107 protein-coding genes, 1 tRNA gene and 1 pseudogene (2 of these 109 cut by a window edge) are annotated in these 110794 nt (G+C 67.3%); 66 read left to right on the top strand and 43 right to left on the bottom strand.

What is annotated here, in order from left to right; all coding sequences use genetic code 11:
• Window positions 1–1519, top strand: partial view of a hopanoid transporter HpnN gene (hpnN, locus tag ACIGJB_RS18020; RefSeq protein ID WP_483733671.1) — the 3' portion only. The gene continues 1115 nt to the left of window position 1, outside the view; 1519 of the gene's 2634 nt are visible here — the last part of the coding sequence; the start codon falls outside the window, past its left edge; its stop codon occupies window positions 1517–1519.
• Between the two features lie 40 nt (window positions 1520–1559).
• On the top strand, window positions 1560–2399 hold the full coding sequence (locus ACIGJB_RS18015) for an MlaA family lipoprotein (protein ID WP_483733670.1): 840 nt from the start codon (window positions 1560–1562) through the stop codon (window positions 2397–2399).
• Window positions 2400–2418: 19 nt separating this feature from the next.
• Here ACIGJB_RS18015 and ACIGJB_RS18010 read toward each other — a convergent pair whose 3' ends face one another.
• The gene (locus tag ACIGJB_RS18010) at window positions 2419–2850 is read right to left on the bottom strand and encodes an FKBP-type peptidyl-prolyl cis-trans isomerase (RefSeq protein ID WP_483733669.1); all 432 of its coding nucleotides are present in this window, start codon (window positions 2848–2850) and stop codon (window positions 2419–2421) included.
• 829 nt (window positions 2851–3679) lie between these two features.
• Window positions 3680–4078, bottom strand: a complete 399-nt coding sequence (locus tag ACIGJB_RS18005) for a hypothetical protein (protein ID WP_483733668.1) — start codon at window positions 4076–4078, stop codon at window positions 3680–3682.
• Between ACIGJB_RS18005 and ACIGJB_RS18000 the strand changes: the two genes are divergently transcribed.
• Together ACIGJB_RS18000 and ACIGJB_RS17995 are read left to right on the top strand one after the other, a co-directional pair.
• Window positions 4077–4457, top strand: coding sequence for a hypothetical protein (locus tag ACIGJB_RS18000; RefSeq protein WP_483733667.1), 381 nt, complete (start codon window positions 4077–4079; stop codon window positions 4455–4457). The two genes, ACIGJB_RS18005 and ACIGJB_RS18000, sit on opposite strands and share 2 nt — an antisense overlap.
• A 70-nt stretch (window positions 4458–4527) precedes the next feature.
• Window positions 4528–4614: transfer RNA gene (locus ACIGJB_RS17995), tRNA-Leu, on the top strand.
• A 53-nt stretch (window positions 4615–4667) separates the two neighbouring features.
• Here the strand turns inward: ACIGJB_RS17995 and ACIGJB_RS17990 are convergent.
• From ACIGJB_RS17990 to ACIGJB_RS17975, 4 genes are all read right to left on the bottom strand, one after another.
• Window positions 4668–5018, bottom strand: coding sequence for a VOC family protein (locus ACIGJB_RS17990; protein ID WP_483713345.1), 351 nt, complete (start codon window positions 5016–5018; stop codon window positions 4668–4670).
• Between the two features lie 120 nt (window positions 5019–5138).
• Window positions 5139–5519 carry a hypothetical protein gene (locus ACIGJB_RS17985; protein ID WP_483733666.1) on the bottom strand — a complete coding sequence of 127 codons (381 nt, stop codon included), beginning with the start codon at window positions 5517–5519 and terminating at the stop codon, window positions 5139–5141.
• Between the two features lie 5 nt (window positions 5520–5524).
• A complete protein-coding gene (locus tag ACIGJB_RS17980) occupies window positions 5525–5773 on the bottom strand; it encodes a DUF2795 domain-containing protein (protein ID WP_483733665.1) in 249 nt (82 codons plus the stop codon).
• Window positions 5774–5984: 211 nt separating this feature from the next.
• On the bottom strand, window positions 5985–6560 hold the full coding sequence (locus tag ACIGJB_RS17975; RefSeq protein ID WP_483733664.1) for a recombinase family protein: 576 nt from the start codon (window positions 6558–6560) through the stop codon (window positions 5985–5987).
• 78 nt (window positions 6561–6638) lie between these two features.
• On the opposite strand from ACIGJB_RS17975, the gene ACIGJB_RS17970 reads away from it, so the two are divergent.
• Window positions 6639–7271 (top strand): hypothetical protein, encoded by a 633-nt coding sequence (locus ACIGJB_RS17970; protein WP_483733663.1) that lies wholly within the window; start codon window positions 6639–6641, stop codon window positions 7269–7271.
• A gap of 113 nt (window positions 7272–7384) precedes the next feature.
• Here the strand turns inward: ACIGJB_RS17970 and ACIGJB_RS17965 are convergent, their stop codons facing one another.
• The gene (locus tag ACIGJB_RS17965) at window positions 7385–11446 is read right to left on the bottom strand and encodes a CheR family methyltransferase (RefSeq protein ID WP_483733662.1); all 4062 of its coding nucleotides are present in this window, start codon (window positions 11444–11446) and stop codon (window positions 7385–7387) included.
• A gap of 376 nt (window positions 11447–11822) precedes the next feature.
• Here ACIGJB_RS17965 and ACIGJB_RS17960 point away from each other — a divergent pair, with 376 nt between their 5' ends.
• The 3 genes from ACIGJB_RS17960 (at window position 11823) to ACIGJB_RS17950 (ending at window position 14428) form a co-directional block, all read left to right on the top strand.
• Window positions 11823–13226: an erythromycin esterase family protein gene (locus ACIGJB_RS17960; RefSeq protein WP_483733661.1), complete on the top strand. Its 1404-nt coding sequence runs from the start codon at window positions 11823–11825 to the stop codon at window positions 13224–13226.
• Between the two features lie 158 nt (window positions 13227–13384).
• Window positions 13385–13816 carry a PRC-barrel domain-containing protein gene (locus ACIGJB_RS17955; protein ID WP_483733660.1) on the top strand — a complete coding sequence of 144 codons (432 nt, stop codon included), beginning with the start codon at window positions 13385–13387 and terminating at the stop codon, window positions 13814–13816.
• Window positions 13817–13915: 99 nt separating this feature from the next.
• A complete protein-coding gene (locus ACIGJB_RS17950) occupies window positions 13916–14428 on the top strand; it encodes a DUF4142 domain-containing protein (protein ID WP_483733659.1) in 513 nt (170 codons plus the stop codon).
• A 98-nt stretch (window positions 14429–14526) separates the two neighbouring features.
• Here ACIGJB_RS17950 and ACIGJB_RS17945 read toward each other — a convergent pair whose 3' ends face one another.
• The 4 genes from ACIGJB_RS17945 to ACIGJB_RS17930 form a co-directional block, all read right to left on the bottom strand.
• Entirely contained in the window at window positions 14527–14736 is a 210-nt protein-coding gene (locus tag ACIGJB_RS17945) for a hypothetical protein (protein WP_483733658.1), read from the bottom strand.
• A gap of 277 nt (window positions 14737–15013) precedes the next feature.
• Window positions 15014–15271 (bottom strand): hypothetical protein, encoded by a 258-nt coding sequence (locus tag ACIGJB_RS17940; RefSeq protein WP_483733657.1) that lies wholly within the window; start codon window positions 15269–15271, stop codon window positions 15014–15016.
• Between the two features lie 105 nt (window positions 15272–15376).
• Complete coding sequence (locus ACIGJB_RS17935; protein ID WP_483733656.1) at window positions 15377–15541, bottom strand: hypothetical protein; 165 nt, start codon at window positions 15539–15541, stop codon at window positions 15377–15379.
• A gap of 749 nt (window positions 15542–16290) precedes the next feature.
• On the bottom strand, window positions 16291–16857 hold the full coding sequence (locus ACIGJB_RS17930; RefSeq protein ID WP_483733655.1) for a phasin family protein: 567 nt from the start codon (window positions 16855–16857) through the stop codon (window positions 16291–16293).
• Between the two features lie 330 nt (window positions 16858–17187).
• Between ACIGJB_RS17930 and ACIGJB_RS17925 the strand changes: the two genes are divergently transcribed.
• From ACIGJB_RS17925 to mdcH, 8 genes are all read left to right on the top strand, one after another.
• Window positions 17188–18105 carry a LysR family transcriptional regulator gene (locus ACIGJB_RS17925; protein WP_483733654.1) on the top strand — a complete coding sequence of 306 codons (918 nt, stop codon included), beginning with the start codon at window positions 17188–17190 and terminating at the stop codon, window positions 18103–18105.
• A 108-nt stretch (window positions 18106–18213) separates the two neighbouring features.
• Window positions 18214–19872, top strand: coding sequence for a malonate decarboxylase subunit alpha (gene mdcA, locus ACIGJB_RS17920; RefSeq protein ID WP_483733653.1), 1659 nt, complete (start codon window positions 18214–18216; stop codon window positions 19870–19872).
• Window positions 19872–20780, top strand: a complete 909-nt coding sequence (locus ACIGJB_RS17915) for a triphosphoribosyl-dephospho-CoA synthase (protein WP_483733652.1) — start codon at window positions 19872–19874, stop codon at window positions 20778–20780. Before mdcA ends, ACIGJB_RS17915 begins: the two co-directional genes overlap by 1 nt.
• 9 nt (window positions 20781–20789) lie before the next feature.
• On the top strand, window positions 20790–21116 hold the full coding sequence (locus tag ACIGJB_RS17910; RefSeq protein WP_483733651.1) for a malonate decarboxylase subunit delta: 327 nt from the start codon (window positions 20790–20792) through the stop codon (window positions 21114–21116).
• Entirely contained in the window at window positions 21113–21985 is an 873-nt protein-coding gene (locus ACIGJB_RS17905) for a biotin-independent malonate decarboxylase subunit beta (protein ID WP_483733650.1), read from the top strand. The genes ACIGJB_RS17910 and ACIGJB_RS17905 overlap by 4 nt, the downstream gene beginning before the upstream one ends.
• Entirely contained in the window at window positions 21982–22818 is an 837-nt protein-coding gene (gene mdcE / locus ACIGJB_RS17900) for a biotin-independent malonate decarboxylase subunit gamma (RefSeq protein WP_483733649.1), read from the top strand. The genes ACIGJB_RS17905 and mdcE overlap by 4 nt, the downstream gene beginning before the upstream one ends.
• The gene (locus ACIGJB_RS17895; protein ID WP_483733648.1) at window positions 22806–23450 is read left to right on the top strand and encodes a malonate decarboxylase holo-ACP synthase; all 645 of its coding nucleotides are present in this window, start codon (window positions 22806–22808) and stop codon (window positions 23448–23450) included. The genes mdcE and ACIGJB_RS17895 overlap by 13 nt, the downstream gene beginning before the upstream one ends.
• Window positions 23447–24379: a malonate decarboxylase subunit epsilon gene (gene mdcH / locus ACIGJB_RS17890; RefSeq protein WP_483733647.1), complete on the top strand. Its 933-nt coding sequence runs from the start codon at window positions 23447–23449 to the stop codon at window positions 24377–24379. The genes ACIGJB_RS17895 and mdcH overlap by 4 nt, the downstream gene beginning before the upstream one ends.
• A 12-nt stretch (window positions 24380–24391) precedes the next feature.
• Here the strand turns inward: mdcH and ACIGJB_RS17885 are convergent, their stop codons facing one another.
• Window positions 24392–25117, bottom strand: a complete 726-nt coding sequence (locus tag ACIGJB_RS17885; protein ID WP_483733646.1) for a Coq4 family protein — start codon at window positions 25115–25117, stop codon at window positions 24392–24394.
• A gap of 132 nt (window positions 25118–25249) precedes the next feature.
• Between ACIGJB_RS17885 and ACIGJB_RS17880 the strand changes: the two genes are divergently transcribed.
• Entirely contained in the window at window positions 25250–25636 is a 387-nt protein-coding gene (locus tag ACIGJB_RS17880) for a hypothetical protein (RefSeq protein WP_483733645.1), read from the top strand.
• A 35-nt stretch (window positions 25637–25671) separates the two neighbouring features.
• Here ACIGJB_RS17880 and ACIGJB_RS17875 read toward each other — a convergent pair whose 3' ends face one another.
• Both ACIGJB_RS17875 and ACIGJB_RS17870 read right to left on the bottom strand, forming a co-directional pair.
• The gene (locus ACIGJB_RS17875) at window positions 25672–26634 is read right to left on the bottom strand and encodes an alpha/beta fold hydrolase (RefSeq protein WP_483733644.1); all 963 of its coding nucleotides are present in this window, start codon (window positions 26632–26634) and stop codon (window positions 25672–25674) included.
• On the bottom strand, window positions 26631–28160 hold the full coding sequence (locus ACIGJB_RS17870) for a flavin-containing monooxygenase (RefSeq protein ID WP_483733643.1): 1530 nt from the start codon (window positions 28158–28160) through the stop codon (window positions 26631–26633). Before ACIGJB_RS17870 ends, ACIGJB_RS17875 begins: the two co-directional genes overlap by 4 nt.
• Window positions 28161–28242: 82 nt before the next feature.
• Here ACIGJB_RS17870 and ACIGJB_RS17865 point away from each other — a divergent pair, with 82 nt between their 5' ends.
• The 3 genes from ACIGJB_RS17865 (at window position 28243) to ACIGJB_RS17855 (ending at window position 30638) form a co-directional block, all read left to right on the top strand.
• On the top strand, window positions 28243–28893 hold the full coding sequence (locus tag ACIGJB_RS17865) for a TetR/AcrR family transcriptional regulator (protein WP_483733642.1): 651 nt from the start codon (window positions 28243–28245) through the stop codon (window positions 28891–28893).
• Window positions 28894–29043: 150 nt separating this feature from the next.
• Window positions 29044–30048, top strand: a complete 1005-nt coding sequence (locus ACIGJB_RS17860; RefSeq protein WP_483733641.1) for an acyl-CoA dehydrogenase family protein — start codon at window positions 29044–29046, stop codon at window positions 30046–30048.
• Window positions 30045–30638, top strand: coding sequence for a class I SAM-dependent methyltransferase (locus ACIGJB_RS17855; RefSeq protein WP_483733640.1), 594 nt, complete (start codon window positions 30045–30047; stop codon window positions 30636–30638). Before ACIGJB_RS17860 ends, ACIGJB_RS17855 begins: the two co-directional genes overlap by 4 nt.
• 38 nt (window positions 30639–30676) lie before the next feature.
• On the opposite strand, the gene ACIGJB_RS17850 is transcribed toward ACIGJB_RS17855, so the two are convergent.
• The 5 genes from ACIGJB_RS17850 to ACIGJB_RS17830 all read right to left on the bottom strand — a co-directional run bounded on the left by ACIGJB_RS17850 (window position 30677) and on the right by ACIGJB_RS17830 (window position 37642).
• A complete protein-coding gene (locus ACIGJB_RS17850; protein ID WP_483733639.1) occupies window positions 30677–31687 on the bottom strand; it encodes a Bug family tripartite tricarboxylate transporter substrate binding protein in 1011 nt (336 codons plus the stop codon).
• Between the two features lie 209 nt (window positions 31688–31896).
• Window positions 31897–32385 carry a PaaI family thioesterase gene (locus ACIGJB_RS17845; protein ID WP_483733638.1) on the bottom strand — a complete coding sequence of 163 codons (489 nt, stop codon included), beginning with the start codon at window positions 32383–32385 and terminating at the stop codon, window positions 31897–31899.
• A 533-nt stretch (window positions 32386–32918) separates the two neighbouring features.
• Entirely contained in the window at window positions 32919–35297 is a 2379-nt protein-coding gene (locus ACIGJB_RS17840) for a CHASE2 domain-containing protein (RefSeq protein ID WP_483733637.1), read from the bottom strand.
• The gene (locus ACIGJB_RS17835) at window positions 35272–36939 is read right to left on the bottom strand and encodes a FecR domain-containing protein (protein WP_483733636.1); all 1668 of its coding nucleotides are present in this window, start codon (window positions 36937–36939) and stop codon (window positions 35272–35274) included. The genes ACIGJB_RS17840 and ACIGJB_RS17835 overlap by 26 nt, the downstream gene beginning before the upstream one ends.
• Window positions 36932–37642, bottom strand: coding sequence for a response regulator transcription factor (locus ACIGJB_RS17830; protein ID WP_483733635.1), 711 nt, complete (start codon window positions 37640–37642; stop codon window positions 36932–36934). Before ACIGJB_RS17830 ends, ACIGJB_RS17835 begins: the two co-directional genes overlap by 8 nt.
• A gap of 1070 nt (window positions 37643–38712) precedes the next feature.
• On the opposite strand from ACIGJB_RS17830, the gene ACIGJB_RS17825 reads away from it, so the two are divergent.
• The 5 genes from ACIGJB_RS17825 (at window position 38713) to ACIGJB_RS17805 (ending at window position 43355) form a co-directional block, all read left to right on the top strand.
• Window positions 38713–38916: a cold-shock protein gene (locus ACIGJB_RS17825; protein ID WP_483713300.1), complete on the top strand. Its 204-nt coding sequence runs from the start codon at window positions 38713–38715 to the stop codon at window positions 38914–38916.
• A 30-nt stretch (window positions 38917–38946) separates the two neighbouring features.
• A complete protein-coding gene (locus tag ACIGJB_RS17820) occupies window positions 38947–39510 on the top strand; it encodes a BON domain-containing protein (protein WP_483733634.1) in 564 nt (187 codons plus the stop codon).
• A 132-nt stretch (window positions 39511–39642) separates the two neighbouring features.
• Window positions 39643–40509, top strand: coding sequence for a presqualene diphosphate synthase HpnD (gene hpnD / locus ACIGJB_RS17815; protein ID WP_483733633.1), 867 nt, complete (start codon window positions 39643–39645; stop codon window positions 40507–40509).
• Between the two features lie 99 nt (window positions 40510–40608).
• Window positions 40609–42612 carry a squalene--hopene cyclase gene (gene shc / locus ACIGJB_RS17810; protein WP_483733632.1) on the top strand — a complete coding sequence of 668 codons (2004 nt, stop codon included), beginning with the start codon at window positions 40609–40611 and terminating at the stop codon, window positions 42610–42612.
• A 23-nt stretch (window positions 42613–42635) separates the two neighbouring features.
• Window positions 42636–43355, top strand: coding sequence for a phosphorylase (locus tag ACIGJB_RS17805; RefSeq protein ID WP_483733631.1), 720 nt, complete (start codon window positions 42636–42638; stop codon window positions 43353–43355).
• On the opposite strand, the gene ACIGJB_RS17800 is transcribed toward ACIGJB_RS17805, so the two are convergent.
• Both ACIGJB_RS17800 and ACIGJB_RS17795 read right to left on the bottom strand, forming a co-directional pair.
• Window positions 43352–43543 (bottom strand): hypothetical protein, encoded by a 192-nt coding sequence (locus tag ACIGJB_RS17800; protein WP_483733630.1) that lies wholly within the window; start codon window positions 43541–43543, stop codon window positions 43352–43354. The two genes, ACIGJB_RS17805 and ACIGJB_RS17800, sit on opposite strands and share 4 nt — an antisense overlap.
• 56 nt (window positions 43544–43599) lie before the next feature.
• On the bottom strand, window positions 43600–44856 hold the full coding sequence (locus ACIGJB_RS17795; protein ID WP_483733629.1) for an Hsp70 family protein: 1257 nt from the start codon (window positions 44854–44856) through the stop codon (window positions 43600–43602).
• A gap of 196 nt (window positions 44857–45052) precedes the next feature.
• Between ACIGJB_RS17795 and ACIGJB_RS17790 the strand changes: the two genes are divergently transcribed.
• From ACIGJB_RS17790 to ACIGJB_RS17780, 3 genes are read left to right on the top strand one after another with little or no spacing between them, the layout of a single operon-like run.
• Window positions 45053–46048, top strand: coding sequence for a Bug family tripartite tricarboxylate transporter substrate binding protein (locus tag ACIGJB_RS17790; protein ID WP_483733628.1), 996 nt, complete (start codon window positions 45053–45055; stop codon window positions 46046–46048).
• A gap of 38 nt (window positions 46049–46086) precedes the next feature.
• Window positions 46087–47286 carry a CaiB/BaiF CoA transferase family protein gene (locus ACIGJB_RS17785; protein ID WP_483733627.1) on the top strand — a complete coding sequence of 400 codons (1200 nt, stop codon included), beginning with the start codon at window positions 46087–46089 and terminating at the stop codon, window positions 47284–47286.
• Window positions 47283–48134, top strand: coding sequence for a citryl-CoA lyase (locus tag ACIGJB_RS17780; RefSeq protein WP_483733626.1), 852 nt, complete (start codon window positions 47283–47285; stop codon window positions 48132–48134). The genes ACIGJB_RS17785 and ACIGJB_RS17780 overlap by 4 nt, the downstream gene beginning before the upstream one ends.
• A 6-nt stretch (window positions 48135–48140) precedes the next feature.
• Here ACIGJB_RS17780 and ACIGJB_RS17775 read toward each other — a convergent pair whose 3' ends face one another.
• The 3 genes from ACIGJB_RS17775 to ACIGJB_RS17765 all read right to left on the bottom strand — a co-directional run bounded on the left by ACIGJB_RS17775 (window position 48141) and on the right by ACIGJB_RS17765 (window position 50862).
• Entirely contained in the window at window positions 48141–49379 is a 1239-nt protein-coding gene (locus ACIGJB_RS17775; protein ID WP_483734711.1) for a GGDEF domain-containing protein, read from the bottom strand.
• A 153-nt stretch (window positions 49380–49532) separates the two neighbouring features.
• On the bottom strand, window positions 49533–50279 hold the full coding sequence (locus ACIGJB_RS17770) for an IclR family transcriptional regulator (RefSeq protein ID WP_483713288.1): 747 nt from the start codon (window positions 50277–50279) through the stop codon (window positions 49533–49535).
• 109 nt (window positions 50280–50388) lie between these two features.
• Window positions 50389–50862, bottom strand: coding sequence for a hypothetical protein (locus ACIGJB_RS17765; protein ID WP_483733625.1), 474 nt, complete (start codon window positions 50860–50862; stop codon window positions 50389–50391).
• 474 nt (window positions 50863–51336) lie between these two features.
• Between ACIGJB_RS17765 and ACIGJB_RS17760 the strand changes: the two genes are divergently transcribed.
• Window positions 51337–51570 carry an IclR family transcriptional regulator gene (locus ACIGJB_RS17760; RefSeq protein ID WP_483733624.1) on the top strand — a complete coding sequence of 78 codons (234 nt, stop codon included), beginning with the start codon at window positions 51337–51339 and terminating at the stop codon, window positions 51568–51570.
• 245 nt (window positions 51571–51815) lie between these two features.
• On the top strand, window positions 51816–52169 hold the full coding sequence (locus ACIGJB_RS17755; protein ID WP_483733623.1) for a LysR family transcriptional regulator: 354 nt from the start codon (window positions 51816–51818) through the stop codon (window positions 52167–52169).
• Between the two features lie 13 nt (window positions 52170–52182).
• On the opposite strand, the gene ACIGJB_RS17750 is transcribed toward ACIGJB_RS17755, so the two are convergent.
• The 3 genes and pseudogenes from ACIGJB_RS17750 to ACIGJB_RS17740 all read right to left on the bottom strand — a co-directional run bounded on the left by ACIGJB_RS17750 (window position 52183) and on the right by ACIGJB_RS17740 (window position 54099).
• Window positions 52183–52950, bottom strand: coding sequence for a class I SAM-dependent methyltransferase (locus tag ACIGJB_RS17750; RefSeq protein WP_483733622.1), 768 nt, complete (start codon window positions 52948–52950; stop codon window positions 52183–52185).
• A gap of 80 nt (window positions 52951–53030) precedes the next feature.
• Window positions 53031–53183, bottom strand: a pseudogene (locus tag ACIGJB_RS17745) (ABC transporter permease); the annotation flags it as partial.
• A gap of 16 nt (window positions 53184–53199) precedes the next feature.
• A complete protein-coding gene (locus tag ACIGJB_RS17740; protein WP_483733621.1) occupies window positions 53200–54099 on the bottom strand; it encodes a ketopantoate reductase family protein in 900 nt (299 codons plus the stop codon).
• 271 nt (window positions 54100–54370) lie between these two features.
• Here ACIGJB_RS17740 and ACIGJB_RS17735 point away from each other — a divergent pair, with 271 nt between their 5' ends.
• From ACIGJB_RS17735 to ACIGJB_RS17715, 5 genes are all read left to right on the top strand, one after another.
• Window positions 54371–55645 carry an O-acetylhomoserine aminocarboxypropyltransferase/cysteine synthase family protein gene (locus ACIGJB_RS17735; protein ID WP_483733620.1) on the top strand — a complete coding sequence of 425 codons (1275 nt, stop codon included), beginning with the start codon at window positions 54371–54373 and terminating at the stop codon, window positions 55643–55645.
• 194 nt (window positions 55646–55839) lie between these two features.
• Window positions 55840–56652: a MetQ/NlpA family ABC transporter substrate-binding protein gene (locus tag ACIGJB_RS17730; RefSeq protein WP_483733619.1), complete on the top strand. Its 813-nt coding sequence runs from the start codon at window positions 55840–55842 to the stop codon at window positions 56650–56652.
• A gap of 250 nt (window positions 56653–56902) precedes the next feature.
• The gene (pdhA, locus tag ACIGJB_RS17725) at window positions 56903–58000 is read left to right on the top strand and encodes a pyruvate dehydrogenase (acetyl-transferring) E1 component subunit alpha (protein WP_483733618.1); all 1098 of its coding nucleotides are present in this window, start codon (window positions 56903–56905) and stop codon (window positions 57998–58000) included.
• Between the two features lie 12 nt (window positions 58001–58012).
• Complete coding sequence (locus ACIGJB_RS17720) at window positions 58013–58990, top strand: alpha-ketoacid dehydrogenase subunit beta (protein WP_483733617.1); 978 nt, start codon at window positions 58013–58015, stop codon at window positions 58988–58990.
• A 31-nt stretch (window positions 58991–59021) separates the two neighbouring features.
• Complete coding sequence (locus tag ACIGJB_RS17715; RefSeq protein ID WP_483733616.1) at window positions 59022–60131, top strand: dihydrolipoamide acetyltransferase family protein; 1110 nt, start codon at window positions 59022–59024, stop codon at window positions 60129–60131.
• A gap of 9 nt (window positions 60132–60140) precedes the next feature.
• On the opposite strand, the gene ACIGJB_RS17710 is transcribed toward ACIGJB_RS17715, so the two are convergent.
• Complete coding sequence (locus tag ACIGJB_RS17710; protein ID WP_483733615.1) at window positions 60141–60347, bottom strand: DUF6494 family protein; 207 nt, start codon at window positions 60345–60347, stop codon at window positions 60141–60143.
• A gap of 115 nt (window positions 60348–60462) precedes the next feature.
• Here ACIGJB_RS17710 and ACIGJB_RS17705 point away from each other — a divergent pair, with 115 nt between their 5' ends.
• On the top strand, window positions 60463–62073 hold the full coding sequence (locus ACIGJB_RS17705; RefSeq protein WP_483733614.1) for a phospholipase D family protein: 1611 nt from the start codon (window positions 60463–60465) through the stop codon (window positions 62071–62073).
• An 83-nt stretch (window positions 62074–62156) separates the two neighbouring features.
• Window positions 62157–62360 carry a CopG family transcriptional regulator gene (locus ACIGJB_RS17700; protein ID WP_483733613.1) on the top strand — a complete coding sequence of 68 codons (204 nt, stop codon included), beginning with the start codon at window positions 62157–62159 and terminating at the stop codon, window positions 62358–62360.
• A gap of 10 nt (window positions 62361–62370) precedes the next feature.
• On the opposite strand, the gene ACIGJB_RS17695 is transcribed toward ACIGJB_RS17700, so the two are convergent.
• Window positions 62371–64029: a SulP family inorganic anion transporter gene (locus tag ACIGJB_RS17695; protein WP_483733612.1), complete on the bottom strand. Its 1659-nt coding sequence runs from the start codon at window positions 64027–64029 to the stop codon at window positions 62371–62373.
• Window positions 64030–64248: 219 nt separating this feature from the next.
• Between ACIGJB_RS17695 and ACIGJB_RS17690 the strand changes: the two genes are divergently transcribed.
• The gene (locus ACIGJB_RS17690; protein WP_483734710.1) at window positions 64249–64686 is read left to right on the top strand and encodes a universal stress protein; all 438 of its coding nucleotides are present in this window, start codon (window positions 64249–64251) and stop codon (window positions 64684–64686) included.
• A gap of 73 nt (window positions 64687–64759) precedes the next feature.
• Window positions 64760–65413 carry a peroxiredoxin gene (locus ACIGJB_RS17685; RefSeq protein ID WP_483733611.1) on the top strand — a complete coding sequence of 218 codons (654 nt, stop codon included), beginning with the start codon at window positions 64760–64762 and terminating at the stop codon, window positions 65411–65413.
• A gap of 253 nt (window positions 65414–65666) precedes the next feature.
• Here ACIGJB_RS17685 and ACIGJB_RS17680 read toward each other — a convergent pair whose 3' ends face one another.
• The 3 genes from ACIGJB_RS17680 to ACIGJB_RS17670 form a co-directional block, all read right to left on the bottom strand.
• Window positions 65667–66623: a chemotaxis protein gene (locus ACIGJB_RS17680; RefSeq protein WP_483733610.1), complete on the bottom strand. Its 957-nt coding sequence runs from the start codon at window positions 66621–66623 to the stop codon at window positions 65667–65669.
• Between the two features lie 185 nt (window positions 66624–66808).
• Window positions 66809–67069 carry a MoaD/ThiS family protein gene (locus ACIGJB_RS17675; protein ID WP_483733609.1) on the bottom strand — a complete coding sequence of 87 codons (261 nt, stop codon included), beginning with the start codon at window positions 67067–67069 and terminating at the stop codon, window positions 66809–66811.
• 14 nt (window positions 67070–67083) lie between these two features.
• Entirely contained in the window at window positions 67084–68265 is a 1182-nt protein-coding gene (locus ACIGJB_RS17670) for a WD40/YVTN/BNR-like repeat-containing protein (protein ID WP_483733608.1), read from the bottom strand.
• A 587-nt stretch (window positions 68266–68852) separates the two neighbouring features.
• On the opposite strand from ACIGJB_RS17670, the gene ACIGJB_RS17665 reads away from it, so the two are divergent.
• The gene (locus tag ACIGJB_RS17665) at window positions 68853–69476 is read left to right on the top strand and encodes an N-acetyltransferase (RefSeq protein ID WP_483733607.1); all 624 of its coding nucleotides are present in this window, start codon (window positions 68853–68855) and stop codon (window positions 69474–69476) included.
• Between the two features lie 28 nt (window positions 69477–69504).
• On the opposite strand, the gene ACIGJB_RS17660 is transcribed toward ACIGJB_RS17665, so the two are convergent.
• Window positions 69505–69711 (bottom strand): hypothetical protein, encoded by a 207-nt coding sequence (locus ACIGJB_RS17660; RefSeq protein ID WP_483713260.1) that lies wholly within the window; start codon window positions 69709–69711, stop codon window positions 69505–69507.
• A gap of 473 nt (window positions 69712–70184) precedes the next feature.
• Between ACIGJB_RS17660 and ACIGJB_RS17655 the strand changes: the two genes are divergently transcribed.
• Complete coding sequence (locus ACIGJB_RS17655) at window positions 70185–71567, top strand: NCS2 family permease (protein ID WP_483733606.1); 1383 nt, start codon at window positions 70185–70187, stop codon at window positions 71565–71567.
• A gap of 987 nt (window positions 71568–72554) precedes the next feature.
• On the top strand, window positions 72555–72869 hold the full coding sequence (locus tag ACIGJB_RS17650) for an H-NS histone family protein (protein ID WP_483733605.1): 315 nt from the start codon (window positions 72555–72557) through the stop codon (window positions 72867–72869).
• 45 nt (window positions 72870–72914) lie between these two features.
• On the opposite strand, the gene ACIGJB_RS17645 is transcribed toward ACIGJB_RS17650, so the two are convergent.
• Together ACIGJB_RS17645 and ACIGJB_RS17640 are read right to left on the bottom strand one after the other, a co-directional pair.
• Window positions 72915–73487, bottom strand: coding sequence for a hypothetical protein (locus ACIGJB_RS17645; protein WP_483733604.1), 573 nt, complete (start codon window positions 73485–73487; stop codon window positions 72915–72917).
• A 234-nt stretch (window positions 73488–73721) separates the two neighbouring features.
• A complete protein-coding gene (locus ACIGJB_RS17640) occupies window positions 73722–74636 on the bottom strand; it encodes a LysR family transcriptional regulator (protein ID WP_483733603.1) in 915 nt (304 codons plus the stop codon).
• A 150-nt stretch (window positions 74637–74786) separates the two neighbouring features.
• Here ACIGJB_RS17640 and ACIGJB_RS17635 point away from each other — a divergent pair, with 150 nt between their 5' ends.
• Window positions 74787–75968: an MFS transporter gene (locus tag ACIGJB_RS17635; protein WP_483734709.1), complete on the top strand. Its 1182-nt coding sequence runs from the start codon at window positions 74787–74789 to the stop codon at window positions 75966–75968.
• 115 nt (window positions 75969–76083) lie between these two features.
• On the opposite strand, the gene ACIGJB_RS17630 is transcribed toward ACIGJB_RS17635, so the two are convergent.
• Entirely contained in the window at window positions 76084–77304 is a 1221-nt protein-coding gene (locus ACIGJB_RS17630; protein ID WP_483733602.1) for an NnrS family protein, read from the bottom strand.
• Between the two features lie 224 nt (window positions 77305–77528).
• Here ACIGJB_RS17630 and ACIGJB_RS17625 point away from each other — a divergent pair, with 224 nt between their 5' ends.
• From ACIGJB_RS17625 to cobA, 20 genes are all read left to right on the top strand, one after another.
• Window positions 77529–78818 carry an MFS transporter gene (locus ACIGJB_RS17625; protein ID WP_483733601.1) on the top strand — a complete coding sequence of 430 codons (1290 nt, stop codon included), beginning with the start codon at window positions 77529–77531 and terminating at the stop codon, window positions 78816–78818.
• 39 nt (window positions 78819–78857) lie between these two features.
• Window positions 78858–80243 (top strand): NarK family nitrate/nitrite MFS transporter, encoded by a 1386-nt coding sequence (locus ACIGJB_RS17620; protein ID WP_483733600.1) that lies wholly within the window; start codon window positions 78858–78860, stop codon window positions 80241–80243.
• 174 nt (window positions 80244–80417) lie between these two features.
• Window positions 80418–84164 carry a nitrate reductase subunit alpha gene (locus tag ACIGJB_RS17615; RefSeq protein ID WP_483733599.1) on the top strand — a complete coding sequence of 1249 codons (3747 nt, stop codon included), beginning with the start codon at window positions 80418–80420 and terminating at the stop codon, window positions 84162–84164.
• A 2-nt stretch (window positions 84165–84166) separates the two neighbouring features.
• Window positions 84167–85714, top strand: a complete 1548-nt coding sequence (gene narH, locus ACIGJB_RS17610; RefSeq protein ID WP_483733598.1) for a nitrate reductase subunit beta — start codon at window positions 84167–84169, stop codon at window positions 85712–85714.
• A gap of 27 nt (window positions 85715–85741) precedes the next feature.
• Window positions 85742–86416 (top strand): nitrate reductase molybdenum cofactor assembly chaperone, encoded by a 675-nt coding sequence (gene narJ / locus ACIGJB_RS17605; RefSeq protein WP_483733597.1) that lies wholly within the window; start codon window positions 85742–85744, stop codon window positions 86414–86416.
• 19 nt (window positions 86417–86435) lie between these two features.
• Window positions 86436–87119: a respiratory nitrate reductase subunit gamma gene (gene narI / locus ACIGJB_RS17600; RefSeq protein ID WP_483733596.1), complete on the top strand. Its 684-nt coding sequence runs from the start codon at window positions 86436–86438 to the stop codon at window positions 87117–87119.
• A 28-nt stretch (window positions 87120–87147) separates the two neighbouring features.
• Window positions 87148–87900, top strand: a complete 753-nt coding sequence (locus ACIGJB_RS17595; RefSeq protein ID WP_483733595.1) for a peptidylprolyl isomerase — start codon at window positions 87148–87150, stop codon at window positions 87898–87900.
• Between the two features lie 37 nt (window positions 87901–87937).
• A complete protein-coding gene (locus ACIGJB_RS17590; protein WP_483733594.1) occupies window positions 87938–88630 on the top strand; it encodes a carbonic anhydrase in 693 nt (230 codons plus the stop codon).
• A gap of 5 nt (window positions 88631–88635) precedes the next feature.
• Window positions 88636–89187: a molybdopterin-guanine dinucleotide biosynthesis protein B gene (mobB, locus tag ACIGJB_RS17585; protein WP_483733593.1), complete on the top strand. Its 552-nt coding sequence runs from the start codon at window positions 88636–88638 to the stop codon at window positions 89185–89187.
• A gap of 25 nt (window positions 89188–89212) precedes the next feature.
• Window positions 89213–89596 carry a putative zinc-binding protein gene (locus ACIGJB_RS17580; RefSeq protein WP_483733592.1) on the top strand — a complete coding sequence of 128 codons (384 nt, stop codon included), beginning with the start codon at window positions 89213–89215 and terminating at the stop codon, window positions 89594–89596.
• Between the two features lie 212 nt (window positions 89597–89808).
• Window positions 89809–91476 carry a cytochrome D1 domain-containing protein gene (locus ACIGJB_RS17575; protein ID WP_483733591.1) on the top strand — a complete coding sequence of 556 codons (1668 nt, stop codon included), beginning with the start codon at window positions 89809–89811 and terminating at the stop codon, window positions 91474–91476.
• 54 nt (window positions 91477–91530) lie between these two features.
• Window positions 91531–91836, top strand: a complete 306-nt coding sequence (locus ACIGJB_RS17570) for a c-type cytochrome (RefSeq protein WP_483733590.1) — start codon at window positions 91531–91533, stop codon at window positions 91834–91836.
• A 35-nt stretch (window positions 91837–91871) separates the two neighbouring features.
• The gene (locus tag ACIGJB_RS17565; protein ID WP_483734708.1) at window positions 91872–92171 is read left to right on the top strand and encodes a c-type cytochrome; all 300 of its coding nucleotides are present in this window, start codon (window positions 91872–91874) and stop codon (window positions 92169–92171) included.
• Window positions 92117–93358 carry a cytochrome D1 domain-containing protein gene (locus ACIGJB_RS17560; protein WP_483733589.1) on the top strand — a complete coding sequence of 414 codons (1242 nt, stop codon included), beginning with the start codon at window positions 92117–92119 and terminating at the stop codon, window positions 93356–93358. The genes ACIGJB_RS17565 and ACIGJB_RS17560 overlap by 55 nt, the downstream gene beginning before the upstream one ends.
• Window positions 93359–93374: 16 nt before the next feature.
• Window positions 93375–94358 (top strand): siroheme decarboxylase subunit beta, encoded by a 984-nt coding sequence (gene ahbB, locus ACIGJB_RS17555; protein ID WP_483733588.1) that lies wholly within the window; start codon window positions 93375–93377, stop codon window positions 94356–94358.
• Window positions 94355–94810 (top strand): Lrp/AsnC family transcriptional regulator, encoded by a 456-nt coding sequence (locus ACIGJB_RS17550; protein WP_483733587.1) that lies wholly within the window; start codon window positions 94355–94357, stop codon window positions 94808–94810. Before ahbB (ACIGJB_RS17555) ends, ACIGJB_RS17550 begins: the two co-directional genes overlap by 4 nt.
• 6 nt (window positions 94811–94816) lie before the next feature.
• Window positions 94817–95320 (top strand): siroheme decarboxylase subunit beta, encoded by a 504-nt coding sequence (ahbB, locus tag ACIGJB_RS17545; RefSeq protein WP_483733586.1) that lies wholly within the window; start codon window positions 94817–94819, stop codon window positions 95318–95320.
• Window positions 95321–95329: 9 nt separating this feature from the next.
• On the top strand, window positions 95330–96493 hold the full coding sequence (gene nirJ / locus ACIGJB_RS17540; protein ID WP_483733585.1) for a heme d1 biosynthesis radical SAM protein NirJ: 1164 nt from the start codon (window positions 95330–95332) through the stop codon (window positions 96491–96493).
• Window positions 96490–97998, top strand: a complete 1509-nt coding sequence (locus ACIGJB_RS17535; protein ID WP_483733584.1) for a cytochrome D1 domain-containing protein — start codon at window positions 96490–96492, stop codon at window positions 97996–97998. Before nirJ ends, ACIGJB_RS17535 begins: the two co-directional genes overlap by 4 nt.
• Before the next feature lie 31 nt (window positions 97999–98029).
• Window positions 98030–98809, top strand: coding sequence for a uroporphyrinogen-III C-methyltransferase (cobA, locus tag ACIGJB_RS17530; protein ID WP_483733583.1), 780 nt, complete (start codon window positions 98030–98032; stop codon window positions 98807–98809).
• Here cobA and pobA read toward each other — a convergent pair.
• On the bottom strand, window positions 98788–99957 hold the full coding sequence (pobA, locus tag ACIGJB_RS17525; protein WP_483733582.1) for a 4-hydroxybenzoate 3-monooxygenase: 1170 nt from the start codon (window positions 99955–99957) through the stop codon (window positions 98788–98790). The two genes, cobA and pobA, sit on opposite strands and share 22 nt — an antisense overlap.
• Before the next feature lie 122 nt (window positions 99958–100079).
• Between pobA and ACIGJB_RS17520 the strand changes: the two genes are divergently transcribed.
• On the top strand, window positions 100080–100967 hold the full coding sequence (locus ACIGJB_RS17520) for a helix-turn-helix domain-containing protein (RefSeq protein ID WP_483733581.1): 888 nt from the start codon (window positions 100080–100082) through the stop codon (window positions 100965–100967).
• 2 nt (window positions 100968–100969) lie between these two features.
• Here ACIGJB_RS17520 and pcaDC read toward each other — a convergent pair whose 3' ends face one another.
• The 4 genes from pcaDC to pcaH are packed head-to-tail and all read right to left on the bottom strand — an operon-like array spanning window position 100970 to window position 104919.
• Window positions 100970–102160 (bottom strand): bifunctional 3-oxoadipate enol-lactonase/4-carboxymuconolactone decarboxylase PcaDC, encoded by a 1191-nt coding sequence (gene pcaDC, locus ACIGJB_RS17515; protein WP_483733580.1) that lies wholly within the window; start codon window positions 102158–102160, stop codon window positions 100970–100972.
• A 36-nt stretch (window positions 102161–102196) separates the two neighbouring features.
• Window positions 102197–103585: a 3-carboxy-cis,cis-muconate cycloisomerase gene (locus ACIGJB_RS17510; RefSeq protein ID WP_483733579.1), complete on the bottom strand. Its 1389-nt coding sequence runs from the start codon at window positions 103583–103585 to the stop codon at window positions 102197–102199.
• Between the two features lie 58 nt (window positions 103586–103643).
• Window positions 103644–104213 (bottom strand): protocatechuate 3,4-dioxygenase subunit alpha, encoded by a 570-nt coding sequence (pcaG, locus tag ACIGJB_RS17505; RefSeq protein WP_483733578.1) that lies wholly within the window; start codon window positions 104211–104213, stop codon window positions 103644–103646.
• A gap of 4 nt (window positions 104214–104217) precedes the next feature.
• Window positions 104218–104919, bottom strand: a complete 702-nt coding sequence (gene pcaH, locus ACIGJB_RS17500; protein WP_483733577.1) for a protocatechuate 3,4-dioxygenase subunit beta — start codon at window positions 104917–104919, stop codon at window positions 104218–104220.
• 93 nt (window positions 104920–105012) lie between these two features.
• Here pcaH and ACIGJB_RS17495 point away from each other — a divergent pair, with 93 nt between their 5' ends.
• The gene (locus ACIGJB_RS17495; RefSeq protein WP_483733576.1) at window positions 105013–105984 is read left to right on the top strand and encodes a LysR substrate-binding domain-containing protein; all 972 of its coding nucleotides are present in this window, start codon (window positions 105013–105015) and stop codon (window positions 105982–105984) included.
• On the opposite strand, the gene ACIGJB_RS17490 is transcribed toward ACIGJB_RS17495, so the two are convergent.
• On the bottom strand, window positions 105978–107351 hold the full coding sequence (locus tag ACIGJB_RS17490) for an MFS transporter (RefSeq protein ID WP_483733575.1): 1374 nt from the start codon (window positions 107349–107351) through the stop codon (window positions 105978–105980). The genes ACIGJB_RS17495 and ACIGJB_RS17490 overlap by 7 nt on opposite strands.
• A 1224-nt stretch (window positions 107352–108575) precedes the next feature.
• Window positions 108576–110138: an AMP-binding protein gene (locus ACIGJB_RS17485; RefSeq protein ID WP_483733574.1), complete on the bottom strand. Its 1563-nt coding sequence runs from the start codon at window positions 110136–110138 to the stop codon at window positions 108576–108578.
• Window positions 110139–110336: 198 nt separating this feature from the next.
• Between ACIGJB_RS17485 and ACIGJB_RS17480 the strand changes: the two genes are divergently transcribed.
• Window positions 110337–110794, top strand: the 5' end (the start) of a protein-coding gene (locus tag ACIGJB_RS17480) for a selenium-binding family protein (protein ID WP_483733573.1). Its footprint extends 937 nt past the window's final position; the window shows 458 of its 1395 coding nt (coding positions 1–458); it begins with the start codon at window positions 110337–110339; its stop codon lies off the right edge, out of view.

The raw sequence follows: 110794 nt of genomic DNA, 5'->3' as shown, positions 1-110794 counted from the left end.
ACAGGCAACCGCGCTGCCGCTCACGCTGGCCGCCGCGGCCACGGCGGCGGCGTTCTTCTGTTTCCTGCCCACCGACTTCCGCGGCGTCGCGGAACTGGGGCAGATCGCAGGCGTCGGCATGATGGTCGCGTTCCTGACGACGTTCACGATGCTGCCTGCCCTCATCCAGGTCCTGAAGCCGCGCGGCGAAGCCGAGGCGCCGGGCTTTGGCTGGCTGGCCCCGGCCGACGCGTTCTTCGAGCGCTACCGCAAGCCGGTGCTGCTGTTCACGTGCGCCGCCATCCTGCTGGGATCGCCGCTGCTGCTGCGCCTGCGCTTCGACTTCGACCCGCTGCACCTGAAGGACCCGCACTCGGAATCGATGGCGACGCTGCTGGCGCTCAAGGATGCGCCGGAAGCAGGCACCGACGATGTCACCGTACTGGCCCCCTCGCTCGATGCCGCGCGCGAGATCGCGGCCAGGGTCTCGCCGCTGCCCGAAGTGGCGCGCGTCGTCACGCTGCAGACCTTCGTTCCCGACGACCAGCCGGCCAAGCTCGCGGCCATCGGCACGGCGCGCACCGCGCTGATGCCCGTGCTCACGCAGCAGACCGCCACGCCAGCCAGCGACATGGCACGCGTGAATGCGCTGCGCAATGCGTCGCGCCAGCTTGCCATCGCGGCGGACGAACATCCGGAAGCCGGCGCCGCGCAGGCAACCCGCCTGTCGAAGGCGCTGAAGCGGCTCGCAGACGCCGATGCCGCCACGCGCGACCGCGCCGAGCAGGCCATTGCCCTGCCGCTGCGCCTGGCCCTGGGCCGCCTGCGCCTGATGCTCGATCCGCTGCCCGTCTCGCAGCAAACCCTGCCGAAGGAGATCGCGCGCGACTGGCTGACCGCGGATGGGCGCGCGCTGGTCAGCATCACGCCAAGGCTGCCGCAGCAGGACGGCATCGAACGCGAAGCCGCGCTCAACCGCTTCATGGATGCGGTGCTGCGCGTCGAGCCGAACGCAACCGGCGGCCCGATCGCCATCCGCGGCTCCGCCGATACGATCATGGGTGCCTTCGCGCAGGCCGGCGGCTGGGCCGTGCTGTCCATCACGATCCTGCTGTGGATTGCGCTGCGCCGGTTTGGCGATGTGCTGCGCACGCTCATCCCGCTGTTGGTGTCAGCCATCGTCACGCTGGAACTGTGCGCGGCGTTCGGCATTGCGCTGAACTTCGCCAACGTGATCGCGCTGCCCTTGCTGCTCGGCATTGGCGTCGCCTTCAAGATCTACTACGTGATTGCATGGCGCCATGGCAAGACCAAGCTGCTGCAGTCCAGCCTCACGCACGCCGTGCTCTACAGCGCCGCCACCACCGCCACGGCGTTCGGCAGCTTGTGGCTGTCGCAGCATCCCGGCACCGCGAGCATGGGCAAGCTGCTGGCGCTGGCGCTGATGTGCACGCTGGCCGGCGCGGTGTTCTTCCAGCCGATCCTGATGGGCCGCCCGCGCGAACACGTGCACCGGCCCCACGCAACACCCGTTGAATAACGATAACTAGACGATCACTACCGCGACTCATCGCAGCTCCATGCCGCTCCCCTCAATGACGCGCCAGCCCGTACGGCTGGCATGCCTCGCTCTTGTTCCGCTGCTTGCGGCCGGCTGCGCCACCGGCCCGCAGGCCAACCCCGATGACCCGCTCGAACCGATGAACCGCGTGGTCTTCAAGGTCAACGACAAGCTCGACCAATACGTCGCCACGCCGGTGGCCAAGGGCTACCGCGCGGTCACGCCGCAACCGGTGCGCACCGCGGTGACCAACTTCTATTCGAATATCGCGGACGTGGGCAACTTCGCCAACAACCTGCTGCAGGGCAAGGGCGTGGATGCGGCCGAGAGCCTGATGCGGGTGGCCATCAATTCCGTGCTGGGGATCGGCGGGCTGATCGACATTGCCACGCCGGCCGGCCTGCAGAAGCATTCGCAGGACTTCGGGCTGACGCTGGGCACGTGGGGCGTGCCGTCCGGCCCCTACCTGGTGCTGCCGGTGTTCGGCCCGAGTTCGTTCCGTGATGGCGTGGGCTTGTATGTGAATTTCTGGTTCGACCCGACCACCTATGCGGAACCGGCCGTGCGCAACTCGCTGTACGGCCTCAATGTGGTGGACGTGCGCACCAACCTGCTTGGCGCGACCGACCTGCTCTCACTGGCGGCGCTGGACAAGTACGCCTTTGTGCGCGATGCCTACGTGCAGCGCCGGCGTTACCTGCTGGACGGCGGCAATAGCAAGCTGCCGGACTACGGCGAAGACGAGGAAGCGGAAGGCGCGGCCATGCCATCGCCCGCCTCATCTCCCCCACCGGCATCCGCGCCGGGCGCTGAGCCGGCAGTGCCCGCGGCGCCCGCTTCCGTGACACCGCGGCAATAGCGTTCAGGCGCCGGGAAACTCAGCCGCCGATGCCCAGCAGCACCACCTCGAACGTGAGCGTGGCATTCGGCGGAATCGTGCCCGGTACGCCGCGCGCACCGTAGGCGGTCGCCGCCGGGCAGGTCAGCTTGGCCTTGCCGCCGACCTGCATGGTCTGCACGCCTTCGGTCCAGCACGGAATCACGCGGTTCAGCGGGAACGAGATCGGCTGGCCGCGCTTGTACGAGCTGTCGAACTCCGTGCCGTCGGCCAGCGTGCCGCGGTAATGCACCTGGACCGTGTCGGTGGCCTTCGGCGACGGGCCGGTGCCCTTGACCAGGTGCTGGATGGTCATGCCCGAGGGCAGCGTCTGCGGCGCCGCGGCGGCCGCCGGTGCCGAGGCGCCCGGTGCGGCCGCGATGGCGGCGCAAGCGAAGGTCATGGCGCTGAGAAGCAGAGCAATTCGTTTCATGAGAGGTCCGGTGCAGCGGCGTAGTGGAATGAGCGGGCAGTGTAACTGACGCCGATGGCGGCTGGAGTCGGGATGGGGTTGCTGGGAATGACTGGGTTATCGTTCTTGGCGGGCGCGGCTGTTTCGCCGGCGGAGCCGGCGACTTACTCTTTTGTCCGAGCGACAAAAGAGTAAGCAGAAAAACGCGTTTACTTGCCCTAACGGGCGAATATTGATCGTAGTGCGCTGAGGGTGTTGTACGGGTATTCGCTTCAGAGTCTGCCCCGCTGCCTGCCGCGTGGAGCGCGTCCGCATGCAGGCTCTCCAACAATGATTGAACCAGCCCCGAACCTGTCCGTGGCCCGACACTGCGAGCGCTGTCGCATCATCGCCTACGGCTGCGCTGCGCGCGGCTCAGTAAAGAACAAGACGTCAGAGGAGAAGAGGAAAGAGGGAAGCAATGGCGCCGGCGCCGATGATGTCTCTGAGCAACCGACTAGTGAGCCGCGCAGCAGCCGAAGGCGATGATGCGATGACGCTGGAAGCAGGGGCCACGGACAGGTTCGGGGCTGGTTCAATCAGCGCCTGAAAGCCTGCATGCGGATGCGCTCCATGCGGCAGGCAGCGGGGCACGCTCTGAAGCGAATACCCGTACAACACCCTCGGCACACTACGATCAATATTCGCCCGTTAGGGCAAGTAAACGCGTTCTTTGGTTACTTTCTGTCGCTCGGACAGAAAGTGACTCGCCGGCTCCGCCGGCGAAACAGCGGCGCCTGCCAAGAACGACACCGCGAACACGACCTCCCACAATGGGCCCGCGCAGGCTAGCGCGGGCCAGTCGAAGACTTCAGGTAAGTACGTTGAAGACCAAGCCCAGCGCAATAGCCGCGCCAATTGTTTCCACCGCCGCCAGCGCGAGCAGATTCTTCACAATGAACGCATCTTCCTGCTTGGTCACCATGGTGTAGTCTCCGTAGGAATTCATGTCCGACTGGAAAGCGATGGGGCCAACCGTTGCAGCGTGCAGCCCGATCTTCCATCCAGCCACGTCTTGTGCGCGTTTCCAGTAGACTCCAACGCCAGCGCCGGCGAAAGCTGGCACAAACCCGAATATTGCGGCGGCGTGAACCGGCACAAAGTATGGTGTTGCCGCATGACGCCAGGCTTCAGAAAATGCCGGAACGGCCGAAGCTATATGAGGCAGGCGCAGGCCTGTGTTGATCCCTTTCCGATTGTTGACCGGCATGGAACCCCAGGAACCCCTCTCGTTCGAATTCGTTTCCGTAGAGGAAGCGAAAAAGATTCTGGACGGCGCACCGCCCGAGCACGCAGCGCCGGACTGGCCCAGCCTGCGACGGCCCGTGCCGCCCGACACGCTGGCCCTGACGCCGGTGGCAGTACGCTGGCTGGCCTCGCTGCCACCCGAAGCCCGGCCCCTGGAGCTGTGCCGCCGTTTTCCGCGCATCGGCAACCAGCTCGCCGCGTTGTGGAGCCATCCCGATGGCACCCTGGCCTATCTTGAAGACCTGCTGATCGACAATCGCGGCGGGCGCCAGGGTTTTCCCGGCGGCATTGCGCTGGAGCTCTCGCGGCTGCAGGAACACCTGCGGCCACCGCAGGCGTAGCGCTAATACTGGCCTTCGCAGCGTACCGCTTGCATTCCCCGAATCCTCTGGTAGAATGCGCAGCTCACTTGCCCAGGTGGCGGAATTGGTAGACGCACTAGGTTCAGGTCCTAGCGGTGGCAACACTGTGGAGGTTCGAGTCCTCTCCTGGGCACCAAGATTTGGAAAAGGCTTGCTTCGGCAAGCCTTTTTTCATTGGTGCGCGCGATCTCAGCAGTGGACCAGCACATTGACGAGCTTGCCAAGCGGATCGCGCACGTAGAAGCGCCGCACACCCCACGGTTCCAGCGCGGGGCCGTACTCCACCGCAATGCCGGCTGCCCGCACGCGCTCGAGCGCCGCGTCAAGGTCATCGACCTCGATCGACAGGTCCGGCACCGGCGTTCCCGAGCCACCTTCCGAAGCCACGCTGATTTGCACCGACATGGACTCGTGCGAGCCATAGGTGGCAAGCCATCCGTGATCCATCAGCAGTTCCAGGCCCAGAACGTCCCGATAGAATGCACGAGCCGTATCGAGATCCGGCGCAAAGAGATTCGCGACAATGCGTTTGACTTTCATGGCACTCCGGCGGCAAGTTGAATGGCAGCCCGCATCGCCGGCTGCCCGCATCACGAAAGTGCCGATGATGACACGGAACGGCAAGCCCGGATGACGGGCCGCTTCCGCAATCGGGCCGCTTCAGCGCGCCTTTTCGTCAGGCGGGCGCACCTGGTCGATCTTTGCCCCGCCCGTCCCCTTGCGCGGGCTGCCATGAAGGCCGGAGGTCGAGGTCTTGCCGGCGGACTCGGAGTCCGGCCGCGAGGCAGGCTTTCCCGGCAAGCCCGCGCCTGTTGCAGGCGGCTGCGGCGTGTCGTTCAGGCCCTTGCCCAGCCCGCCGGGATTGTCAGCCCCTTTGCGCGTGGCCGCGGGCGCGCTGCCCGGCGCCATGGGCCCGATGATCCTGCTGTCCTTCGGGCCGTAGTCGGCACGGTTCGACGTGTCCTGGGCCAAGCCCGGCACGCTGCAGCACAGGGCCATCGCGGCGATCGCGGCGGATGCCGCACAACGCATGTCACGCATGGTCGCTACCTGCGATGATGGGCCACGGCTTCGGAAACCTGCGCGGGATCCTCGTAGCGTTTTTCGGGAATGCCTTCCAGCGCATCGACGATCGCGTCGTCGGCGCCGCTGTCACGCGCGGCCGAAACCAGCGCGCCGCGCGTGGCCGGATAATCGACGCCCTTCAGCGCCTTCTGCAGCGCGATCGGGTTCGGCTGGTTGCGGGCAGAGTCACCCTTGCCTCCGTTGTCGCCCTTGTCTTTGTCGCGTTCCATACCATTGCCTCCATCGGTTCTCCTGCACGGCAAAACGTTCCGCGCAGGCTGCATGCCTGGCCTTGAGGGACGCAAAGCCCATGCCGGAATCGAAGCACGTCTGCCGCGATGGACGACAAAAGCCATCACGCGACGCAGCCCATCCGGGACCGCGCCGCGTGGAAAGAAATTGCATCGGGGAGGTGCGCGGATTGCAAAACCCGCGCAGCGCTCACGACCAGCCGTCGCGAATGCGCATGATGGTCTGGCGCGACACGCGCAGTGTCCGCGCCAGCTCGCTGATCGACGTGCCGACACGGATGGCGGCGCGGATTTCTTCGTGCATGTCGGGTTCCAGCAAGGGCTTGCGCCCCAGTTTCGCGCCGCGATCGGCGGCCTCCTGTGCGCTCAGCTTCATGCGCGCACTGCGCCCCTGGCGCTCAAGCCGCTCAATGGCGTGCAGGGTGCGCATGGCCACGGAGCCGGGTGCGGTCAGGTCGTCATCGCCGACTTCGACACAACACACACGCACGCCCAGCGCGCGGCAGCGCTGCGCCGTGGCAATGACGTCACGCATGTTGCAGCCAAGGCTGGGGAGCGTAGCGGTAAGGATCGTGTCCCCCGCGCGCAGGCGCCGCAGCATTTGCTGGAACGCCGGACGCTGCAGGGCCGGCCCCGTTCCCGACGTGCGCTCCCACCACGCGTTGCCGATATTCACGACGTAACCCGCAGCGTCCAGCGCCATGCATTCGCTTTCAAACTCGCTGAGGCTTCCTGCCTGATTCGTATAGAGATACATGGACGGCATTCGATCTCCTTGCCGTTTGCCGGCGGCCTGACACCCTTACGGTGTCCGGAATCGTAGCATTCATAACGGCTCGCCGATATGTCAGCACAGCTCAACCTTTCTTACCATCTCGTTAAGACACTGAAACAACAAGGATCGGTTGCACTGCGAATGCAAACCGGCCGCGACTGGAGACAGAAAGTGCCGATGACGACGCAGCAATATTACGATCATACGGTCGAAGGTTCCGCAACGCTGCTCTCCGACGATACCTGGCAGGCTGCCGGCTGCGTCGTGCATGCCGGCGCCGTGCTGGTTGAGTCGGGCACGCTGGGCCTTTTCCGGACCCGTGAACGTGCGCAGGCCCAGGGGCTGGCCTGGGCCAAGAGCTGGATCGACATGCATCCGGACTCCGAAATCAGCGCACCCGAACCCACCGCCGACGACGATGCCGGCACGCTCCAGCCCGAGGCCGCCGTGCGTGTGCGCACGGCGCCCGACTGTACATCCAAGCGATTGTTCGATATCGAAAGGCATATCGCCGAAGTCCGCAGCAACATCCGTCGCCAGATTCGCTTCACGCGACAACTCCGCGAAGATGGGCTGCCGACCGCGTTTACCGAGATGCTGTTGCACACCTTGTGCCAGACCGTGATGTCGTTGCGCGCGCAGCGCAACCGGCTGCGGCAGCAGACCAACGCCGCCTCGAGCTCGCGCTCGCGCAGCCGCTAGGCGGGACAGCGGAAGGACTGAAAGCCCGAAAGCCAGAAAGAAGAAAAAGCGAAAAGTCATCGGCGCCTGGAACCGCCCCGGAGAACGGGACGGCTTCCAGGCGCCGTGTCGCTTCAGCGCGTGCGCAGGCGCAGCAGCGTCGTCAGCAGGGTGTCCAGCACGATCGGCTTGGACACGTGGGCGTCAAAGCCGGCCTGGAGCGCGGCGTCGATGTCCCGCTGTTGCCCGTAGCCGCTGAGCGCGACGGCGGTCAGGTTTTCCAGGCCCGAGAGCTGGCGTGCGGCACGCAGGAGTTCGAAGCCATCCATGCCGGGCATGCCAAGATCGGACAGCAGCAGGTCCGGCGCGCTGGACGCCATCTCCCTGAGCGCGGTCTCGGCGTCCGTGGCGACCTGCACCACCGCGCCTTCCGATTCGAGCAGCATTCGGAACGTTTCCACCGTCGGCCCATCGTCGTCCACGAGCATGACGCGCATGCCGCGCAGCAACGAGGGCGTCCCCGGCGCCTCGCCGTCGTCGTGCCGCTCGCCCGACCCGGCCGGCAATTCGACCGTGAAGCTGGCGCCGCGGCCGAAGCCGGCCGAGTCCGCGCTGACCGTGCCGCCATGCAGCGTCACCAGTTCCTTGACGAGCGACAGCCCGATGCCAAGACCGGGTTGCCGCCCGCGCGGACCGCCGCCCTGGTGGAACATGTCGAAGATATGGGGCAATGCCTGCTGGTCGATGCCATGGCCGCTGTCCCGGACAACCAGCTTTGCGTGATCGCCCTGGTTCTCCAGCTTGACGTCGATCCGGTCGCCGTCCCGCGTGAACTTGAGCGCATTGCTGATCAGGTTCCAGACCACCTGCTCGATGCGCGTGACATCGGCATTGATCCACACCGGCGTCTCGGCCAGTTCGCAGTGCAGCGTCAGGTTCTTGCGCGAAGCGTCCTCGGACACGGCATCGCAGACACGCTGCACGACCTCGCGCCAGTCCAGCGGCTCGCGCGTGAGCGAGAGCTTGCCGGTACGCACGCGCGACATATCGAGCAGGTCGTCGATGATCTGCGCCTGGTTCTGCACCGTACGGCGGATGGTCGCCGTCGCGCGCGCGATCATCGGATTGCGGCGTGCCTCGCTCGAGCGCGAGATCAGCTCGCTGCTCGCGCTGATCAGGTTCAGCGGGTGCTTGAGTTCGTGCGACACCACCGCCAGGAATTCGTCGCGCCGCACCTGGTCTTCGTCGTGCCGCCATGACGACTCATTGCGCGGGGCGCCCTGCGGCAAGGCCTCGTCGAGGTCGCGCGCGATCTTGGCGTAGCCGCTGATCCCGCCGCTTTCGAGCCGCGACAGCACGCCGCTGGAACGGAAGCGCGTGCCGTCCTTGCGCATGTGCCAGCGGTCTTCCTCGACCCGCCCGTATTTGCGGGCCTGGGTCATCTCCTCGGCCGGCACGCGTTCTTCGCGGTCTTCGGGCGTGTACAAGACGTCGGACGACCGGCCCAGCATCTCGGCCTCGTCGTAGCCGAAGATGCGCTGCGCGCCGACGTTCCAGCTGGTGACGCGGCCTTCGTCGTCGAACGTGATGATGGCGTAGTCGCGCGTGCCTTCGGCAACGATGCGCATGCGCCGCTCGCCCTCGCGCAGGCGCTCTTCCGCTGCCCGGCGCGACGTGATGTCGATGAACGACAGCACGGCGCCGTCAATGCGGTCCTCGGTGGTCCGGTAGGGCAGCAGCCGCGCCAGGTACCAGCGGCCGTCGCTGCTGCGCACCTCGCGCTCGATCAGCCGCAGCGAGTCGAAGGCTTCAGCGGCATCGTCCGACAGCTTGTCATACTCGAGCCGGTGCGTGATGTCGAGCAATGACCGGCCGATATCGGACGGGATGATGCTGAACACGTCCGTCGCCCGCGGCGTATACCGCTTGATGCGGATATTCCGGTCCACGAAGATCGTGCCGATGTCGTTGGCCGTGATCAGGTTCTGCAGGTCGTCGTTGATCTTGCTGGTTTCTTCGACCTTCGACTTGAGCTCGGCGTTGACGGTGGTCAGTTCTTCATTGATCGATTGCAGCTCTTCCTTGCTGGTCTCGAGCTCTTCGGTGGCCGAGCGCAGTTCCTCGTTGATGGCCTGCAATTCCTCGTTCGATGCCTTGAGTTCCTCGGTCGAGGTCTCCGACTGCTCGATGGTGGCCTGCAGCTGCTCCTTGGTGCGCTGCAGCTCGCTTTCGAGCTGGCTGACCACCGGGTCGCGCAGCGGCTTCGACGCCGCGGCATCCGCCTCGGCCATGCTGTCCTCGACTTCGTCGAACAGGATCAGCACGAAGTCCGCGTTGGCTTCGACGTCGTGGACGGGCCGCGCAATCATGTTCACGAAAAAGCGCCGGCCATCGCGCTCGAGCTGAACGCGGCGCGCTTCCACGCTGTGGTTGGCTTGCAGGGCCTGGAAGATCGCGGTGCGCAGTTCGAGCCGCAATTCCGGCCGCACCGCCGCGATGATGTTGTGCGACGGCTCGCCGCCGGCATATTGCAGGAAGCGTCCGGCGCGGTCCGACAGGTGGACGATGTCCGACTCGCGGCTGACCAGTACGCTCGGCGGTGCATGTTGCTCGATCACGCGCTGGTGCAGGTCGCCGAACGAGAACTTGCGGCGCCCCGTATGGGGCGTGATCATCATCGGCAAGGTCGAGGCCATGGTCGTGGGCGCCTGCGGCATGGGCGCATCGGCGCGCACCGCCACGTTGGCGCGGTAGATCCTGGCCTTCTTGTCGACCACGCTGAACAGGTTCGCAACGCTGTCCGCCGCCTCCGAGCCTCCCAGGAACAGGTAGCCGCCCGGGCGCAGCGCAAAGTGGAAGGTGCGCAGCACCTCCAGCTGGGCCTCGCGATCGAGGTAGATCAGCATGTTGCGGCAACACACCATGTCGAGCCGCGAGAATGGGGGATCGCGCAGCACGTTGTGCAGCGCGAACAGTACATGCTCGCGCAGCTCTTTCTTGACACGGTAATGCCCGGCATCGCGCGTCAGGAACTGGCGCATGCGGCCGGCGTCCACATCGGCCGCGATCGACTCCGGATACAGCCCCATGCGCGCCTGTGCGATGGCCCGTTCATCGATGTCGGTGGCGAAGACCTGGTACGGCACGGCTTCGGCCGTGTCGCCGGTTGCCTCCTGCAGGATCATGGCGAGCGTGTAGGCCTCCTCGCCGGTGGCACAACCCGCGCTCCAGACACGGATCGGATCGCCCTCGGCCCGGCGGGTCTCGATGATCTGCGGCAGCACTTCCGTGCGCAGCGCGTCGAAGGACTCGCGGTCGCGGAAGAAATTGGTCACGCTGATCAGCATGTCCTGCAACAGCAGCGGCGTTTCGTCCGGGTGGGCGTGCAGGAAGTCGCGGTACTCGGACAGCTCCCCGAGCCCGTTCACCTGCATGCGCCGCTCGATGCGGCGCAGGACGGTGGCGCGCTTGTACTGGCGGAAGTCATGCGAGGTGCGCGTGCGCAGGATCACCATGATCTCGCGCAGGATGTGCTCGGTATCGGCTGCGACCGCGACACTGTCCGCGTCGGTATCCGCGGGCAGGCGGATGCGGGTGGCGTTGGTCCACAGTTCCATGAGCTTCTGCGGCATCTCCGGCACCGGCAGGATGATGTCGACCTGCCCGGTGTTGACCGCGGCGCGCGGCATGCTGGAAAACGCCGCTTCCTCAGGCTGCTGCGCGATCACGATACCGCCCAGCTCCTTCACACGGGTGATGCCGACCGAGCCGTCCGCGCCCGCGCCGGACAGCACGATGGCCGCGGCCCGTTCGCGATGCGCCTCCGCCAGCGAACGGAAGAACAGATCGATGGCCGCGCGGCGGCGGTCGAGCGAGCCCCCCGATTCGACGCTCAAGTAGCCGTCCACCATCGACAGCGTCATCGACGGCGCAATCACATAGATCTGGTTGGCCTCGATATTCGTGGTGCCCGTGACCTGCGTCACCGGCATGGCGGCGACCGCGCCGATCACGGCAGAGAGGTTGCTCGCGTGGTCGGGGGCAAGATGCACCACCACCACATAAGCCGCGCCGGTACGCCCGGGCAAGGCTTCAAAGAATGTCTTGAGCGCCTCGATGCCGCCGGCCGACGCACCGATGCCGACCACAGGAAAAGAGAGTTGGCTGGGGAGCGATTTCACTCGGGATGGAGCCATCGTGGTGCGCAAATTTGCTGATCTGAGGGGAAGAAGGAAATATTACTACGCAACGCCCTTGCCAGCGCGCCCAAATGGGGTAATAGCCGCCCGCCAGTGCCGGCAGCGCGACGTGGCGCGCAGGCGACTCGCACCACGCCCGCTACGGGTCAGGCATGGCCCATCGTGTTGCGCATCCGATATCCGCTCCGTCATGGCTCATCGCATGACGGACCTCCGTGAACCACCGCGCCGGCAACATCGCGTGTCACGGATCTTGCGTGGGACTCACCACATCCACCCGCTCCCGCGATCCCGCATAGCGCCCGGCGCACGCCGGACCGGCCGCGCAACGCGCAGGGCCTCTCCCGGCCATGACCGGCCGGCAAGGACAGGTATGGCCCACCATTCCGTCACCAATTCCGACCACCATCCGCTCCCTCTTTCCGGACACCGCGACAGCAAGGGCGAACCACCGGTGCCGCTGGCCCGCCTGTTCGCGCAGGCCGCCACGCCACTTCCCGAGCTTGACGATGCCGGCTTTGCCGGCTGGATCGACCACTATGCCAATGCACGCGTGGTGCTGCTGGGCGAAGCGTCGCACGGCACGGCCGAGTTCTACCGTGCGCGTACCCGGCTGACCCAACGGCTCATTAGCGAACATGGATTCACTGTCGTTGCCGTCGAGGCCGACTGGCCCGACGCCGCGGCCATCGACCGCTACGTGCGCCACCGCAGTGCGCCCCCCGCGTCCGCCGGTCCCAACTTCTCGCGCTTTCCCACCTGGATGTGGCGGAACACCGAAGTCGCCGCCCTGGTCGACTGGATGCGCGACTTCAATGTTCAGCGCAATCCCGCGGAGCGCGCCGGCTTCTTCGGGCTCGACATCTATAGCCTGTCCGCGTCGATGGCGGCGGTGCTGGCCTACCTCGAGCGCGTGGACCCCGCGGAAGCCGCACTCGCGCGCCGCCGCTATGCGTGCCTGGTGCCGTGGCAAAGCCAGCCCGCGCGCTACGGCCACGCCGTACTGTCGGCGACGGCCTCGGACTGCGAGGACGAGGTCATTGCCCAGTTGCGCGCGCTGCTCGAAAAGCGCATCGAGTACGCGCTCGAGGACCACGACGCGTTCTTCGAAGCCGCCCAGAACGCCCGCCTGGTCGCGTCCGCGGAACAGTACTACCGCGCCATGTACCAGGCGTCGGAGGCCAGCTGGAACCTGCGCGACACCCACATGCATGACACGCTGACGCGTTTGCTGGAGGCCTGGGGGCCCGGCTGCCGCGCGGTGGTTTGGGCGCACAACTCCCACATCGGCGATGCCTCGGCCACGACGATGGGGACCGAACACAACCAGCTGAACCTGGGCCAGCTGTGCCGTCGCTCCATGGGCAGCCGGGCCGCGCTGATCGGCCTCGATACCTACACCGGCACGGTGGCGGCGGCCTCGACGTGGGATGGGCCGATGCAGGTCAAGAAGGTGCTGCCCGCGCGGGCCGACAGCTACGAGTACGTGGCCCATGCGGCCGGCCTGCCGCGCGCCTTCGTAGACTTGCGCGACGGCGTGGCGGGCGCCGCCGCCGCGCTGCGCGACGCGCTGCTCGAGCCACTGCGCGAACGCTTCATCGGCGTGATCTACCAGCCCGAGACCGAACTGCACAGCCACTACATGCACGCGGTACTGCCGTACCAGTTCGACGGATGGCTCTGGCTGGACACGACCACGGCCGTGCGCCCGCTGGCGGCGCCACCGGCCGCGCAGACGGCCGGCGATATGCCGGACACCTACCCGTTCGGTCTGTGAAACCGCGTTGGCGGCGTCATTACCGACCGTTGTAGATTCTGCCGCGCGCCGGTCGATGCGCAATGCCGGCACCCGCATCGCGGCGCGCTCCGGCGATGCGTAGCAGGCGGGCACGCAGGTTGCTCCAGGATGGCACCTGCAACCGTTCGGAGACTGCAATGGATCCCAATCTCACCTCGAACCAAGGCGCTGCCATCGTGGGCGGCGGCGTCGGCGAAGGCCCCGGCCCGGAGATCATGGCGGCATCGACGCTGGACGACACCAAGGTCTATTCCTCGGACGACCAGCACGTCGGCGAAATCAAGGAGATCATGATCGACGTGCCGCGCGGTCGCGTGGCGTACGCGGTGCTCACCACCGGCGGGTTCCTCGGCATGGGCGATACGCTGCATGCGATTCCGTGGAGCGCGCTGGTCATGGACACGGACGCCAAATGCTTCCGCCTGGGCATGACCGCCGACCGCATCAAGAACGCACCCGGGTTCAACAAGGACAGCTGGCCGCGCATGGCCGACCAGCAGTGGGCCACCGACGTGCATCGCTACTATGAGCGCGAGCCGTACTGGATGGGCAATACCCCGCTCCTGTAAGACCTGAAGCCGGAACGCCGGGCGCTTCGCCCGGCATCCGGGCGGCACGAAGCTTGCACAAGGATCGCATCCCGCCTGAGTGCACTACAGGAGCCTGCCGTGACCGCTACCCGCTTTCCAGGACATCTCGCCGCCGTCCTGGCGTTTGCCGTTGTCATTCCCGCCCACGCCGCACCGTCTGCTTCCGACACCGAATTCATGAAGAAGGCCGCGCAGGCCGGCACCATGGAGATCGAGGCCAGCAAGATGGCGCAGCAGCAGGCCAGTGACAGCGCCGTCAAGGACTTCGCCGCGCGGATGGTGAAGGATCACCAGGCCGCGGCCGATGAACTCAAGCAGCTCGCCAGCCGCAAGAAGGTGGCGCTGCCCGCGACACCGGACGCCGCTGACCGCGCCACGCTGGATGCGCTCAAGGGGCTCAACGGCGCCGCCTTCGACCGCCGCTATGCGGACTCGGTCGGGGTGCAAGCGCATATGCAGGCCGTGGACCTCTTCCGCCAGGCCTCGCAGTCCGCCAGCGATAGCGACGTCAAGTCCTTCGCGAGCAAGACGCTGCCGACGCTGGAGCACCACCTCGACATGGCGCGCAACCTCGCGGCCAAGAACAAATGAATCAATGAACGAATGAGATCGTAGTGCGCGCGCCCCGTTGCCCGGGCGCGCGCCAGTTGCCGCATCAAGGCGCGGGACACTTCCCGGCGTGCGCGCGGCTAGTGCACGGATTCCGTCCCCGTGCATGCATCGCTGAGCCCCTCGATCAGCAGTACAGATTCGTTCTGCAGCGCAAGCCGGACGCCTGCCGCGATCGCCGCGCTCCGGCAGGCGAAGGTCTCGGTCTTCGTCTTGCCCTCGGCCGTCATGGCCACCGCCCAGATCATGCCCGTGAGCGGGATCACCTTTACGACACCGTCCGTCATCATTCGCCTCCTGAGATCAAAGCGTCCCCAGCCTGGCCGGCGGGACGTGATGCGGCGCGTCCATGAACGGATGCTGCGGCCACTGCACCGGCTTCTGAAGCAACCTCCATTGAGCAGGGTCCATGCCACCGCTGGCCGGATATGGCACGCGGTGCATGGCGGCCGAACACCCTCTCGTTGCGGCTGCGCGCAGGATTGGTGGGAAGGCCCTGAAAAAATTACTGCGGCAAGGGGCGCCGTGCCGCAGGCAGGAGGCCGCGCGCGGGAAGACCGTATCGGCTCAGACTTGCGGGTTCTGCCGGTTTTCGACTTGGGTTTCGCTCTGCGCGTAGGCACGCCAGGCGCCGATCGTCCAGCGGGTCCAGTGTTCGGGCGAGAACGCCATTTCGTCATACCCGGGCAAGCGGTTGCAGAGGACATCGCGCATGTCCGGGTCCGCCATGAAAGTGGTGCGGACGCGGTGGATCGCAAAGACACGCCCGAGCAGCACCAGTCCCGTAACGGCCAGCGCGATGCACCAATACTCCAGCGAACTCATGCTGTCTCCCTCACAAGTTCTCAGCCGCCAATGTCCCGCTCCAGTTGTCGGCAGCGCGACGATAGGGACGTGGCGATCCGGACAGTCAGCCTGTGCTGCTGTGGCTTACCATGACCGGCCGGGCCGCGTGGTGCTCATGCGGACCTCCATCGCGGCCAGGGCCCGTTCCAGGCTGGCCAGCGCCTGGGTAGCCTTGAGGGACTCGGCCGCATCGGTCAATCGGGCCGCACGCTGCTGTTGCAAGCTGATCTCGGCCTTCAGCTCGTTCATATAACGATCCAGAATGACAAGTTCTCGAAATCTTCCTGGCGTCATGGTGGTATCCGGTATTTGCAACGGTTGATTGCATGCTATGAAAATCCAAGGCGCTCGTCAGTGGTTGCTTCCTGTTCGAAACGGGGAAGTTCCGGACAGGAGGGGGGATGCTATTTCGACATAAGCTTGAGACATGCCCGGTGCTGGTCGCCGGGCGTCGATTCCCGATGGTTGCCCGCTCGAAGGAGTGGGCTTTTTTTTGGGAGAATTGCGGGGATGGCGTGCGTGGCAGGCGCGGCGCCGGCGTAGCCGCGCTGCGTGCACGCAGTGAAGACCGGGGGAAGGGAAGAGAAGACTCGGGAAGCACCAGCGTCTGCGTCGTTGATGACGTCCCGCCTGCCGACTAGGGAGCCGCGTAGCAGCCGAAGGCGATGATGCGATAACGCGCGCGGTGTCGGGCCACGGACAGGTTCGGGGCTGGTTCAATCATTGTTGGAGAGCCTGCAGGCGGACGCGCACCATGCGGCAGGCAGCCGGGCACGCTCTGAAGCGAATACCCGTACAACACCCTCAGCACACTACGATCAATATTCGCCCGTTAGGGCAAGCGACGCGTTTTTTGGTTACTTTTTGTCGCTCGGACAAAAAGTGACTCGCCGGCTACGCCGGCGAAACAGCGGCGCCTGCCAAGAACGATGATCCGCAATTCACTGGACTGATGTCGGCTTTGGCGCCTGCCAATGCCGACATGGAATCCCCTACCCCTACCCCTTAACAATCACCCGCCCACTCTGCGAATTCCCCTTCTGCGCCGCCGCCGCAGCCGCGGCGGCACTGGCCACCTGCCGCTCCACAGCACCCACAGCCTGCTTGGTCGACTCCTGCATCGACTCATACAGCGAAACGCCCGAAGCCATGGCGGCTTGCCAGGCATTCAGCGGGCCTTGCGAGCCATTCGGCGAACCCTGCGCGAGCTTGTCGAAGATTTCCTGCCAGGTGCGCTTATTGGCCTCGAATTGCGCAGTCGCCACCTTCTGGAATTCCTCACGCGTGTTGGCCGCGATTTCCTGGACCTGCTGGAAATACGCCCGTGCCTTCTCGGCCGCAGGCTCTACCGCGGTGGCCTGCACGGCGAACAATTCCTGCGGATTCCTGGCGCTGAACGCCTGGCGCACGGCTTCCTGGCTGTCGACGATCGACCCCTTCATGGTCTGCATGCTCAGCTCGGTGAGCTTCTGGCACGCTTCCAGGGTCTTTGTCGTCATGCCAAATACGATATCCATGGCTGCCGCCTGGGCTGCGTACACGGGCTGCAGATTCACTTCTGGCATGGTGCTCTCCTTGGGGTAAGTCCCCGCATCCACGCAGGGACTGATTGACGAAAGGCCGGTGCCGCTCGGCGCTTACGCCGTGGGAAGAACGAGCCTAGTGAAATTACGCTCGAAGAGAAAGCGGGCAGCACGGTCCGGAAGCCATGTGTTATGGACAGCACCAGATCGGCCCACGCGGTTGACTTTTAACCTGGCCCGGAACCCCGCCGGGCATTCCCGGCACATCCATCCGCTATATTTCGACGGACAGCACCACCGCGCCCCCGTGGGTTAGTGCCGTGATCGCCGCACCCCGCTAAGATGGCGGCTCGTCCCTATACGCCCATCCCAATGAGAATCCGCATCGGCGAAGAGATCACCTTCCGCAAGCTTGAAGCGCTGCTGGCGTTCATGGAATCGGGCAACCTGGCCAAGGCGGCCGAGATCCTGGAAACCAGCACAGTCAGCGTGCATCGCGCCCTGCATTCGCTTGAGGAAGGCACAAGCTGCGCGCTGTTCCGGCATGAAGGCCGCAACCTGATCCCGACCGATGCGGCCCATGTGCTGGCCGATACCGCACGTGAAGTGATCAAGACCATGGCCGACGGCATCCGCGCCACGCGCGAGGCCGCCGGGTACCTGGCGGACCATCTCAAGATCGGCTCGCTGTACTCCCTGACGGCACAGACCGTGCCGCGAATCGTCATCGATCTCAAGGCGCGCCGCCCGGAACTGCAGACCGAACTCGTACTGGGCTCGAACACCGATCTGCTGCAGAGGCTCAAGCAAGGCTCGATCGACGCCACCCTGATGGCCACGCCCGAGCCGGACCCCGAGATCGAATCCATCCCGCTGTTCGAGGACGACATCTTCTTCGCGGCGCCGGCCGACTCGCCCTACGCCGCGATGCCGGCCGTGGACCTGCGCACCTGCCGCGACGAACCTTTCGTCTCGCTGAGCGAAGGCTTCGCCACCTCTCGCGGCTTTGTCGAAGCCTTCCGGATCGCCAGTTTCCAGCCGAGCCTGGTCATGAAGGTCGGCGATATCTTCTCGCTGATGAACCTGGTCGGCGGCGGTGTCGGCTACACGCTGCTGCCAGGCCGCGTGAAGGGCGTGGCCCCGCGCAATGTGGCCTTCGTGCCGCTTGCCGCCGACTACGACAATATCCGCCAGACCATCAGCCTGAGCTTCCTGCGCCGGCGCGAGCGCGATCCCAACCTGCTGGCGCTGGCCGCGGTCTGCCGCATGGCCATGCGGCAAGGACAGTAAGGCGCGTTCGCTTTCGCCAAGCGTAACGATCCTGCCGCCCGCGTGATTGTTCCGGGGTCTGCCCCTGTTTATGGTTGACACCATCAGACAGACCACGCCGGAGACACGATGACCAGCACCCCACCCGGGCGTCAGTGGAACACCCGCAGAGAAGCCAAGGCGCGGCGCAAGCAGCAAGGCGCCGCCATCGCGCAGGGCAAGCGCATTCCGACCGGCGATATCGTGCCCTTCCTGGAGGCAGTGCTGCTTCCGGGCGATCGCGTGGTGGTCGAAGGCAATAACCAGAAGCAGGCGGATTTCCTGTCCCGCTCGCTGGCGCAGGTCAGCGCTGAGCGCGTGAACGGCCTGCACATGATCATCCCCAGCGTCAGCCGCGTGGAGCACCTGGACCTGTTCGAGCGCGGCATCGCGCGCAAGCTCGACTTCTCGTATGCGGGGGCGCAGAGCATCCGGATCTCGCAGTTCCTGGAAGATGGCCTGCTCGAGGTCGGCGCCATCCACACCTATATCGAGCTGTACGCACGCCTGTATGTGGACCTGGTGCCCAATGTCGTGCTGATCGCCGGCTACAAGGCCGACCGCGACGGCAACCTGTACACCGGGCCGAGCACGGAAGATACGCCCGCGCTGGTGGAAGCGGCTGCGTTCCGCGACGGCCTGGTGATCGCGCAGGTCAACGAGATCGTCGACGATCCGGCCGACCTGCCGCGCGTGGATGTGCCGGGTTCCTGGGTCGACTACGTGGTGCAGGCCGACCAGCCGTTCTTCTGCGAGCCGCTGTTCACGCGCGACCCCCGCCTGATCAAGCCCGTGCACGTGCTGATGGCGATGATGGCGATCCGCGGCATCTACGAGCGCCACCAGGTGCAGTCGCTGAACCACGGCATCGGCTTCAACACGGCAGCGATCGAGCTGATCCTGCCGACCTACGGCGAATCGCTGGGGCTGAAGGGCAAGATCTGCAAGTACTGGACGCTGAACCCGCACCCGACGCTGATCCCCGCGATCGAAACCGGCTGGGTCGAGGGCGTGCACAGCTTCGGCAGCGAACTCGGCATGGAGCCGTACGTGGCGGCGCGGCCCGACATCTTCTTCACCGGCGCGGACGGCTCGATGCGCTCGAACCGCGCGCTCTGCCAGCTCGCGGGCCAGTACGCGGTGGACCTGTTCATCGGCTCGACGCTGCAGATCGACGGCGACGGGCATTCGTCCACGGTGACGCGCGGCCGGCTGTCCGGCTTTGGCGGCGCGCCCAATATGGGCCACAACCCCGGCGGCCGCCGCCACCCGACGCCCGCGTGGCTTGACCTGATCGAGACCGACGACCCGCTCGCACGCGGCCGCAAGCTGGTGGTGCAGATGGTCGAGACCTTCCAGGCCGGCGGCAAGCCGACCTTCGTCGAATCGATGGACGCCGTGGACGTCGCGCGCGAAAGCGGCATGCCGCTGGCCCCCGTCATGATCTACGGCGACGACGTCACGCACGTGCTGACCGAGGAAGGCATCGCCTACCTCTACAAGGCGCAATCGCTGGAAGAGCGGCGCCGGATGATCGCCGCCGTGGCCGGTGTGACGCCGATCGGCATGAAGCACGATCCCGCCCAGACGCGCCGCATGCGCAGCGATGGCCTGATCGCGCTGCCCGAGGATCTTGGCGTGCAGCGCAGCCAGGCCACGCGCAGCCTGCTGGCTGCGAAGAGCATGGCCGACCTGGTCGAATGGTCCGGCGGCCTGTACACGCCGCCGGCACGCTTCCGGAGCTGGTGATGGGCGGCGCAGCGGCAAGAATCCTGTGGGTTGCAGACGCAGCCCCCGCCATCGCTGGCCCATCCGCACAGGCGCAGCGGCTGGCCGATCTGGCGGTTGACGCCATCATCGAAGAAGCCCGCCTGTCGCCCAAGCCCGGACTCGTCGACAGCCGCGGCAGCGGCGCGCATGCCGACCTGACGCTGGCGCTGATGCTGCGCTCGGCGCAGGCGCTGGGCCCGTCGTTCGCCGCCATGGCAACAGCTGGCCAGCGTGCGGCGCGCGTCGGCTACGGACTGCGCGAACGGCTCGGCGCACTCGGGCGCGAAGCCGAAGCGGCCATGCTGGCGGCCACCGGCGGCGTCAACACACATCGCGGCGCGATCTGGTGCATCGGCCTGCTGGTCGGTGCGGCAGCACAAGTTGCAACCGCCGGCGAGCGATCCAGTGCCCGCGCCGTGAGCCATGCGGCTGGCGCCATCGCGCGTCTGGCTGACCGGCATCGCCCAGCTGTTACCGGCAACAAGGGCGAGCTGACGTGCCTTGCGTATGGCGTGGGCGGCGCCCGGGCGCAGGCGCGCGCGGGCTTTCCGCATGTCATGCGGCGTGCGTTGCCGGCCCTGCAGCACAGCCGTGCACGTGGCGACAGCGAATCGGCTGCCCGGCTCAATGCCTTGCTCGCGCTGATGAGCGGGCTGGACGATACCTGCGTGCTGGCCCGCACGGGCCGCTCGGGGCTCGCCTATATGCAGGCCGGCGCGCAAGCGGTGCTGGCGGCGGGCGGCACCGGCACGGTCGCGGGACGGCGCCTGCTGCGCGAACTCGACGCCGGCATGCTGGCCCGGCGCGCATCGCCGGGCGGCGCGGCGGACCTGCTCGCCGCGACGATCTTCCTCGACCGGCTCGACTGCGGCATCGCGCAAATTTAGGAGACCTCCATGGAACAACTGCGATTTGAATTTCCGGCGGGAGCGCCTGCCGCAACCCGCGCGCTCGTCGGCGTGGTGGGCTCGGGCGATCTCGAAGTGCTGGTCGAACCCGGCACCGGTGGCGTCACCACCGTTGAGATCACCACCTCCGTCAACGGCTACGCCCGCGTCTGGGACGCGCAGCTCGCACGCGTGTTCGCGGCGCAGCCGCGCGCGTCCATGCAGATCCGCATCCATGACTTTGGCGCTACGCCGGGCGTGGTCGGCATGCGTCTGGCCGAGGCCTTTGAAGCGCTCGATGCGCACGGACCGCAAGGACAACAGGAGCGCCCATGAGCACGCCGACCCGCACCGCATCGCTGCTGAACCGGGACAGCTTCATCGAACTGGGCGCGCGCGAACGGGCCCGCACGCTGCTGGACGCCGGCACCTTCCGCGAGTTAGCCGGGCCATTCGACGGCCTGCAGTCGCCGTGGCTGGCGCGCCAGGGCATCGTGCCGCAAAGCGATGACGGCGTGATCGTGGCGAAAGGACAGATCGACGGACAGCCCGTGGTGGTGCTGGCCATCGAGGGCGCGTTCCAGGGCGGCAGCCTTGGCGAAGTCGGCGGCGCCAAGCTTGCCGGCGCGCTGGAACTTGCCGCCGAGGACAACCGCCGTGGCGTGCCGACGCGCGCCGTGCTGCTGCTCGAAACGGGCGGCGTGCGGCTGCAGGAAGCCAATTTGGGACTGGCTGCCATTGCCGACATCCACGCGGCCATAGTCGACCTGCGCCGCTACCAGCCGGTGGTCGGCGTGATTGCCGGACAAGTCGGATGCTTCGGCGGCATGTCAATTGCTGCCGGGCTGTGCACGTCGCTGGTGATGACGCAGGACGGCCGCCTGGGCCTGAACGGCCCGGCCGTGATCGAACAGGAAGCCGGCATCGCCGAATACGACTCGCGCGACCGGCCGTTCATCTGGAGTTTCACAGGCGGCGCCCAACGCGTGGCCACAGGCTTCGCCGACGTGTATGTCGCGGATGACTGCGCCGCCCTGCGCGAAGCCGTCGCCAGCGAACTGCGCTTGCCGGCCTCGGCCACGCCGCGCAGCGAGCGCTACCGCGAAGCGCTGGCCGTGCTGCAGGACTATGACGCCGGTGTCCAGCCAACACCGGCCGAAGTGCAGCGCCTTTTTGGCCGTTTCCATCGGGAGTCCGAGGCATGAACGCCACCGTCCAAACCCTGCCAGAGCATGACGTCAGCCGCGGCGCGCACTGGTTGCGCGCGCTGGCGCCGGCTGCGTCGTACCGCGAAGGCTTTCCACACTCCGTGACGGTCGCCGATGGCGAACTGGCCGGCACGCTGGTCCGCTGGATTGCCGTGGTGCCCGATGCGCAAAGCCGCTTTCCGCGCGCGCGCAACGGCGAAGTCGGGCTGGTCGAGGGCTGGTCGCTGGCCCAGGCCGTACTTGAAGTGGTGGAAGCGGACCGCGATGCCGCGGTCAAGCGCGCCATCGTCGCGGTCGTGGACACGCCGAGCCAGGCTTATGGCAGGCGCGAGGAAGCACTGGGCATCCACCAGTCGCTGGCCGCCGCCGCTGCTGCGTATGCGCAGGCGCGCCTCGCTGGCCATCCCGTGTTGGCGCTGATTGTCGGCAAGGCTATGTCCGGTGCGTTCCTGGCCCACGGCTATCAGGCCAACCGCATCATTGCGCTGCGCGATAGTGGCGTGCTGGTGCATGCGATGGGCAAGGACGCCGCGGCACGCATCACCATGCGTACGGTCGAGGACCTGGAAGCGCTGGCCGCCACCGTGCCGCCCATGGCCTATGACATCGGCAACTTCGCCACGCTGGGCATCCTGTGGCGGCTGATCGACGTGGCATCGGCCGATGCACCGGAACCGGCCGACATCCACCTTGCGCGCGACACAATCCTGGCGGCGCTCGCGGATATCCGGCGCGACAGCACGCCCGACCTCTCCGGCCGGCGCAATGGCGAAAACCGCCAGGCTTCACAGCAGGTGCGGGATTGCCTGCGCCGGCAATGGCAAGCGTGACCACGACCCGCCCGGCGCCGCACGACCTGCTATGGCTGGCCGACCCGCGGCGCAGCCTGGCGGGCGTTGCCTTGCCGGATTGGGCCTCGCTGGCCACGCTGGCCGCCGCGCCGGTGGTGGTGCGGCGCGACACGTGCCGCCCCGATGCCATTCCGGTCGGCCTGCGCGGCGCAACGCGTGCCGAGCGTTTCGGCACGTGGATTGCCCGCGCCGATGTAGCGCGCGTAGTCACGCCTGCAGACATCGCAGCTTCGCGCGCATGGCGGCGCCCTGAACTCAGGGCACTCGCGGCCATCCGCACGCTCGATGCGGCCGCCGATGCGCTCGATGCGCGGAACATTCGCTGGGGCGTAGGCGGTAGCGCGGGCTTCACGCTCGCCAGCGGCATCAACGTCCTGCATGCGGATAGCGACCTCGACTTGCTGGTCTATGCGGACCATCCACTGCCGCAGGCCGATACTGGCCTGCTGGCCGCGCTGCAGGATGCGGGTCCGGCACGGATCGACATCCAGGTCGACACCCCGCAAGGCGGCTTCTCGCTCCTCGAATGGCGGCGCAATCGCGGCAGGGTCCTGCTGAAAACCGCGCGGGGACCGAGGCTGTGCGCCGACCCGTGGCAGCCCGTGCCATGAGCGTGCTACTGACCTTTCCGGGCCAGGGCTCACAGCGGGCCGGGATGCTCGCGGACCTTCCGGACCATCCGGCTATCAGCCATGTGCTCGCGGAAGCGGCCGATGTCCTGCAAGTCCCCACGGCCGAGATGGACACGCCGGCACGCCTGCGCTCGACGATCTGGGTGCAGCTCTGCCTGCTCACGTCTGGCGTAGCCATGGCGCGATGCCTGGCGGAAGAAGGCGGACACCCCGACGCTGTCGCCGGGCTCTCGATCGGTGCCTATGCAGCCGCCGTCACCGCCGGCGTGCTGTCGTTTGCCGATGCCTTGCGGCTGGTCCGGCTGCGCGGCGAACGCATGGAGCAGGCCTATCCGCATGGATACGGCATGACGGCAATCCTGGGGATGGACCGCGCACGGCTCGGACCGCTGGTGGCACAGGTCCACGGGCCGCAAAGCCCGGTTTATCTCGCGAATTTCAACGCGCCTGCGCAGATCGTGATCGCCGGCAGCATCGCGGCCATGGAGGCGGTATCGGCACTGGCGCTTGCAGCTGGCGCGCAGGCGGCCAAGCCAGTTGCCATCCACGTCCCCTCGCATTGCGCGTTGCTCGATGATGCAGCGGCGGGGCTGGCGAAGGCCATGGCGTCCGTTGCCGTGTCGCCGCCGCGCCTGCGCTACTTCAGCGCAAGCCTCGCGCGCGAACTGCGCGATCCGCGCCGCATCGCCGACGACCTGGCGCGCAACATGGCCATTCCCGTGCGCTGGCACGAGACCATGCTGCTGGCCTATGCCAACGGCATGCGCGTGGTGGTCGAAGCGCCGCCGGGAGATGTGCTGACGCGGCTGGGTCAGCCTGTGTTTGCGGATGGCATCGTCATGGCCGCAGACCGGGCGCGCGTGGATACGCTGGCCGCGATCATGCGGCGCGCGCGGCAGATGGACTGAAACCGCCCCCGTTCAGGCGTGCCAGTCCTGCAGCGGGTGGCAGGTCGTGTAACGCGGCGCGGCACCGATACCGAGCCGGGCACGCGCGGCATCAAGCGGTTCATGCAGAAGCGCCTCGTAATCCTCGCCCAGCAGCCATTTCGCCGCGCGGCCCAGGCGATAGCCTTCCAGCACTGCGCGCGCAAAGGCCAGGCTGCGGGTGACACGCAGGCTCTTCAACGACGCCGCCACCGCGATAAAAGCCCAGCCCAGGCCGCCGGTCTGCGCATAGCTGAATGCCACCAGCGCGGCCTCGCCAAGACTTTCGTCGGCACGGTAGCCGGTCAGCACGTGCCAGATGTCGTGGATGTCGCGCGTACGGCGGGCGAACCACATATAGGCATCTTCAACCAGTGGCTCGCGGCCCATGTTGGAAACTTCGGCCAGCCCGTCGGCGCTGTAGCCCGTGTGCTGGAGGAAGTCCCGGTACGCCGCGCCGACCGTGCCGGGCGCAAAGGCCGATACATAGGCCGGATCGCACAGCCGTTCGGCCAGTTCGGTGCGCTGGTAGACCAGCCGGCGGCCGTCGGGCGTGCCCAGCAGGCGCGCGAAATTCTTCGGCATGGAAGGCCCGTTCAGCGCGCGCATGATCAGGAACACCTGCGTGGTGTCGTGGCCGTCCGCCAGCAGCTTGCGGATGGCGCTGAACGCGGTGGAAAAATCGCGCTTGTAGGGATCGGGGGCAATCGCGGCAGCCATCGGCGTCTTCCTTTCGATAAGGGTTCAGTGGCGCGGGCAGGTGCTGTGCGCAGGCCCGTCGTATGGGCGGGACAGACCTGCGCTACACGTTCTCATGTAGCATGCAGCGTCGCATCCACAAAGGAAAAATGCATGTCCGCAAACCGTCTCCTCCTGCTCGCGGCCGTGTCCGTGCCATGGCTGGCCGCTTGCGCCACCGGCGCCAGCGTGGAGTATCTCCAGGCCCAGGAGCCAAAGCAGATCCACTCCGACGCAAGCGTCGGCGACCTGACACTGTGCCTGAAGAGCCGGCTGCGGGAAGAAGCCAATGTGATCGCCTATCCGGAACCGGGCAAGGTGGATGTGCGCATAGGCTCCGCCACGCGCTCCGACACCGGCTTCTTCTACATCGTCAGCCTGCGCCAGGCGCGCCAGGGCACGGACGTCGAGATCCGCGGTTCGGGCGAATGGCGCCCGACCATGAGCCCGAGCCGCGTCGCCGGCTGGGTACAGGACTGCAAGCCTGGCATGGCGCACTGAGGCGCCTTGCCGGACACGGGCGCGAGCGATCGCGCTCATGCCGTCGCCGCCTCGTTTGCGTGCACGCGCGCGGCGGCCTCCCGCACGAAGGCCACGCACGTGTCGGGGGCCGTGATCGGCAGCATGTGGCCGCCCGGCACCAGCGTCAGCGTGGCGCCCGTCACCTTTGCGGCCAGGGCCTCGCCATTGGCGGCCGGATCGAGAATGCGGTCTTCGCGGCCGAACAGAATGCTCACCGGCACGTGCAGCTCACTGTAGCGTGCGACCAGCGGCCCCAGGCTTGGGGCTCCGGCGACCAGATCCTCCGATGCCGCCACGAAATGGCTGGGACGCACGGTCAGCATGCCGCCGCCGCGCAAGGCAAAGTCCGCCGGCACGGGGTCTGGCCCGAACACGATCTCCAGTACCTCGTCGCGCCCCAATTCCGACATCGGCACCGCCAGGGTCCAGGCCACCAGCTGGCGCACCCAGTGCCGCCGCAGCGTGAGCGCGCGGAATACCGGCGGAACGTGCTCGGCCGGGTGCGTCAGCGGCGCCAGCAGCGCCAGCCCGCCGACGCGATCCGAATGGCCCGCGGCCAGTGCGAGCGCGATGGCGCCGCCCAACGAGTGGCCGACCACGAGCGGGCGTTCCAGGCCGAGCTTCTCGATCAGCGCCGCCAGCACATCGGCCTGTGCGGGCAGATCTGCGCGCGCGCCGGGCGCACGCACGGAATAGCCCGAGCCCGGCCGGTCCACCGCCACCACGCGGAAATCGCGCGCCAGCGGTTCGATCATGCCGTAGGCGAAATTGCCGATCTGGCCCGAGAGACCGTGCACCAGCAGCAGCGCCGGACCCTTGCCGCGCTCGACCACATGCAGGCGCGCGCCGGGCACATCGACCAAGCGCCCGTCGGGCGGCAGCGCGGCCTCGACGCGCCGCACCGTGCGCAAGGTGTACACGAAAAGGCCGGCGAACAGCACCGCCAGGGCCAGCGCTGCGTAGAACAGAATCATCATGGCTGGACCTCGCCGCCGGACAGGCTTGCCGGCGTCTCGCGCTGCGCCGGTGCGCTGCGCGGCATGGCGAACTGCAGCACGCCGTCGGCAATGCGGCCGTGGCGGAGCGTGAGCAGGTCGAGGATGTAGTTCTGGTAGAGGCGCCATGGCCTGCGGTCGCCCTGTCGTGGCAGCACGCCGGCCGCACGCTGCACATAGCCCGACGTGAAATCCAGGAACGGCGCGGGCTGCACGGATGCGTCGCGCCGCGGCATGGCCACGCGGTGCCCATGGCGGTCCATGTACCGCAACAGCCGGCACACGTATTCGGCGGTCAGGTCCGCCTTCAGGGTCCAGGAGGCATTGGTGTAGCCGAAGGCCAGCACCAGGTTCGGCACGTCATCGAGCATCATGCCCTTGTATGTCATCAGCGCGGCCGGCACGCGCGGCTGCCCGTCGACGCTGACGGCGATGTCGCCAAGCATATTGAGCCGCAGGCCGGTGGCCGTCACGATGATGTCCGCCGGCAGGGTCTGGCCCGACGCCAGCACGATGCCGTCCTCCGCAAAGCGCTCGATGGTATCGGTGACGACCGACGCGCGGCCGTCGCGGATCTCGCGGAACAGGTCGCCGTCCGGCACCAGGCACACGCGCTGGTCCCACGGCTTGTAGCGCGGCGTGAAGTGCTTGCCGACATCGAAGCCGGGGCCGAGCTGCGCGGCGGCCATGCCGACCATGGCCGCGGCGACCCGCTCCGGACGGCGCCGCGCGAGTTGGAAGAAGTACATGCCGAGCAGCACGTTCTTCCAGCGCGTGGCCGCGTAGGCGAGCCGTTCCGGCAACAGCCGCCGCAGCCGGGCGGCTATCGCATCCTGGCCGGGACGGGTCACGACGTAGCTGGGCGAGCGCTGCAGCATGGTCACGTGCGCGGCAGTTGCCGCCATGGCCGGCACCAGCGTGACCGCCGTGGCGCCGCTGCCGATCACCACCACGCGCTTGCCGGCATAGTCGAGCGACGGATCCCAGAACTGCGGGTGAACGATGCGGCCGCGGAAGCGCTCCTCGCCGGGGAAGGCGGGCCGGTGGCCCTGTGCATAGCTGTAGTAGCCGGCACACACGTACAGGAAGCGCGCGCGCCACTGCTGGCCGCTGCCGTCCCCGGTACGTTCGGTCGTGACCGTCCAGCAGCCTTCGTGGCTGTGCCATGCGGCGCCGACCACCTTGTGGCCGAAGCGGATGTGCGGGGTAATGCCCGCTTCGTCAGCGGTCTCACGGATATAGGACAGGATCGACGGGCCGTCGGCAATGGCCTTCGCGCCCTGCCACGGCTTGAAGCGGTAACCCAGCGTGTACATGTCCGAATCGGACCGGATGCCCGGATAGCGGAACAGGTCCCAGGTACCGCCGATGGCCTCCCGCGCCTCCAGGATGGCGTAGCGCTTGCCGGGACAGCGCTGCTGCAGGTGCCGCGCGGCGCCGATGCCGGACAGGCCGGCGCCAACGATCAGGACATCGAGCAACGTGTCTTCGGGTGCGGCAACGGTCATGGCGGGACTCCCGGATGCGGTCACTTCTGACACCATAGGTTGTCAGATGCCATCTGACAATAGGGAATGTCATAATCGTCCGATGATGCGCGACCCGACCGAGCCGACCGAGGCGACTGAAACGCTCCCCGCGCGCCGCTACCGCGGTGCAGCCGCCGACGAACGGCGCACCCAGCGCCGTTGCCAGCTGGTTGCCGCGGCCATCCAGGTCTATGGCGAGCGCGGCTACCAGAATTCCACCGTCAAGGCCGTGTGCGAAGCGGCCGGGCTGACCGAGCGCTACTTCTACGAATCCTTCCCCAATAGCGAAGCCCTGCTGGAGGCTTCGTTCCGCGCCGTGACCGATCTCCTGCTGCAATCGATCGGGCATGCGATGCAGGACGCCGGGCGTGGGCGCCAGGCGCGCGCGCTGGCCATGCTGCGCGCGTATTTCGGCGCCCTGCAGCGCGAGCCGCGCTCCGCCCGGGTGTTTCTGGTGGAGATCCGCGGCGTCAGCAAGCGCGTCGACGAAGCGCTCGACGCGTCGCTGCGCGCCTTCGGCGCCCTGCTCGCGCAGGCGCTGCTGCCGCCGGGGCAGACTGGCGATCCATTGCTGCTGGCCGGCATCGCCGGCGGCATCGTGCATATCGCGCTGCGCTGGATCCGCGACGGCTACGCGCCCGACGTCGACACGGTGGCCGCAACCGCGCTGGAACTGGCGATGGTGCTGACGCGCAAACCGGCCGGATCCTGATTCCCGTTTTCCACGGGCGCCCGGTCGCGGACCGGTAAAGCTTGCACCGGGAAAGGCGTAGCGAAGCCGGAAGCGCGGCAACGCCGTCGCCCGGGCGCTGGCAAGGAACTTGCGAGCGCCCATGCATGGGCGACTGCACTTCCGCGCACCATGAACCTTCGCGATACGATTCACGCGCTGATCACTACGCATGCCCCCGAGGGCGACATCCCGCTGCCTGGGTACGGCAACACGGCCGCACGCTGGCAGCTGTTCGCCATCGTCGCGGCCGCGCACGGGACCGTCGCCATCCAGCTGTTCGAAGCCCACGCCGACGCGCTGGCGATCCTGTCCGAGCTAGTCCGGGCCCGGCCCGAGCCGGGCACCCAGTGGGCGGTGTGGGCGGCCGAGCCGCCCGATGCGCGCGTGTGCGCCAGCCCCGCGCCGGACGCGGACACACAGGACCTGGCAACGCACGCGGGCATGACGCACGGCAGGCCGGTGTTGCTCAATGGCCGCAAGGCCTGTTGCGCCGGCGCCGGCGGCGTATCCCATGCCTTGCTGACCTGCCACGACGCCGACGGCGTGCCGTGGCTCGCGGCCATCGACATGCACGGCCCGGGTGTGACAGTCACGTCCTCCGGCGGGCACGGCGACGGCATGAAAGACACCTGCAGCGGCGGCCTGCTGCTCCATGATTGTCCCGCGCTGTTGGTCGGCGGCCCGCGCGCCTATCTGGAGCGGCCCGGCTTCTGGCATGCGGGCGCCGGCATGGCCGCGTGCTGGTACGGCGCCGTATTGCCGCTGGCGCTGGCCGTGCGGGACACCGTGCGCCAGGGCAGCGACGCCCATGCCGCCACGGAGCTCGGCGCCATCGACGGCGACCTGCATGCGGCCGCCGCGCTGCTGCGCGAGACCGCCGAATGGATCGACACCCAACCGGACGATGATGCGTTCATGCCCGCCATGCGCGTGCGCACGGTGGTCGAAGCCACGGTGCAGCGCGTGCTGCATCGCGCCGGCAACGTGCTCGGCGCGGGGCCGGCGTGCCGCGATGCGCGACTGTCCGCGCTCTACGCGGACCTGCCGGTGTTCCTGCGGCAAAGCCATGCCGGACGCGACCTGGCGGCACTTGGCACCGCCCTCAGCCACGCCGACAACGGCTACGCGCTTTGACTTCGCCGACGGCCTTCGAGGCAATCTTCAAGCAGGACGACCCGTGGGGCTTCGAATCGCTATGGTATGAAGCGCGCAAGCGCGACCTGCTGATGGCGGTATTGCCGGAAGCGCGATATGCCCGTGCGCTGGAGGCCGGCTGCGCGACCGGCATGCTGACCGAGCGGCTTGCGGCACGGTGCGATGCGTTGCTGGCCGTCGACTTCGTGGCCCGTGCCGTTGCGCGCACGCGTGCGCGCCTGGCGGGCCACGCGCATGTCGAGGCGCGCGTGGCCAGGCTTCCGGCGGACTGGCCCTCAGGCAGCTTCGACCTGATCGTGCTCAGCGAACTCGGCTATTACTTTGCCCCGCAAGACTGGCGCGATACGGTGACACGTGCCGTCGGCGCGCTCGCACCGGACGGCACCATCGTCGCGTGCCACTGGCTGCGCCCGTTCGCAGGGCGCCAGATGCCGACCCGCCACCTCCACGCCGCCATTGGCCGCCAGCCGGGGCTGCGTCGTCATGTGCGGCATGTCGAGCCGGACTTCCTGCTCGACGTCTGGTCGCGCAATGAACAGCCGCTGCGCCTGCGGGAGCCCATGCAGTGATCGACGTGTGGTGCCCGTGCCGAGCCGGCGTGCGTCGGCTACTGCAGCGGTACGCCGGTGTCCTTGACCACGCGGGCCCAGCGTTCGCGTTCGCTCTGGATGAAGCCCGCGAAGTGGGCCGGCGTATCGCCGCCGGGCATGCCGCCCAGTTCGGCCAGCTTGCCGCGGGTCGCGGGCTCGGCGAGGATGCTCGCGACGTGCTTCTGCAGCAGGTCGATGATGGCGGGCGGCGTGCCGGCCGGGGCAACCAGCCCGAACCATGCGGTCACCTGGAAATCATCGAGGCCCGCTTCCTTCATCGTCGGCACATCGGGAAGCTCGGCCACGCGCGTGGCGCTGGTCACGGCGAGCGCGCGCAGCTTGCCGGCCCGGATATGCGGCAGCGAGCTGGGCAGGTTGTCCACCATCATGCTGACCTGGCCGGCAAGAAGATCCGAGACGGCAGGCGCCGCGCCTTTGTACGGCACGTGCACGACATCGATGCCCGTGCGCTTGCGAAACAGCTCGCCCGCAAGATGCGGAGACTGGCCGGTGCCGGACGACGCAAACGACAGTTGTCCCGGCCGGGCCTTGGCAAGCGCCACCAGCTCCGCGACGGAGCGGGCGGGCACGGCGGGGTTGACGACCAGCACATTGGGCACCGACACCACCAGCGTGACTGGTGCAAAGTCCTGCGGTTTGTAGGGCAGGTGCTTGTACAGGCCGTAGTTGATGGCGTTAGGCCCGATGTTGCCCATCATCAGCGTATAGCCGTCAGCGGACGCATTCGTGAGCGCCTGCGAGCCGATGATGCCGCCCGCCCCCGCGCGGTTCTCGACCACGACCGGCTGGCCCAGCGTCTCGCCCAGGCGCTTGCCGACCAGGCGCTTGCCGACCAGGCGCGACGCAATGTCCGTCGTGCCACCGGCGGCGGCCGGAACAATGAGCCGGATCGGCTTGTCCGGATAGGCCGCCATGGCATTGCCGCCGGCCAGCAGTCCGCTTGCCGCGGTGGCAACCGAAAGCAGCCCGAAGATAAACCGCAAACCCATCCGTCGTGGTGTCAACATGCCTGTCTCCTGGTTCTCGTGATGTTCCGGGACGCTTGCGCGAGCCCTGCACCGTTGTGGTTGGGGCAGGATACCTACGAGTCCTGGCGGTGGGATTCAGCACTGAGAAAGGCGGCCTTTGGCGCGACGGAATGGCGCGGTTGAAAGTGGAGATTTCCCATCGATGAAGAGGAAATCCCGCGATGGCTCTGGGACGCTCGCAGCGAAGCTCACCGAACGGGAGCAGCGGCAGGTGCCAGCACCAGCAGTGTCGACGTGCCGTGTGCCAGGACACGGCCGTCGCCGGACAGGATTCGTGCGTCGGCCGTGATGATTTGACGGCCCTGGTTGATCACGCGTCCTTCGGCACGGACGCGGCCGGTGTCGGCCTTGATCGGCCGGGAGAAATTGCCCTTGGTTTCGATCGTCGTGTAGCCGGTGCCGGCTGGCAGCACGGAGTTGGCCGCGCAGCCCGTAGCGCTGTCGAGCAGCGTCAGGGCCCAGCCGCCGTGGACCGTTCCCATCGGATTGAACAAGTGTGTGCCGGGGTCGCCTTCAAAGACGGCGAAGCCGTCGCCGACCTCCGTCAGCCAGAAGCCGAGCACCTCTGAAATTGGCGGTTGCGGCAAGCGGCCTTCGATGATGGCTTGCAGGATGGCTTTGCCCGTCATGCCGGCGATCTCGGCAGGGGATGCGACGCCGTAGCGGTGGGTGGTCATGGTTGCCTTGTCTCCCGATTGGAAGGGGGTAGATTACATGGAGATCGGGGGATGCGCGGAGGTCAAATAGAAACGGAAGCACCAGCATCTGCGCCGTTGATGTCCCCGACCAACCGACTACTGAGCCGCGCAGCAGCCGAAGGCGATGATGCGAAATCGCTCGCAGTGTCGGGCCACGGACAGGTTCGGGGCTGGTTCAATCATTGTTGGAGAGCCTGCATACGGACGCGCACCATGCGGCAGGCAGCCGGGCACGCTCTGAAGCGAGTACCCGTACGAAATTCTCCGCACACTACGATCAATATTCGCCCGTTAGGGCAAGCGACGCGTTTCTTTGCTTGCCAAGCACGACAACCCAATCATTCACTGAAGCGCCTCACAATCCCCCAAAGAACCAAAAATAACGCCCGCGCCAGGAAACAGCCGGGAGGCCTGGGCGGGCGTTGCAAGCCGTACGATGCGGGGCCGCACGGCTCCGACATCGTAAGCAAATATGGCGGGGGCAACTGCCAACAATTGTGTCTGACCAAGCGTCAGGCGCGCGGCGCCGGCAAGTGCAGCGTGAACGTGGCGCCGGCGCCGGCATCGCTCACCACGCCAATGCTCCCGCCGTGGCGTTCCACGACGGTTTTCGCCAGCACCAGGCCAAGCCCGCTGCCTGCCGGCGCCCGCGCGTCATGCTCATGCAGGCGCGCAAACGGCTGGAACAACCTCTGCTGCTGCGCCAGCGCAATACCCGGCCCCCGGTCCGTGACCGATACGGCATAGCCCCCCGGCTCCGTCCGCAATGCCACCCTGACCTCCGCGCCGCGCGGGCTGAACTTGACGGCGTTGCTGACGAGGTTGCCCATGGCGCGCACCAGCAACGCGGGCTCGGCGCGGATCACGGCAGGCTCATCAGGCAGCTCCACGTTCAGCGGCACGCCGCGCGCGCTGGCCAGCGCCCACAGTTCGTCGGTGGCGTCGAGCACCAGTCCGGCAAGGTCGACATCGCGCAGGGCGAGTGGCTGCGTCTCCGCGCGCGCCACGCGAATGAAATCGTCGGCCAGCGACATGGTGCGCCGGGCATGCGTGTCGATGCGCGAGAGCAGGTCGGCAGAGCGCTCGTCGCCGGCCGCGCCGCGATGCAGGTCGATCAGCGCCAGGATCGACGCCTGCGGCGAACGCATGTCATGCGACAGGAAGCGCAGCATCTGCTCGCGCTGCCGCTCGGCCAGGCGAATGGCCGTGATATCGATGAAGCTGACGATCAGCCCGGCCACCGTGCCCTGCTCCCCATGCAGCGGCGCACCGTGCATCAGGTAACGCCGCTCGTCGCGCGCAGCCAGTTCGATGCCGTCATCGGACCCGCCCGCCGACGCGCTGCGCGCATGCAGCGCCTGCCAGTACGCCAGCGCGGCTTCGGGCTCGGCGAAGAGTACGGCCATCACGGCGCGGATATCGGCGTTGGCGTCGAACGCATGGCCACCGCTGCCGGCGACCGCGCCCAGCACGCCGGGCACCAGCGCCACGCAGCGGCGGTTCGCGAGCAGCACCCCGCCTTCAAGATTGCAGATCACCGTCGCCTCGGGCAGGCTCTCCAGCCCGTCGGCCAGGAAGCGGCGCAGGTCGTGCAGCCGGGAACTCATGCGATAGACCGCGCGCATGCGGCTGTCGAGCGTGGCGCCTTGCGCCGCGGGGACGGGAGGCAGGCCGGGCTCGCGCTCGTGGCGGGCCAGTTCGTCGGCCAGGAAGCGCAGCGCCGCCTCCTGGCGGCGCCAGCTCCATAACGGATAGAACATCAGGCAGCCAAGCAGCGCGGCGGCCGGCGCGAACCACAGCCGCGCGCCAGCGAGCACAAGCGGCGGCCCGGCCAGCAGCGCGGCAACCACCAGCCCGGTCGCCACCAGCGCCCCGCGCGGCGTCAGCACCAGCGCCGCCAGCGCGGCCGCCAGCACCGCCAGGACGGTGCACGCCCATCCCCAGCCCGGCGGCGCCGCGACGATGGCGTGATCCTCCTGCAGCGTCTGCAGCGTATTGGCCAGGATTTCCACGCCGCTCATGCCGCGCCCGTCGCGCGCCACCGGCGTGGGCAACACGTCGCCCATGCCGGTGGCAATGGCGCCGAGCAGCACGGCCTTGCCGCGGAACAGGGCGGGATCGGCGCGCCCCGCCAGCACTTCGCGTGCCGAGACTCGCGCAAACGTGCCGGGTGGCCCCGCAAACGGAATCCGCAGCCGGTATCGGCGTTCCCAGCCGAAGGCATCGACCACGCCGGCCGCTTCATGCCGATACGCGTCGACCGGCCGCGGTGCCGCGGGCCATGAGGCCATCACCGCCGCCACGTGTGGCAGCCCGGCCTGCAGCGCGGGTTGCGGCCCTTCCAGCAGGTACACCTGCCGCGCCACGCCGTCCGTGTCGACGGACAGGTTGATGTGCCCCACCCCGGCGCCCAGCCCCGCCAGCGGATAGCGCACCATCATGCCGCCCGCCGAGGGCTCTGCCAGCGCGGGCAATACCACGTTGCCCGCGGCGGCCAGGCTGCGCGCGAGCACTGCATCGTCCTGCGGATAACGCGTGTCGCGCTCGGTCAGGATCACGTCCACGCCGATCACGCGCGGCTGTCCGGCGGCAATGCGGTCGACCAGTTGCGCCAGCACGGTGCGGCGCCAGGGCCAGCGGCCGATCGTCACGAGGCTGGCATCGTCGATGGCCACGATGACGATGTCGTCGCGCGCGGCATGGTGCTGCGCGCCGATGGCAAGATCATAGAGGGCCAGGTCCGCGCGCTCGGCCCAGCCGTAGCGCGCGACCACCGCCACCAGCGCCAGCACGGCGGCCAGCAGCAAGGCCCACTCGGCCAGCGTACGCCGCCCGAAGGCGGCCCCGCGGAGGCGTCGCCACGGCTTATCGGAGGCGGACGCCGTCGCCATGGCTGCCCTCGTCGCGGGCGTCGTTGCCGATGCGGATCGCGCCGCCCAGCCCGTCGCGCAGGTAGCCCGCTATGTCGAGGCGCTGCGGCGCGGAGAATGCGGCGGCGGGCTCGCGGCCGTCCGCTGCCGCGCGCGCCACGCGCACGTAGTAGGTGCCGACCGGCGGCCGCGGCAGCGCCACTTCGTTGTCGGCGCTGCGCTGGTCCGACACGATGCGCGTGAAGGCGGCGTCCTCGGCCATCTGCACGCGATAGCCGGCCGTGGCCCGGGCGTCGGCCGGCCAGCCGATGCGCAGGCGGTTGCCGTCGTCGTTCAGCGTCGGCACGGGCGGCGCCGGTTCGAGCGTGAATGGCACCGCCGCCGACCACGGCCCGGGCCGCCCCGCCGCATCCAGCGAGCGCACGCGCCATAACCAGGTCCCCGGCGCCAGCTTCTGCACGGCCTGTTCGGATTTGCCCTGCAGCGTGGCCGCCGTGACGGCAAACCCCGCATCCGCCGACACCGCGAGTTCATACGAGGCCGCGGCGCCAACGGCGGCCCACTCGAACGCGACCGACCCGCCATAACGCACCGTCCCGGCGGCCGGCTGCAGCGTGAACGGCGCCGGCGGATTGAGTCGCACGGCGAATGGTGCCGAGGCTGGCCGGCCGGCCAGCCGCTGCGCGTCCACGGCGCTCACCACCAGGTGGAGCGGACCTTCGGGCAGGCCATCCAGGCCGATTTGCGTATCCGCCGTGTCGCCGGTCCAGACCAGCTCGGTCAGCGCAGCATCGCGCGCCACCGCGACATGGTAGGCCGCGGCGCCCGGCACGGCCTGCCAGCTCGCCTCCGTGGCGGGGCCCACGACCGTGTCCGGAAGCGGCTGCAAGGCTGGCGCGGGCAGCAGTGCAACCGGCCGTGACAGGCGATGGCCCGCCGCCACGCCGATCCCGTAGCCGGCCGTCACCGCCGTGGCGGATGCCGCGCCGGCCCGGCCCACGCTGACGCTGCCATCCAGCACCTCGGTGCGGCTGCCGGCAGCGTCGGCGGCAACGCGGTAGCGCGTGCCCCGCACACCGGTCACCATCATCGGCGTATGCAGTTCGAAGCGGCCCACGCCGCCGCCCTCGGGCGCCACGCGCGTTTCGGCCTGGCCGCCTTCGACGCGGATCACGGTATCGGTCAGGCCGGACTTGCGGAACGTGCGCAGCCGCTGCACCGCCACGGTCGTGCCCGGCGGCAGCGTGACGCGCGTGCGGTCCGGCAGTTCCAGCGTGACGGTGCTGCCGACGGCCGTGACAATGCGCGCGCTTTCGCGCAACGCCTGCCCGGCGCGCAGCGGCTCGCCATCCGCCTGGGCCGGCCCGCGGACGAACACGACGCGCGCCGCGGCGGGCTGCTCGGGAATCTGACCAAGCGGGATGCGCAGGCGCGTGCCCGGCGCCAGCCGGTACGGATTGGCCACGCCGTTATGCGCCTGGAGCAGGCGCCAGCCGTCGGCGCTGGCCATGTAGCGCCCGGCCAGCGTGAACAGGTTGTCGCCGGGCTCGACCACGTAGAGGAAGTCGGCGCCTTCGGCACCGGCCGGTCCCCCCTGCGCCGGCCCGGCGGGCCCCAGCCAGATTGCCAGCGCCATGCCGGTCGCTGCCGCGGCTCTAAGCATGGGATTGATCCTCGGCGCTGGTCTCTTCGAAGCGGTAGCCGTGCGAATAGACCGAGGTCAGCCGCACGCCGTTCTCGGGGCGCAGCGCCAGCTTGATGCGCAGGCGCGAGATGTGCGTGTCGACCGTGCGCGACCCCGCGCCGATGGCGCGGCCCCACACGGCCTGCTCCACCACGTCGCGCGACAGCAGCCGCCCCATGTTGCGGAACAGGAACAGCGCAAGCTCGTACTCGCGCGGCGATACCGTAACGGGCTCGCCGCCTAGCGTGATGGTGCGCGCGCGCGGATCCACGCAATAGTTGCCGCGGCGGATGACATCGGCATCCTGCGTGGCTTCGGGGTAGGCGCGCCGCAGCAGCGAACGCGCGCGTGCCAGCAGTTCGCCGGCCCGGATCGGCTTGAGCATGTAGTCGTCGGCCCCGACGCTCAGGCCGGCAACGATGTCCTCTTCGGCGGTGCGGCTGGTCAGGAACAGGATCGGCGGCATGGCGCCGGAGGTCTGGCGCACCCAGCTCACCAGTTCAAAGCCGCTGGTATCGGGCAACTGCCAGTCCATCACCAGCAAGTCGAACGACTGCTCGCGCAGCGCGCGCAGCAAGGCCGCACCCGTGGCGTAGGATTCGCATTCGAATCCCGCCTCGTCCAGTATTTTCCGGATCAGTTCAGCCTGGTCCGGATCGTCTTCCACCGAGGCAATCCTCATCCTCACACCCTTCTGCCTGCTGCGACTGCAAATTGCTTCCGCGATCGTGCGGTCGTGCGTTATTGATCTTTTTTGGTCGCTCCCCTTCCACACCGGTGAGCGCGGCCGTGGGAAGCACCGCAGCGAGCCCCGTCCGAAGCCTCGCCACAACCCACCATGTTACTCAATCGAGGCTGGCGTCCCCGGGACGCCCGAGATGCTCGCCGCTGGCCCTGACCAGGGACGACTTCTTTGATCTGAGGACAACGCCCGCGCACCGAATGTGGGCAGCTCGACATGCTAGGCGAGCCGGACGCAACACATTGTCAACAATTGTGACAAGGCGAACCATTGCCGTAGCACAGGAGATCGCACCCGGCCAGCTATGGCCAGGGATCCAGACAAGGCGGGATATGCTGCGACGGCGCAAGGCGAATCGTCGCCCTGGCCCGGTGAAACGCTGAGCCGTGATGGAACGGCCTTCCTAAAGCGAATGAATCATGGTGTTTTCCCGTTCTGAAAAGCCATCCGCCCGTGCGTGGCGACGGTGTTTTAGTCGCGGAACTGCCAGCGGGCAATTTCCACGCGGTTTTATTTTTCCCGAACCCTTTTAGACGGTTCGTCCTACGGCCGCATCCCCCGAACGTGGTACGCACAGGGGTAAGCAAATGTAAAAGTAATGGCTTACAAAGCAGACATTATGCCCGGCAACATGCCCCGGTGATACGAGTGCATAAACTGAAGTTCAGTCAATACCGCTGTGAGGCACTGTTGGGGTGCGTCTCTCAGGGAATTCACTGAATCGACGGTGATGTAGAAACCGTTAATATCTCGTGTCGGAACGTCTCATCATGATTTGGCGCTTTGCCTGATTGACACGCCGGGAAAATTCGTCAGAATGTTTCCCGCATGTGCAGCGCCTTTTTGATGTGTCGATCCGCGGTGTTTTTCGTTTGTCATACCAGCGACACAGGGAAGGCATAAACAATCCGCAAAGGAATCGGGCATTCACCAACCCTTGCGCGATTCCTGCATTGAGCACGATGTACAGCGGGCAATTAAGCTCATTTGAAATTCAAGGTTGAAAAGATATGGATACCGGTACCGTTAAGTGGTTCAACGACGCCAAGGGCTTCGGCTTCATCACGCCGGACGCAGGCGGCAACGATCTGTTCGCGCACTTCTCGGCGATTGAAGGCAACGGCTTCAAGTCGTTGAAGGAAGGCCAGAAGGTCCGCTACGTCAAGGCGATGGGCCAGAAGGGCGAACAAGCCACTAAGATCCAGGCGGTCTGATCCGGTTTGGAACACCGCAGGCGCGCGCCCATGCACGTGCCTGCCACCAGAGAGCCCCGCGAACGCGGGGCTCTTTGTTTTTGGCGACGACGCAGCGGCATCCACGCACTTGCCATCGCGCTGGCCCTGCCGCTGCAACCGGCCTGCGCCGAAACCGTTGCCAACTATGGCCACGACCCCTTCGTGCAGGTGTCTTCGCGCGTTGCCGATTGCCCCGAGCCGGCCGGCCCGCGCGTCAGCGAGGCCGAATGGCGCCGCGAGGCGCACCATCGCATCGAGCAAGGCAACCACTGCTGGACCGAGGGCCGCTGCCGCCTGGCCAATGCATTCCAGTACGACCAGGACATCGCCGAAAGCCTGCAACGCCGACTGCAAACGCTGGCCGTCACCATGCCCGCCTGGCAGGACAGCACGCTCTGGATCACGGTGCGCGGACGCTGGCTGACCGTGCAGGGATGCGTCCGCCCGGGCTTTGCCGTGGCGCCCTTCCTTGCCGCGCTGCGCGAGGTGGCCGATGTCGAGAAGGTCGTCGACCAGACCACCTCGACCCCCGGCCGCGGCGTGCCCTACGTGCGCTTTTCGCCGGGCCGATAAGGCACTCCGGCCTGGCCGGCCTGTTGCGAGGTTGTTGCTATAATCGGCCGACCCCCAACCACCGTGAGCGTGGCTCGGCGCCGTGGTCCGCCGATGCCGCCCGACGGAAAAAAAAGCGCGTCGAGGAGTTACGTGGCCGGTACTCAAATCGCAACGCCAGATGCCCCAATCGCCGGCGCAGCCACGCCGGCCGTATCTTCGGGCAGTTCCTTCCACGCGGCCATGCGCATCCTGCCGGCAGCCCAGCGGCAGGCCATGTTCGAGATCTATGCGTTCTGCCGTGCCGTCGACGATATCGCCGACTGTGACGCGCCGCATGCCGAACGCCTTGCCGGCCTGGATGCCTGGCGCCGCGACATCGGCCTGTGCTATGCGGGCGTGGCGCCGGCCGCGCTGCGGTCACTGGCCCGGCAGATTGACGCCTTCCACCTGCGCCAGCAGGACTTCCTGGACGTGATCGACGGCATGACCATGGATGTGGTCGCCGATATCCGCGCGCCCGACGCCGCCACGCTGGACCTCTACTGCGATCGCGTCGCGAGCGCGGTGGGCCGGCTGGCCGTGCGCGTGTTCGGCGTCGACGAGGCCCCCGGGCTGGCGCTGGCCCATCATCTCGGGCGGGCGCTGCAGCTCACCAATATCCTGCGCGATATCGACGAAGACGCCGCCATTGGCCGTCTCTACCTGCCCGCGCCCGCACTGGCCGCCGCGGGCGTACAGGGACTGGAACACGCCACGCCGCTGGAAGTCGTGGCCCATGCCGGCATCGACGCCGCCTGCGCGGCCGTCGCGCGCGAGGCGCAGGCCCACTACGAACAGGCCGACGCCGTCATGGCGCGCTGCCCGTCACGCGCGGTGCGATCGCCGCGGATCATGTCCCAGGTCTATCACTGCCTGCTCGTGCGCCTGCGCGCGCGGGGCTGGCGCGCACCGCGCGCACGCGTGCGCGTGCCGCGCGCGCGGATGCTGTGGATCGTTCTGCGCCACACCATGGTCTGAAGATGCTGCGCGGGGAAGCGCGGCTGGCGTACCACGTCCGGCTGCATCCCGAACACCATCTTCCAGGCACGCATGCGTCGTGCCGAACAAGGAGTTTGCATGTCGATGAATGAGGCCGTCCTTGCCGCACCGCGCGCCGCCATGGCGGCCGCAGCGCCGGCCGCCCCGGACGCCCTGGAAGCCGGTATCGGCTACGCGCTCGATGCCCTGCTGGCCCAGCAGAAGTCCGACGGGCATTGGGTCTACGAGCTGGAAGCCGACGCCACCATTCCCGCCGAATACCTGCTCATGGTGCACTACCTGGGCGAGACCCCGGACCTGGCGCTGGAGGCGCGCATCGCGCGCTACCTGCGGCGCATCCAGAATGCCGAGGGCGGCTGGCCGCTGTTCCATGAAGGCCGCTCCGACGTCAGCGCCAGCGTGAAGGCCTATTTTGCGCTGAAAATGGCCGGCGACGATCCGCAGGCGCCGCACATGGCGCGCGCGCGCGCGGCCATCGCGGCCATGGGCGGCGCGGAAGCCAGCAATGTCTTCACGCGCACGCTGCTGGCGCTGTTCGGCGTGATGCCCTGGCAGGCGGTGCCGATGATGCCGGTGGAAATCATGCTGTTGCCGCAGTGGTTCCCGTTCCACCTGTCCAAGGTGTCGTACTGGGCCCGCACGGTGATCGTGCCGCTGCTGGTGCTGAACAGCCTGCGGCCGCAGGCGCGCAACCCGCGCAAGATCGGCATCGACGAGCTGTTCACCGCCCCGCGCGACGCCGTGCGGCTGCCATCGAAGGCGCCCCACCAGCATGCCGGCTGGTATTCGCTGTTCCGCGGTGCCGATGCGCTGCTGCGCGCCGCCGAGCCTGTCATGCCGGGCGCGCTGCGCCGTCGCGCCATCGACGCGGCGAAAGCCTTCGTGCGCGAGCGGCTCAATGGCGAAGACGGGCTGGGCGCGATCTTCCCGGCCATGGCGAACTCGGTGATGATGTTCGACGTGCTTGGCGTTCCGCCCGACGATCCGGACCGTGCCGTGGCGCGGCGCTCGATCGAGAAGCTGCTGGTCATCCACGGCGACGAAGCCTACTGCCAGCCATGCCTGTCGCCGGTCTGGGATACCGCGCTGGCCGCGCATGCGCTGCTGGAAGCCGGCGGGCCGCGTGCCACGGCCGCGGTCGGCCGCGCGCTGGACTGGCTGCGCCCGCTGCAGGTACTCGATGTGCGCGGCGACTGGACCGTGCGCCGCGCGCAGGTGCGCCCGGGTGGCTGGGCATTCCAGTACGCGAACCCGCACTACCCCGACGTGGACGACACCGCGGTCGTCGCCGCGGCGATGCACCGCGCTGCCCAGGCAGTGCCGAGTCAACGCCAGGACCCGAACGCCGAAGCGGTCACGCGTGCGATCGAATGGATCGTCGGCATGCAAAGCGGCAATGGTGGTTGGGGCGCCTTCGAGCCTGAGAACACGCATCTCTACCTGAACAACATCCCGTTCGCGGACCACGGCGCGCTGCTGGACCCGCCCACGGCCGACGTCTCGGCGCGCTGCCTGTCGATGCTGTGCCAGACCGGTGACACGCCGCAGAAGAGCGAACCCGCCGCGCGCGCACTGCGCTACCTGCTGGCCGAGCAGATGCCTGACGGCAGCTGGTTCGGGCGCTGGGGCACCAACTACATCTACGGCACCTGGAGCGCCCTGTGCGCGCTCAATGCCGCGGGCCTGGGCCGGGATGCGCCGCCGGTGCGGCGCGCCGCCGGCTGGCTGGCCGGCATCCAGAATGCGGATGGCGGCTGGGGCGAGGACGGCGACAGCTACAAGCTCGAATACCGTGGCTACGAACGCGCGCCCAGCGTGGCATCGCAGACGGCCTGGGCGTTGCTGGGCCTGATGGCAGCCGGCGAGGCCGCGCACCCGGCCGTGGCACGCGGCATCGAATACCTGCTGCGCACGCAGCAAGCCGACGGCCTGTGGCGCGAGCCGCGCTTCACCGCCGTGGGTTTCCCGCGCGTGTTCTACCTGCGCTATCACGGCTATGCCCGCTACTTTCCGCTGTGGGCGCTGGCGCGCTACCGCAACCTGCAGCGCGGCGGCAAGCGCCAGGTGGCGTGGGGACTGTGAACCGCACCGCGCAAGCGCCTGTCATGAGCGAGCCGCGCGTGCTGGTGGTCTGCGGCATGGATTTCGAAGCGAACATCGCCGCGGGTCCGGACAGCGAGGTCGTGTACGGCCAGCGCGGCGCGGCATTGGGCGCCGCCATCGAGCGCCGGGCCGGTGCATGCGCCGGTATCCTCAGCTTCGGCGTGGCCGGCGGTCTGGATCCTGCGCTGGCGCCGGGCGCGCTCATCGTTGCCACGGATGTGCGCGACGCATCCAGCGGAATCTCCACGCCAGCCGATCCCGACTGGCAGTGCGCGTTGATGCGGGCATTGCCGCAGGCGCTATCCGGCCCCCTGGCCGGCTCGGACACCGCCGTGGCGGCGCTCGCCGACAAGGCTGCCCTGTACGCCGCCAGCGGTGCGCTGGCCGTCGACATGGAATCTCATATCGCCGCCCGTATCGCGCGCAGCCACGGCCTGCCATTTGCGGCGTGCCGCGTGGTGATCGATCCGGCCACGCGCGCTGTCCCGCCACTGGCGCTGGCCGGGATGGGGGGCGACGGGCGCACCGATGTCGGCGCTGTCATGGCCGGCCTGCTGAAGGCGCCCTGGCAACTGCCGGCGCTGATGCGACTTGGGCGAGATGCCAGCGCCGCACGTGCGAGGTTGATGGCGATACGAGGCGCTGTTGGTCAGGGCTGGGGTATGGGCGACGAGCTTGCCACTGCCAGGCTTAAATCTAGCGAGCGCGATTCCAGGCTTTAGCGCGTGCGGCTTTTCAAGCGGTTGCGGAACTCGGCAGCAAACGCGTCCACACCGCCGTATTCGATCCCTTCGCCGCTGCTAAGCCCTTCGACCACGAGGTCATAAAGACGTTTCTCGGCGTCGTTGCGGGGACCGACAGCCTTCGCGGCATCGGGCTTTGGCGAGCATGGTGGGATCGAGCGGTTCATGACGGCATTCTACCGATGCTGGCGTCCGTCCAAGGCGCCGCGAGAGACAGCATCAATTACCCAAACTTCCGCGCCGCATCCAGCGCCAGCCCCGATCCGATCCCCCCGAACAAATCCCCTTCCACCCGCCGCGCCTTCGGCAGCAATTCGCCGAGCCGCTGCCGCAGCAACGGCACGCTGCTGGAACCGCCCGTGAACAGGATGGTGTCGACCGCATCCGGCGTCACGCCGGCCGTCGCCAGCATGTCCTGCACGGTCTTCTCGGTCTTCGCCACGAGCTTGCCGATGGCATCGTCGAACTCCTGGCGCGTGATGGCCAGCCTCAGTTCGGGCTCGATGCGATGCAGGTCGACGTCGGTGCGGTCCGTGCCCGAGAGCGCAATCTTGGCCGCTTCCATCTGGATAGCCAGCCAGTGGCCCGCGCGCTCGCGGATCAGGCGGATCATCCGGTCGAGCATCGCGGTGTCGGCCGCGTCGCGATAGTTGTCCATCACGATCGCCCACGCCTTGCGCGTGTAGACGAGGTTGATGGTGTGCCAGCTCGCCAGGTCGAAGTACTGGCCCGACGGCATCTCCTTGCCGTTGCGCAGCTTGCTGCCCAGGCCCAGCAACGGCATGGCGCGCGCCAGGCTCAGTGCGCGGTCAAAGTCGGTCCCGCCGATATGCACGCCGCCATTGGCCAGGATGTCGTCACGCCGGTCCGTGCGGCTGGCGCGTTCCGGCGACAGCCGCACCAGCGAGAAGTCCGACGTGCCGCCGCCGATGTCGGCGACCAGCACCAGCTCTTCCTGCGCGATCCTGGCTTCGTAGTCGAATGCGGCCGCGATCGGCTCGTACTGGAATTCGATGTCGCGAAAGCCCGCATCCCGGGCAATCTCCGCCAGCGTCTGCTCGGCGAGCTGGTCCGCCTTCGGGTCCTCGTCGATGAAGAACACCGGACGACCGAGCACCGCGCGCGTGAACGTGGTGCCCGCCGCGCGCTCGGCGCGGCCCTTCAGCTCGCCGATGAAGTGCGCCAGCAGCTTGCGGAAGGGCATGGCCTGGCCCATTACCTCGGTGCTGTCTTCCATCATCGAGGTGCCGAGCAGGCTCTTGAGCGAGCGCATCAGCCGGCCTTCATAGCCCGCGAGGTAGTCGTCCAGCGCCGCGCGGCCATAGCTGACCAGCGGGTCTTCGGCGTGGAAAAAGATCACCGAGGGCAGCGTTTGCTTGCCGTCTTCCAGCGGCAGGAGCGCGGCCGGGTGGCCGGGGCGCGTCCAGCCCACCGTGGAGTTGGACGTGCCGAAGTCCAGGCCGCATGCGTTTGACATCATCGATTCCGTTCTCTGTACCACCACTGCAAGTTCCCCGGCGCCAGCCGATAGCCGGCGCGGGCCGGGCGCCATTGTAGTGGCAGATGCCGGCCGCCACCGGCCCTTGACACGTTTAGTCCCGACTCCTATGCTGCCTACGTTCTTTCTATAAGACCATTATTCTATCTTATAGAACACGCAGATACCAGGAGACGATATGACTTTCCCGCACCGCCGCAAGCTTCACTCGTGGGCCCGCGCCCTGCTGTGCCTCGCCATCCCCGGATTCATGGCCGCCGCAGTGCCGGTCCGCGCCGACACCTACCCGAGCCAGCCGGTACGCCTGGTGGTGCCGTTCCCGCCGGCGGGCGGCACGGACGTGCTGTCGCGACTGGTATTCAACCAGGTCGGATTGGCCACGCACTGGAACGTGGTGGTGGAAAACCGCGCCGGCGCGGGCGGCAATATCGGTCTGGATGCCGTCGCCAAGTCGAAGCCCGACGGCTACACGCTAGGGATGGGGCAGACCGCCAACCTGGCGATCAACCCGACCCTGTACCCGAAGATGCCCTATGACGCGGTGAAGGACTTCGCGCCGGTGGTGCTGGTCTCGGCCCAGCCAGTGGTACTGATCGTGCGCGCCGACGCCCCGTACAAGACGGTGGCCGATCTCGTGACGGCGGCCAAGGCCAAGTCGCTGTCGATGGCCTCGGCTGGCACCGGCACCGTGGGCCACCTGACCGGCGAGATGTTCGCGCGCCGCGCCGGCATCAAGACGCTGCACGTGCCGTACAAGGGTGCATCGCCGGCGCTGACCGACCTGCTCGGCGGCCAGACCGACTTCTACTTCGCCACGCCGCCCATCGCGATGCCGATGATCAAGGCCGGCAAGATTCGCGCGCTGGCGGTCACGTCGGCCAGGCGCCTGCCGCTGCTGCCGGCGGTGCCGACCGTGGCCGAATCCGGCTATGCCGGCTTCCAGGCGGAAGACTGGAAGGCACTGGTGGCGCCGGCCGGCACCTCGCCTGAAGTGGTCAAGCGGCTCAATGCCGAGGTCAACAAGGCGCTCGCCCAGCCCGACACCATCAGCAAGATGCGCGAGGAAGGCAGCGACCCGCGCGGCGGCAGCGCCCAGGACCTGGCCGCCTTCATCAAGGCCGAGAACGCCCGCTGGGGCACGATCGTGAAGGCATCGGGCGCGCGCGTGGAGTAGTCCGCGCCGGCCATCCCAGTATTCCGCAGGAAACCCTCATGCAAAAACCGTTGCGCCATGTGCGCGTACTCGACCTGACCAATGTGCTGGCCGGCCCGTTCTGCTGCCACCAGCTGGCGCACATGGGCGCCGAGGTCATCAAGGTGGAAACGCCGGGCACCGGCGACCTGGCGCGCCAGCTCGGCGCTGACGCCGAACTGAACCAGCGCCTGATGGGCGTGTCGTTCCTGGCGCAGAACCCGGGCAAGCAGTCGATCACCCTCAACCTGAAGCATGCGCGCGGCAAGGAGGTCTTCCGCAAGCTGGTGCAAAGCGCCGACGTCGTGGTCGAGAACTTCCGCCCCGGCGTGATGACGCGCCTGGGCCTGGGGTTCGAGACGCTGCGGCAGGACAACCCGCGCCTGATCTATTGCGCCATCTCCGGCTTCGGCCAGGACGGGCCGCTGTCGGACCTGCCGGCCTACGACCAGATCATCCAGGGCATGTCGGGCGTGATGAGCATCACCGGCGACGCGCAGACCGCGCCGTACCGGGTCGGCTACCCGGTGTCGGACACCATCGGCGGCATCACGGCGGCGTTCGCCATCGCCGCATCGCTGGCGGACCACCAGCGCACCGAGGGCTATTTCATCGACGTGTCGATGCTCGAAGCCACGCTTGCCACCATGGGCTGGGTGGTGTCGAACCACCTGATCGCCGGCAAGGCCCCGGCCCCGATGGGCAACGAGAATTTCACCGCCAGTCCGTCCGGCACTTTCCGCACCGGCGATGGCCTGCTGAACATTGCCGCCAACAAGCAGGAGCAGTTCGAGGCCGTGTGCCGCGTGGTGGGCCGCCCGGACCTGATTGCCGACGAACGCTTCGCCGCGCGCCAGGCCCGCCTGGCCAATCGCGCCGCGCTGACGCAGGCACTGGAAGCCGAGCTGGCAAGGAAACCCGCCGACGCATGGTGGGCGCTGCTCAATGAGGCCGGCGTGCCGGCCGGCCCGGTGCTGGGCGTGCCCCAGACGCTGGAACAACCGCAGGTGCGCGACCGCGGCATGATCGGCACCTTCGCCGACGTGCCCGGCGTGGGCCGCGATATCCGCGTGGTGCGCACCGGCTTCAAGCTGAACCGCGAAGCGCCGTCGGTGGACACGCCGCCGCCGCAACTGGGCGAGCACACGCGGCAAATCCTTGCCGGCCTTGGCTACAGCGAGACCGACATCGACACCCTCACACAGGAGTGCGCAATATGAGCGAGACCCGACCGACCATGGACCCCGGCCAGCAGATGTCGCAGGACTGGTGGCGCACGGAAATCATCGACATGCGCCCTGGCGAGATCCGCTATCGCGGCTACCCTATCGAGCAGCTGATCGGCCAGGTTTCGTTCGCGCAGATGATCTGGCTGATGCTGCGTGGCGATTTGCCCGGCCCGGGACAGGGCGAGCTGCTCGATGCGGCGCTGATGGCGGCCGTCGATCACGGACCGCAGGCGCCCAGCATCGCGATTGCGCGCATGGCCGCCACGTGCGGCGTCGGGCTGAACAATGCGATGGCCTCGGCGGTCAACGTGCTCGGCGACGTGCATGGCGGCGCGGGCGAGCAGGCGGTGGAGCTGTACCAGGACATCGCGCAGCGCATCGACGCCGGCGCTGCGCTGGACCAGGCCGTCAGCGCGGGCCTGCAGCACTATCGCGACCTGCACGGCAAGTTCGTGTCGGGTTTTGGCCATCGCTTCCATCCGCTGGACCCGCGCGCGCCACGCCTGCTGGCGCTGGCGGACCAGGCGGCGGAGAAAGGCGTGGTGAATGGCCGCTACGCCGCGATTGCGCGCGCCGTGGAAAGTGCGCTCTGTGAAGGGCGCAGCAAGCCCGTGCCGATGAATATCGACGGCGCCACGGCGGTAATCTACGCAGAGCTGGGCTTTCCGGCGCCGCTGGCGCGCGGGCTGTTCTGCCTGTCGCGCTCGGTGGGCATCCTGGCGCATGCGTGGGAGCAGACGCAGCAGGGCGGCCGCAACAAGGGACCGATCCCGCGCCAGTTCCTGTGGACGTACGACGGCGTGCCGCAGCGCGATGTGCCGGACGGCACCCGGGCCTGACGCCGCTCAGGCCGCCGGCATGGGCCGGGTGGTCACGCGCACGAGCGACGGCGACGGCGCCTCGACCTGCGTCGCGGATCCCACCACGTAGCGGTCGCGGCCGTGCGTCTTGGCCAGGTAGAGCGCACGGTCGGCGTCCGCGAACAGCGTGCGCCACAGCAGTTCCTTGCTGCCGGTCTCGCCGCGCAACTGCGCCACGCCGATGCTGACCGAAGCAAAGCATCCCTGCCCGGGCAGCGCGATCGCACGGACCTTGCGCAGGATACGGTTGGCCAGCGCGGTGGCTTGTTGTTCGTCGGTGTGCGGACAGAGAATGCAGAACTCCTCGCCACCATAGCGCCCGGCCACGTCGGAGGCGCGGCGCGAGTTGTCGAGCGCCTGGGCGACTTCACGCAGCACCGCGTCGCCGGCGTGGTGGCCAAAGGTGTCGTTGACCTGCTTGAAGTGGTCGATATCGATGACCAGGCACGACAGCGGCTGGCCGTCGCGCTGCCAGCGCGCGACCAGGCCAAGCGCCGACAGGTCCAGCGCGCCGCGGTTGAGCAGGCCGGTCAGCGCATCCACGCGCGCGCCGCTTTCGTTGTTGGCGATGATCTGCTCCATCGCCATCACGGTGAATCCGAACAGCCCGAGCAGCCCCGCGATCAGCGGCGCCAGCGCCCAGGCCGAGCCCGCCGGGCCGGCGAAGAACAGCGTGAGGTCATGCCGGTCGATGCCGGCCTGCGTGATCGTATGGCTGGCGCAGACAAGCTGAGTCGACAACTGCACCAGGCTGGACACCAGCACCAGCGGCGCGCCGATGCTGCGCCGCCCTCGCCCGGTACGCACCAGCGTCGCAATCGTCGCCAGCGAAATCGCGGCAAGTATGCCGTAGGCCACGGCCAGCAGCACCCGCGGCCCGTCGGGCAGCCCGGAGGACGTCGCCATCAGGCCAAGCACGACCAGTCCGGCTGCCGCCAGCGGGCCGGCATGCGCGCTCAGGCCGTAGTAGACGCGCACGCCGCGGTAGATCAGCAGCCAGCCCACCACGAACGCGCCGGCGCCCGCCAGGCCCAGGTTCGGCGCGCTGCCGGCCGCGCTCACCGCGAGCGCCAGTCCGGCGCCGGACACGATCACATGGCCGAACGCCCACAGCCGCCCCGCCTCGATTGCGCGCAGCGCAAAGACCAGCCCAGCCGCAATGACCAGCGTGCTGGAAAAGAACACGATCATCACGACCGCAATGGTCTGCTGGTCCAGGTGCACGAACATCCCTTGACAAAGCCATAAGGCGCGCCGTCGATCGATACGAGGGCACGGGTGAAGGGGGCGACCGCGAATGATATCCCGCCGCGGCTGCTGCGGGGCACCCCCGACAAGCCGGGTCACCTCGCCACAACACCCGTCCGCGCAACGGGATCAGGCCGCCGCCGGCAGCTCCGGGAAATCGGGGAAGTTGCCGCCCAACCCTTGGGTCAGCGCACGCGCCGCGCCCAGGACATCGTCACGAAAGTCTTCGCGGAACCGGCTGGCCGGGCAGGTCAGCGTCAGCGCACCGGCCAGGGCGCCGTCCGGACCGAACACCGGCGCCGAAACGCCCGCGATCTCGGGGCTGCGGTCGCCGACCAGCGCAATCACCCCCTGCCGGCGGATGCGCTCGTAGAGTTCGCCGGCCTCGCCGGCAAAGGCGCGCAGCACGCGGCCGCCGGCGCCGCGGTCGCGCGGCAGCAGCTCGCCCGCGCGGATGTGGTCGCGCACGGGCTGCGGCGAGTCGACGCGGTACAGGCACAGCCGGTGTTCGCCCTGCTCGACATGGAACGCGGCGCTTTCGCGCGTGGCCTGTACCAGCGCGCGCAGCACCGGCATGACCACGGCCTCGAGCGAAAACGACGCGGCATAGACCGCATTGAGCCGCGCCACCTCGGGCCCCAGGCTGTAGCGTCCGTCGGGTAGCCGCTGCACCAGCGCGGCATGCTCGAGCGACGCCAGCAACCGCAACAGCGTGCTTTTATAGAGGCCAGAGCGCTGCGCCAGTTCGGCCAGACCGAGCGAGGTATCGCCAAGCCGGAACGCCGACAGCACGAACAGCGCACGGTCCACGGCAACGGCACCGCCTTCGGCGGCGTGCTTGTCGGCTTCGGAGACCTGGGCGGCTTTGCGTGGCATGGCGTGGCGCGGAAAGGAAAACCGGCGTGCATGGCACGCCGGCATGACGGAACGAGCAGCCACCGTATAGAACAGGCCTGTCCTTGTCAATGGATGCCCGGTCAGGCCATCAGCGGTGCCCGCCGCCGCGGCCGCCCCCCATGGCGCCGCCCATGCCGCGGGCCGCTCCGCCGCCCATGCCACCACGTGGCATGGCACGGAAGCCGCGCGCGCCCCACCCTGCGCCGCCCATGCGGCGGAAGTACACGTGTTGCATCCGATGCACGTGGTGATGGCGATCCACAAAGACGAATGCGCCGTAGCCCACCGCCACGGGCGCCCAATACCCGGGATAGCTGTCGTCGTAGTAGTAGGGCGTCTGGTAGTAGTCGCCGCCGCCGCCATCCACCAGTTGCCAGCTGCCGTCAGCTTGCAGGCAGGCCAGTCCGCCCACCTGCTGCCACTGGCCATTGATCACCGCCTGGCCGACTACCGGCTGGCAGGGCGGCCCCGTGCTCCATTCCTCGTCGGCCAGCGCGGCCGTCCCGGCGCAAAGACCAAAAACGAACACCCCTGCCGCCGCCCATCTCGCTGCACCGTTCATGGCTCACCTCCTGTGCAGTCATCAGGGCCGTTGCGAGCGACCCCCATTGCGACCTCGCCTGATAGCTGTTGTATAGGCGTATACGCGCGCGGCCGCAGGAATATTCCGGCCAGAACAGAAGGCGCGAACCCTGGCGGGATGCGAGTGCCTCGTGCAGCGCACCCGTTCAGCATTCACTCCATGGGAAGCCGTTGCGCGTTGGCGCGCGGGTTGCCGTTGAAGCGCTCCTCGATCACGCGCACAGCACAACCGATGGCGTTTTTCCGCAACAACCTTTTCAGCCTTCGCGTTCGCATGGCAACGGCAAAGGCGCCTTAAGCCACATGGCGTGGCATGGCGCGCCACGTATGCGGCGCCTGTGCGTTTCCTGCCCGAATTAGAAGGGTTATTGCCTGCTTTTGGTGAAGCCGTTAGTTCATGGCATGGATAGAATCATGCATTACCTTCCGCCGCAGCTTTATTTTTAGCATTGGTATGACCCTTCCCAACATTTCGCTTGGCGATATCCTGGATGACTTGCGCAGCGCACCGCGACCGCTGACGCCGTCCGAGCACACCTATCTGGCCTACCTCAGGCAGCGGATTGTCACCGGCGATGCCGACCTCTGGACCACGCTGGAAACCGCGGGCGTGCAGTGCAGCGAGCGTCGCCTGTCACCCGAAGTCGTGCTGGCGCTGACCGCCCTGGGCCAGTTGCCCATGCACTGAAACCGCGCGGGGCGCGCTGCCGCCCCGCTGCGCAATTTGTCCCACTTGTCTTCTTCCCTTCCCCCGTCCCGCCAGGGAAACTGCCTAAGCAGATCCGCCAAAACTTCCGACGAATCGCAATAGCGTTGCGGAAGTTTCTGACTCAAGGTCGCCACCCCGGTGGCTACGATCAGCGCTTTACCTGCACCACGCCGCGCGAACGACAGCCTGCGGCAGGCTGGCGAGCGCGTGGCCTGGCTTCCTGCATGGCAAACCTCCTGAAGAACCGGCGCGTCAGCCTGCTGTCCTTGCGCGCGTTCGTCGCGCTCATGCGTTACCAGGACCTCCGCCGTGCGGCCGCCGCGCTGGGCATCCAGCCGCAACGGCTGCACTATCAGCTGCGCAGCCTGGAATCCGCGCTCGATACCGCGCTGTTCAGCGTGGGCAGTCCGCATTGGCTGCCCACGCCGGCCGGCATCCGCGCGCTGCCCCGGGCGCAACGCGTATTGGCGATGTGGCGCGAGATTCTCGATAGCGTGGCACGCGAGCCGAGGGCATCGGATGCCGCCATGCCACCCGATGGCCCCGTGGCGTTCTGGGTGCGGCAAGCCACCATGTAGGACGCTGAAACGGCTACAGGCGCGTGCAGCTGTAAGCCTCGGTCCGGTACGGAAATGCCACTTGCGCGTGGCCGGCCAGCGCCGGCTCCTGGTCGATCACGGCCTGCAACTGCGCACGCACGGCGGCCTGCTGCGCGGGCGGCAGCGACGCAATAAAGCTGACCGACATCACGCGATCGACAACGACCTGCTGCGGCGGGCCTTCATGCACGTAAGGCAGGCTTTCCAGCGCCAGCGGGCCGAACCCCGGCGCGGGGAATACCCGCTTCCAGTCGCCCTTGTAGAAGCGCGGCGCATCGCCTTCGAGCGGCGTCATGATCGCGGTAAGCCGGGCGACCCACGGCACGCTTTCGTCGCGCACGTTCCACACCAGGCCGAGCTTGCCGCCCTGGCGCAGCACGCGGCGGATCTCGGCCATGGCGCGGTCGTTGGCGAACCAGTGGAAGGCCTGCGCGCAGACGATGGCATCGACGCTCGCGTCGGGTAGCGGAATCGCCTCGGCCGTGCCCGCCACGGCCTGCAGCGCGGGCAATGCCGCGGACAACTGCGCGCGCATCTCGTCGACGGGCTCGACCGCAATGACGGCCGCACCCGTGGCAGCCAGCCGGCGCGTGAACTTGCCCGTGCCGGCGCCAAGGTCGATGACCGCCTTTCCCGGGCCGAGACCGAGCGTCCCGCGCAGCCAGTCCCCAATGCCTTCCGGATAGTCGGGCCGGCCGCGCGCGTAGGTGGCGGCCTGGGCGGCAAATCCTTCGGCGGCGGCGTGGTGAATCTCTGTCATGGCGGGCTCCGGTCTCGCTGTGGTGCGTGGAATATTCCGGAGCCGTACACTACTCCCGCCCGTGGTGGCGGGCAAGCGACTCAGTGCTGCATGCCCCAGCGCCGCACCGTCAGCCGTTCGAGCGTGGTGAACACGAGCCCTTCCACCATCAGCCCGATCAGGATCACCGTGGCCAGGCCAGCAAAGACGCGATCGGTGTACAGCTCGTTGCGGTTCTGGAAGATGAACCAGCCGCGATCGAAGCGGTGATCAGCCGGCCTGCTGCTTGTCCTCGATCAGCCGCACCAGCGCGTGCAGCAGCCGGTTGGCCGGCACGGCAATGCCGAGCGCGTCGCCGCGGCGCACGATCAGGCCATTGAGATGGTCGATCTCGCTGCGTTTGCGGCGCGCGAGATCCTGCGCGGTCGATGACGTCTGCGCGGGCATGGTCTCCGCGATGCGGCTCACCGCCAGCGCGATATCCGCGGGCAGGATCACGCCGTCGGCCTGCGCGACCGCGAGACATTCCGCGACGATATCGCGCATCACGGCCTCCACGCCTTCGCCGCGCACCAGCCGGCCATACGGCAACTGCGTGATCGCCGACAGCGCGTTGTACACGCAATTGAGGATCAGCTTGGCCCACAGCGCGCCGCGCACATTGCCGGAGGTCTCGACCGGCACGCCGGCCGCGGCCAGCGTGCTGGCGAGGCGCTCGCCCTGGCTGGTCGGCTCGATCACCAGTTCGCCGCGCCCGTTGTGCCTGACGTGTCCCGGGCCCGCCATCTCGGTGGCCACATAAACCACCGCGGCAGCCACCTCCTGCTCCAGCAGGCCGCGCAGCGTGTCGGCATTCTCGACGCCGTTCTGCAGCGACAGCACCAGCGCGCCCGGCGCGAGCGCTGGCTTCATGGCGAGAGCCGCGCCCTGCGTGTCGGTGGACTTCACGCAGAACAGCACGAGGTCCGCGCCTTGCACCGCGCTCGCCTCGGTACTCGCCGACACCCTGACCTGCTCGTCGAACGATTGCGTTTCCAGGCGCAGGCCGCGCGCCTCGATGGCCTGCACGTGTTGCGGCCGGGCGATCAGCACCACCTCGTGGCCGGCCCGCGCCAGCATCCCGCCGTAGTAGCAACCGACTGCCCCTGCACCCATCACTGCGACTTTCATGTTTAGCACGCTCCCTGCTGTGAATCCCGATGGTGCGCGACGTGGGCGGCATACCCCGAGCCCGCCGTCGCCTGCATGAAGGCGATTATGACAGGGTGCCCCCGGACAGCGCGGGCCGCGCATATGCAAATGCAATATGGTTCTTTGCCGCGCATGGCCCCGGACATGCTGTGCTGCTACCATGCGCAAGCCCGGCGCAACGTACGCCGCGGCTTCATCCGGCATCTTCCTCGCGCATGCCGCTCCAGCACCCGACCAAGACAACCCGATCATGAGACTTGAAACCATTGCTGTCCACGGCGGCTATTCGTCCGACCCCACCACGCGCGCCGTCGCGGTGCCGATCTACCAGACCGTCGCGTACTCGTTTGACAGCGCGCAGCATGGCGCCGACCTGTTCGACCTGAAGGTGCCCGGCAACATCTACAGCCGCATCATGAACCCGACCAACGACGTGCTGGAGCAGCGCCTGGCCGCGCTGGAAGGCGGCGTGGGCGCGCTGGCGCTGGCCTCGGGCATGGCGGCCATCACCTACGCGATCCAGACCATCGCGGAGGCCGGCGACAACATCGTCTCGTCGAGCCAGCTCTACGGCGGCACCTATAACCTGCTCGCGCACACGCTGCCGCAATCGGGCATCGAAACGCGCTTCGCCGATGGCCGCAACCCGTCGGCCTTCGGCGACCTGATCGACGAACGCACCAAGGCCGTGTTCGTCGAATCGGTCGGCAACCCGCTCGGCAATGTGGTCGACATCGAAGCCATTGCGCGCGTGGCGCACAGCCACGGCGTGCCGCTGATCGTCGACAACACCGTGCCGTCGCCGTACCTGTGCCGCCCCTTCGAGCACGGCGCGGACATCGTCGTGCATTCGCTGACCAAGTACCTCGGCGGCCATGGCACCAGCGTGGGCGGCGCCATCGTCGACAGCGGCAAGTTCCCGTGGGCCGAGCACAAGGCGCGCTTCAAGCGCCTGAATGAACCCGACGTGTCGTACCACGGCGTGGTCTACACCGAAGCGCTGGGCCCGGCGGCCTACATCGGCCGCGCGCGCGTGGTGCCGCTGCGCAACACCGGCGCGGCGCTGTCGCCGTTCAACGCCTTCCTGATCCTGCAGGGCATTGAAACGCTTGCGCTGCGCCTGGACCGCATCACCGAAAACACGATGGCCATCGCCAGGCACCTGCAAAAGCACCCCAAGGTGGAGTGGGTCAACTTCGCCGGCCTGCCCGATCACGCCGACCACGCGCTGGTGCAGAAGTACCTCGGCGGCCGCGGGCCGGGCATCCTGTCGTTCGGCCTGAAGGCCGGCGGGCGCGACGGCGGCGCACGCTTGCTCGACGCGCTGCAGCTATTCACGCGCTTGGTCAATATCGGCGACGCCAAGTCGCTGGCCACGCACCCGGCTTCGACCACGCACCGCCAGCTCAACGCCGATGAACTCAAGGCCGCTGGCGTGAGCGAGGACATGGTGCGCTTGTCGATCGGCATCGAGCATATCGACGACCTGCTCGAGGACCTCGACCGCGCGCTGGACGCGGCCTGAGCGGCATGGCGGGACCACGCGTTCCCGCATGGGGCGCGCGGTCCTGCGGCGGGCGGCGCCGTGCGCCGCCGCCCATATGCGCTTGCAGCATATGGGCATGACGAAACACTCGTTCCCTCCTTGTCTGCCATTCCCTACAATGGCCCGACCATGCAGCCCGATGGCTGCGCCATTCCAAGACCACGGGAGCTTTCATGAAGATCGGCAAGGGGATCCGGCTGTTCGCAGCCGTGCTGGCAGTTGGCGTGATGCAGGCGGCGGGTGCTGCCGATCCGGACAAGAAGGAAATCCGCTTTGGCGCAACGGCCGGCCCGTACGCGGACCAGATCCGCTATGGCGCGAAGCCCGTGCTGGAAAAGCGCGGCTACAAGGTCACCATCGTCGAGTTCAGCGATTACGTGCAGCCGAACCTCGCGCTGGCCGATGGCGCGATCGACGCCAACGCGTTCCAGCACGTGGCCTACCTGAAGAAGTTCTCGGCCGACCGCAAGCTGCAGCTCTCCGAAGTGGTCCAGGTGCCCACGGCGCCGATCGGCATCTACAGCAACAAGCACAAGGCCCTGACCGAAGTGAAGGCCGGCGCTACGGTGTCGCTGCCCAATGATCCGAGCAACCTCGCGCGCGCCATCACCATCCTGCAGCAGATCGGTTGGGTCACGCTCAAGCCGGGCACGGACATGATCCGCGCCTCGGAGCGCGACATCGAAGGGAACCCGCACAAGCTCAAGCTGATCCAGCTCGAAGCCGCGCAGCTGCCGCGCTCGCTCGACGACGTGGACTATGGCTTCGTCAACGGCAACTTCGCGCTGGCCTCTGGCCTGAAGCTGACCTCGGCGCTGGCGCTTGAGAAGATTCCCGACTACTACATGAACCTGGTGGCGGTGAAGACGGCGGACCTGAACAAGCCGTTCGTGAAGGACATCCGCGACGCCTACCAGTCGGCCGAATTCAAGGCCGTGGCGCAGCAGCGCTTCGCGGGCTTCGTGCCGCCGGCTTACCAGAAGTAAGCAGACGGGCTGAACGCAGCCAGTATGGAAAGGCTCCCATCGGGAGCCTTTCTTGTTTTCCACGGGCGTCTCTTTTGCTGCAGCACGGCATCGCCGGTCAGGCAACGCTTCTGCGCCCGGAGTAACACAAGCGCCGCTTTCCATCCCCCACGCGCGCGCCCATGCCCTAAACTCAAAGCAACCCGACGCGGCCCCGCTGTCCCACAAGGAAAGCGCGGGATCCCTGACACGCACATCGGAGGCCTCCCACATGGGCACGGTTGCGAGCTTTGACATCGGCTACACACGATACCTGGACCCGCCGGGCGCATCCCCGGTTTCTTCTTCCCCTCTCCCGCCATTCGCCACCGATCCGGACGCGCTGCTGCCGCTGTACCGCGCCATGGTGCTGACCCGCCAGTTCGACCTCAAGGCCATTGCGCTGCAGCGCACGGGCAAGATCGGCACGTTCGCCTCCGCGCTCGGACAGGAAGCCATCGGCGTCGGCGTGGCCAGCGCCATGCGCCGCGAGGACGTGCTGGTGCCGTCCTACCGCGAACATGCCGCGCAGTTTGTGCGCGGCGTCAGCATGACCGAGAGCCTGCTGTATTGGGGCGGCGACGAACGCGGCAGCGGCTTTGCGGCGGCGCCGCATGACTTCGGCAACAACGTGCCGATCGGCACGCAGGTTTGCCATGCCGCGGGCGTGGCCTATGCCTTCCTGCTGCGCAACGAACCGCGCGTAGCGGTCTGCATGCTCGGCGATGGCGGCACCTCGAAGGGCGATTTCTACGAAGGCATGAACATGGCCGGCGCATGGCATGCGCCGCTGGTCATCGTCGTGAGCAACAACCAGTGGGCCATCTCGATGCCGCGCAGCCGCCAGACGGCCGCGGCCACGCTGGCGCAGAAGGCGATCGCGGCGGGCATTCCGGGCGAGCAGATCGATGGCAACGATGTGGTCGCGGTGCGGCACCGCGTGGGCGAGGCGATCGAACGCGCGCGGGTCGGCGAGGGGCCGACGCTGATCGAGGCCGTCACCTACCGGCTCGGCGATCACACCACGGCCGACGATGCGTCGCGCTACCGCGATGAGTCCACCGTCAAGGCGCACTGGCAGGCCGAGCCGCTGCTGCGGCTGCGCGAACACCTGGTCAAGCTCGGCGCCTGGGACGCGGGCCGCGAGGAGGCGCTGGTGCGCGAATGCTCGCAGCAGGTAGCACAGGCCGTGGAGGCGTACCTGACCCTGCCGCCGCCTGACCCGGCCGCGATGTTCGACTGCTTGTTCGCCACCATGCCGGCGGCGTTGCAGGAACAGCTGGCGACCGCGCGGCGCTACGCCGCGCCGCACCAGCCCAACCCGAACTGAGGCGCGCGCATCATGGCTGAAATTACTCTGGTCGAGGCCGTCAACCAGGCGCTGGGCTACGCGCTGGAACACGATCCCGACGTACTGCTGCTGGGCGAGGACATCGGCGTGAACGGCGGCGTGTTCCGCGCCACGGTCGGCCTGCAGGCCCGCTTCGGTCCGCAGCGCGTGCTGGACACGCCGCTGGCCGAATCGGGCATTGTCGGCGCGGCCATCGGCATGGCGGCGATGGGGCTCAAGCCCGTGGCCGAGATCCAGTTCACGGGCTTTATCTATCCGGCCATCGACAACATCATCAATCACGCCGGACGCATGCGGCACCGCACGCGCAACCGGCTGGGCTGTCCGCTGGTGGTGCGCTCGCCGTTCGGCGCGGGCATTCATGCGCCCGAGCATCATTCGGAAAGCCCCGAGGCGATCTTCGCCCACATGCCGGGCATCCGCGTGGTCATCCCGTCGTCGCCGGCGCGCGCGTATGGCCTGCTGCTGGCCGCGATCAACGACCCCGACCCGGTCATCTTCCTGGAGCCGACGCGCCTGTACCGGCTGTTCCGCCAGGAGGTCGCCAACGATGGCGCGCCATTGCCCCTCGATGCCTGTTTCACGCTGCGCGACGGCAGCGATGTCACGCTGGTGAGCTGGGGCGCGATGCTCCAGGAAACGCTGGCTGCGGCGGACCAGCTCGCCGAGGAAGGCGTGTCCGCCGCGGTGATCGACGTGGCCACGCTCAAGCCGCTCGACATGCAGACCATCCTCGAATCGGTGGCGCGCACGAGCCGCTGCGTGATCGTGCACGAGGCGCCGCGCACGGCGGGCTTCGGCGCGGAGATCGCCGCGGGACTGGCCGATGCCGGCCTGTACTCGCTGGCGGCGCCGGTGCAGCGCGTGACCGGCTTTGACACCGTGGTGCCGCTGTCGCGGCTCGAGCATACCTACCTGCCGAGCGTGGCGCGCATCGTCGATGCCGTGCGCAAGGCGCTGGCTGCCTGACGGTCTGGGACGAAAATCCGGGGACGCAACCATGAGAGTGTTCAAGCTGCCCGACCTGGGCGAAGGCCTGCAGGAGGCCGAGATCGTAAGCTGGCACGTGAAGGCCGGCGACACCGTGGCCGTCGACCAGCCACTGCTGTCGGTGGAAACCGCCAAGGCCATCGTCGAGATTCCGTCGCCTTACGCGGGCACGGTCGGCAAGCTGTTTGCGCAAGCCGGCGACATCGTTCACCTGGGCGCGCCAATCGCGGGCTTTGAGGGCGCCGGCGATGATGCCGATGCGGGCACGGTGGTCGGCGCGGTCAAGGTCGGCTCGCATGTCGTGTCGGAATCGGCCACGCCGCTCGGATCCGGCGCGGGCGGCGCAGGCATCAAGGCGACGCCGGCTGTGCGCGCGCTGGCGCGGCGCCTGGGCGTGGACCTGGCGATGGCAAACCCGTCCGGTGCCGATGGCGTGGTCACCGCCGCGGATGTGGAGCGCGTGGCGTCGACACTCGCCGAAACCGGGCCGGGCGAGGTCCTGCGCGGCGTGCGCCGCGCGATGGCGCAGAACATGGCGCGCGCGCAGAGCGAGGTCGCCGCCGCAACGGTGATGGACGATGCCGATATCCATGCCTGGCAGGGCGCGCATGACGTCACCATCCGCCTGGTGCGCGCGCTGGTTGCCGGCTGCCGCGCGGAGCCGGGCTTGAATGCCTGGTACGAAGGCCAGACCGGCAAGCGCCACGTCATGCGGAAAATCGACGTCGGCATTGCCGCGGACCTGCCCGAGGGCCTGTTCGTGCCGGTGCTGCGCAACGTGGGCAACCGCGACGCGGCCGACCTGCGCCACGGGCTGGATCGCATGCGCGCCGATATCCGCGCGCGCACCATCGCACCGGAAGAGATGCGCGGCAGCACCATCACGCTGTCGAATTTCGGCATGATCGCTGGCCGCTATGCGGCGCCGATCGTGGTGCCGCCGACCGTGGCGATCCTCGGCGCCGGCCACATCCGCGACGAGGTGGTGGCCGCCGGCGGCGTGCCGGCCGTGCATCGTGTGATGCCGCTGAGCCTGACCTTCGACCACCGCGTGGTCACCGGCGGCGAGGCGGCGCGCTTCCTCGCCGCAGTGATCGCCGACCTGGCGCTGCCCAAATAGCCGGCGGGGTCAGGCCAGGCGGATCTCGCCGTCGAACGTCGCGCTCAGCTTCAGCTTGCCGAGTTCCAGCGTCATCTTCACTGGCAGGATCTCGTTGCCGGCCAGCTCGCCGCTGTCGAGCGCGGCGGCGACAGCCTGCTCGATCTCGCGCTGCGAACTGACGCCGACGGTCTTGAGGAATTTGCGGATGCTTGTGTTGAAGGCTTCCTGGTCCATGGTGGTCTCCTGATGGGCGTTGCGGTTACGCCTTCATAGTAGTGCGCCGCGCCGGAGGGCTGGCGCGCAGGTGCAAAACGCGCTACACAAGAGGCCTGGCCGCCCAGGAGATGCGATGCCCTCGATCGATGACCGCATAAGTCCGACGTTCCGCTGGCTATACCGGCTGGTGTCCCTGCTGGCCGCAGCACTGTTCCTGGCCGGCTGCGCCAGCCTGCCGCCGCAGGACGGGCGCGTCGCCTCCTACGCGGTCGCTGATACCGCCGGCACGCTGCTGGGCCGCACCCTGGCGCCGCTGCTGTCCGCGCGCCCGGGCCAGTCGGCCTTCTATCCGCTCGCCAGCGGCCCGGATGCACTGGTGGCGCGACTGGCACTGGCCAGGGCCGCGCAACGCACGCTGGACGTGCAGTATTACATCTACGACGGCGACCTGACCGGCAAGACGCTGCTGGCCGACATCATCGCCACGGCCGACCGCGGCGTGCGCGTGCGGCTGCTGCTCGACGACCTGCACCTGTCCGGCCAGGACCGCATCCTGTCCGCGCTCGACGACCATCCGAACATCGAAGTGCGCCTGTTCAATCCGTTCACGGCACGAAGCCTGCGCATGGCCCAGATGGCCTTCGACTACAGCCGGCTGAACCGCCGCATGCACAACAAGTCGATGACGGCCGACAACCAGGCCACCATCGTCGGCGGGCGCAATATCGGCGACGCCTATTTCTCGGCCGACAAGGGCTCGGACTTCACGGATCTCGACCTGTTGCTGGCCGGCCCCGTGGTGCCCGAGGTCTCGGCCGTGTTCGACGACTACTGGAACGGTGCCGCCGCGTACCCCGTCAGGGCGCTGGCCAAGCCGCCCGAGGACGCGGCAGCGCAATTGCAAGGCATACGCGAATACCTCGACCAGCATGTCGCCGAAGCGCGCGGCGGCGAGTATTCGCAGGCCCTGCTGGCGTCGGGCCTCGCGCAGGCACTCGAAAGCGGCAAGCTCCCGGCGTACTGGGGCCATGCCGCGGTGATCGCCGACAAGGCAGCCAAGGTCACGCTGCCGCCCGAAGACGATTCGAGCCATGCCATCCCCAAGCTGGCGAAGCTGCTCGGCAGCGCGCAGCAGGAACTGGCGCTGGTATCGCCTTACTTCGTGCCGGACCGCAAGTCGGTGGACTGGCTCGCGCAGATGACAAAGCGCGGCGTGAAGGTGCGCATCCTGACCAACTCCTTCGCGGCCACCGACGTCAGTGCCGTGCACGCGGGCTATTCGCCCTGGCGCAAGGACCTGCTCGAAGCCGGCGTGGAACTCTATGAGCTCAAGCCATCGGCCTACGCCGAGATCGCGCATGAAGGCAAGCACGCGCACCGCAGCATGATCAGCAAGAGCCGCGCCAGCCTCCATGCCAAAAGCTATATGGTGGACCGGCACCTGCTGTTCGTCGGCTCGCTTAACCTGGATCCGCGCTCGGCCCGGCTCAATACCGAGATGGGCGTAGTGGTCGACAGCGCGCCGCTGTGCGAAGCGCTCGGCAAGGACCTGGACCAGGCGCTGCTGGATGTTGCCTACAAGGTCATACTCGCGCCCGGCACCGACGGCAACGCCGCCCACCTGGAATGGGTGACGCGCGAGAACGGCTTGCTGCGCACCTATGACAGCGAGCCGGGCATGGGCGCGCTGCAGCATGTCGGGCAGGGCTTGCTGCGGATGCTGCCGATCGAAGAGGAACTGTAGACTGCCGGACGGCGCATCTGGCCGTGCTTTGGCCCTGTATATAATGCGGTTCCGATCGCCGCCGCGCATCGCGACTGACCTCCATGGAATCCAAGACCGCCCGCCTCACCATCCTGATCGATCCGGCCAAGAAGAAGGCTTTCGAGACCCTGTGCGCGTCGCAGGACCTGACACCCTCGCAAGTGGTGCGGCAACTCATCCGCGAATACCTCGCTCAACACGGCGTGGACTACGCCACCAAGCCAAAGGCCGTTGGCCGCAAGAAGGCCTCGGCGGACAAGGCCTGAGCCAGGGTCTTCATTCCTGCCGCGCGATCCGCGCACAGCGCTCGGTCGCTTCGGCCAGCGTTTCCTGGTAGTTCCCCTCCCCCAGCGCCGCCAGCACGCCGGCGCGCGCAAGCTTCTGGCGCACGCGCGCGTTGGCTTCGCACAGCACCACGGCCACGCCGCGATGCCTGAGCTTGCCGATCACCTCCTCCAGCGTCTGCAGGCCGGTCATGTCCATGAACGGCACGCGGCGCAGCCGGATCAGCAGCACACGCGGATCGGTATGGGTCTGGATCAGCGCGCGCTCGAAGTTCTCCACCGCGCCGAAAAAGAACGGCCCGTCGATGCCGTACACCAGCACGCCGGCCGGCAGACCGGACGGCACCCCGCCGTCGCGCGACAGTTCGTGCTCCAGGTCGGGCGCATCCTGGCGTGACACCTCCACCGACTCCGCCATGCGCCGCAGGAACTGCAGCATGGCCAGGATCACGCCGATATTGACTGCCACCACGAGGTCGGTCAGCACGGTCAGGCTGAAGGTGATCAGCAGGATGGCCACGTCCGCCCGCGGCGCGCGGCGCACCATGCGCGCGAAATGCCGCAGCTCGCTCATGTTGTAGGCCACCACGAACAGGATCGCCGCCAGCGCGGCCAGCGGCACATTGGCGGCCAGCGGCGCCAGGAACATCACCACCAGCACCAGCGTCACGGCGTGCGTGATGCCCGCCAGCGGACTGTTGCCGCCATTGCGGATATTGGTCGCGGTACGCGCGATGGCGCCGGTCGCGGCAAAGCCGCCGAACAGCGGCGCGACCACGTTGGCCAGCCCCTGCCCCACCAGTTCCTGGTTGGAGTCGTGGCGCGTGCCGGCCATGCCGTCGGCGACCACGGCGGACAGCAGCGATTCGATCGCGCCGAGCATCGCGATGGTGAAGGCCGGCCCGGCCAGTTCCAGTACGCGCGCGAGCGTGACTTCGGGCAGCGACAGCCCGGGCAGGCCGCGCGGCAGGCCACCAAAGGCGCTGCCGATGGTGGCCACGCCATCGAAGTGGAACAGCGCCTGGATGGCGGTGGCCGCCACCAGCGCCACCAGCGGCCCCGGAATGCGCCGCAGCCAGGGTACGCGCGGCGTGCCGACCACCAGCAGCAGGCTCAGCAGCGCGATTCCCGTGGTGGCCGGATGCAGATGCGGCAGGACTTGCAGCAGGTGCCAGAGCTTCTGGTGGAAATGGTCGCCGGCGACCGCCGGCAGGCCGAAGAAATCGCGCCACTGGCCGACGAAGATGATCACGCCGATGCCTGCGGTGAAGCCAACGATCACCGGCGCCGGGATATACCGGATCACGCTGCCAAGCCGCGTCAGCCCCATGGCCACCAGGATCAGCCCCGCCATCAGCGTGGCGATCTGCAGGCCGTCGATGCCGTGCTTTGCCGTGATGCCGGACAGGATGACGATGAACGCCCCGGTCGGCCCGGCGATCTGCACCCGGCTGCCGCCGGTCGCCGAGACCAGCAGGCCGGCCACGATCGCCGTGTACAGGCCCTGCTCCGGCTTGGCGCCCGAAGCCATCGCAAAGGCCATGGCGAGCGGCAGCGCCACCACGCCGACGATGGCGCCCGCAACGATATTGGGGAGCCAGTTTCCGCGGCGGAACAATCCAGCTTGCCATGCTTCGCGCAACGCAATCATCGGGGCACCTTCGTCGACGGAGAATCGATAAGCACATCGGATGATAACAGTATGTTAATCATCGTCTACATCGCCCGCCCGGTCCGAATGGATGCCGGAAAGCGCACCGACGGGCTGTCGCGACGCGCAGGCAATTCCTATACTGGAGTGGCCCGCGCGAACCGGGGCGTGCAGCCGGGAACGCGCCGGCTTTCAGTGGACTGGCAGGCGGAGGACACGATGTTCAAGCACTTCCTGGTTCCCACGGATGGCTCGCCCCGCGCCGACGCGATGATTGCGCGCGCCATGACCTTTGCCGGCCGGATCGGCGCCCGCGTCACGGGCCTGCATGTGATTCCCCAGTACCACCTGATGACCTACCGGCTCACCAGCCTGCAGGACACCCGCGAGACGTTCGCTGCGGAAGCGGCGCGCCATGCCGACGAATTCCTGGCCGCGCTGAGCCGGGCGGCCACGCAGGCAGGCGTGCCATGCGATACGGTCACCGCCACGGACGATCATCCGTGGCAGGCGATCGTGCAGACGGCGCAGCAAAGAGATTGCGACCTGATCGTGATGTCGTCGCACGGACGGCGCGGCCTGCAGGCCATGCTGATCGGCAGCGAGACCCACAAGGTCCTGACGCACAGCGCGATTCCCGTGCTGGTATTCCGCTAGGCGCCCGCCGGGGCCTGGCATGCGGGCGGCAGCCCGTCCTCCCACCTTCACCACAAGACCAAGGAGTTCGATCATGGCGATTCGAATAGGCGAAGAAGCTCCCGACTTCACCGCCGAGACCACGCAAGGCCCGATCCGCTTCCATGAATGGATCGGCGACGGCTGGGCCATCCTGTTCTCGCACCCGAAGGATTTCACGCCGGTCTGCACCACCGAGCTCGGCTACATGGCCGGCCTCAAGCCTGAATTCGACAAGCGCAATACCAAGATCATCGGCCTCAGCATCGACCCGGTCGGCGACCATTCGCGCTGGGCCAAGGACATCGAGGAGACACAGGGCCACGCGGTCAACTATCCGATGATCGGCGATGCCGACCTGAAGGTGGCCAAGCTCTATGACATGATCCATCCGGAAGCCAGCGGGGGCCCGCGCACTGCCGTGGATAACGCCACGATCCGCTCCGTGTTCTGGATCGGGCCGGACAAGAAGATCAAGGCGATGCTCGCGTACCCGATGAGCGCCGGCCGCAATTTCGATGAAGTCCTGCGGCTGCTGGACGCCCTGCAGCTCAATGCGAAGCATGCCGTGGCCACGCCGGCCAACTGGAAGCCGGGCGAAGACGTGATCATCCCGACTTCGGTTTCGGACGAGGACGCCCGGAAGAAATACCCGGACGGCTTCAAGACGCTGAAGCCCTACCTCCGGGTAGTGTCGCAGCCAAAGTAGGCTCGTGGCGGGCGGCGCAGCGGTCCGTGCCCCGGTGGGTTACCGGCGCCGCTTCATACTTTTGGATGAGGCGGCCGAATCACCGGGAAAACTATCCACAGGAACAGTGGATATCCGGCCTATTGACAACCGCACAAGGCGCGCCGGGCTTGGGAAACACTGGAGTGCCTAAATTCTAGGCAGCCCGGCGGCGTGGGGAAATGGTTGCACCGGCAGCGATTCTGTGCCTGATGCGATACAACCGGGGTCGGGTTCAATGCACCAGGACGCTGCGAAGCGTCTCTGCCAGTTCCTTGGCCACGAACTTGGCCACATAGGCATTGGCGCCGACCTTGCGGACGTGTTCCTCGCTGGCCTCGCCGGAAAGCGATGAATGAATCACCACGGGAAGCGACTTGAGGCGGCTGTCCGCCTTGATCCGGCGCGTCAGCGTAAAGCCATCCATCTCGGGCATTTCCAGGTCGGTCAGCACCAGCGCCACCTCGTCGTGGATCGAGCGGCCGTTGCTGGCCGCCTCGGTCGCCATGCTGTCGAGCAGCTCCCAGGCTTCCTTGCCCGACTTGGTCATGACCACCGGCGCGCCGAGCGCCTTCAGGCTCTGCTCGATCAGCCCACGTGCGAGCGCCGAATCGTCGGCGGCGATCACCTTGGTGCCCGGCGGCAGTGTGAGTTGCGGCCCGACGGATTCCGGAACGACGTCCGGCTGGCGCGACGGCAGCACGTCGCGCAGGATCTGCTCGACGTCGAGCACCTGCACCAGGCGCGCCTGGTCGGTGCCGGCATCGAGCTTCGCGATGCTGGTCACGTGGCCGGTACGCACGCTGGCCTCGGCTGAATGCACCTGGTTCCATTCCAGCCGCACGATCTCCTCGACCGCTTCCACGGCAAACCCCTGCGTAGACCGCGCATATTCGGTGACCAGCAGGATGCCCAGCCCATTCGCGGGCTTGCAACCCACCAGGCGCGGCAGATCGATCACGGGAATCACCTGGCCGCGGATGTCAGCCATGCCTAGGATCGACGGATCCGCGCCGACCACCGTGGTAACCGGCGGCATCACCAGGATTTCGCGGACCTTGAAGACATTGATGCCGAACAGTTCTGACTGGCCTGAATGCTCGGCGTCGCCCAGCCGGAACAACAGCAATTCGAACTGGTTGTTGTTGGTCAGGTTGGTGCGCTCGTCGATGTCCCTCATCGAACTGCTCATGTGATGCTCCCTTGCATGCCGATTGGCCGATTGGTTTGCCGCTGCGGTAAATGCGGTCTGCGGCCTGGCGGCAGGCGGACAGCAGACGTTCGATGCTTGGATATCGGCAAGCGGGATGGGGATTTAAGGCGCGCGCCCCGCGCCAGATCAAGGCGCGGGGCGCGGCGCACGTGGCGCAGCGGCGTTCAGCCGCCGGCCAGTGCCTGCAGGATGTGGACTTCGTCCTCGTCGCGCAGCGGCGCGTCAAGCCGCATCCACTGCACGCGATTGACGAAGACGCGGATATACGGTCGCAGCTTGTCCTGTTCGTCGACGATGCGGAAACGCATGCCGGGGAATTGCCGGTCGAGATCCTCGAGCAGCTGGCCGATGCTGCCGCCATGCGCCTCCACCACCGGCTGCTGGCCAGTGTAGGAGAGCAGCGGCGAGGCAATATGCACGCGCATCGCCCGGGCCTCGCTCAGGCCGGCCGCGCGGACTGCACCGCGTAGATGTGCGGCAAATGGCGGGCAATGCACTGCCAGTGCTCGCCCTCGTCGGCACTGGCCCAGACCTCGCCACCGGTGGTGCCGAAGTACACGCCCACGGGTTCCTGCGCGTCGGCCGCCATGGCCTGGCGCTTGACCGTGAGCCAGGCCTGCGCGGGCGGCAGGCCGCGGTCCTGGCGTTGCCAGGTTTCGCCGGCATCGCGCGTGACATAGGCCGCGGGCTTGCCGCCGGGGCTCACGCGCGGCCAGACGTCGCTGCCATCCATCGGGAATACCCAAACCGTGCGCGGATCGCGCTGATGCGTGACGATCGGGAAGCCGATGTCCCCGACCTCGCGCGGCATGGCGTCGCCGATGCGCTTCCAGGTTCCTTCGCGCCGGTCCATGCGGTAGATGCCGCAGTGGTTCTGCTGGTACAGGATGTCGGGCGCGGCTGGATGCTGGAGCACGCAGTGCGGGTCGTGACCGTACTCGACGTCGGGGTCCGGCAGGAAATTGGCGGCACAGCCGCGGTTCAGCGGCTTCCAGTCGGCGCCGGCATCGGTGCTTTCAAATACGCCGCCGCTCGACATGCCGATGTACAGGTGTTTCGGGTCGCGCGGGTCGACCAGGATCGAATGCAGCTTGGGGCCGTCGGGCGTGCCGTCCTGCTCGCCGCCGGTCCAGCTGCGCCGCATCGGATGATCGTTGAAACCGGTCACGGAGTCCCAGCTTGCACCATGGTCGGTACTCCGGAACAGCCCTTGCGGAGACGTGCCGGCGTACCACGTGCCCGGCTCGGACGCGTGTCCCGGCGTCAGCCAGAAGACATGGTCGACGACGCGACCCGTTTCGCCTTCGGGCGCCTTGGCAAAGGCGGGCGGACGCGTCGCTTCGGTCCAGTTCTCGCCGCCGTCCGTGGAACGGAATACGGTCGGGCCAAGGTGGCCGGTGCGCGCGGCCATCAGCATGCGCCGCGGCTCGCGCGGGTCTTGCACGATGTGATGGATGGTATGACCCAGGAATACCGGCCCCCGCAGGGTCCAATTGCGGCGGGCCGCGTCGCTGGTCAGGAACCACGCGCCCTTGATCGTGGCGACCAGCAGCATGGCCGGGCCGGATTCCGGAGTCGGCGGCGAATGGGGCTCGGTTTGCGGTGCCGTGGTAGCAGTCATCGTGGCTCCTGCGGAATTGCCCCGTCACGGGGCAGCGTGCTTTCGAGTCTAGTATATGTAGACAGTGTTCACAATGACGCCGTGACGGCAGGATGAGGCCATCGACTCGTCGCACATCAGTTCGTCCGCCTCTCTATATCGACGCTGTTGACCGCAGATCTCGGCACAATGGATAGACATTGCCGGAGAAATATGGGATAAGACCCATTGCCCGGCCGCGCCCCGCCACGCCGGTTCCTCCCCATCTATTTGCCGATGCTACGCCCTTTCCGCGCCACCGCCCTGCTTCGCCATGCCCTGCATGGCGCGGCCGCGTGCACGCCGGCGATGGCCGCCCGCATCGGCTTGCCGGCGACCCCGGCCCATCGGGCCGTGCTTTTCCTGGCCGTGCGGGCAGCCCGGCGGACCCCCGTCCCGACCTGAGCTTTCCCGCACGGCACTTTGCATGCCGCTGCCCTGTTGGCAGCCGCAAACCATTGTGCATCCAGGAGAAAGCCATGCCACAGATCTACCACCGCACCCTTTGCGCCATGCTGGCGCTCGTAATCGTGTACGTCGCCCTCAACGCCTGAGCGGGGGTACTCGTCATGACCATGACCTTCGCATTGCGCCGCCCGGCGCAGGCACTGGCACGCGCCCTGGAATTGCGCATCGATGTCAGCCCCGGACGGGCCGAAGTGGAAGACGAACTGGGCGCCCTGCATGACCGCATGCGCCGCCCGGGCGACCGGCTCCATGCGATGCCGGACCAGCCCAGCGGGCTGCCGGGGCTGCGCCTGCGCTTTCGCGAGGCCGACGGCGAGATTTTCGTGTACGTGGAAGACGTGGCCAGCGGCCGGCTCGCTGGCTATACGGTGTTCAACCGGCTGATCGAGGTCGGCCGTCGCGCCGACCCGTGGGTGCGTTCGCCCCACACGAAGTTTGCGCCGGCTTACCAGCGCCGCGGCCTGGCGTCAGGCCTTTACCGCTGGGCGCTCGATGGTGGACTGTGCCTGCTGAGCGGGGCCCGGCAGTCCGCGGGCGCGCACGCGCTGTGGCAATCGCTGGGCAGCCGGTACACGCTGGGCTATGTCGACCTGCGCCACAAGACGCTCACCTATCTGGGCGAACGGGTCAGCGCAGCCGTCATGGATGACCTGCACACACGCATGGTGCTGCTCGGCCATGGCTGGACGCTGGGGCGCTTCAAGGAAGCGACGGGGATGTACTGATTCCGCTGGGGTCGGCGCTCTGAGCCGTTCAAAGCCAGGTGATGGGCGCCGCCAGGCGGGCATTCTCCACATGCAGCGCCCAGCCGCGCGCAAAGTACTCGCGCACGCGCGCGGCCAGGGAACGACCGTTGCCCATGCGGGCATACAGGTCAGTGTCGCGGGTCAGGTCGGTGGCAACCGCTGCCGGACGGCGGCTCGGAGATTGGCGATAAAGCGTATCAGCAAGGACTTGCATAAGAGGACTCAGGTAGAGGTGACGTCAATGAGAAGCGCACCGAGCCGCACTTGCGTCGACCTGCAAGGACGCTGACGACCCGATTCGAGGGTTATCCCTAGTATATAGAAGTCGACCCCGAGACATACGGGACAACCCCTATAGGCCGTATTTGCGTCAGCTGATATTGCAGGCGTGCCTCCGAGCCGCCTCCGGGCCGTCGTCGCCCACGAAGGCGGCAATCCATCACATTCACTATTCCCCGCCAGGCATACCGCGCATTTTGACGGGGTTATGACGAGTCGGCGCGCGTCGCCTAGCCTTCAGCCTTGCCCGGATCACGCCCATGCAGAAGGCACCGACAAGAGGCAACACCGATAAAACCGGCCGCGCAGCGAACATTGACGCGGCCGATACCTAGAACCATGTGAGACAAAGCCTGTCCACGGCCCTTCCATCGGCCGGGGCAGCGCCCTGCAAGGAGACAGATCATCATGATCGAACAGCCCTATCCGTCGGTGACGGAAGTCGATTCCGCGCGCCCCGAAGTCAGGAACAAGCTCGACGCCTATTTCCAGATCACCGAACGTGGCAGCACACAGCGCCAGGAAGTGGTGGCGGGCGTGACCACCTTCATGGCCATGGTTTACGCGGTCTTCGTTGTGCCGGGCATGCTAGGCAAGGCCGGCTTCGACACCAGCGCGGTGTTCGTTGCGGTCTGCCTGACCACGGCGTTCGGCTCGCTGCTGATGGGGGTGTGGGCCAAGCTGCCGATCGCCATCGGCTGCGCCATTTCACTGACGGCCTTCATGGCCTTCGGCCTGGTGCTGGGGCAGGGACTATCGCCGGCCGTGGCGCTGGGCGCGGTATTCCTGATGGGCGTGGTGTTCACCGCGATCTCGGTCACCGGCGTGCGCTCCTGGATCCTGCGCAACCTGCCGGCGGGCGTGGCCCATGGCGCGGGAATCGGCATTGGGCTGTTCCTGTTGCTGATCGCTTCCAATGAGGTCGGCCTGGTGGTCAAGAACAGCGGCGCGGGCCTGCCTGTCGCGCTGGGCAAGATCACCTCGTTCCCGGTGGTGATGTCGGTGCTGGGCCTGGCCGCCATCTTCGGCCTGGAGCGCCGGCGCGTGCCGGGCGGCATCCTGCTGGTGATCGTCGCCATCTCCGTGCTGGGCCTGATCTTCGACCCGGCCGTGAAGTTCACCGGCGTATTCGCGCTGCCTTCGCTGAGCGCGCCCGGCCACCAGTCGCTGATCGGCGCCATGGACATCCGTGGCGCGCTGTCCGCCGCCGTGCTGCCGAGCGTGCTGGCACTGGTGATGACGGCGGTGTTCGATGCCACCGGCACCATTCGCGCCGTGGCGGGCCAGGCCGGCCAGCTCGACGCCAGCGGCCACATCCGCAATGGTGGCCGTGCGCTGACCGCGGACTCGGTCAGCTCGATCTTCTCCGCCATGTTCGGCGGCGCTCCGGCCGCGGCCTATATCGAGTCGACCGTCGGCGTGGCCGCCGGCGCCAAGACGGGCCTCACCGCCGTGGTGGTCGGCCTGCTGTTCCTGGCCGTGATGTTCTTCTCGCCGCTGGCGGGGCTGGTGCCGTCATACGCCACCGCGCCCGCGCTGATGTACGTTGGCCTGCTGATGCTGTCGAGCGTCTCGCGCCTGCACATGGATGATCTGGTCGATGCGCTGTCGGGCCTGGTGTGCGCCGTGTTCATCGTGCTGACCTGCAATATCGTCACCGGCATCATGCTCGGCTTCTGCACGCTGGTGGTTGGCCGCATCGTCTCCGGCGAATGGCGCAAGCTCAATGTCGGAACAGTGGCAATCGCCATCGCGCTGGCCGCTTTCTATGCCGGAGGCTGGGCCATCTGAAACAGGCGCTTCAATCGGACCGCCGCTGCCGCTGGCGCGGTTGTCCGCAATGAATTCGACAATGTCTCCTCCACCGCCACACGGTGGATTTATGCCCCGGGATTCCTGCTTTTCCGGGGTATTTTTTTTGGTTCTTCGGGCGAATTGCGGGGCGTCGTGCTTGGCATGCGCGGCTGTTTCGCCGGCGTAGCCGGCGGGGCGCTTCAGTGAATGATTGCGTTATCGTGCTTGGCAAGCGCCGCTGTTTCGCCGGCGTAGCCGGCGACTCACTTTCTTGTCCAAGCGACAAGAAAGTAAGCAAAGAAACGCGTCGCTTGCCCTAACGGGCGAATATTGATCGTAGCGTGCGAAGAATTTCGTACGGGTATTCGCTTCAGAGTCTGCCCCGCTGCCTGCCGCGTGGTGCGCGTCCGTCTGCAGGCTCTCCAACAATGATTGAACCAGCCCCGAAACTGTCCGTGGCCCGACACTGCCCGCCATATCGCATCATCGCCTTCGGCTGCTACGCGTCTCACTAGTCGGCAGGCGAGACGACATCAACGGCGCAGATACTGGCGCTTCTGCTTCCGCTTCTTCTCGTCTCTTCCCTCGGTTTTCACTGAGTGCGCGCAGCGCAGCCGTAGGCGTCCTACCGATGGGCGTATTGGCAGGAACCACCAAATAATCCTGTATCTTTTTTTGCCTACCGTCTATACGCTCATCGTGCCGGTATCCGGCCATGCGAACCACTGCCGCATCCACCAATATCCTTGATCCCTGTCGCGCGCCGGCGAACGCATAGCCAATTTCGAAACCGATAGAAAAGCCGGAATGAAGTCGCGCGCGCGCCGCCATTTCTGACAAGCCGCACCACTCTGTAACAATAGACCCGTGCATTCTGCGTTATATTTTGTAAAATATTTTCGTATCCACCGCCGCACGACAATGCCATATCGGCAGGAAGTTCCAGTACCATGCAGCGGTCAATTGCAGAAAAGGGGAATATCGATGGCGACATACAAGCAACTTCTTGCAGAAAAAGAAGCACTCGAAGCCAAGCTCAATGAAGTCAGGCAAACCGAAGTCGCCGGCGTGATCGACCAGATCCGTTCGCTGATGGCCGAATACGGCCTGACCCCAGACGACATCGCCCCGCGCCGCGGCCGCGGCCGGCCGGCAGGTTCTGGCGCCCCCAAGAAGGCGGAGCACGCTCCGCTGCCCGCCAAGTACATGGACCCGAAGACCGGCAAGACCTGGTCGGGTCGCGGCCGTGCCCCGGCATGGCTGGGCAAGCGCCCGGAACGTTTCCTGATCGAGGCGTAAGCCGCTGCGGCCGCCCCCGCCAGGGGCTGGCCCGTCCAGGCGTCGTCAGGACGCCTGGCAGACGTATTCTTTCTTCAGCGCGCGAAAGCCTTGCTGCGTCGGCTCCGCCATGGGCCGCGCGGCGCCTGACGAGAGCGGTTGCAAGCGCAAGACCTGGGCCGAGCACTGGCTCGCGGTCTCGTCCCGCTTATAGCGAATCTCATACTGCGCCCCCGCCGCCGGCACGAACGACACGCCCGCCGCGCAGCGCAGTTCTGGCAGCGGCGGTGCGGCTGTCGATATCACGCCCACGTAGATCCGCCGACCCGCCTCGACATGCCGCTCGCGCGTGCGCGCCGGCGACTCCGGCGAACTTCCGGCCATCTCCAGCCCGCGCTCCCGCCCCATCGCCGACAACTGCCTGCCCATTCCGGCCAGGACCAGCGGACGAGCCGGCTCCGGGCACTTGGCGGGATCGACCACCGTGAAGGTGGTGTTGTCATCGGTATCCGTCATCAGGCGCACACTGGCCACGGCAGCGCCGGACGGCACGCGGTACTGCGCCACGCAGCCGGCAGCCATGACGGCGCCGGCCAGCATGGCCAGGATCGGTACTGCCGTCGGCCCGTGGTGTCGCATGGTGTCTAGAAGAAAGGGGATTGCATGCCGGGGCGCGGCAGGCCGGGGCGGATCGCTCAGCATACCCGCTGGCCTGGGGGCGCGTCGATGGTAGAAACCCATGTTGAAATCCGGCAAGGATATCCACAGAATCTGTGGATATCCTCGCGCGTCGCCCCCGAAACGCCCAGTCTGTGCGCCAACGCACCGGACCGCCCAATTTTTAGGCATCCGGCTGTACCGTGGCGCAAGCCGTCATGCCGGACGCTCCCACGGCGGGCTTTCGCCGAAGTGTTCGGCCAGGAAGTCCACAAACGCCCGCACCCTTGGCGGCACCAGCCGGCGCTGCGGCATGACCGCGTAGATCCCGGATTCCGCCACCGGGTAATCGGCCAGCACCGGCACCAGCTGTCCGGTGCGGAGGGCGGCGCTGACGTGCCAGGTCGAATGCAAGGCAATGCCGAGCCCGGCCAGCGCGGCATCTGACAGCAACTCGCCGGAGTTGGCGTCGATCGGCCCGCGTACCCGCACGGCAATCTCCCCGCCCGCACCATCGCCGAGGCGCCAGACATCCTGCCGGCCCTGGCTGCCCACGAGCAGCAGGCAATCATGGCTGGCCAGGTCCTGGGGCGTACGCGGCGTGCCGCGGCGGCGCAGGTATTCCGGTGATGCGCACAGCAGCCGCCGGTTGGTCGCCAGCTTGCGCGCGACCATCGCTGAATCATCGAGCGTGCCGATACGGATCGCCAGGTCGAAGCCGGCGCTGACCAGGTCCAGCACGTTGTCCGTCATGGTGAAGCTTAGCTTCAAGCCAGGATGCCGCGCCATGAATTCCGGCAGCAGCGGCGAGATATAGAGGCGACCGAACGACGACGAAGCGGTCACGCGCAGCGTTCCCGAAATACCGGTACCCGCCTGCCGGAGCGAACTGCCCAGCGCATCGAGATCGTCGACCAGCGCACGGCCTTGCTCGGCAAGGATCACGCCCTCAGGCGTCGCATGCAGGCGTCGGGTGGTGCGATGCAACAGACGAACGCCGAGTTCGCGCTCCAGCCGCTGCAGCCGCTGGCTGGCCACCGCCACGGACAAATCCAGGCTGCGCGCGGCGGCACTGATCGAGCCAAGGTCCAGCACGCGCAGAAACAAGCCGATATCGCCGATGCGATCCATGATTCTCAATTTTTTCTTGAAACTGATTATGCATCATGCCCATTTATGAAGAAGATGAAAACACCGACACTTCAACCTTCCTGCGATCCCCCCCGCCCTCCGCAAGCGCCCCCCATGCCAAACCCAGCCCCCAACCCACGTACCGGCCGCATGCCGGTTGCCCTATACGCGCTGACTGCCGGCTCCTTCGGCATTGGCTGCGCCGAATTCGTCATCATGGGCCTGCTGCTGCAAGTGGCCACTGACTTGCATGTCAGCATTGCCGCCGCCGGCATGCTGGTTTCCGGCTATGCGCTCGGCGTGTTCGCCGGCGCGCCGGTGCTGACGCTGCTGACCCGGCGCATGCCGCGCAAGGCCGTGCTGCTCGCATTGATGGGGATCTACACCGTCGGCAACGCGGCCTGCGCGCTGGCGCCCGACTACACCACGCTGATGATCGCGCGCGTCCTCACCTCGCTGACGCACGGCACCTTCTTTGGCGTAGGCGCCGTGGTGGCGACCGGCCTGGTGCCGGCCGAGCGCCGTGCCTCGGCGATTTCGGTCATGTTCTCGGGCCTGACGCTGGCCACGCTGCTGGGCATGCCCGCCGGCGCCTGGCTGGGCCTGCACCTTGGCTGGCGCTCGACGTTCTGGGCCATGACGCTGATCGGCCTGGTCTCGATTGTCGTGATTGCCGCGCTGGTACAAAAGAGCCGCGACGACAGCGCGCCGGTCGCGCTGCGCGAGGAACTCGCGACCATCGTGCGGCCGCAGGTGCTGCTCGGCCTGCTGATGACCGTGCTGCAGTCTGCCGGCACCTTCGCGGTGATCACCTATGTGCAGCCGCTGCTGACGCGCGTGACTGGCTTCAGCGAGGGGGCGGTGTCGCCGATCCTGCTGCTGTTCGGCGGCGGCATGATCGTCGGCAACATCCTGGGCGGCCGCTTCGCCGACCGCCAGCCCACAGCCGCGCTGCTGGGCTCGCTGGCGACGCTCGTCGCCGTGCTCGCGACCATGACCTTCGCCGTCCACAATCAGACCGCCATGGCCGGCTTCGTCGGCATCCTGGGCGTCGCCGCGTTCGCGACCGTGTCGCCACTGCAACTGCGCGTGCTGCACCACGCCAGCGGCGCGGGCCAGAACCTGGCATCGAGCTTCAACATCGCCGCATTCAATCTCGGCAACGGCATCGGCGCATGGCTGGGCGGCATGGTGGTCGCCCATGGCCCGGGCCTGGATGCCCTGCCCTGGGTGGCGGCCCTGGCGCCATTGGCCGCACTGCTGGTGGCATGGCTCAGCGTGCGGCGGGAGCGCGGCAACGATCGCATGGCCGTAGTGGCCGGAATGGGCTGACACAGGCCTGCATCAGCCGTCGACAGGGCGGAATTCCCAAAGCTGTTTGGTGAATCGATCCGGTCCGTGTCGAAGGGCACGAGCCGGATGGCCTTGGGCACGCCCGGGGAACGGCTCAGCCAGCCTTTCCGTCGATCCTGGGCCGCGCCAGCCGCGGCGCGTAGACCACGGCGTAGACCGCGAATGCTGCTACCCAGCAGACGGCCGCGCCGTAGATCCAATGCAGGTACCCCGCCGGCCACAGCAGCGGCCCGATGACGCGCAGCACCGCTGCCGCCGCGACCAGCCAGTAGGCAGCGGTCTCCGCGCGCCCGGCGGCGAGCGTCCGGCCCGTGTGCCCGAGCGCCGTGCGCGTGACCATGGCGATGATGGCGCCACCGAGCACGCCGACCGTGAACGCATGCGTAGCGATGCCCGGCATCACCAGCCCGAGCACCGCGGCGGCCTGCAGCAGGAAGGCCAGCGGCAGCCACCCATAGGCCAGGTGCAGCGACCACAGCAGCGGGCGGTTGCCCACCGCATAGCCGCGCCAGCCGACCACGCGGATGCCAAGCACCACGGCCGCCAGCAGCGACAACAGGGCCGCCAGCCACCCGGGCAGCGGAACCAGCCCGGCCAGCAGGCCCAGGACTGCCGCCGGCACGGCCACGCGGTCGACCTTCGGATACTGGCGCAGGCGGAAGCCTGGAACGGCATTGGTCGTGAACATCGGAATCACGCGTGCGCCGATGACGATGACGAACAGCGTGATCAGCGCCACGCCGGCCTGGCAAGCGCGCAGCGCCGCGTCGGCGTAGCCACCGGCATGCAGCGCAAGGCTCGACACATTGGCCAGGGCCAGCAGCGAGAGCGCAAACGCCAGCGGATAGTTGCGGCGATTACCGCCTTTGACCAACGTGCGCGTGAACGCTAGCGCAGCCAGCGGCAGGAACGCGCCGTCGATCCACGCGGCCAGCACGCCAGGGCCGAACCACATGGCGCCACGCCCGGCCAGCCACAGCACGAACAGGCAAGCGAGCGGCGCGCCGGTCGGCGTGGGTTGCCCGGTCCACGCGCGCCCGGCCGTGAACAGGAAGCCGACCACGATCGCCGCGGCAAAGCCGAACACCATCTCATGGGCGTGCCACAGCATCGGCGGCAAGGCACTCGAAGGCGCCACGCCGGCCCCACCGCCGAACATGGCAGCCCAGGCGGCCACGGCGATCGCCGCGAAGACCGCACCGCCCAGATAGAAGGGACGGAAGCCAAGCGCGAACAACGCAAAGCCGCGCGGCGGCGGACCCGCTTCCGGCGACTTGCGCGGACCGCGTGCGGGCAGGATAGGGATGGTTTCCATGATGGGCGCGTGCGAGAAATTTGATCCGCGTCACGGGTTGATACCGTGTCCAGGCGGGGTGCAACCACGATAGCACCCTGATGCCGCCGTCGTCCTCCGCCGATGGAACTAGCTCCACCAGCAGGTTCCGTGGCGTGGCGGCTTGTGCTCCCGGCGAATGGTCAGCCGTAACCCGCGTGCCTACTCTGGCGTCATCCCGTCAAAGTTGACACAGGAGTATGGCCATGGCCACCCCAACACGCGCGGCGCGAATGCCGGAGCCTGTCCCTTCCGGGGCATGGACGACGCTGGCATCCAGCACCTTTGCCTTCACCATCTGCTTCGCCGTCTGGATGCTGTTCGCCGTCCTCGGCATCCCGCTCAAGAAGGAACTCGGGCTCAATGAAACCGAGTTCGGCCTGCTGGCCGCCACGCCGGTGCTGAGCGGCTCGCTGATCCGCGTGCCGCTCGGCATCTGGACCGACCGCTACGGCGGCCGCGTCGTGTTCTTCGTGCTGATGCTGGCCACGGTCATCCCGATCTGGCTGATCTCATATGCGCATACGCTGTGGCAGCTGCTCGTGCTCGGCCTGTTCGTCGGTCTGGCCGGCGGCTCGTTCTCGGTCGGCACGCCGTATGTCGCGCGCTGGTTCCCGCGTTCGCGCCAGGGGCTGGCCATGGGCATCTTCGGCGCCGGCAACTCGGGCGCCGCGCTGACCAAGTTTGTCGCGCCCGCGCTCATCCTGGCTGCCGGCACGTGGGAAGTCGTGCCCCGGGTGTATTCGGTGGCGATGCTGGTGACGGCCATCGTGTTCTGGTTCGGCTCGCGCAGCAATCCCGCGCACCGGGTGACGTCCAGCACCGGCTTTCGCGAGCAGTTGGCCATGTTGCGCGACCCGCGCGTGTGGCGCTACTCGCAGTACTACTCGGTGGTGTTCGGCGGCTATGTCGGCCTGTCGCTATGGATGACCAAGTACTACATCGGCGAGTACGGCTTCGACATGAAGGTGGCCGCGTTCCTGGCCGCATGCTTCTCGCTGCCCGGCGGCGTGCTGCGCGCGATCGGCGGCTGGATCTCCGACCGCTACGGCGCGCAGCGCACCACGTGGTGGGTGATGTGGGTGAGCTGGGTCGGCTTCTTCCTGCTGAGCTACCCGCAGACCGACTTCGTGATCCACACCACCACGGGTCCGCAGAGCTTCCGCATCGCGCTGACGCCGACGGTATTCACGTTCCTGCTGTTCGTGGTCGGCATCGCCTTCGCCATCGGCAAGGCCTCGGTCTTCAAGTTCATCTCGAACGATTTCACGCACAACATCGGCGCCGTTTCCGGCGTGGTGGGCCTGGCGGGCGGCCTCGGCGGCTTCGTGCTGCCGATCCTGTTCGGCGCGCTGGCCGACCTCACGGGCGTACGCAGCAGCTGCTTCATGCTGATGTACGGCACCGTGTGCGTGAGCCTGGTCTGGATGCACTACAGCCACCGCGCCGAACGCCGGCGCAAGGAACAGGCCGTCGGCCTCACCCAGACGGCGTGACGCCGCCCCTGATCCCTCTTTCCACTCAAGCACACTGTCATGTCCACCTCTGTACTAACGCGCTGGGAGCCCGAGAACGCGGCGTTCTGGCAAAACACGGGCGAACGCATCGCCTACCGCAACCTGTGGATCTCGATCCCCGCACTGATGCTGGCCTTCGTGATCTGGATGCTGTGGAGCGTGGTTGCCGTCAACCTCGACCGCGCCGGCTTCCAGTTCACCAAGAACCAGCTGTTCTGGCTGACCGCGCTGCCCGCGCTGTCCGGTGCCACGCTGCGCATCTTCTACTCGTTCCTCGTGCCGGTGTTCGGCGGGCGCCGCTTCACTGCCATCTCCACCGCGCTGCTGCTGATCCCGGCGCTCGGCATGGGCTTCGCGCTGCGCGACCCGACCACCAGCTACCCGACGCTGCTCGCGCTCGCGCTGCTGTGCGGCTTCGGCGGCGCCAACTTCAGCTCGTCGATGGCCAACATCAGCTTCTTCTTCCCGAAGGCGAAGAAGGGCCTGGCCACCGGGCTGAACGCCGGCATCGGCAACCTCGGCGTGTCGGTGGTGCAGTTCGTCACGCCGCTGGTGGTATCGCTGGCCGTGTTCGGCACGCTCGGCGGCGATGCCCAGCAATACCAGGCTGGCGACGTCACCAAGAGCCTGTGGCTGCAGAACGCGGGCTTTATCTGGGTGCCGTTCATCGTGGTGTCGTCGCTGGCCGCGTGGTTCGGCATGCATGACATCGCCGACGCCAAGGCTTCCTTCGCCGACCAGGCCATCATCTTCAAGCGCAAGCACAACTGGCTGATGTGCTGGCTGTACGTGGGCACGTTCGGCTCGTTCATCGGCTTCTCGGCCGGCCTGGCGCTGCTGACCAAGTCGCAGTTCCCGGGCGTGAATCCCACGGCTTATGCCTTCCTGGGGCCGCTGGTCGGCGCACTCACGCGTCCTGTGGGCGGCTGGATCTCCGACAAGCTCGGCGGCGCGCGCGTGACGCTGTGGACCTTCATCGGCATGATCATCGCCGTGTTCGGCGTGCTGGCCGCCTTGCCGCATGACGGCGCAACGGGCAGCTTCCCTGCCTTCCTGGCGGCCTTCGTCGCGCTGTTCGCGCTGACCGGCATCGGCAACGGCTCGACCTTCCGCATGATCCCGGTGATCTTCCTCACGGAGCGCCAGCGCGCCGCAGCCGGCAAGGGCGACATCGTGCAACGCCAGGCGCTGCAGGAAGCCGGCAAGGAATCGGCTGCCGTGCTCGGTTTCTCCGGCGCAATCGGTGCCTACGGCGGCTTCTTCATCCCCAAGAGCTTCGGCACCTCGCTGGAGCTGACCGGCTCGGCCGACGCCGCGCTGTATTGCTTTATCGCCTTCTACGTGAGTTGCGTGCTCGTGACGTGGTGGTGCTACGCGCGCCGCAACGCTGCCATGCCCTGCTGAGGCTGCCGGCCGGCCTAGTTCGACCGAACTAGACCGGCCCCTGCCGACTAGCCCGAACGCACCGCGCGGCCTGTTCCACCAGCGAATTGGCGCGCACATTCACTCCCCATAAGCTACGAGTGTCCCTGCAACGGCCGCGTGCCGCCAGCAGCTAGCATTCGCGGAGAACAAGAGATGAGTCACTTTCTGGATCGACTGAAGTTCATGTCGCGCGTCAAGTCCACGTATTCGGACGGGCACGGCGCGGTAGTGAACGAGGACCGCAAGTGGGAAGACGGCTACCGCAGCCGCTGGCAGCACGACAAGATCGTGCGCTCCACACACGGCGTGAATTGCACGGGCTCCTGCTCGTGGAAGGTGTATGTGAAGAACGGCCTGATCACCTGGGAAACCCAGCAGACCGATTACCCGCGCACCCGTCCCGACCTGCCCAACCATGAGCCGCGCGGCTGCCCGCGCGGCGCCTCCTACAGCTGGTACGTCTATTCCGCCCAGCGCGTGAAGTACCCGATGATCCGCGGCCGCCTGATGGAAATGTGGCGCGAGGCCCGCAAGACCATGGACCCGATCTCCGCGTGGGAATCGATCAGCCAGAACCCCGAGAAGGCCGAGCGCTACAAGAGCGTGCGTGGCCTGGGCGGCTTCGTGCGCGCCGACTGGAACACCGCGACCGAGATCATCGCGGCCGCCAATGCCTTCACCGTCAAGAAGTTCGGACCCGACCGCGTGGTCGGCTTCTCGCCGATTCCCGCCATGTCGATGGTGTCCTACGCCGCGGGCGCGCGCTACCTGAGCCTGATCGGGGGCGCCTGCCTGTCGTTCTACGACTGGTACTGCGACCTGCCGCCGGCCAGCCCGCAAATCTGGGGCGAGCAGACCGACGTGCCGGAGTCGGCCGACTGGTACAACTCGACCTACCTGATGGTGTGGGGTTCCAACGTGCCGCAGACGCGCACCCCGGACGCCCACTTCTACACCGAGGTGCGCTACAAGGGCACCAAGACCGTGGCCGTGTCGTCCGACTTCGGCGAGATGGTCAAGTTCGGCGACATCTGGCTGGCCCCGAAGCAAGGCACCGATGCCGCGCTGGCCATGGCGATGGGCCACGTCGTGCTCAAGGAATTCCACGTCAGCCGCAAGTCGGCGTACTTCCGCGACTACATCAAGCAGTACACCGACATGCCGATGCTGGTGCTGCTGCGCGACAACGACGGCGCGCTGGTCCCCGACCACTTCCTGCGCGCCTCGCACCTGGCCGACAACCTCGGCGAAGCCAACCATCCGGACTGGAAGACCCTGGTGGTCGACGACATGACCGGCGACATCGTCGCGCCCAACGGCTCCATCGGCTTCCGCTGGGGCGAGGGCGCGCACAACGGCGGCGAGAAGGTCGGCCGCTGGAACCTGGAAATGAAGGACGGCGGCAGCAGCCGCAATATCGATCCGCGCCTGTCGCTGCTGGGCAGCCACGATGAAGTGGCCGAAGTCGGCTTCGCCTATTTCGGCGGCGAACATGACGCGCTGCTGCGCCGCCGCGTGCCGGCTCGCCGCGTGACGCTGGCCGACGGCACCACCGCGCTGGTCGCCACGGTGTATGACCTGCAGCTCGCCAACTACGGCGTCGACCAGGGCCTGGGCGGCCCGAACGTGGCCACGTCCTATGACGACGACGTGCCCTACACCCCGGCCTGGCAAGAGAAGCACACCTCGGTGCCGCCGAAGCTGGTGATCCAGGTCGCGCGCGAGTTCGCCGACAACGCGGACCGCACCCAGGGCAAGAGCATGGTCATCGTCGGCGCGGCGCTGAACCACTGGTACCACAACGACATGATTTACCGCGGCATCATCAACCTGCTGATGATGTGCGGCTGTATCGGCAAGAGCGGCGGCGGCTGGGCACACTACGTCGGCCAGGAAAAGCTGCGTCCGCAGTTCGGCTGGGCGCCACTGGCCTTCGGCCTGGACTGGTCGCGCCCGCCGCGCCAGATGAACGGCACCTCGTTCTTCTACAACCACACCAGCCAGTGGCGCCACGAGAAGCTTGGCGTGGACGAGATCCTGTCGCCGACCGCCGACAAGAACAAGTACTGCAAGATGACGCTGCTGGATCTGAACGCCAAGTCCGAACGCATGGGCTGGCTGCCGTCCGCGCCGCAGCTCGGCTCCAACCCGCTCGACGTCGTCGACGCGGCCGAGCGCGCCGGCAAGGATCCAGTCGCCTACACCGTCGAGCAACTGAAGTCGGGCAAGCTGGAGTTCGCCTGCGACGATCCCGACAACCCCGCCAACTTCCCGCGCAATATGTTCGTCTGGCGTTCGAACATCCTGGGCAGCTCGGGCAAGGGACATGAGTACTTCCTGAAGTACCTGCTCGGCACGCAGAACGCCGTGTTCGGCGACGAGGACGATGCGATCAAGCCGAGCGAGGTCAAGGTGCGCCCGGCCGCCGAAGGCAAGCTCGACCTGCTGACCGTGCTCGACTTCCGCATGAGCACCACCTGCCTGTACGGCGACATCGTGCTGCCCACGGCCACGTGGTACGAGAAGGACGACCTCAACACGTCGGACATGCACCCGTTTATCCACCCACTGTCCGAAGCCGTGCAGCCGCTGTGGGAAAGCAAGACTGACTGGGAAATCTACAAGGCGATCGCGAAGAAGTTCAGCGAGATCGCCGGCCCTTACCTCGGCACGCGCAAGGATCTCGTCTGCACGCCGCTGCTCCATGACACCCCGGGCGAACTCGGCCAGCCGTTCGAGCCGAAGGACTGGAAGCATGGCGAGTGCGACCTGATCCCGGGCAAGACCGCGCCGTCGATGGTCGTGGTCGAGCGCAACTACGCCGACATCTACAAGAAGTTCACCTCGATCGGCCCGCTGCTCGACAAGATGGGCAATGGCGGCAAGGGCATCAACTGGGATACGAAGCACGAGGTCAAGGAAATCGGCGAACTCAGCAAGACCGTGGCCGACCATGGCGTCAGCCACGGCCGCCCGAAGCTGGAAACCGCGATCGACGCCGCCGAGATGATCCTGACCTTTGCGCCCGAGACCAACGGCCATGTCGCCGTGAAGGCCTGGGACGCGCTGTCCAAGATCACCGGCCGCGACCACACCCACCTGGCCGAAGGCCGCGAGCACGACAAGATCCGCTTCCGCGACGTGCAGGCCCAGCCGCGCAAGATCATCTCCGCGCCGACGTGGTCGGGACTGGAGTCGGAAGAAGTCAGCTACAACGCCGGCTACACCAACGTGCACGAACTGATTCCATGGCGCACGCTGACCGGCCGCCAGCAGTTCTGGCAGGACCATCGCTGGATGCTCGACTTCGGCGAAGGCTCGGCCGTGTACAAGCCGGCCATCGATACCAAGACGGTCAGCCCGATGCTCGGCAAGAAGCCGAACGGCAACCCCGAGCTGGTGCTGAACTGGATCACGCCGCACCAGAAGTGGGGCATCCACTCCACCTACTCGGACAACCTGCGCATGCTGACGCTGTCGCGCGGCGGCCCGCACGTGTGGATTTCGGAAGTCGAGGCCAAGGCCAACGGCATCCGCGACAACGACTGGGTCGAGGTGTTCAACGTCAACGGCACGCTGACCGCGCGCGTGGTGGTGTCGCAGCGCGTGCCGCAAGGCATGTGTTTGATGTACCACGCCCAGGAGAAGATCGTGAACGTGCCGGGCGCCGAAACCAGCCGCATGCGCGGCGGCATCCATAACTCGGTCACGCGTGCGGTCACCAAGCCCACGCACATGATCGGCGGCTACGCGCAACTCGCCTACGGCTTCAACTACTACGGCACCGTGGGCAGCAACCGCGACGAGTTCGTGATCCTGCGCAAGATGAAGAAGGTCGACTGGCTGGAAGGGCCGCTCGTGGAAAAGAACGCGAAGTTGAGTGAAAAGGAAGGAGCCTGAGAATGAAGATCCGTGCCCAGGTAGCCATGGTGCTGAACCTCGACAAGTGCATCGGCTGCCATACCTGCTCCGTTACCTGCAAGAACGTGTGGACCAGCCGTGACGGCATCGAGTACGCCTGGTTCAACAATGTCGAAACCAAGCCCGGCATCGGCTACCCGAAAGAATGGGAGAACCAGGACAAATGGCAAGGCGGCTGGAAGCGCAATGCCAACGGCACGCTGGAGCCGCGCCAGGGCGGCAAGCTGAAGATCCTGGCGAACCTGTTCGCCAACCCGAACCTGCCGCAGATCGACGACTACTACGAGCCGTTCACCTACGACTACGAGCACCTGCAGAAGGCACCGCTGGTGCAGACCCCGCCGACCGCGCGCCCGGTGTCCGTGCTGACCGGCCGCAAGATGGAAAAGATCGAATGGGGTCCGAACTGGGAAGACGACCTCGGCGGCGAATTCGCCTCGCGTGGCCGCGACAAGCTGTTCGACGACGTACAAAAGGAGATGTACTCGACCTTCGAGAACACCTTCATGATGTACCTGCCGCGCCTGTGCGAGCACTGCCTGAACCCGACCTGCGTGGCATCGTGCCCGTCGGGCTCGATCTACAAGCGCGAGGACGATGGCATCGTGCTGGTCGACCAGGACAAGTGCCGCGGCTGGCGCATGTGCATCTCGGGCTGCCCGTACAAGAAGATCTACTTCAACTGGCAGAGCGGCAAGGCCGAGAAGTGCCTGTTCTGCTATCCGCGCATCGAGGCCGGCCAGCCCACGGTGTGCTCGGAAACCTGCGTCGGCCGCATCCGCTACCTGGGCGTGATGCTCTATGACGCGGACCGTATCGAGCAAGCGGCATCGGTGGCCGACGAGCGCGACCTGTACCAGTCGCAGCTCGACGTGTTCCTGGACCCGCACGACCCGACCGTGCAGGCCGAGGCGCGCCGCCAGGGCATTCCGCAGAGCTGGCTCGATGCCGCGCGCAAGTCGCCGGTGTACAAGATGGCGTGCGAATGGAAGGTCGCCTTCCCGCTGCACCCCGAGTACCGCACGCTGCCGATGGTCTGGTACATCCCGCCGCTGTCGCCGATCCAGTCCGCCGCCGAGGCGGGCCACATGGGAATGAACGGCATGATCCCGGACGTGAAGAGCCTGCGCATCCCGGTGAAGTACCTGGCCAACCTGCTGACCGCGGGCGACGTCATGCCGGTGCTGTCCGCACTCGACCGCATGCTGGCGATGCGCGCGTACAAGCGCTCGCAGGTCGTCGACGGCGAACAGGACCTGGCCGTGCTGGAGCAGGTCGGGCTGACGCCGGCGCAGGTCGAGGACATGTACCAGACCATGGCCATCGCCAACTATGAAGACCGCTTCGTCATCCCGTCGTCGCATAAGGAAATGGTCGAGGACAGCTTCAGCGACAAGGCCAGCTGCGGTTTCACCTTCGGCAACGGCTGCTCCGGCGGCACATCGGAAGGCACGCTGTTCGGCAAGAAGCCGAAGCCGGCCATCGCCTATGCCGCCCTGCCGCGTTCGCGCAAGGCCTTCGCCGGCTGAACCGGCTGAACAGACAGGAGAACCCACATGCCCCTCTACCCAATCCTTAGCGCACTGCTCTGCTACCCCGAGGAGGCCTTGCTCGAAAGCCTGCCCGAGATCGACCAGGCTCTGGCCGAATGGCCGCAGGCGCACGAGATGCTCGCGCCGTTGATGCACATGTTGCGCGGCGAAACACTGATCGCGCTGCAGGAAAACTATGTCGCCACGTTCGACCGCAATCCGGCGCATTCGCTGCACCTGTTCGAGCACGTCCACGGCGAGAGCCGCGACCGTGGCCAGGCCATGGTCGACCTGATCGAGGAATACCGGCGCGACGGCTTCGAGCCGACCGCGTCGGAACTGCCGGACTACGTGCCGCTGTTCCTCGAATACCTGGGCGCACTCGTCGCGGACAACAAGGAAGCACGCGCCGAGCAACTGCTTGGCGATGCCATCCATGTGCTGGCCGCCGTGGGCGACCGGCTCGTGCGCAACGAAAGCCCGTATGGCGGCGTCTTCACCGTGCTGCGCACGCTGACCGACGTACAGCCCGAACCCCAGCAGGAACCGCCCGTGCGCGACATGGATGAAGCGCTCGAAACCTTCGGCCCCGGCGCCGATGGCGTCGAGCCGCTGCTCGGCCCCGCAACCGGCCTGCACGCCGTGAAGTTCTACCCGCGTGGCACCGCGCAGCGCGCGCCGGTGGCCTCCGTTTGCTGAGAACGCCAAGGTGACGACCATGAACCTGATCCATCAATTCCTCTTCGGCATCTACCCGTACATCGCGCTGGCCATCTTCCTGTTCGGCAGCCTGGCGCGCTTCGAGCGCGAGCAGTACACGTGGAAGACCGACAGTTCCCAGGTGCTCTACCGCGGCAATCTGCGCACGGGCAACATCCTGTTCCACGTCGGCATCCTCGGCCTGTTCTTCGGGCACCTGGTCGGCTTGCTCACGCCGGTCGCGGTGTGGGACACGCTGGGCGTCTCGCACGGGCTCAAGCAGGCCGTGGCCATGACCGCCGGCGGCGTGATGGGCACCATGTGCCTGGCCGGCCTGCTGATCCTGCTGCATCGCCGCCTGACCAATGCGCGCGTCTCGGTCGTGACCCGCGCCGGCGACAAGGTGCTGCTGCTGTGGCTGCTGGTCACGCTGCTGCTGGGCCTGTCCACCATCTTCGAATCCGCCAGCCATATGGACGGGCACATGATGGTGCTGCTGATGACGTGGGCCCAGCACATCGTCACGCTGCGCGGCGACGCCGCGAGCTTCGTGGCCGATGCTCCGCTGCTGTTCAAGGCGCACCTGTTCATGGGGATGTCGCTGTTCGTGATCTTCCCGTTCACGCGGCTGGTCCACGTCTGGAGCGGCTTCGCCTCGGTGGGCTACCTCGGCCGCGCCTGGCAACTCGTGCGCAGCCGCTGAGCCGCGCGCATCGAAACCGGAGAACACCATGCCAGTCACCGTCAACGGCGTAGAACTGACCGACGCCGATATCGAACGCGAATTGGACCACCACCACGATGCGCGCAATCCGGCGCACATGGCAACGGTATCCGCCATCCTGCGCCGCCTGATGCGCACCGAGGCCGAACGCCTCGGCATCGCCCGCGGCGACATGGACGACGACGCCGTCGCGCAGGCCCTGCTGATGCAGGAGGCACCCGTGCCCGCCCCCGACGAGAGCAGCTGCCGCCGCCACTACGACAGCCGCCCCGACCGCTTCCGCGAAGGCGAATGGGTCGAGCTCGAGCACATCCTGTTCCAGGTCACACCGCGCGTGCCGCTCGACGCACTGCGCGAGATCGCGCAGCAGACGCTCGCGCTGATCAAGGGCGATCCGTCGACCTTTGCCAGCCACGCCAGCGCCTTGTCCAACTGCCCGAGCGGCGCCGGCGGCGGTCGCCTGGGCCGTGTGTTCCGCGGCGAGACGGCACCGGAGTTCGAACGCGCGGTCTTCGCCGCGCAGGCGCAGGGGTTGTTGCCGCAGCTCGTGGAATCGCGGTTCGGCCTGCATATCGTCCGCGTGCTTGACCGCTGCGACGGCACGCGCCTGCCATTCGACATGGTGCGCGCGGACATTGCGCGTGCGCTGTCGGATGCCGCCCGCGACCGCGCCTGGAAGCAGTACGCCAGCCTGCTGATCGGCCGCGCGAGCATCACCGGCATCGAACTCGACGGCGCCGACAGTCCGTTGGTCCAGTAGCGCCATCTGGCGCCATTATTTCCGGGAGCCCGCTGGCATGCACGAGATTGAACGTCTGCTGAAAGGCTTCGAGCGCTTCCAGCAGCATTACTTCGAGGACAAGCCCGAGCTGTTCGACACGCTGCGCGACGGGCAACGTCCGCCGACTCTTCTGATCGGCTGCAGCGATTCACGCGTCGACCCCGCCCTGCTGCTGGGATGCGACCCCGGTGAACTGTTCACCGTGCGCAATATCGGCAACCTTGTGCCACCGTGCACAGGTAGCCAGGAAGGCAGCCTGCACGGGGTATCCGCCGCGATCCAGTTTGCCGTCGAGCAGCTGCGCGTGGCCCGCATCATCGTAATGGGCCATGCCGGCTGCGGCGGCATCCGCGCCTTGCTGGCGCAGCCGGCCGACGCCGGGAACGACGACACACCGGCCGGCAAGGACTTCATCGGCCCGTGGGTACGGATTGCCGGCGCCGCCCGCCGGCACGTCGACGAGACCCTGGCCGGTGCCAGCGCTGCGCAACGCCAGCGCGCCTGCGAGCAGGCCGCCATCCTGGTGTCGCTGCGCAACCTGGAGACCTTTCCATTCGTGCGGCGCGAGCTGGAATGCGGCCAGCTCACGCTGCATGGCTGGTACTTCGACCTGGAGGCCGGCGCCCTGCTCGCGTACTCGCAGCGGGCCGACGGCTTCCTGCCCCTCGTCTGCCCGCTCGGGCGCGAAAACTCACCTGCGAAGAACTAAGGATCATGCAAGGATTCGTTATCGGCATTGCCGGCTCATCGGGCAGCGGCAAGACCACGCTCATCACCGCCATGCTGCCCTGGTTCCGTTCTCACGGCCTGAGCGTCAACGTGGTCAAGCACAGCCACCATCCGCTCGAACTGGAGCCGCCCACCAAGGACAGCGCGCGCTTTCGCGCGGCGGGCGCCAACGAGGTCATGGTGGCCTCGCCCTATCGCTATGCCATCGTGCGCGAACTGCATGGCGAGCAAGAGCCAACGCTGGCCGAACAGATCGCGCGCCTGTCGCCCGCCGACCTGACGCTGGTCGAAGGCTTCCGCGGCGATGCGATCCCACGCATCGAAGTCTTTCGTCCCGCGCATGGCCGCGAGCCGTACTATCCGCGCGACCCGTCCATCATCGCGCTGGCCACCGATGCACCCACCGATGCCACGCTGCCTTGCCTGCCGCTGAATGATCCCACGGCGGTGGTGCTGTACATCCTCGCGCTGCGCGCAAGCCGCAGCGTCCGGCGAGAGCCGCGCCACGCGCAGCAGCTTGCCAGAGTTGCCGCCTGACGTTGCCATCCCGATCGACCTCGCCATGTCCCACTCCACACCGGCCAGCCTGCCGCTGGTCTATGCCTGCTCGGGCTGCTCCAGCGTCGCGCAGCTCGCCAATGCCTTCGCCATCCGCCTGGACCGCAGCGGCCGCGCGGAGATGTCCTGCATCAGCGGCGTGGGCGGCGGTGTCCCTGCCCTGACGCGCGTGGCGCGCTCCGGCCGTCCGATCCTCGCATTGGATGGCTGTCCGCTCGCATGCGTGAAGGCTTGCCTTGCCGGCGTCGATGTCGTGCCCGCCAGGCATCTCGTACTGAACCGGCTCGGTGCCACCAAGCGGCAGCATGGCGAATGCACCGAAGCCGAAGAGCGCGCCACGTGGGAGATTGTCGAGCAAGCGCTCGCAGAAATTTCCGCCGCCATTTAGCGAATGCATGGCTGCATGAAGCGCCGATAGCGACGACGCGCGCGACAGCAACCCCAAGGACAGTATGGCTATAGGCCGCAGCGCTCTTCCTCGTTGACGACAGTCAACCCGGTACTGCGCAATCTTCACGATGATCTCCCTGACAGCCGGTGCAGCAAGCCTCACAACAAACCGGCACAACGGCTTTCCCCAACCGCTGAAGAGCAGCACTTATGAAAGCGAAATCCTGGAGGTTCACCGCGCTCGCGGCCTTGCCGTTATCCCTCTGGCTGAGCCACGCCAGCGCGGACACAACGGCAGCGGCGCCTGCCACGCCGCCGACCGCGTCGGCACCCACCCTGACCCCTGCCGAATTCGACCATGCCCGGCAGATCTACTTCGAACGCTGCGCCGGCTGCCACGGCGTGCTGCGCAAGGGCGCCACCGGCAAGCCGCTCACGCCGGACATCACACGCGCACGTGGCAGTGAATACCTGAAGACCTTCATCAAGTACGGCAGCCCCGCCGGCATGCCGAACTGGGGCACATCGGGCGACCTGTCCGATACCGAGGTCGACCTGATGGCTCGCTATATCCAGCTCGATCCGCCGACGCCGCCGGAGTTCTCGCTGGCGGACATGGAGAAAAGCCGCAAGGACATCATGCCCGTGGCCAAGCGTCCGACGCGCAAGATGAACCAGTACAACCTGGACAACCTGTTCTCGGTGACGCTGCGCGACGCCGGCGAAGTGGCGCTGATCGATGGCGACAGCAAGAAGATCATCAACATCGTGAAGACGGGATATGCGGTGCACATCTCGCGCATGTCCGCTTCGGGCCGCTACCTGTACGTGATCGGCCGCGATGCGCGCCTGGACCTGATCGACCTCTGGCTGCCCAAACCCGACATCGTCGCCGAGGTCAAGATCGGCCTGGAAGCCCGTTCGGTGGAGACGTCGAAGTACAAGGGCTACGAGGACAAGTACGCCGTGGCGGGCTCCTACTGGCCGCCGCAGTACGTGATCATGGAAGGCGACACGCTCAAGCCGCTCAAGGTCGTGTCGACGCGCGGCATGACGGTGGACAACGAGTACCACCCCGAGCCACGCGTGGCGTCGATCGTCGCCAGCCACTTCCATCCCGAGTTCGTGATCAGCGCCAAGGAGACCGGCAAGATCCTGATGGTCAACTACGCCGACCTGAACAACCTGAAGACCACCACGATCGACTCCGCCAAGTTCCTGCATGACGGCGGCTTCGATGCCACGGGCCGGTACTTCCTGGTGGCGGCCAATGCATCGAACAAGATCGCGGTGGTCGACACCAAGGAGGACAAGCTCGCCGCGCTGATCGACGTGGGCAAGACTCCGCACCCGGGACGCGGTGCCAACTTCGTGCATCCGAAGTTCGGGCCGGTGTGGGCCACGAGCCATCTCGGCGACGAGACCATCAGCCTGATCGGCACCGACCCGGTCGCCCACAAGGCGCAGGCGTGGAAGGTGGTGCGGACGGTCAAGGGCCAGGGCGGTGGTTCGCTCTTCATCAAGACGCATCCGAAGTCGTCCAACCTGTGGGTCGATACGCCGCTGAACCCCGATGCCAAGCTCAACCAGTCGGTGGCCGTGTTCGATACGCGCAATCTCGACGCGGGCTTCCAGGTGCTGCCGGTAGCCGAGTGGGCCAACCTGAAGGGCGAAGGCGCCAAGCGCGTGGTGCAGGCCGAGTACAACAAGGCCGGCGATGAAGTGTGGTTCTCCATCTGGGGCACCAAGGACGGCGAGTCGGCGCTCGTGGTGGTCGACGACAAGACGCGCAAGCTGAAGACCGTCATCAGGGATCCGCGCCTGATCACGCCGACCGGCAAGTTCAACGCGTACAACACCCAGCACGACATCTACTGATCGTGCGTGCGGCGCGCAAGGCAAAACCTTCCGCGCCGCCTCCGGAGCCAGACAATGCAATCCATCCGAATCCTCATCGCGGCCGCCGCGTGCGTGCTGCTGCCCGCAATGGCCCACGCTAACGCCGAACTTGCCGCCAGCAAGGCCTGCATGGCGTGCCATAGCGTAGACAAGAAGCTCATCGGTCCGGCCTTCAAGGACGTGGCCGCAAAGTACAAGGGCGGCAAGGACGCTCCCGCGCAGCTTGCCGGCTCGATCCTCAAAGGCAGCAGCGGCAAATGGGGGCCTGTGCCCATGCCCGCCAACCAGGTGACCGACGCCGAAGCAGACAAGCTCGCCAAATGGGTGCTGACGCTTTAGGCGCCATCGCGCGCAGCGTCGCGCTTGCCATGCTGATGGCCGCCACGGTGGCCGTCGCAGCGGAGCCGGCGCCGGCGCGGCGCGCGGAACTTGAGCGGCTGCTGCGCGACGACTGCGGCGCGTGCCATGGCATGACGCTGCAGGGTGGGCTCGGCACGCCGCTGACCGCCGATGCGCTCGCGGGCAAGCCACGCGAGGGCCTGGTGGCCACCGTGCTGCAGGGCCGGCCCGGCACCGCCATGCCGCCCTGGCAACCTTTCATGACGCAGGACGAAGCCTTATGGCTGATCGAACGATTGCAGGCCGGACAAGCGCCGGCCGTTTCAGGCAGGTAGCCCGCACTGCCAGGCAGGCACTTGAGCGCCTTCTGCCAGGTTTCCTGGCCGCCGCGCTCGCCGCAGGCTGCGCGACGCCGCTACGCGGCACCGGCGATCTCGGCGTCATCATCGAACGCGCCGCCGGACGCATGCAGGTGGTTGAAAGCACTGGCATGACGCAACTCGCGACTGTGGATGGCCTGGGCGACCTGTCGCACGCCAGCGTGGTGTTCTCGCGCGACGGCCGTTTCGCCTATGTCTTCGGGCGCGATGGCGGCTTGTCGCGCGTGGACCTGCTGCAGGCGCGCGTGACAAACCGCGTCATGCAGGCGGGCAACAGCATCGGCGGCGCCATCACGCAGGATGGTCGCGTGATCGCCGCGCAGAACTATGCGCCTGGTGGCATCCGGCTGTTCGACGCGGCAACCCTGGAACCGCTTGCCGACATTCCTGCCATTGGCGCGGACGGCAAGCACTCCAAGGTCGTGGGCCTGGCCGACCTGCCAGGGCGACGGCTGGCAGCCAGCCTGTTCGAATCAGGCGAGATCTGGATCATCGACGTCAACGACCCGCGCCAGCCGCAAGTCACGCGCCTGCGCGCGGGCCGCGAGCCGTACGACGGCCTGGTCACGCCGGATGGCCGCTGGTACCTGGCTGGCCTGTTCGGTGAAGACGGGCTGTCGCTGGTGGACCTGTGGCAGTCCCCGCCCACGGCGCAGCGCGTTCTCTCCGGCTATGGACGCGGCACCGCGCCGCTGCCGGTCTACAAGATGCCGCACCTGCGCGGCTGGGCCATGGCGCAAGGCATGGCATGGCTGCCGGCGATAGGACGGCACGAGGTCCTGGTCGCCGACCCGGCACGCGGCTGGAGCGAAGCCGCGCGGGTCGGGCTGGCCGGCCAGCCGGTCTTTGTCATGGCGCGGCCCGATGGCCGCCAGGTCTGGGTCAACTTTGCGTTCCCGCACAACGACACCGTGCAGATCATCGACACGGCGACGCGGCAGGTGGTGCGCACCATGCGCCCGTGCCGCGGCGTGCTGCACATGGAATTCACGCCCAAGGGAGAAGCCGTGTGGCTGTCCTGCCGCGACGACAACCGCGTGGAGGTCTACGACACCACCACCTTCGCGCGCCTGGCCACGCTGCCCGCCGACAACCCAAGCGGCATCTTCTTTACCGTGCGCGCCCAGCGCTTCGGCATGTAACCCGCACAGGATCGCCATGTACGACGAAGCCCTGCTCTATGACCGGCTCCAGCGCGACCTGCCGCTGCACCCGCGCCCGTACCGCAAGCTGGCTGGTGAACTCGGATTGTGCGAACACGACCTGCTGAGCCTGCTCGCGCGGGACCTTGGCGCCGGGCGCATCAGCCGCATCGGCGCGGTGTTCGCGCCCAATGTCATCGGCGTCAGCACGCTTGGCGCGCTGGCGGTGGAACCGGCACAGCTCGACCGCGTCGCCGCGTGCGTCAGCACCTGCAGCGCGGTCAGCCACAACTACGCGCGCAGAGGACATCGCCACAACCTGTGGTTCGTGGCGGGCGCACGAGATCGCTACGCGCTCGATGGCGTGCTGGCGGACATCGCCGAGAAAACCGGCCTGACGCCGCTCGATCTGCCGATGGAGCGCGAGTACCACATCGACCTCGGCTTTTCGCTACGGGAAGGCCGTGCGCGCCGTCCGCGCCGCGCCGTGAAGGCGCCTGCGCCGGTCCAGCCCGATGCCGACGACTGGCGCCTGATCGCCGAACTGGAAGCGGGGCTGCCGCTCGCGCCGCAGCCGTTCCACACGCTGGCCCTGCGTTCGCGCATTCCGCTCGACCGCATCCTCGAACGGCTGGCGCAGTGGAGCGAAAGCGGCGTCATCCGCAGGCTCGGCGTGGTCCTGCATCATGGGCGCTTCGGCTACCGGCACAACGCCATGTGCGTCTGGGACGTGCCGGAAAGCCGTGCCGATGCGCTCGGCCTCCGGCTGGCTCGCATGCCCGGCGTAACGCTGTGCTACCGCCGCGCACGCAGCCTGCCGGAGTGGCCCTACAACCTGTTCGCCATGATCCACGCACGCGACGCGCAGACCATGCGGACCACGCTCGGGCATGTCGAAGAACAGGTCGGACTGGCGCAGATGCGCAGCGCGGTACTGGTCGGCACGCACTGCTACAAGCAGCGCAACACGCGCTATGCGCTGCAACAGGAGCCCTCATGAGCTTCGTCCCCGATGCGCTCGACCGCCGCATCATCAACAGGCTGCAGCGCGGCCTTGCCTTGACGCCCCGGCCTTATGCCGATGCGGCGCTGGCCCTGGACATCGACGAGACAACCTTGCTCGCACGCCTGCGGGCCCTGCTGGACGCCGGCGTGCTGACGCGCTTCGGCCCTCTGTTCCAGATCGAACGTGCCGGCGGCCGCTTCGTGCTTTGCGCATGCCATGCGCCGGATGACCGGCTGGAAGCCGTGATCGCCGCCATCAACGCCCACCCCGAGGTCGCGCACAACTATGCGCGCACGCACTACCTGAACCTGTGGTTCGTGCTGGCGGTGCGCCGCCCGGAAGACGTGGAGCCCGCGCTGCAACGCATCAGCCACGATGCGGGCGTGGAGATCCTGCCGTTCCCGAAAGAGCGCGAGTACTTCGTCAACCTCTACCTGCCGGCCTGAACTGCCATGACGCTGCCTGCCCACGATGCCATCGATCTCGCACTGATCCGCGCCACGCAGGACGGCCTGCCGCTCGTCAACGCGCCCTATGCCGCTGTAGCTGGCCAACTTGGCATCACTGAGGACGAAGTCATTGCGCGCCTTGGCGCCATGCAGGCGAGCGGCGCGCTGCGCCGCATCGCGGCCGTGCCCAACCACTATGCGCTGGGCTGGCATGCCAACGGCATGACGGTCTGGGACGTGGATGACGCATGCATCGACGTGCTCGGCGAACGGATCGGCACGCTGCCTTTCGTCAGCCATTGCTACCGCCGTCCGCGTCGGCTGCCGCGATGGCCATACAACCTGTTCGCCATGGTGCATGCCCATACGCGCGAGGAAGCCATGCCGCTGGTGGCCCGGATTGGCGCCGTGCTCGGCACCGCCTGCCGCGCCCACGACGTACTGTGGTCCACGCGCATTCTCAAGAAAACCGGCCTGCGGCTGCCGCCGGCCAATACAGAGTTATAGGGAGTCAGCATGTTCCGCCTGTCCCGATTCATGGAAGCGCTGCGCGATGGCGGCCCAGTGCCCGCGTCGCGCAAGCCGGCCGGCCCGGTCGTTATCTGGAACCTGATCCGGCGCTGCAACCTCAACTGCAAGCACTGCTATTCGACCTCGGCCGACACCGACTTCAAAGGCGAACTAAGTACGGCCGAAGCGCTGGACGTACTGGATCAACTCAAGGCTGTACGCGTACCGGCCCTGATCCTGTCCGGCGGCGAGCCACTGCTGCGCCCGGACCTATACACCATCGGGGCCCGGGCACGCGAGCTGGGCTTCCACCTGTCCCTGTCATCGAACGGAACGCTGCTCAATGCCGGCCACGCCGCGCGGCTGGCCGCCTGCGGCTTCGACTATGTCGGCGTCAGCCTCGACGGCCTGCCGGCCACGCATGACCGCTTCCGCCGCTGCGACGATGCGTTCCAGCAGGCGCTCGGCGGCCTGCGCACGGCGCGCAATGCAGGGCTGCGCGTGGGGGTGCGCATGACGCTGACGGAGCAGAACGCGAGCGAATTGCCTGCCCTGGTGGCACTGGCCGAAAGCGAAGGCATCGACAAGTTCTACCTGTCCCACTTCAACTACGCGGGGCGCGGACGCAGCCACCGCGCCGACGACGCGCGGCATGCCGCCACGCGTACCGCGCTCGACTGGCTCTTCGACCACGTGTGGGAACGCGCGCGGCAAGGCCACGCGGGTGACTTCGTCACCGGCAACAACGATGCCGACGGCGTCTACCTGCTGCACTGGATCGCGCGGCGCGAGCCGCACCGGCTGGCCGACATGCGCGCCCGGCTGATCAACTGGGGCGGCAATGCGACGGGTGTCGGCGTCGCCAATATCGACAATCTCGGCAACGTTCATCCCGACACGATGTGGTGGCACGTCACGCTCGGCAATGTGCGCGAGCGCACGTTCGGCGACATCTGGACCGACCGCAGCGATCCGCTGATGGCGGGCCTGGCCGCGTCGCCGCGACCGCTGCAGGGACGCTGCGCGGCCTGCGCGCAGGTTGGCATCTGCAACGGCAATACGCGTGTGCGCGCGGCGGCGATCACCGGAAACCCATGGGCCGCGGACCCCGGTTGCTACCTGACCGATGAGGAGCTTGCCTGTCCGCTTGGCGCGGAGGTGGCTGCATGAACCGGCTATCGCGATGGCTTGCGTCGGCCCTGCTGGCTGCCCTGTTCCAGACAGCGGCCTACGGCGCCGAGGACGTGGCCGGCCCGGCCACGCTGTATCGCCAGCATTGCGCCGCCTGCCATGGCGCTGACCGCCTTGGCGCAATGGGCCCCGCGCTGTTGCCCGAGAGCCTGGAGCGGCTGCGTCCCGCCGAGCTGGTCGCCGTACTGCGCGAAGGCCGGCCGGCAACGCAGATGCAAGGCTTCGCAGGCGAACTCGACGACGCCCAGCTGGCTGGCCTGGCGGACTGGCTGCGCACCACCCCGGCAACCTTGCCGAGGTGGACCGACGCGGAGATTCGCGGCAGCCATATCGTGACTCACGCATCGGGCAGCCTCCCCGCCAAGCCCGTCTTTCGCGCCGATCCCGCCAACCTCTTTCTGGTCGTCGAGGCCGGCAGCCACCATATCAGCGTGCTCGACGGTGATCGCCTGGAGCCGATCCACCGCTTCCGCACGCGCTTTGCGCTGCATGGCGGCCCGAAGTTCAGCCAGGATGGCCGCTATGTCTTCATGGCGAGCCGCGACGGCTGGGTCAGCAAGTACGACCTCTGGAACCTGACGTTCACGGCGGAAATCCGCGTCGGCCTGAACACGCGCAACGTGGCGGTCAGCGACGATGGCAAGTGGGTGCTGGCCGGCAACACCCTGCCGCAGACGCTGGTGCTGCTGCGCGCCGATGACCTGTCGATGGCGAAGGTGATCGACGTGCGGGGGCGCGACGGTCAGGGCTCGCGCGTATCCGCCGTCTACGATGCGGCACCGCGACACAGCTTCATCGTGGCGCTCAAGGACATTCCCGAAGTCTGGGAGATCCCGTATGCCGGCATGGCAAACAGCACGACTCCGGAGCCCAGGAGGATCGCGCTGGAAGACGTGCTCGACGACTTCTACTTCGACCAGTCATACCAGCACATCCTCGGCGCATCGCGCGATGGCGGCGGACAGGTGGTCGATCTCAAGCTCGGCCGCAAGGTCGGGGACCTGGCCTTGTCCGGCATGCCGCATCTGGGCAGCGGCATCACGTGGATGCGCGACGGCCATGAGGTCATGGCCTCGCCCAACCTCAAGCAGGGCCGCATCAGCGTGATCGACATGCAAAGCTGGCAGACCATCGCCACGGTGCCGACCAACGGCCCGGGCTTCTTCCTGCGCAGCCACGAGAACACGCCCTACGCATGGGCCGATGCGATGATGAGCCCGAAGCGCGACACGCTGCAGCTGATCGACAAGCAGACGCTCGTCGTGGTGGCCAGCGTCACGCCGAGCCCGGGCCGCACGGCCGCGCATGTGGAGTTCACGCGCGACGGCCGCTACGCGCTGGTCAGCCTGATGGAGCGCGATGGCGCCATCGTGGTGTACGACGCGCGCACGCTGCGCGAAGTCAAGCGCCTGCCCATGAACAAGCCTATCGGCAAGTACAACGTGTTCAACAAGACCACGCGCTCGTCCGGCACCAGCCATTAGGCGGTAGCCCTGCGCAAAGAAAGGACTCGTGATGAACCTCCCCCTCAAGCCCGGCAAGGTATGGCTGGTCGGCGTCGGCCCCGGCAGCCCGGACCTGATCACCGTGCGCGCGGCGCGCGTGCTCGCGCAAGCGCAGGTCTGGCTGGTCGATGACCTGGTGTCGCCGGAAATGGCGTGCCATGCCAGTCCCGGCACGCATGTCGAATGGGTCGGCAAGCGCGGCGGGCGCTGCTCGGTCAGCCAGGAACGCATCCAGCAGCTCACGCTGATGCACGCGCTGGCAGGCAAGGAAGTCGCGCGCATCAAGGGCGGCGATCCGCTGATGTTCGGGCGCGGCGGCGAGGAATCGGCATTCCTGCGCGCGCATGGCGTGCCGGTCGAGGTCGTCAACGGCATCAGCAGCGGACAGGCGGCTGCACAGGCGCTGGGCGTGGCGCTGACGCATCGCGCGCATTGCCACGGCGTGAGCTTCGTCACCGCGCATACCAGCGACCACGGCAGCCCCGACTGGCGCGCATTGGCCGCTAGCGGCACCACGCTGGTGATCTACATGGGCATGAGCCGGCTGGCGGCGATCCGCGATGCGCTGCTTGCTGCGGACATGCGCCCCGACATGCCCGCCGCCGTGGTCATGCATGCCGGCGGAACCGGGCAACAGTGCTGGACTGGCACGCTTGCCACGCTCGGCCAGGCGCTCGATGAGCGGTTGGCCAGCCCCGCGGTGATCATGATCGGCGCGGTGCTGGCCGATGCGCAGGGCCTCGCGCCCCTACCCGAGGCGCCAGCGCCTCAGTACGGCAATCCGACGTAGTTCTCGGCCAGCGCCTTGCGCGCTGCTTCGGAGCCGACCAGGAAATCGAGTTCGGCCTGCTGGATGCGCGACGAGAACGCGTCGGCATCCGGGAAGCGGTGCAACAGCGATGTCATCCACCACGAGAAGCGCTCCGCCTTCCAGATGCGGCGCAGGCACTTCTCCGAATAGCCGTCGAGTTCACGCGGATCATCCCGCCGATAGCGCGCGGCCAGCGCATCGGACAAATACAGCACGTCGCTCGCGGCGAGGTTCAGGCCCTTGGCGCCGGTCGGCGGCACGATATGCGCGGCGTCGCCGGCCAGGAACAGGCGACCGAAGCGCAGCGGCTCGCACACAAAACTGCGCAGCGGCGCAATGCTCTTCTCGATCGAAGGGCCGGTCACGAGCGATTCAGCGGCTTGCGGGTCCAGGCGGCTGCGCAGTTCCTCCCAGAAGCGCGCGTCGGACCAGTCTTCGGCGCGCTCGGTCGACGGCACCTGCACGTAGTAGCGGCTGCGCGCCTTCGAACGCATGCTGCACAGCGCAAAGCCCCGCTCGTGGCTGGCGTAGATCAGTTCATCGGCGACCGGCGGCGTGTCCGACAGGATGCCGAGCCAGCCAAACGGATAGACGCGCTCGAACAGCTTTGTCGACGCGGCCGGCACGCTCTGCCGGCTCACGCCGTGGAAGCCGTCGCAGCCCGCGATGTAGTCGCACTCGATCTCGTGCGTGGCGCCATCCTTGCGATAGCGCACCAGCGGCCGCGTGCCGTCGAAGCCGTGCAGGCTGACGTTGGCTGCCTCATAGATCGTCGTCGTGCCCTCTGCCTGCCGCGCGGCCATCAGGTCGCGCGTGACTTCGGTCTGGCCGTACACCGTGACCCTGCGCCCGGTCAGCGCGTGCAGGTCGATGCGATGGCGCTCGCCGTTGAACGACAGCTCGATGCCATTGTGCGGCAAGCCTTCTTCATGCAGGCGTGCGGCGACGCCCGCGCGCTCCAGTGCATCGACCGTCACGCTTTCCAGGATGCCGGCGCGGATGCGGCCCAGCACGTAGTCCGGACTGCGCTGCTCCACGATGACGTTGTCGATGCCCGAGCGCGCAAGCAACTGCCCGAGTAAAAGACCGGCGGGGCCGGCGCCGATGATGGCGACCTGGGTGCGCATGGCTTGTCTCCGTATGCGTTGTTCTGATGGAGGAAAGATAGCGGCCGGGCAGGCATTCCGGAATGGACAGACCGAACCAAGAACAGGACAATCCGAACATTGCTGGTAAACACGGATCCGTCGTGAAGCCCGTTCCCACCTATTCGCTATACGGCGCCGGTTCGTCTGAGCCGCTGCTGGACCAGCTGCATTTCGAGTCGATTGCGCAGCGCAGCAAGCTGCACGGCTGGGAGATCCAGCCGCACCGGCATGAGCGCTTCCTGCAAATTCTGTACGTCCATGCGGGTGGCGGGGAAGCCTTGCTGGAAGAGCGGCGCGAGGCGCTGCGCAGCGGCTCGCTGGTCATGGTGCCGCCGCAGCACATTCATGGCTTCGTGTTCCGTTCAGATACCGATGGCATCGTCGTGACCATGACGGACAGCCACCTGCGCACGCTGCTGGCCGGCGTGCCCGATACCCTGGCGCTGTTCGAGCGGCCGCTCCACGAACGGGTGCGGCGCGACGGCGCCCTGGCCGATGCGCTGGCGATATTCCGGAGCGAGATGGAAAGCGTGTCCGCGTGGCGTGGGGCCGCACTGTCAGCGCTGCTGACCGTGGTGCTGATCGGCATTGCGCGGCTGGCCGATGGCTCGGCGCCGGCCGCCGCGCGCAGCAACAGCCGGCCGGCGCGGCATTTCCAGCAGTTCCAGCAATTGCTGGAGTCCGGCTATCGAGAACAGAGGGAGATTGGCGACTACGCTGATGACATCGGCATTACGGCCACGCAGCTCAACCGGATCTGCAGGCAGAAGGCGGGGCAGTCGGCGCTGCAGATGATCCATGCCCGGGTGCTGGCACAGGCGCAGCGCGACCTGCTGTTCAGCGACCTGGAGGTCAAGCACATTGCGCTGTCGCTGGGCTTTGCCGATGCGGCTTACTTCTCGCGCTTCTTCGCGAAGCAGGTCGGGCAGACGCCGACCGGGTTCCGGCAGTCGGGGCGCGCCCGGCTGCCGGCGTTCGCGACGCGATAGCTTCAGGCCTGCGGCCTGCGGTTGGCCTCGTCGATGGCCGCAAAAACTTCCTCGGCCATGTGGAATGCCGAGTTGGCGGCCGGCACGCCGCAGTAGATGGCGGTCTGCAGCAGCACTTCCTTGATCTCGTCGCGCGTCACGCCGTTATTGGCCGCGGCGCGCAGGTGCAGTTTGAGTTCTTCCGAGCGGTTCAGCGCCACCATCATCGCGATGGTCAGCAGGCTGCGCGTGTGTCGCGGCAGGCCTTCCCGGGTCCAGATTTCGCCCCACGCGTAGCGCGTGATCAGGTTCTGGAATTCCTCGTTCACCGGCGTCAGGCGCGCGAGCGAGCGGTCCACGTGAGCGCTGCCGAGCACGTCGCGCCGCACCGACAGGCCGGCCTCATAGCGGGCGTGATCGTCAGTGACCGGCAGGCGGCCCACGATGAAATCGAGCAGCGCGGCGGTAAAGCGGCCCGGCTGCTCGAAGTTGGAGATATGTGCGGCCGGCAGTGCAACGAAGTGCGCATCGGGAATCGCGGCGGTCAGGTCGCGGCCTTCCTGCACCGTGGTGGACGGGTCATGGGTGCCCGCGATCACCAGCACCGGCACGGGGATCGTGCGCACAGCCTCGCGGAAATCGGCATCGCGCACCGCGGCGCAGTTGGCCGCATAGCCACGCGGATCGAGCGCGGCCAGCACGGCGCGCAGCGGGTCCAGCGCGCGGCTGGCGGCCGCGGCAAACTCCGGGGTGAACCAGCGCTCGATCGACGGCTCGACCATGATGCCCATGCCGTCGCGCAGCACGCTGTCGATGCGCGTGTTCCAGCCTTCGGCATTGCCGATCTTCGCGGCGGTGTTGGCCAGCACGATCTTTGGAAAGCGTTCGGGCGCATGCACGCCCAGCCACATGCCGGTCAGGCCGCCCATCGACACACCGCAGAACGCAGCCTGCGCGATACCGAGGGCATCCAGAATGGCGAGCACATCGCCGCCAAGCTGATCCATGGTGAAGGCATCGCCTGGAGCGGTCGAACGTCCGTGGCCGCGCGTGTCATAGCGCACGATGCGGAAGCGTCCGGCCAGCGCATCGGCCTGCGGCTGCCACATGGTGTAGTCCGTGCCGAGCGAATTGGAGAAAACGATGGCCGGCGCATTGTCGGGGCCATCCACCGTGTAGAAGAGCCGGGCACCGGCGTGATCGAGATAGGGCAATGCGATCTCCTGGAATCCTGCGTGAGGTTGTGCCAATCAACCGGCATGGCGCCGGGCAACCGCCGCGTGCCAGGCCTGCACGGTGGCATCGGCAAAGGCCGCGGACTGGCCGGCGTAGTTGGCCGGGTCGGCAAGGCGGTCGAGGGTAGCCTCATCGAGCAGGCCCGCATGGGCGGGATTTTCGCCGAGCGTCCGTGCCAGTGCTTCGCGCAGCGTGGTGCCTTGCGCCACCGCGAGACGCGACGCCCGCTCCACCACATGGTGCGCTTCGAGCCGGCCGATGCGGCCGCCAAGTTCGAGCATAGCCGCTTCGCCGAGGATCAGGCCATGCGTCATGTCGAGATTGGCGCGCATGCGCGCAGTATCCACCTGCAGGCCGGACACCACCTGCCCCATCTGGCGCAGCGCGCCGGCCGCAAGCGTGACGATCTGCGGCAGCGTATCCCACTCGGCCTGCCAGCCGCCCAGCGCGCGCTCGTGTTCCTGCACCATGCCCGACAGCATGGTAGCCACCAGCGGCGGCACGCGTACTGCCGCAGTTAGCACGGCGGCACAGCCAACCGGGTTGCGCTTGTGCGGCATGGTGCTGGAGCCGCCGCGGCCGGGGCCGGTGGGCTCGGCCACTTCGGCGACCTCGGTCTGCATCAGCAGCGAGATATCCCGCGCCATCTTGCCGAGCGTGCCGGTGAGCACGCCAAGCGCGGTGGCCACCTCGACCAGGCGGTCACGGTGCGCGTGCCATGGCAACGCGGGTATATCAAGCTTCAGTTCGTTCGCCAGCGCGCGGGCCACGGCCGGCGCGGACTGGCCCAGGCTCGCGAGCGTGCCGGCCGCGCCGCCGAACTGCAGCACTTTGACCTGGACGCTAGCGGCATCGACGCGCCGCAGGTCGCGACGCAGCGCATCGAGCCAGCCCGCCGCCTTCAGGCCAAACGTGGTCGGCAAGGCGTGTTGCAGCCAGGTGCGGCCGACCATGGGCGTGTCGCGATGCGACGTGGCCAGCGCGGCGCAGCCATTGCCCAGCGCCAGCAGGTCCGCCTGCAGGTGCGGCATCGCCTCGCCAAGCTGAAGCACGAGCGCGGTATCGATGATGTCCTGGCTGGTGGCGCCCCAGTGGACGAAGCGCGCTGCCTCGGCATCGCGGGCCGCGACGGCGGCGGTGAGTTGCTTGACGAACGGAATGGCCAGGTTGCCGGCGGCAACCGCCGCTTGCGCGAGGGCATCGAGGTCTATGACCGAGACGTCTGTGCAGACTTCGGAAATGACCGTCGCGGCGGAAACGGGAATGACATTGCAGCGCGACTCGGCGCGGGCCAGCGCGGCTTCGACGGCGAGCATGCCGCGCACGGCGCCGGTATCGGAGAAGATCTCCAGCACGGCCGGGCTGCCGAACATGGGATCGGTAAGGCGGGACGAGCTTGGCATGGGGGCGTAGTGGATGTGCCGTCACGACGTTGGCGACGGCACGATTATGCGCGAAGCGTCAGATGTCGAAAAACACCGTCTCGCCCCGTCCCTGCAGCACCACATCCCAACGCAGCGCGCCATTGCCCTGCGCAGCGGCAATCAGCGTGCCGCGCCGCTCGGCCGGCACCAGTGCCAGCACGCCGTCGGCAGCATTGGCGGCAGCCTCATCCGGAAAGTAGACCCGCGTGGCCACGTGCTTGACCAGGCCGCGCATGAACACCGACACCATGATGTGCGGCGCCTGCGGCGTGCCGTCCGCGCCGGGCACCATGCCCGGCTTCACGGTGACGAAGCGGAACGAGCCATCCTCGGCCGTCGGCACGCGGCCGAAGCCGGTGAAGCCGGCGACCAGCGGCAGTTCGCGCGTGTCTTCGGCATGGCGGTAGCGGCCGGCCGGGTTGGCCTGCCAGATCTCGACCATGCCGTCCGGCACGGGCGCGCCGGTGCCGTCGATGACGCGGCCTTCGATGACGATGCGCTGGCCGGCAAGTTCCGGCGCGTCAGCGGTGAGGTCGGCACAGTTCAGGCCGGTCAGGCCGATATGCAGGTAAGGGCCGACAGTCTGCGAAGCGGTGGCGTACAGCATGCTCTTACTCCATCGGCGTGGCATCGCGGCCACGCAGCACGATATCGAAACGGTAGCCCAGCGCGTATTCCGGCTGCGTGGTCTCCCAGTCAAAGGTGGCGATCAGGCGTTCGCGCGCCTTCTCGTCGGGCACGCAGTTGTAGATCGGGTCGTACGGCAGCAGCGGGTCGCCGGGGAAGTACATCTGCGTGACCAGGCGCGTCGCGTAGGCGTTGCCGAACAGCGAGAAGTGGATATGCTGCGGCCGCCAGGCGTTGTGGTGGTTGCGCCAGGGATAGGCACCGGGCTTGATGGTCTTGAACTGGTAGCGGCCGTTGGCGTCGGTCACCATGCGGCCTTCGCCGGAGAAGTGCGGATCGAGCGGTGCATCGTGCTGGTCGCGCTTGTGCGTGTAGCGGCCCGCCGCATTGGCCTGCCACACCTCGATCAGCGCATTCGGCACCGGGCGGCCGTTCTCGTCCAGCACGCGGCCCGTGACCAGGATGCGCTCGCCAAGCGGCTCGCCACCATTGCCGATGGTCAGGTCGTTGTCGCCGGCACGCACGAATTCGGTGCCGAACGTGGGACCTGTGACTTCCGACAGCGACTGCGGAATCCGCACCAGCGGCTGCGTGGGCGACCGCAGCACGGTCGAGGCATAGGGATCGAAACGGTATTCAGGCTGGGTGTCCCAATAGGGACGACGGTACTGGGCGAGGCGGGGCATGCTTCGTCTCCGTGTTTTAGCGGTGGAATGACTTTAGGTGACACACAAAGTCATGTAAATTGAGTTATTGCCTGATTACGATGAATTTTCGATATGGAACGACAGGAACAGGCCGCGCAGGATATCTTCCGCAACCGCGTGCGGCTGCGGCATCTCTACTGCTTCGTGGCGGTGTCGCAAACCCAGCACCTCGGGCGCGCGGCGGACCGCCTTGGGCTGACCCAGCCGGCCGTTTCCAAGACCCTGAGCGAACTGGAGGAACTGGCCGGCACGCGGCTGCTGGTGCGGCAGCGCGCGGGTACCGAGCTGACCACGGCGGGCACGCGCTTCCTGCAGCATGCGCTGCGCATCCTGGCCGATATCGATGCCGCCGCCGGCAGCGTCACGGGCGAAACCGCGCTGACGCATGAGCGGATACGGCTCGGTGCACTGCCGAGCGTGGTGCCGGCGGTGTTGACCGATGCCTTGCTGCGCTTTCGCGCCACGTATCCCGAGGTCGGCCTGGACGTGCGGACCGGCATGAACCGCAATCTGATTGACCAGCTCAAGGCCGACGTGCTCGACCTGGTGATCGGCCGCATGGACGATCCGGTCGCGATGGAAAGCTTGTGGTTCGAGTCGCTGGGGCCCGATTCCCTGGTGCTGACGGTGCATCCCGGCCATGCGCTGGCCCGGACCACGCGCCCCACCTTGCTCGATTGCCTGGCATGGCCGCTGGTGATTGCCGCCGCAGGCTCGATCCCGCGCCACAACACCGAAAGCCTGCTGGCGCGCCACGGCCTGCGCCTGCCCGATGGCTGCGTCGAGACGTCTGACGCCTATCTCGGACGCCTGCTTGCCGAGCAGAGCGATTGCGTCTGGGCGGCGCCGATGTCGGCCACGCGCCGCGCCATGGACGCGGGCGGGCTGGTGGCATTGCCGATCGATACCCTCGGCACCGAGGAGCCGGTCGGACTGCTGCGGCACAAGGACCGCACCCTGACGCCGATGGCCGAGGCGCTGGCCGACTGCATCCGGGCGGCGGCGCATCCCGATGCGCCACGTCGCGGCCAGCCGGCTCAGTGAGCGGCCATGGGCCGGCCGCCCTGCTCGCCTGCCGGCGCGGGGCTGCCACCGAAGTGCTTCACCATCAGCGCCACCGCGGCCAGGAAGGCCGGCACGGCCAGCAGCGTGAAGATCATGTCGAAGCCAAGCTGCAGGCGCAGCAGTTCCGCGCCGAGCAGCGCGCCGGTGATGCCGCCGAAGCGGCCGATGCCGAGCATCCAGGCCACGCCCGTGGCACGGCCCTGCGTCGGGTAGAAGGCCGCCGCCAGCGACGGCATGGATGACTGCGCGCCGTTCATCGCGGTACCCGCCAGGAAGATCAGCACGCCCAGCAGCACCTGGCTGCCGGTGCCCTGCCCGACGGCGTAGATCAGCGCACCGGTGATGGCATAGGTCAGCGCAATCACCTTGTTCGGGTTGAAGCGATCCATGAACCAGCCCGCGGCGATGGTACCGATGCCGCCGCCCAGTGGGAACAGCGCGGTCAGGAACGAGGCGCGCTGGATCGAGAAGCCCGCGTCCTTCATCAGCGTGGGCATCCAGCTGGTCAGCAGGTAGAAGATCACCAGGCCCATGAAGTACGTGGCCCACATCATGGCCGAGCCCAGGCGGTAGCCCGGCGACAGCACCGTGCCGATGGCCGAGCGCGTCGCGGGCGCCTGCTCGCCGATGACATAGCTTGCGGCCGCCGCGCCGGCACCGGTGACGCGCTGCAGCACCTTGCCGATCTGTTCGGCCGGGTAGTTGCGCAGCACCATGTAGCGCACCGATTCCGGCAGCAGCAGCACCAGCAGCGCGGCCAGCACGACCGGCAGCACGCCGCCCAGCACAAGCACGCTGTGCCAGCCATAGTTCGGGATCATCGCCGCCGCGACGAAGCCGCCCACCGCCGAGCCGAGCGGAAAGCCGCAGAACATGGTGTTCACCAGCACCGCACGGCGGCGCTGCGGCGCGAACTCGGACGTCAGTGTCACCGCGTTCGGCATGGCGGCGCCCAGGCCCAGGCCGGTCAGGAAACGCAGCGTGGTCAGCCAGCCCAGGCTTGGCGCAAAGGCCGTGGCCAGGCTGCACACGCCGAAAAAGAAGACCGACAGCACCAGCACGCGCTTGCGGCCGACGCGATCGGCCAGCGGGCCGGCAAAGATGGCGCCAAAGGCCAGGCCGAACAGCGCCGCGCTCATGACGGGGCCCAGCTCGGATTTCTGGATGCCCCAGTCCTGCACCAGTGCCGGGGCGATATAGCCGATGGCCGCTGTATCAAAGCCGTCGACGGCAACGATCAGGAAACACAGGATCAGGATCAGCCATTGATAGCCGGTGAACGGCCGCTCGTCGATCAGGGCCTGGACGTCGATGACGCCGCCCTTTGGAGGGTTGGACTGGGGCACGGGTTGTCTCCGTTTGACTTTGGAAATCGGCAAGGGGCGCTGATTTGGCAAATCGGCAAAACCCGCCATTTGTTCTTATAGCGAACCATGGTTCTCTACTGGAACCGATCTTAGGCGCCGGGGATCAGGGGCAAGTATCCGGGTTAACCCGTCGCAGCAGGCCATCTGGAACGGCATCGGACGAGGCGAATTACGCCAGGGCACAGCCTTCGCAAGCGGTAAAATTGCGCGATTGACACGCGCGTCAATTTCCGTCCGAGAAGATCTGGGCAATGACGCAATTTTTCACCGCAGGCAGTCGGAAGCGACTTGGATACATGCCTGAATTTCATGGAAATAACGTGAGATGTCATTTTCCATGCCGTGACGTATTGCTTAGGATGCGCTAAGCACCGATCAATGTGATCGCCGCTCGGAAAGAGCCGCATAAGGCTCAATCAACGCTTTACGGCTTTTCACCTCAGCTGCCCGACACCGATTTCAGGCGGGACAGGTTTTCCCTAAACCATAGTGCCCGTCCCGCTGCCAAATTCGTCTGAAGTCACGCGGGCGAAAATACCGGCACAAGAGCCATAGCCATTCCTTAACGCCGCTCCGCCGTGCTGCCATGTCAGGCGATATTTAAGCAATTTATTACAAATGATATTTCACGCGATTATATGAAATATAAAAAAACTGTATAAGGCCGCCATTTCAAGTTGCAGCGCACAAACCTATAGTGAATGTAATTTTTTCCGGGGAGGGACCCGTAACCACCGATAAGGAGGTGGAAGAATGCTAAAAACAGCTTTTTTGCTTGCGGCGGCAAGTGCTGCGTTGGGCGCTGGTGCTGCGTATGCTGGCACCGGGACTCGGGACGTTTACACGGATGGCTCGAGCGTGATGGGGACGCGGGACCCGTTCACGGATGGAAGTAGAGCAATCACTGACAGGAGGGATGTATTCACCGACGGTGACAAAATCACGGACAAGCGGGATATGTTCACGGATGGTTCTTAATTCGCCAGCCGCGAGCGCCGACGATAATGAGGCGAGATCAAGGTCCCGCCTCTCCAAGCCTCCGTGGGGGCTTGGTTTTTTTATTAGACCAAGCCACCATTCACGCGCGATGCTCAGGCACCACAACCGCGCAATATTCGATTGGCGATTTCCTTATGCGCCCCCGAATGTAGAAAAAATACCCATTTGTATTCTGCCTCGCGGCTGCGACGGCCATGTTCTCGGCTAGGCCTGCATCAGCATCGCGCGCAATTGCGCCTTGGCGACTTTCTCAAGCGTGGCACGCGGCAGGCTATCCACCAGCCTCACCTCGTGCGGGCGTTTGAAGTCGGCAAGCTGTGCCGTGCAGGCGGCCAGGATGCGCGACGGCAGGTCTTCGCCGGCCCCCTGTGCTGGAATGACGAAGGCCACTGGCACTTCATCGAGCATCGGGTGCTTCTTTGCCACCACCGCCGCTTCGGCCACGCCGGGCACCAGCGCGATCACGCGCTCGATCTCCGACGCCGCAACGTTCTCGCCACCGACCTTCAGCATGTCCTTGGCGCGGTCGGCGAAGTAGAGCGCGCCGTCCTCGCCGAGCCGGACGCGGTCGCCGGTGATGAACAGGCCATCGGCGCGGAACGCCGCAGCCGTGGCCGCGGGATCATTGAAGTACTCCAGGAACAGCGATACGCCGCGCTGGCCGCGCACGTAGAGGTCGCCGGTTTCGCCCGGCGCGACCGGCTGGCCGTGCTCATCGAGCACATGGATCTCATAGCCCGGCGACGGCCGTCCCATCGACATCGGCGTATTGGCGCGATGCGGCGAGCCGACGGTGCCGTGCGAGATGGTTTCGGTCATGCCCCACCAGCCGATGGTCTTCACGCCGAAATGGGCGTCGGTGGGCGGCTCGCACACGCCGCTGCCCCAGTGGCGGTAGCTGTGCCGCTCTGGCCGGGGCTGGCCCATCAGCGCGCGGACGCAGAACGGGACCATCGAGGTCCAGGTGCAGCCATGCCGCAGCGACACCGGCCAGAAGCGCGATACCGAGAACTTCGGCAGCAGCACCACGGTGGCGCCCACCCACAGCGACGCTGCCACCGAATACACCTGCGCGTTCGTATGGAACAGCGGCAGGTGCACGAGATGGACATCGTCCGCGCGCAGATCTTCATGCCGCGCGCACAGCTGCGCGCCCCACAGCGCGTTGGCATGGCTCCACAGCACGGCCTTCGGTCGCGACGTGGTGCCCGAGGTGTACTGGATGCCGAACGGCGCCATCGGATCATGCGGCCGCTGGGCCAGCGTATCGGGATCGGCGTCGATGGCGGCGAATGGCGTGAAACCGGCCACATTGGCTTCCGGCGCCGCGCCGTTGTCGGTCGCGGTGACCGCCACCCATGCCAATGCAGGCGCCGCCTGGCGAACCATTGCCGCAAACCGCGGTTGCGTGATGCCGGCCACGGCGCCGCTGTGGCTGGCGAAGAAGGCCAGCTCATCCGCGCTGGACCGCGTGTTGGTGGTCACGGGCACGGCGCCGGCATAGGCGCAGCCGAGCCAGGCGATGACTGATTCCGGGCAGTTGTCCAGATGCACCAGCACGCGCTCGCCGCTTTGCACGCCGCGCGCCTGCAAGCCGGCGGCGAAGCGCCGGACCGTGTTGCCAAACTGCGCGTAGGACCACGTCGCGCCCTCGCCATCGAAGGGCTCCCACACGAGGAACGGGTGATTGCCGCGCCGGGCGGCCTGTTCATCGATCAGGGTGCGGATATCGGTAGCTTCGAACGGCGTCAGGGCGGCAGGCGTCATGGGGCGTTGGGACAGGAGCAAAGGGTGCCGACGAGTATCGCGAAGCGGTTCGGGACGGGGACTCGTCTAAAGCGACGAATCTGCATCGCGGCAGCCGTGTTCAAGGCGTCCGTCTACAGGACTCGCCCCCCGCCCGGGCCTGAGTTGTGTCCTATATTGGATGCCTGCGGTAAGAGGAACAGACCGAGGAGACGCGCCATGGCCACCTGGAAGCCGGATCCGAGCTTTTACCCATCGCCCCGCCTGGCCGCCAAGGCGCCGCCGGAGGGCCTTGCCTACGTGGCGATGTTCGATCCCGAGCGCAAGCAGCCGGACGCTATCGCCGTGGTCGACGTGGACCCGGTATCACCACACTACGCCAGCATCGTCGGCCAGGTCGCCATGCCGCATGCCGGCGACGAGTTGCACCACTTCGGCTGGAACGCTTGTTCGTCGTGCCTGTGCCCGAATGCGCCGCATCCGCACATGGAGCGGCGCTACCTGGTAGTACCGGGATTGCGCTCTTCGCGCATCTATATCCTCGACACCAAACCCGATCCGCTCAAGCCGTTCCTGACCAAGGTGATCGAGGCCGAGACACTGGCCGAGCGCACCGGCTACAGCCGGCCGCATACCGTGCATTGCGGGCCGGGCGGCATCTACCTGACGGCGCTCGG

Source organism: Cupriavidus sp. C2SS-8b (genome assembly GCF_057073745.1).
This window is presented reverse-complemented; position numbering and strand designations above follow the sequence as displayed.

What these genes read in the sequence shown, in the direction of transcription:
- ACIGJB_RS17905 (WP_483733650.1), top strand. Translation starts at nt 21,113, where the DNA reads ATGAGCACGCCGACCCGCACCGCATCGCTGCTGAACCGGGACAGCTTC.
- nirJ (WP_483733585.1), top strand. Translation starts at nt 95,330, where the DNA reads ATGTTCCGCCTGTCCCGATTCATGGAAGCGCTGCGCGATGGCGGCCCA.
- ACIGJB_RS17850 (WP_483733639.1), bottom strand. Translation starts at nt 31,687, where the DNA reads ATGTTGACACCACGACGGATGGGTTTGCGGTTTATCTTCGGGCTGCTT.
- ACIGJB_RS17635 (WP_483734709.1), top strand. Translation starts at nt 74,787, where the DNA reads ATGCCGGTTGCCCTATACGCGCTGACTGCCGGCTCCTTCGGCATTGGC.
- ACIGJB_RS17845 (WP_483733638.1), bottom strand. Translation starts at nt 32,385, where the DNA reads ATGACCACCCACCGCTACGGCGTCGCATCCCCTGCCGAGATCGCCGGC.
- ACIGJB_RS17575 (WP_483733591.1), top strand. Translation starts at nt 89,809, where the DNA reads ATGAAAGCGAAATCCTGGAGGTTCACCGCGCTCGCGGCCTTGCCGTTA.
- mdcH (WP_483733647.1), top strand. Translation starts at nt 23,447, where the DNA reads ATGAGCGTGCTACTGACCTTTCCGGGCCAGGGCTCACAGCGGGCCGGG.
- ACIGJB_RS17630 (WP_483733602.1), bottom strand. Translation starts at nt 77,304, where the DNA reads ATGGAAACCATCCCTATCCTGCCCGCACGCGGTCCGCGCAAGTCGCCG.
- ACIGJB_RS17790 (WP_483733628.1), top strand. Translation starts at nt 45,053, where the DNA reads ATGACTTTCCCGCACCGCCGCAAGCTTCACTCGTGGGCCCGCGCCCTG.
- ACIGJB_RS17570 (WP_483733590.1), top strand. Translation starts at nt 91,531, where the DNA reads ATGCAATCCATCCGAATCCTCATCGCGGCCGCCGCGTGCGTGCTGCTG.
- ACIGJB_RS17930 (WP_483733655.1), bottom strand. Translation starts at nt 16,857, where the DNA reads ATGCCAGAAGTGAATCTGCAGCCCGTGTACGCAGCCCAGGCGGCAGCC.
- ACIGJB_RS17780 (WP_483733626.1), top strand. Translation starts at nt 47,283, where the DNA reads ATGAGCGAGACCCGACCGACCATGGACCCCGGCCAGCAGATGTCGCAG.
- ACIGJB_RS17865 (WP_483733642.1), top strand. Translation starts at nt 28,243, where the DNA reads ATGATGCGCGACCCGACCGAGCCGACCGAGGCGACTGAAACGCTCCCC.
- ACIGJB_RS17935 (WP_483733656.1), bottom strand. Translation starts at nt 15,541, where the DNA reads ATGAACGAGCTGAAGGCCGAGATCAGCTTGCAACAGCAGCGTGCGGCC.
- ACIGJB_RS17695 (WP_483733612.1), bottom strand. Translation starts at nt 64,029, where the DNA reads ATGATTGCGTTGCGCGAAGCATGGCAAGCTGGATTGTTCCGCCGCGGA.
- ACIGJB_RS17650 (WP_483733605.1), top strand. Translation starts at nt 72,555, where the DNA reads ATGGCGACATACAAGCAACTTCTTGCAGAAAAAGAAGCACTCGAAGCC.
- ACIGJB_RS17590 (WP_483733594.1), top strand. Translation starts at nt 87,938, where the DNA reads ATGCACGAGATTGAACGTCTGCTGAAAGGCTTCGAGCGCTTCCAGCAG.
- ACIGJB_RS17705 (WP_483733614.1), top strand. Translation starts at nt 60,463, where the DNA reads ATGCCCTCGATCGATGACCGCATAAGTCCGACGTTCCGCTGGCTATAC.
- mdcE (WP_483733649.1), top strand. Translation starts at nt 21,982, where the DNA reads ATGAACGCCACCGTCCAAACCCTGCCAGAGCATGACGTCAGCCGCGGC.
- ACIGJB_RS17580 (WP_483733592.1), top strand. Translation starts at nt 89,213, where the DNA reads ATGTCCCACTCCACACCGGCCAGCCTGCCGCTGGTCTATGCCTGCTCG.
- pobA (WP_483733582.1), bottom strand. Translation starts at nt 99,957, where the DNA reads ATGCGCACCCAGGTCGCCATCATCGGCGCCGGCCCCGCCGGTCTTTTA.
- ACIGJB_RS17875 (WP_483733644.1), bottom strand. Translation starts at nt 26,634, where the DNA reads ATGATGATTCTGTTCTACGCAGCGCTGGCCCTGGCGGTGCTGTTCGCC.
- ACIGJB_RS17535 (WP_483733584.1), top strand. Translation starts at nt 96,490, where the DNA reads ATGAACCGGCTATCGCGATGGCTTGCGTCGGCCCTGCTGGCTGCCCTG.
- cobA (WP_483733583.1), top strand. Translation starts at nt 98,030, where the DNA reads ATGAACCTCCCCCTCAAGCCCGGCAAGGTATGGCTGGTCGGCGTCGGC.
- ACIGJB_RS17770 (WP_483713288.1), bottom strand. Translation starts at nt 50,279, where the DNA reads ATGCCACGCAAAGCCGCCCAGGTCTCCGAAGCCGACAAGCACGCCGCC.
- narI (WP_483733596.1), top strand. Translation starts at nt 86,436, where the DNA reads ATGAACCTGATCCATCAATTCCTCTTCGGCATCTACCCGTACATCGCG.
- ACIGJB_RS17895 (WP_483733648.1), top strand. Translation starts at nt 22,806, where the DNA reads ATGGCAAGCGTGACCACGACCCGCCCGGCGCCGCACGACCTGCTATGG.
- ACIGJB_RS17955 (WP_483733660.1), top strand. Translation starts at nt 13,385, where the DNA reads ATGGATCCCAATCTCACCTCGAACCAAGGCGCTGCCATCGTGGGCGGC.
- ACIGJB_RS17685 (WP_483733611.1), top strand. Translation starts at nt 64,760, where the DNA reads ATGGCGATTCGAATAGGCGAAGAAGCTCCCGACTTCACCGCCGAGACC.
- ACIGJB_RS17835 (WP_483733636.1), bottom strand. Translation starts at nt 36,939, where the DNA reads ATGCTTAGAGCCGCGGCAGCGACCGGCATGGCGCTGGCAATCTGGCTG.
- ACIGJB_RS17710 (WP_483733615.1), bottom strand. Translation starts at nt 60,347, where the DNA reads ATGGACCAGGAAGCCTTCAACACAAGCATCCGCAAATTCCTCAAGACC.
- ACIGJB_RS18010 (WP_483733669.1), bottom strand. Translation starts at nt 2,850, where the DNA reads ATGAAACGAATTGCTCTGCTTCTCAGCGCCATGACCTTCGCTTGCGCC.
- ACIGJB_RS17675 (WP_483733609.1), bottom strand. Translation starts at nt 67,069, where the DNA reads ATGCGCGTGCATATTGCCTCGCCGCTGCTCTCCTACACTGGCCAGCAG.
- ACIGJB_RS18005 (WP_483733668.1), bottom strand. Translation starts at nt 4,078, where the DNA reads ATGCCGGTCAACAATCGGAAAGGGATCAACACAGGCCTGCGCCTGCCT.
- ACIGJB_RS17550 (WP_483733587.1), top strand. Translation starts at nt 94,355, where the DNA reads ATGAGCTTCGTCCCCGATGCGCTCGACCGCCGCATCATCAACAGGCTG.
- ACIGJB_RS17655 (WP_483733606.1), top strand. Translation starts at nt 70,185, where the DNA reads ATGATCGAACAGCCCTATCCGTCGGTGACGGAAGTCGATTCCGCGCGC.
- ACIGJB_RS17595 (WP_483733595.1), top strand. Translation starts at nt 87,148, where the DNA reads ATGCCAGTCACCGTCAACGGCGTAGAACTGACCGACGCCGATATCGAA.
- ACIGJB_RS17805 (WP_483733631.1), top strand. Translation starts at nt 42,636, where the DNA reads ATGAGCGAGCCGCGCGTGCTGGTGGTCTGCGGCATGGATTTCGAAGCG.
- ACIGJB_RS17730 (WP_483733619.1), top strand. Translation starts at nt 55,840, where the DNA reads ATGAAGATCGGCAAGGGGATCCGGCTGTTCGCAGCCGTGCTGGCAGTT.
- pcaH (WP_483733577.1), bottom strand. Translation starts at nt 104,919, where the DNA reads ATGCCCCGCCTCGCCCAGTACCGTCGTCCCTATTGGGACACCCAGCCT.
- ACIGJB_RS17990 (WP_483713345.1), bottom strand. Translation starts at nt 5,018, where the DNA reads ATGAAAGTCAAACGCATTGTCGCGAATCTCTTTGCGCCGGATCTCGAT.
- ACIGJB_RS17670 (WP_483733608.1), bottom strand. Translation starts at nt 68,265, where the DNA reads ATGACTGCTACCACGGCACCGCAAACCGAGCCCCATTCGCCGCCGACT.
- ACIGJB_RS17980 (WP_483733665.1), bottom strand. Translation starts at nt 5,773, where the DNA reads ATGGAACGCGACAAAGACAAGGGCGACAACGGAGGCAAGGGTGACTCT.
- ACIGJB_RS17755 (WP_483733623.1), top strand. Translation starts at nt 51,816, where the DNA reads ATGGCAAACCTCCTGAAGAACCGGCGCGTCAGCCTGCTGTCCTTGCGC.
- ACIGJB_RS17960 (WP_483733661.1), top strand. Translation starts at nt 11,823, where the DNA reads ATGGCCCACCATTCCGTCACCAATTCCGACCACCATCCGCTCCCTCTT.
- ACIGJB_RS17720 (WP_483733617.1), top strand. Translation starts at nt 58,013, where the DNA reads ATGGCTGAAATTACTCTGGTCGAGGCCGTCAACCAGGCGCTGGGCTAC.
- shc (WP_483733632.1), top strand. Translation starts at nt 40,609, where the DNA reads ATGTCGATGAATGAGGCCGTCCTTGCCGCACCGCGCGCCGCCATGGCG.
- ACIGJB_RS17940 (WP_483733657.1), bottom strand. Translation starts at nt 15,271, where the DNA reads ATGAGTTCGCTGGAGTATTGGTGCATCGCGCTGGCCGTTACGGGACTG.
- mdcA (WP_483733653.1), top strand. Translation starts at nt 18,214, where the DNA reads ATGACCAGCACCCCACCCGGGCGTCAGTGGAACACCCGCAGAGAAGCC.
- ACIGJB_RS17660 (WP_483713260.1), bottom strand. Translation starts at nt 69,711, where the DNA reads ATGCAAGTCCTTGCTGATACGCTTTATCGCCAATCTCCGAGCCGCCGT.
- ACIGJB_RS17760 (WP_483733624.1), top strand. Translation starts at nt 51,337, where the DNA reads ATGACCCTTCCCAACATTTCGCTTGGCGATATCCTGGATGACTTGCGC.
- ACIGJB_RS17870 (WP_483733643.1), bottom strand. Translation starts at nt 28,160, where the DNA reads ATGACCGTTGCCGCACCCGAAGACACGTTGCTCGATGTCCTGATCGTT.
- ACIGJB_RS17765 (WP_483733625.1), bottom strand. Translation starts at nt 50,862, where the DNA reads ATGAACGGTGCAGCGAGATGGGCGGCGGCAGGGGTGTTCGTTTTTGGT.
- narJ (WP_483733597.1), top strand. Translation starts at nt 85,742, where the DNA reads ATGCCCCTCTACCCAATCCTTAGCGCACTGCTCTGCTACCCCGAGGAG.
- ACIGJB_RS17910 (WP_483733651.1), top strand. Translation starts at nt 20,790, where the DNA reads ATGGAACAACTGCGATTTGAATTTCCGGCGGGAGCGCCTGCCGCAACC.
- ahbB (WP_483733586.1), top strand. Translation starts at nt 94,817, where the DNA reads ATGACGCTGCCTGCCCACGATGCCATCGATCTCGCACTGATCCGCGCC.
- ACIGJB_RS17800 (WP_483733630.1), bottom strand. Translation starts at nt 43,543, where the DNA reads ATGAACCGCTCGATCCCACCATGCTCGCCAAAGCCCGATGCCGCGAAG.
- ACIGJB_RS17640 (WP_483733603.1), bottom strand. Translation starts at nt 74,636, where the DNA reads ATGGATCGCATCGGCGATATCGGCTTGTTTCTGCGCGTGCTGGACCTT.
- ACIGJB_RS17945 (WP_483733658.1), bottom strand. Translation starts at nt 14,736, where the DNA reads ATGATGACGGACGGTGTCGTAAAGGTGATCCCGCTCACGGGCATGATC.
- ACIGJB_RS17645 (WP_483733604.1), bottom strand. Translation starts at nt 73,487, where the DNA reads ATGCGACACCACGGGCCGACGGCAGTACCGATCCTGGCCATGCTGGCC.
- ACIGJB_RS17735 (WP_483733620.1), top strand. Translation starts at nt 54,371, where the DNA reads ATGAGACTTGAAACCATTGCTGTCCACGGCGGCTATTCGTCCGACCCC.
- ACIGJB_RS17880 (WP_483733645.1), top strand. Translation starts at nt 25,250, where the DNA reads ATGTCCGCAAACCGTCTCCTCCTGCTCGCGGCCGTGTCCGTGCCATGG.
- ACIGJB_RS17915 (WP_483733652.1), top strand. Translation starts at nt 19,872, where the DNA reads ATGGGCGGCGCAGCGGCAAGAATCCTGTGGGTTGCAGACGCAGCCCCC.
- ACIGJB_RS17975 (WP_483733664.1), bottom strand. Translation starts at nt 6,560, where the DNA reads ATGCCGTCCATGTATCTCTATACGAATCAGGCAGGAAGCCTCAGCGAG.
- ACIGJB_RS17510 (WP_483733579.1), bottom strand. Translation starts at nt 103,585, where the DNA reads ATGCCAAGCTCGTCCCGCCTTACCGATCCCATGTTCGGCAGCCCGGCC.
- ACIGJB_RS17485 (WP_483733574.1), bottom strand. Translation starts at nt 110,138, where the DNA reads ATGACGCCTGCCGCCCTGACGCCGTTCGAAGCTACCGATATCCGCACC.
- ACIGJB_RS17965 (WP_483733662.1), bottom strand. Translation starts at nt 11,446, where the DNA reads ATGGCTCCATCCCGAGTGAAATCGCTCCCCAGCCAACTCTCTTTTCCT.
- ACIGJB_RS17825 (WP_483713300.1), top strand. Translation starts at nt 38,713, where the DNA reads ATGGATACCGGTACCGTTAAGTGGTTCAACGACGCCAAGGGCTTCGGC.
- ACIGJB_RS18000 (WP_483733667.1), top strand. Translation starts at nt 4,077, where the DNA reads ATGGAACCCCAGGAACCCCTCTCGTTCGAATTCGTTTCCGTAGAGGAA.
- ACIGJB_RS17565 (WP_483734708.1), top strand. Translation starts at nt 91,872, where the DNA reads ATGGCCGCCACGGTGGCCGTCGCAGCGGAGCCGGCGCCGGCGCGGCGC.
- ACIGJB_RS18015 (WP_483733670.1), top strand. Translation starts at nt 1,560, where the DNA reads ATGCCGCTCCCCTCAATGACGCGCCAGCCCGTACGGCTGGCATGCCTC.
- ACIGJB_RS17560 (WP_483733589.1), top strand. Translation starts at nt 92,117, where the DNA reads ATGGCTGATCGAACGATTGCAGGCCGGACAAGCGCCGGCCGTTTCAGG.
- ACIGJB_RS17820 (WP_483733634.1), top strand. Translation starts at nt 38,947, where the DNA reads ATGCACGTGCCTGCCACCAGAGAGCCCCGCGAACGCGGGGCTCTTTGT.
- ACIGJB_RS17925 (WP_483733654.1), top strand. Translation starts at nt 17,188, where the DNA reads ATGAGAATCCGCATCGGCGAAGAGATCACCTTCCGCAAGCTTGAAGCG.
- ACIGJB_RS17615 (WP_483733599.1), top strand. Translation starts at nt 80,418, where the DNA reads ATGAGTCACTTTCTGGATCGACTGAAGTTCATGTCGCGCGTCAAGTCC.
- ACIGJB_RS17985 (WP_483733666.1), bottom strand. Translation starts at nt 5,519, where the DNA reads ATGCGTGACATGCGTTGTGCGGCATCCGCCGCGATCGCCGCGATGGCC.
- ahbB (WP_483733588.1), top strand. Translation starts at nt 93,375, where the DNA reads ATGTACGACGAAGCCCTGCTCTATGACCGGCTCCAGCGCGACCTGCCG.
- ACIGJB_RS17495 (WP_483733576.1), top strand. Translation starts at nt 105,013, where the DNA reads ATGGAACGACAGGAACAGGCCGCGCAGGATATCTTCCGCAACCGCGTG.
- ACIGJB_RS17840 (WP_483733637.1), bottom strand. Translation starts at nt 35,297, where the DNA reads ATGGCGACGGCGTCCGCCTCCGATAAGCCGTGGCGACGCCTCCGCGGG.
- pcaG (WP_483733578.1), bottom strand. Translation starts at nt 104,213, where the DNA reads ATGCTGTACGCCACCGCTTCGCAGACTGTCGGCCCTTACCTGCATATC.
- ACIGJB_RS17860 (WP_483733641.1), top strand. Translation starts at nt 29,044, where the DNA reads ATGAACCTTCGCGATACGATTCACGCGCTGATCACTACGCATGCCCCC.
- ACIGJB_RS17750 (WP_483733622.1), bottom strand. Translation starts at nt 52,950, where the DNA reads ATGACAGAGATTCACCACGCCGCCGCCGAAGGATTTGCCGCCCAGGCC.
- ACIGJB_RS17700 (WP_483733613.1), top strand. Translation starts at nt 62,157, where the DNA reads ATGGAATCCAAGACCGCCCGCCTCACCATCCTGATCGATCCGGCCAAG.
- ACIGJB_RS17885 (WP_483733646.1), bottom strand. Translation starts at nt 25,117, where the DNA reads ATGGCTGCCGCGATTGCCCCCGATCCCTACAAGCGCGATTTTTCCACC.
- ACIGJB_RS17740 (WP_483733621.1), bottom strand. Translation starts at nt 54,099, where the DNA reads ATGAAAGTCGCAGTGATGGGTGCAGGGGCAGTCGGTTGCTACTACGGC.
- ACIGJB_RS17625 (WP_483733601.1), top strand. Translation starts at nt 77,529, where the DNA reads ATGGCCACCCCAACACGCGCGGCGCGAATGCCGGAGCCTGTCCCTTCC.
- ACIGJB_RS17795 (WP_483733629.1), bottom strand. Translation starts at nt 44,856, where the DNA reads ATGATGTCAAACGCATGCGGCCTGGACTTCGGCACGTCCAACTCCACG.
- narH (WP_483733598.1), top strand. Translation starts at nt 84,167, where the DNA reads ATGAAGATCCGTGCCCAGGTAGCCATGGTGCTGAACCTCGACAAGTGC.
- ACIGJB_RS17830 (WP_483733635.1), bottom strand. Translation starts at nt 37,642, where the DNA reads ATGAGGATTGCCTCGGTGGAAGACGATCCGGACCAGGCTGAACTGATC.
- ACIGJB_RS17970 (WP_483733663.1), top strand. Translation starts at nt 6,639, where the DNA reads ATGTCAGCACAGCTCAACCTTTCTTACCATCTCGTTAAGACACTGAAA.
- ACIGJB_RS17620 (WP_483733600.1), top strand. Translation starts at nt 78,858, where the DNA reads ATGTCCACCTCTGTACTAACGCGCTGGGAGCCCGAGAACGCGGCGTTC.
- ACIGJB_RS17680 (WP_483733610.1), bottom strand. Translation starts at nt 66,623, where the DNA reads ATGAGCAGTTCGATGAGGGACATCGACGAGCGCACCAACCTGACCAAC.
- pdhA (WP_483733618.1), top strand. Translation starts at nt 56,903, where the DNA reads ATGGGCACGGTTGCGAGCTTTGACATCGGCTACACACGATACCTGGAC.
- ACIGJB_RS17665 (WP_483733607.1), top strand. Translation starts at nt 68,853, where the DNA reads ATGACCATGACCTTCGCATTGCGCCGCCCGGCGCAGGCACTGGCACGC.
- ACIGJB_RS17715 (WP_483733616.1), top strand. Translation starts at nt 59,022, where the DNA reads ATGAGAGTGTTCAAGCTGCCCGACCTGGGCGAAGGCCTGCAGGAGGCC.
- ACIGJB_RS17690 (WP_483734710.1), top strand. Translation starts at nt 64,249, where the DNA reads ATGTTCAAGCACTTCCTGGTTCCCACGGATGGCTCGCCCCGCGCCGAC.
- mobB (WP_483733593.1), top strand. Translation starts at nt 88,636, where the DNA reads ATGCAAGGATTCGTTATCGGCATTGCCGGCTCATCGGGCAGCGGCAAG.
- ACIGJB_RS17785 (WP_483733627.1), top strand. Translation starts at nt 46,087, where the DNA reads ATGCAAAAACCGTTGCGCCATGTGCGCGTACTCGACCTGACCAATGTG.